108 protein-coding genes, 1 tRNA gene and 1 pseudogene (1 of these 110 running past the window's edge) are annotated in these 114212 nt (G+C 68.4%); 42 read left to right on the top strand and 68 right to left on the bottom strand.

The features are described 5' to 3' along the window. Window positions 1–707: 707 nt before the first annotated feature. Genes tyrS through ACYVHG_RS13075 form a run of 3 tightly spaced genes read right to left on the bottom strand, consistent with a single transcriptional unit; the run spans window position 708 to window position 2817 of the window. Complete coding sequence (gene tyrS / locus ACYVHG_RS13065; protein WP_461167903.1) at window positions 708–1994, bottom strand: tyrosine--tRNA ligase; 1287 nt, start codon at window positions 1992–1994, stop codon at window positions 708–710. Window positions 1995–2018: 24 nt separating this feature from the next. Further along, entirely contained in the window at window positions 2019–2597 is a 579-nt protein-coding gene (locus tag ACYVHG_RS13070) for a DNA-3-methyladenine glycosylase (protein WP_461168017.1), read from the bottom strand. Between the two features lie 13 nt (window positions 2598–2610). Next, the gene (locus ACYVHG_RS13075; RefSeq protein WP_461167904.1) at window positions 2611–2817 is read right to left on the bottom strand and encodes a Trm112 family protein; all 207 of its coding nucleotides are present in this window, start codon (window positions 2815–2817) and stop codon (window positions 2611–2613) included. Window positions 2818–2950: 133 nt separating this feature from the next. Here ACYVHG_RS13075 and ACYVHG_RS13080 point away from each other — a divergent pair, with 133 nt between their 5' ends. Both ACYVHG_RS13080 and ACYVHG_RS13085 read left to right on the top strand, forming a co-directional pair. Next, window positions 2951–3682, top strand: coding sequence for an ABC transporter ATP-binding protein (locus tag ACYVHG_RS13080; RefSeq protein ID WP_461167905.1), 732 nt, complete (start codon window positions 2951–2953; stop codon window positions 3680–3682). Beyond that, window positions 3679–4443 (top strand): ABC transporter permease, encoded by a 765-nt coding sequence (locus ACYVHG_RS13085; RefSeq protein ID WP_461167906.1) that lies wholly within the window; start codon window positions 3679–3681, stop codon window positions 4441–4443. Before ACYVHG_RS13080 ends, ACYVHG_RS13085 begins: the two co-directional genes overlap by 4 nt. 4 nt (window positions 4444–4447) lie before the next feature. On the opposite strand, the gene argH is transcribed toward ACYVHG_RS13085, so the two are convergent. Genes argH through argC form a run of 8 tightly spaced genes read right to left on the bottom strand, consistent with a single transcriptional unit; the run spans window position 4448 to window position 13218 of the window. Continuing rightward, window positions 4448–5884: an argininosuccinate lyase gene (argH, locus tag ACYVHG_RS13090; RefSeq protein WP_461167907.1), complete on the bottom strand. Its 1437-nt coding sequence runs from the start codon at window positions 5882–5884 to the stop codon at window positions 4448–4450. 8 nt (window positions 5885–5892) lie between these two features. Beyond that, window positions 5893–7314, bottom strand: a complete 1422-nt coding sequence (argG, locus tag ACYVHG_RS13095) for an argininosuccinate synthase (protein WP_461167908.1) — start codon at window positions 7312–7314, stop codon at window positions 5893–5895. Window positions 7315–7350: 36 nt separating this feature from the next. Beyond that, a complete protein-coding gene (locus tag ACYVHG_RS13100) occupies window positions 7351–7836 on the bottom strand; it encodes an arginine repressor (RefSeq protein ID WP_461167909.1) in 486 nt (161 codons plus the stop codon). Continuing rightward, a complete protein-coding gene (argF, locus tag ACYVHG_RS13105) occupies window positions 7833–8783 on the bottom strand; it encodes an ornithine carbamoyltransferase (protein WP_461167910.1) in 951 nt (316 codons plus the stop codon). The genes ACYVHG_RS13100 and argF overlap by 4 nt, the downstream gene beginning before the upstream one ends. Continuing rightward, window positions 8780–9988: an acetylornithine transaminase gene (locus tag ACYVHG_RS13110; protein WP_461167911.1), complete on the bottom strand. Its 1209-nt coding sequence runs from the start codon at window positions 9986–9988 to the stop codon at window positions 8780–8782. The genes argF and ACYVHG_RS13110 overlap by 4 nt, the downstream gene beginning before the upstream one ends. 10 nt (window positions 9989–9998) lie before the next feature. After that, window positions 9999–10922, bottom strand: a complete 924-nt coding sequence (argB, locus tag ACYVHG_RS13115) for an acetylglutamate kinase (protein WP_461167912.1) — start codon at window positions 10920–10922, stop codon at window positions 9999–10001. Further along, window positions 10919–12187 carry a bifunctional glutamate N-acetyltransferase/amino-acid acetyltransferase ArgJ gene (gene argJ / locus ACYVHG_RS13120; RefSeq protein ID WP_461167913.1) on the bottom strand — a complete coding sequence of 423 codons (1269 nt, stop codon included), beginning with the start codon at window positions 12185–12187 and terminating at the stop codon, window positions 10919–10921. The genes argB and argJ overlap by 4 nt, the downstream gene beginning before the upstream one ends. After that, window positions 12184–13218: an N-acetyl-gamma-glutamyl-phosphate reductase gene (argC, locus tag ACYVHG_RS13125; RefSeq protein WP_461167914.1), complete on the bottom strand. Its 1035-nt coding sequence runs from the start codon at window positions 13216–13218 to the stop codon at window positions 12184–12186. The genes argJ and argC overlap by 4 nt, the downstream gene beginning before the upstream one ends. A gap of 152 nt (window positions 13219–13370) precedes the next feature. Between argC and ACYVHG_RS13130 the strand changes: the two genes are divergently transcribed. Beyond that, window positions 13371–13577: a hypothetical protein gene (locus ACYVHG_RS13130; RefSeq protein ID WP_461167915.1), complete on the top strand. Its 207-nt coding sequence runs from the start codon at window positions 13371–13373 to the stop codon at window positions 13575–13577. A gap of 12 nt (window positions 13578–13589) precedes the next feature. On the opposite strand, the gene ACYVHG_RS13135 is transcribed toward ACYVHG_RS13130, so the two are convergent. From ACYVHG_RS13135 to infC, 9 genes are all read right to left on the bottom strand, one after another. Beyond that, a complete protein-coding gene (locus ACYVHG_RS13135) occupies window positions 13590–14246 on the bottom strand; it encodes a PIG-L deacetylase family protein (protein WP_461167916.1) in 657 nt (218 codons plus the stop codon). Window positions 14247–14308: 62 nt separating this feature from the next. Beyond that, window positions 14309–16777, bottom strand: coding sequence for a phenylalanine--tRNA ligase subunit beta (gene pheT, locus ACYVHG_RS13140; RefSeq protein WP_461167917.1), 2469 nt, complete (start codon window positions 16775–16777; stop codon window positions 14309–14311). A 52-nt stretch (window positions 16778–16829) separates the two neighbouring features. Beyond that, window positions 16830–17837, bottom strand: a complete 1008-nt coding sequence (pheS, locus tag ACYVHG_RS13145; RefSeq protein WP_461168018.1) for a phenylalanine--tRNA ligase subunit alpha — start codon at window positions 17835–17837, stop codon at window positions 16830–16832. A 208-nt stretch (window positions 17838–18045) separates the two neighbouring features. After that, window positions 18046–18333, bottom strand: a complete 288-nt coding sequence (locus ACYVHG_RS13150; RefSeq protein ID WP_461167918.1) for a hypothetical protein — start codon at window positions 18331–18333, stop codon at window positions 18046–18048. Between the two features lie 39 nt (window positions 18334–18372). After that, window positions 18373–19716, bottom strand: coding sequence for an acyltransferase family protein (locus ACYVHG_RS13155; protein WP_461167919.1), 1344 nt, complete (start codon window positions 19714–19716; stop codon window positions 18373–18375). Window positions 19717–19773: 57 nt separating this feature from the next. Then, on the bottom strand, window positions 19774–20571 hold the full coding sequence (locus ACYVHG_RS13160) for a TrmH family RNA methyltransferase (protein WP_461167920.1): 798 nt from the start codon (window positions 20569–20571) through the stop codon (window positions 19774–19776). 14 nt (window positions 20572–20585) lie between these two features. Then, window positions 20586–20966 (bottom strand): 50S ribosomal protein L20, encoded by a 381-nt coding sequence (gene rplT, locus ACYVHG_RS13165; protein WP_461167921.1) that lies wholly within the window; start codon window positions 20964–20966, stop codon window positions 20586–20588. Between the two features lie 51 nt (window positions 20967–21017). Further along, window positions 21018–21212, bottom strand: a complete 195-nt coding sequence (gene rpmI, locus ACYVHG_RS13170) for a 50S ribosomal protein L35 (protein ID WP_461167922.1) — start codon at window positions 21210–21212, stop codon at window positions 21018–21020. Between the two features lie 51 nt (window positions 21213–21263). Beyond that, the gene (gene infC / locus ACYVHG_RS13175) at window positions 21264–21854 is read right to left on the bottom strand and encodes a translation initiation factor IF-3 (protein WP_461168019.1); all 591 of its coding nucleotides are present in this window, start codon (window positions 21852–21854) and stop codon (window positions 21264–21266) included. A gap of 328 nt (window positions 21855–22182) precedes the next feature. On the opposite strand from infC, the gene ACYVHG_RS13180 reads away from it, so the two are divergent. Continuing rightward, the gene (locus ACYVHG_RS13180) at window positions 22183–22584 is read left to right on the top strand and encodes a recombinase RecA (RefSeq protein ID WP_461167923.1); all 402 of its coding nucleotides are present in this window, start codon (window positions 22183–22185) and stop codon (window positions 22582–22584) included. Between the two features lie 84 nt (window positions 22585–22668). Further along, window positions 22669–23013 carry a hypothetical protein gene (locus ACYVHG_RS13185; protein ID WP_461167924.1) on the top strand — a complete coding sequence of 115 codons (345 nt, stop codon included), beginning with the start codon at window positions 22669–22671 and terminating at the stop codon, window positions 23011–23013. Between the two features lie 95 nt (window positions 23014–23108). On the opposite strand, the gene nrdH is transcribed toward ACYVHG_RS13185, so the two are convergent. Further along, window positions 23109–23342, bottom strand: coding sequence for a glutaredoxin-like protein NrdH (nrdH, locus tag ACYVHG_RS13190; RefSeq protein ID WP_461167925.1), 234 nt, complete (start codon window positions 23340–23342; stop codon window positions 23109–23111). A gap of 300 nt (window positions 23343–23642) precedes the next feature. Here nrdH and ACYVHG_RS13195 point away from each other — a divergent pair, with 300 nt between their 5' ends. After that, window positions 23643–24545 (top strand): universal stress protein, encoded by a 903-nt coding sequence (locus ACYVHG_RS13195; protein ID WP_461167926.1) that lies wholly within the window; start codon window positions 23643–23645, stop codon window positions 24543–24545. Window positions 24546–24557: 12 nt separating this feature from the next. Here the strand turns inward: ACYVHG_RS13195 and uvrA are convergent, their stop codons facing one another. After that, a complete protein-coding gene (gene uvrA, locus ACYVHG_RS13200) occupies window positions 24558–27416 on the bottom strand; it encodes an excinuclease ABC subunit UvrA (protein ID WP_461167927.1) in 2859 nt (952 codons plus the stop codon). A gap of 91 nt (window positions 27417–27507) precedes the next feature. Between uvrA and ACYVHG_RS13205 the strand changes: the two genes are divergently transcribed. Both ACYVHG_RS13205 and ACYVHG_RS13210 read left to right on the top strand, forming a co-directional pair. Continuing rightward, entirely contained in the window at window positions 27508–28122 is a 615-nt protein-coding gene (locus tag ACYVHG_RS13205) for an MBL fold metallo-hydrolase (RefSeq protein WP_461167928.1), read from the top strand. A gap of 51 nt (window positions 28123–28173) precedes the next feature. Then, window positions 28174–30537 carry a HelD family protein gene (locus ACYVHG_RS13210; protein WP_461167929.1) on the top strand — a complete coding sequence of 788 codons (2364 nt, stop codon included), beginning with the start codon at window positions 28174–28176 and terminating at the stop codon, window positions 30535–30537. Between the two features lie 48 nt (window positions 30538–30585). On the opposite strand, the gene ACYVHG_RS13215 is transcribed toward ACYVHG_RS13210, so the two are convergent. The 3 genes from ACYVHG_RS13215 to ACYVHG_RS13225 all read right to left on the bottom strand — a co-directional run bounded on the left by ACYVHG_RS13215 (window position 30586) and on the right by ACYVHG_RS13225 (window position 34420). Next, window positions 30586–31029, bottom strand: coding sequence for a universal stress protein (locus tag ACYVHG_RS13215; protein ID WP_461167930.1), 444 nt, complete (start codon window positions 31027–31029; stop codon window positions 30586–30588). Between the two features lie 163 nt (window positions 31030–31192). Beyond that, window positions 31193–33352: an excinuclease ABC subunit UvrB gene (gene uvrB / locus ACYVHG_RS13220; RefSeq protein WP_461167931.1), complete on the bottom strand. Its 2160-nt coding sequence runs from the start codon at window positions 33350–33352 to the stop codon at window positions 31193–31195. 36 nt (window positions 33353–33388) lie between these two features. Then, on the bottom strand, window positions 33389–34420 hold the full coding sequence (locus tag ACYVHG_RS13225) for a TRM11 family SAM-dependent methyltransferase (RefSeq protein WP_461167932.1): 1032 nt from the start codon (window positions 34418–34420) through the stop codon (window positions 33389–33391). 37 nt (window positions 34421–34457) lie between these two features. Between ACYVHG_RS13225 and ACYVHG_RS13230 the strand changes: the two genes are divergently transcribed. Beyond that, on the top strand, window positions 34458–35267 hold the full coding sequence (locus ACYVHG_RS13230) for a ribonuclease FAU-1 family protein (protein ID WP_461167933.1): 810 nt from the start codon (window positions 34458–34460) through the stop codon (window positions 35265–35267). Here ACYVHG_RS13230 and coaE read toward each other — a convergent pair. Next, entirely contained in the window at window positions 35254–36138 is an 885-nt protein-coding gene (coaE, locus tag ACYVHG_RS13235) for a dephospho-CoA kinase (protein WP_461167934.1), read from the bottom strand. The genes ACYVHG_RS13230 and coaE overlap by 14 nt on opposite strands. A gap of 9 nt (window positions 36139–36147) precedes the next feature. Continuing rightward, window positions 36148–37392 carry a hypothetical protein gene (locus ACYVHG_RS13240; protein ID WP_461167935.1) on the bottom strand — a complete coding sequence of 415 codons (1245 nt, stop codon included), beginning with the start codon at window positions 37390–37392 and terminating at the stop codon, window positions 36148–36150. Between the two features lie 92 nt (window positions 37393–37484). Between ACYVHG_RS13240 and ACYVHG_RS13245 the strand changes: the two genes are divergently transcribed. Then, window positions 37485–38900, top strand: a complete 1416-nt coding sequence (locus ACYVHG_RS13245) for an FGGY family carbohydrate kinase (protein ID WP_461167936.1) — start codon at window positions 37485–37487, stop codon at window positions 38898–38900. Between the two features lie 43 nt (window positions 38901–38943). Here ACYVHG_RS13245 and ACYVHG_RS13250 read toward each other — a convergent pair whose 3' ends face one another. Beyond that, window positions 38944–40422 carry a mannitol dehydrogenase family protein gene (locus ACYVHG_RS13250; protein ID WP_461167937.1) on the bottom strand — a complete coding sequence of 493 codons (1479 nt, stop codon included), beginning with the start codon at window positions 40420–40422 and terminating at the stop codon, window positions 38944–38946. Continuing rightward, window positions 40422–41450, bottom strand: coding sequence for an NAD(P)-dependent alcohol dehydrogenase (locus tag ACYVHG_RS13255; RefSeq protein WP_461168020.1), 1029 nt, complete (start codon window positions 41448–41450; stop codon window positions 40422–40424). Before ACYVHG_RS13255 ends, ACYVHG_RS13250 begins: the two co-directional genes overlap by 1 nt. 100 nt (window positions 41451–41550) lie before the next feature. Between ACYVHG_RS13255 and ACYVHG_RS13260 the strand changes: the two genes are divergently transcribed. From ACYVHG_RS13260 to ACYVHG_RS13280, 5 genes are read left to right on the top strand one after another with little or no spacing between them, the layout of a single operon-like run. Next, entirely contained in the window at window positions 41551–42531 is a 981-nt protein-coding gene (locus ACYVHG_RS13260) for a sugar-binding transcriptional regulator (RefSeq protein ID WP_461167938.1), read from the top strand. Next, a complete protein-coding gene (locus ACYVHG_RS13265; protein ID WP_461168021.1) occupies window positions 42532–43914 on the top strand; it encodes an ABC transporter substrate-binding protein in 1383 nt (460 codons plus the stop codon). It abuts the gene before it with no gap. Further along, a complete protein-coding gene (locus ACYVHG_RS13270; RefSeq protein ID WP_461167939.1) occupies window positions 43911–44849 on the top strand; it encodes a carbohydrate ABC transporter permease in 939 nt (312 codons plus the stop codon). Before ACYVHG_RS13265 ends, ACYVHG_RS13270 begins: the two co-directional genes overlap by 4 nt. Then, the gene (locus tag ACYVHG_RS13275) at window positions 44849–45691 is read left to right on the top strand and encodes a carbohydrate ABC transporter permease (RefSeq protein WP_461167940.1); all 843 of its coding nucleotides are present in this window, start codon (window positions 44849–44851) and stop codon (window positions 45689–45691) included. The genes ACYVHG_RS13270 and ACYVHG_RS13275 overlap by 1 nt, the downstream gene beginning before the upstream one ends. A 34-nt stretch (window positions 45692–45725) precedes the next feature. Continuing rightward, window positions 45726–46832, top strand: a complete 1107-nt coding sequence (locus tag ACYVHG_RS13280) for an ABC transporter ATP-binding protein (RefSeq protein WP_461167941.1) — start codon at window positions 45726–45728, stop codon at window positions 46830–46832. Between the two features lie 113 nt (window positions 46833–46945). Here the strand turns inward: ACYVHG_RS13280 and rpsA are convergent, their stop codons facing one another. Beyond that, the gene (gene rpsA / locus ACYVHG_RS13285; protein WP_461167942.1) at window positions 46946–48424 is read right to left on the bottom strand and encodes a 30S ribosomal protein S1; all 1479 of its coding nucleotides are present in this window, start codon (window positions 48422–48424) and stop codon (window positions 46946–46948) included. 165 nt (window positions 48425–48589) lie between these two features. Here rpsA and ACYVHG_RS13290 point away from each other — a divergent pair, with 165 nt between their 5' ends. The 3 genes from ACYVHG_RS13290 (at window position 48590) to ACYVHG_RS13300 (ending at window position 50329) form a co-directional block, all read left to right on the top strand. Further along, on the top strand, window positions 48590–49399 hold the full coding sequence (locus tag ACYVHG_RS13290) for a class I SAM-dependent methyltransferase (RefSeq protein ID WP_461168022.1): 810 nt from the start codon (window positions 48590–48592) through the stop codon (window positions 49397–49399). 142 nt (window positions 49400–49541) lie between these two features. After that, entirely contained in the window at window positions 49542–49895 is a 354-nt protein-coding gene (locus ACYVHG_RS13295) for a hemophore-related protein (protein WP_461167943.1), read from the top strand. 26 nt (window positions 49896–49921) lie between these two features. After that, on the top strand, window positions 49922–50329 hold the full coding sequence (locus ACYVHG_RS13300; protein WP_461167944.1) for a hemophore-related protein: 408 nt from the start codon (window positions 49922–49924) through the stop codon (window positions 50327–50329). 74 nt (window positions 50330–50403) lie between these two features. Here the strand turns inward: ACYVHG_RS13300 and ACYVHG_RS13305 are convergent, their stop codons facing one another. From ACYVHG_RS13305 to ACYVHG_RS13330, 6 genes are all read right to left on the bottom strand, one after another. After that, complete coding sequence (locus ACYVHG_RS13305) at window positions 50404–51678, bottom strand: reverse transcriptase family protein (protein WP_461167945.1); 1275 nt, start codon at window positions 51676–51678, stop codon at window positions 50404–50406. Window positions 51679–51929: 251 nt separating this feature from the next. After that, complete coding sequence (locus ACYVHG_RS13310; RefSeq protein WP_461167946.1) at window positions 51930–52403, bottom strand: GNAT family N-acetyltransferase; 474 nt, start codon at window positions 52401–52403, stop codon at window positions 51930–51932. 16 nt (window positions 52404–52419) lie between these two features. Next, a complete protein-coding gene (polA, locus tag ACYVHG_RS13315; protein ID WP_461168023.1) occupies window positions 52420–55095 on the bottom strand; it encodes a DNA polymerase I in 2676 nt (891 codons plus the stop codon). 68 nt (window positions 55096–55163) lie between these two features. Then, window positions 55164–55598: a hypothetical protein gene (locus ACYVHG_RS13320; RefSeq protein ID WP_461167947.1), complete on the bottom strand. Its 435-nt coding sequence runs from the start codon at window positions 55596–55598 to the stop codon at window positions 55164–55166. A gap of 12 nt (window positions 55599–55610) precedes the next feature. Beyond that, window positions 55611–56795, bottom strand: coding sequence for a TFIIB-type zinc ribbon-containing protein (locus ACYVHG_RS13325; RefSeq protein ID WP_461167948.1), 1185 nt, complete (start codon window positions 56793–56795; stop codon window positions 55611–55613). A gap of 3 nt (window positions 56796–56798) precedes the next feature. After that, complete coding sequence (locus tag ACYVHG_RS13330; protein ID WP_461167949.1) at window positions 56799–57965, bottom strand: SPFH domain-containing protein; 1167 nt, start codon at window positions 57963–57965, stop codon at window positions 56799–56801. 112 nt (window positions 57966–58077) lie between these two features. Here ACYVHG_RS13330 and ACYVHG_RS13335 point away from each other — a divergent pair, with 112 nt between their 5' ends. Next, window positions 58078–58263, top strand: coding sequence for a YegP family protein (locus ACYVHG_RS13335; protein WP_461167950.1), 186 nt, complete (start codon window positions 58078–58080; stop codon window positions 58261–58263). Window positions 58264–58431: 168 nt separating this feature from the next. On the opposite strand, the gene ACYVHG_RS13340 is transcribed toward ACYVHG_RS13335, so the two are convergent. Both ACYVHG_RS13340 and ACYVHG_RS13345 read right to left on the bottom strand, forming a co-directional pair. Then, window positions 58432–60222 carry a phosphocholine-specific phospholipase C gene (locus tag ACYVHG_RS13340; protein WP_461167951.1) on the bottom strand — a complete coding sequence of 597 codons (1791 nt, stop codon included), beginning with the start codon at window positions 60220–60222 and terminating at the stop codon, window positions 58432–58434. Between the two features lie 64 nt (window positions 60223–60286). After that, on the bottom strand, window positions 60287–60949 hold the full coding sequence (locus tag ACYVHG_RS13345) for a TetR/AcrR family transcriptional regulator (protein WP_461167952.1): 663 nt from the start codon (window positions 60947–60949) through the stop codon (window positions 60287–60289). 110 nt (window positions 60950–61059) lie between these two features. Between ACYVHG_RS13345 and ACYVHG_RS13350 the strand changes: the two genes are divergently transcribed. Together ACYVHG_RS13350 and ACYVHG_RS13355 are read left to right on the top strand one after the other, a co-directional pair. After that, window positions 61060–62538 (top strand): MFS transporter, encoded by a 1479-nt coding sequence (locus tag ACYVHG_RS13350; RefSeq protein ID WP_461167953.1) that lies wholly within the window; start codon window positions 61060–61062, stop codon window positions 62536–62538. A 72-nt stretch (window positions 62539–62610) separates the two neighbouring features. Further along, window positions 62611–63393, top strand: a pseudogene (locus ACYVHG_RS13355) (aminoglycoside phosphotransferase family protein); the annotation flags it as partial. 28 nt (window positions 63394–63421) lie between these two features. On the opposite strand, the gene ACYVHG_RS13360 reads toward ACYVHG_RS13355, so the two are convergent. Next, window positions 63422–64417, bottom strand: coding sequence for a glutathione S-transferase family protein (locus ACYVHG_RS13360; RefSeq protein WP_461167954.1), 996 nt, complete (start codon window positions 64415–64417; stop codon window positions 63422–63424). Window positions 64418–64526: 109 nt separating this feature from the next. On the opposite strand from ACYVHG_RS13360, the gene ACYVHG_RS13365 reads away from it, so the two are divergent. Then, window positions 64527–65027: an LppP/LprE family lipoprotein gene (locus ACYVHG_RS13365; protein WP_461167955.1), complete on the top strand. Its 501-nt coding sequence runs from the start codon at window positions 64527–64529 to the stop codon at window positions 65025–65027. 9 nt (window positions 65028–65036) lie between these two features. Here ACYVHG_RS13365 and ACYVHG_RS13370 read toward each other — a convergent pair whose 3' ends face one another. Then, window positions 65037–65543 carry a VOC family protein gene (locus ACYVHG_RS13370; protein WP_461167956.1) on the bottom strand — a complete coding sequence of 169 codons (507 nt, stop codon included), beginning with the start codon at window positions 65541–65543 and terminating at the stop codon, window positions 65037–65039. Window positions 65544–65611: 68 nt separating this feature from the next. Between ACYVHG_RS13370 and ACYVHG_RS13375 the strand changes: the two genes are divergently transcribed. Further along, a complete protein-coding gene (locus ACYVHG_RS13375; RefSeq protein ID WP_461167957.1) occupies window positions 65612–66376 on the top strand; it encodes a helix-turn-helix domain-containing protein in 765 nt (254 codons plus the stop codon). Here the strand turns inward: ACYVHG_RS13375 and eutC are convergent. The 3 genes from eutC to eat are packed head-to-tail and all read right to left on the bottom strand — an operon-like array spanning window position 66373 to window position 70027. Beyond that, on the bottom strand, window positions 66373–67173 hold the full coding sequence (gene eutC / locus ACYVHG_RS13380) for an ethanolamine ammonia-lyase subunit EutC (RefSeq protein WP_461167958.1): 801 nt from the start codon (window positions 67171–67173) through the stop codon (window positions 66373–66375). The two genes, ACYVHG_RS13375 and eutC, sit on opposite strands and share 4 nt — an antisense overlap. Next, on the bottom strand, window positions 67170–68585 hold the full coding sequence (locus ACYVHG_RS13385) for an ethanolamine ammonia-lyase subunit EutB (RefSeq protein ID WP_461167959.1): 1416 nt from the start codon (window positions 68583–68585) through the stop codon (window positions 67170–67172). The genes eutC and ACYVHG_RS13385 overlap by 4 nt, the downstream gene beginning before the upstream one ends. Beyond that, the gene (gene eat / locus ACYVHG_RS13390) at window positions 68582–70027 is read right to left on the bottom strand and encodes an ethanolamine permease (protein ID WP_461167960.1); all 1446 of its coding nucleotides are present in this window, start codon (window positions 70025–70027) and stop codon (window positions 68582–68584) included. The genes ACYVHG_RS13385 and eat overlap by 4 nt, the downstream gene beginning before the upstream one ends. Before the next feature lie 257 nt (window positions 70028–70284). Between eat and ACYVHG_RS13395 the strand changes: the two genes are divergently transcribed. Continuing rightward, window positions 70285–71592: a KasA/KasB family beta-ketoacyl-ACP synthase gene (locus tag ACYVHG_RS13395; protein ID WP_461167961.1), complete on the top strand. Its 1308-nt coding sequence runs from the start codon at window positions 70285–70287 to the stop codon at window positions 71590–71592. 475 nt (window positions 71593–72067) lie between these two features. On the opposite strand, the gene ACYVHG_RS13400 is transcribed toward ACYVHG_RS13395, so the two are convergent. Then, window positions 72068–72144: transfer RNA gene (locus ACYVHG_RS13400), tRNA-Leu, on the bottom strand. 45 nt (window positions 72145–72189) lie between these two features. Further along, window positions 72190–73296: an alpha/beta hydrolase gene (locus tag ACYVHG_RS13405; RefSeq protein WP_461167962.1), complete on the bottom strand. Its 1107-nt coding sequence runs from the start codon at window positions 73294–73296 to the stop codon at window positions 72190–72192. Between the two features lie 61 nt (window positions 73297–73357). Here ACYVHG_RS13405 and ACYVHG_RS13410 point away from each other — a divergent pair, with 61 nt between their 5' ends. Beyond that, window positions 73358–73972: an ANTAR domain-containing response regulator gene (locus ACYVHG_RS13410; protein WP_461167963.1), complete on the top strand. Its 615-nt coding sequence runs from the start codon at window positions 73358–73360 to the stop codon at window positions 73970–73972. A gap of 38 nt (window positions 73973–74010) precedes the next feature. Here the strand turns inward: ACYVHG_RS13410 and ACYVHG_RS13415 are convergent, their stop codons facing one another. Then, window positions 74011–74319, bottom strand: coding sequence for a hypothetical protein (locus tag ACYVHG_RS13415; protein WP_461167964.1), 309 nt, complete (start codon window positions 74317–74319; stop codon window positions 74011–74013). Window positions 74320–74520: 201 nt separating this feature from the next. On the opposite strand from ACYVHG_RS13415, the gene ACYVHG_RS13420 reads away from it, so the two are divergent. Then, window positions 74521–75426, top strand: coding sequence for a cytochrome c oxidase assembly protein (locus tag ACYVHG_RS13420; RefSeq protein ID WP_461167965.1), 906 nt, complete (start codon window positions 74521–74523; stop codon window positions 75424–75426). On the opposite strand, the gene ACYVHG_RS13425 is transcribed toward ACYVHG_RS13420, so the two are convergent. The 6 genes from ACYVHG_RS13425 to lgt are packed head-to-tail and all read right to left on the bottom strand — an operon-like array spanning window position 75423 to window position 83281. Next, complete coding sequence (locus ACYVHG_RS13425) at window positions 75423–76157, bottom strand: rhomboid family intramembrane serine protease (RefSeq protein WP_461167966.1); 735 nt, start codon at window positions 76155–76157, stop codon at window positions 75423–75425. The genes ACYVHG_RS13420 and ACYVHG_RS13425 overlap by 4 nt on opposite strands. 4 nt (window positions 76158–76161) lie before the next feature. Continuing rightward, a complete protein-coding gene (locus tag ACYVHG_RS13430) occupies window positions 76162–78993 on the bottom strand; it encodes an ATP-binding cassette domain-containing protein (RefSeq protein ID WP_461167967.1) in 2832 nt (943 codons plus the stop codon). Between the two features lie 9 nt (window positions 78994–79002). Further along, window positions 79003–79557, bottom strand: coding sequence for a hypothetical protein (locus ACYVHG_RS13435; protein ID WP_461167968.1), 555 nt, complete (start codon window positions 79555–79557; stop codon window positions 79003–79005). Beyond that, on the bottom strand, window positions 79554–80444 hold the full coding sequence (locus tag ACYVHG_RS13440; RefSeq protein WP_461167969.1) for an acyl-CoA thioesterase: 891 nt from the start codon (window positions 80442–80444) through the stop codon (window positions 79554–79556). The genes ACYVHG_RS13435 and ACYVHG_RS13440 overlap by 4 nt, the downstream gene beginning before the upstream one ends. Window positions 80445–80454: 10 nt before the next feature. Beyond that, window positions 80455–81876 (bottom strand): pyruvate kinase, encoded by a 1422-nt coding sequence (gene pyk, locus ACYVHG_RS13445; RefSeq protein ID WP_461167970.1) that lies wholly within the window; start codon window positions 81874–81876, stop codon window positions 80455–80457. A 10-nt stretch (window positions 81877–81886) separates the two neighbouring features. After that, complete coding sequence (gene lgt / locus ACYVHG_RS13450; protein WP_461167971.1) at window positions 81887–83281, bottom strand: prolipoprotein diacylglyceryl transferase; 1395 nt, start codon at window positions 83279–83281, stop codon at window positions 81887–81889. A gap of 68 nt (window positions 83282–83349) precedes the next feature. Between lgt and ACYVHG_RS13455 the strand changes: the two genes are divergently transcribed. Then, the gene (locus tag ACYVHG_RS13455) at window positions 83350–84423 is read left to right on the top strand and encodes a lycopene cyclase family protein (RefSeq protein ID WP_461167972.1); all 1074 of its coding nucleotides are present in this window, start codon (window positions 83350–83352) and stop codon (window positions 84421–84423) included. On the opposite strand, the gene trxA is transcribed toward ACYVHG_RS13455, so the two are convergent. Further along, entirely contained in the window at window positions 84392–84760 is a 369-nt protein-coding gene (gene trxA, locus ACYVHG_RS13460; RefSeq protein ID WP_461167973.1) for a thioredoxin, read from the bottom strand. The genes ACYVHG_RS13455 and trxA overlap by 32 nt on opposite strands. A gap of 128 nt (window positions 84761–84888) precedes the next feature. Between trxA and ACYVHG_RS13465 the strand changes: the two genes are divergently transcribed. Further along, window positions 84889–85473, top strand: a complete 585-nt coding sequence (locus ACYVHG_RS13465; protein WP_461167974.1) for a LysM peptidoglycan-binding domain-containing protein — start codon at window positions 84889–84891, stop codon at window positions 85471–85473. A gap of 72 nt (window positions 85474–85545) precedes the next feature. On the opposite strand, the gene ACYVHG_RS13470 is transcribed toward ACYVHG_RS13465, so the two are convergent. Continuing rightward, window positions 85546–86769: an acyl-CoA dehydrogenase family protein gene (locus ACYVHG_RS13470; RefSeq protein ID WP_461167975.1), complete on the bottom strand. Its 1224-nt coding sequence runs from the start codon at window positions 86767–86769 to the stop codon at window positions 85546–85548. 124 nt (window positions 86770–86893) lie between these two features. Here ACYVHG_RS13470 and ACYVHG_RS13475 point away from each other — a divergent pair, with 124 nt between their 5' ends. After that, a complete protein-coding gene (locus tag ACYVHG_RS13475; RefSeq protein ID WP_461167976.1) occupies window positions 86894–87343 on the top strand; it encodes a MarR family winged helix-turn-helix transcriptional regulator in 450 nt (149 codons plus the stop codon). A gap of 1 nt (window position 87344) precedes the next feature. On the opposite strand, the gene ACYVHG_RS13480 is transcribed toward ACYVHG_RS13475, so the two are convergent. From ACYVHG_RS13480 to ACYVHG_RS13515, 8 genes are read right to left on the bottom strand one after another with little or no spacing between them, the layout of a single operon-like run. After that, window positions 87345–88874 carry an AMP-binding protein gene (locus ACYVHG_RS13480; RefSeq protein ID WP_461167977.1) on the bottom strand — a complete coding sequence of 510 codons (1530 nt, stop codon included), beginning with the start codon at window positions 88872–88874 and terminating at the stop codon, window positions 87345–87347. Between the two features lie 57 nt (window positions 88875–88931). Next, window positions 88932–89327 (bottom strand): metal-sulfur cluster assembly factor, encoded by a 396-nt coding sequence (locus tag ACYVHG_RS13485; RefSeq protein WP_461167978.1) that lies wholly within the window; start codon window positions 89325–89327, stop codon window positions 88932–88934. A gap of 12 nt (window positions 89328–89339) precedes the next feature. Continuing rightward, on the bottom strand, window positions 89340–89783 hold the full coding sequence (sufU, locus tag ACYVHG_RS13490) for a Fe-S cluster assembly sulfur transfer protein SufU (RefSeq protein WP_461167979.1): 444 nt from the start codon (window positions 89781–89783) through the stop codon (window positions 89340–89342). Next, window positions 89783–91054 (bottom strand): cysteine desulfurase, encoded by a 1272-nt coding sequence (locus ACYVHG_RS13495; RefSeq protein WP_461167980.1) that lies wholly within the window; start codon window positions 91052–91054, stop codon window positions 89783–89785. The genes sufU and ACYVHG_RS13495 overlap by 1 nt, the downstream gene beginning before the upstream one ends. After that, window positions 91051–91833 carry a Fe-S cluster assembly ATPase SufC gene (gene sufC / locus ACYVHG_RS13500; RefSeq protein WP_461167981.1) on the bottom strand — a complete coding sequence of 261 codons (783 nt, stop codon included), beginning with the start codon at window positions 91831–91833 and terminating at the stop codon, window positions 91051–91053. Before sufC ends, ACYVHG_RS13495 begins: the two co-directional genes overlap by 4 nt. Window positions 91834–91858: 25 nt before the next feature. Next, window positions 91859–93046, bottom strand: a complete 1188-nt coding sequence (sufD, locus tag ACYVHG_RS13505; protein WP_461167982.1) for a Fe-S cluster assembly protein SufD — start codon at window positions 93044–93046, stop codon at window positions 91859–91861. Next, window positions 93046–94476 (bottom strand): Fe-S cluster assembly protein SufB, encoded by a 1431-nt coding sequence (gene sufB / locus ACYVHG_RS13510; protein ID WP_461167983.1) that lies wholly within the window; start codon window positions 94474–94476, stop codon window positions 93046–93048. The genes sufD and sufB overlap by 1 nt, the downstream gene beginning before the upstream one ends. Beyond that, a complete protein-coding gene (locus ACYVHG_RS13515) occupies window positions 94473–95159 on the bottom strand; it encodes a helix-turn-helix transcriptional regulator (RefSeq protein WP_461167984.1) in 687 nt (228 codons plus the stop codon). The genes sufB and ACYVHG_RS13515 overlap by 4 nt, the downstream gene beginning before the upstream one ends. 142 nt (window positions 95160–95301) lie before the next feature. Between ACYVHG_RS13515 and mptB the strand changes: the two genes are divergently transcribed. The 7 genes from mptB to ACYVHG_RS13550 are packed head-to-tail and all read left to right on the top strand — an operon-like array spanning window position 95302 to window position 101702. Continuing rightward, window positions 95302–97065 (top strand): polyprenol phosphomannose-dependent alpha 1,6 mannosyltransferase MptB, encoded by a 1764-nt coding sequence (gene mptB / locus ACYVHG_RS13520; RefSeq protein ID WP_461168024.1) that lies wholly within the window; start codon window positions 95302–95304, stop codon window positions 97063–97065. Between the two features lie 6 nt (window positions 97066–97071). Then, window positions 97072–98004 carry an ABC transporter ATP-binding protein gene (locus ACYVHG_RS13525; protein ID WP_461167985.1) on the top strand — a complete coding sequence of 311 codons (933 nt, stop codon included), beginning with the start codon at window positions 97072–97074 and terminating at the stop codon, window positions 98002–98004. A 1-nt stretch (window position 98005) separates the two neighbouring features. Beyond that, complete coding sequence (locus ACYVHG_RS13530; protein WP_461167986.1) at window positions 98006–98788, top strand: ABC transporter permease; 783 nt, start codon at window positions 98006–98008, stop codon at window positions 98786–98788. A 42-nt stretch (window positions 98789–98830) separates the two neighbouring features. Then, a complete protein-coding gene (locus tag ACYVHG_RS13535) occupies window positions 98831–99808 on the top strand; it encodes a COX15/CtaA family protein (RefSeq protein WP_461168025.1) in 978 nt (325 codons plus the stop codon). Further along, the gene (locus tag ACYVHG_RS13540) at window positions 99805–100098 is read left to right on the top strand and encodes a hypothetical protein (protein WP_461167987.1); all 294 of its coding nucleotides are present in this window, start codon (window positions 99805–99807) and stop codon (window positions 100096–100098) included. Before ACYVHG_RS13535 ends, ACYVHG_RS13540 begins: the two co-directional genes overlap by 4 nt. Window positions 100099–100108: 10 nt before the next feature. Beyond that, on the top strand, window positions 100109–101074 hold the full coding sequence (locus tag ACYVHG_RS13545; RefSeq protein WP_461167988.1) for a quinone oxidoreductase family protein: 966 nt from the start codon (window positions 100109–100111) through the stop codon (window positions 101072–101074). Window positions 101075–101126: 52 nt separating this feature from the next. After that, window positions 101127–101702 carry a TetR/AcrR family transcriptional regulator gene (locus tag ACYVHG_RS13550; RefSeq protein WP_461167989.1) on the top strand — a complete coding sequence of 192 codons (576 nt, stop codon included), beginning with the start codon at window positions 101127–101129 and terminating at the stop codon, window positions 101700–101702. 9 nt (window positions 101703–101711) lie between these two features. Here ACYVHG_RS13550 and ACYVHG_RS13555 read toward each other — a convergent pair whose 3' ends face one another. Continuing rightward, entirely contained in the window at window positions 101712–102692 is a 981-nt protein-coding gene (locus ACYVHG_RS13555) for a heme o synthase (protein WP_461167990.1), read from the bottom strand. Window positions 102693–102971: 279 nt separating this feature from the next. Between ACYVHG_RS13555 and tkt the strand changes: the two genes are divergently transcribed. From tkt to pgl, 5 genes are read left to right on the top strand one after another with little or no spacing between them, the layout of a single operon-like run. Then, entirely contained in the window at window positions 102972–105071 is a 2100-nt protein-coding gene (gene tkt, locus ACYVHG_RS13560; RefSeq protein ID WP_461167991.1) for a transketolase, read from the top strand. 46 nt (window positions 105072–105117) lie between these two features. Beyond that, a complete protein-coding gene (tal, locus tag ACYVHG_RS13565; protein ID WP_461167992.1) occupies window positions 105118–106224 on the top strand; it encodes a transaldolase in 1107 nt (368 codons plus the stop codon). A 7-nt stretch (window positions 106225–106231) separates the two neighbouring features. Then, window positions 106232–107752, top strand: coding sequence for a glucose-6-phosphate dehydrogenase (gene zwf, locus ACYVHG_RS13570; RefSeq protein WP_461167993.1), 1521 nt, complete (start codon window positions 106232–106234; stop codon window positions 107750–107752). Next, a complete protein-coding gene (gene opcA / locus ACYVHG_RS13575; protein ID WP_461167994.1) occupies window positions 107749–108666 on the top strand; it encodes a glucose-6-phosphate dehydrogenase assembly protein OpcA in 918 nt (305 codons plus the stop codon). Before zwf ends, opcA begins: the two co-directional genes overlap by 4 nt. After that, complete coding sequence (gene pgl / locus ACYVHG_RS13580; RefSeq protein WP_461167995.1) at window positions 108663–109424, top strand: 6-phosphogluconolactonase; 762 nt, start codon at window positions 108663–108665, stop codon at window positions 109422–109424. Before opcA ends, pgl begins: the two co-directional genes overlap by 4 nt. Here the strand turns inward: pgl and ACYVHG_RS13585 are convergent. Genes ACYVHG_RS13585 through ACYVHG_RS13600 form a run of 4 tightly spaced genes read right to left on the bottom strand, consistent with a single transcriptional unit; the run spans window position 109421 to window position 111726 of the window. Beyond that, window positions 109421–110110 (bottom strand): VOC family protein, encoded by a 690-nt coding sequence (locus tag ACYVHG_RS13585; protein WP_461167996.1) that lies wholly within the window; start codon window positions 110108–110110, stop codon window positions 109421–109423. The genes pgl and ACYVHG_RS13585 overlap by 4 nt on opposite strands. A 43-nt stretch (window positions 110111–110153) precedes the next feature. Then, complete coding sequence (locus tag ACYVHG_RS13590; RefSeq protein WP_461167997.1) at window positions 110154–111095, bottom strand: hypothetical protein; 942 nt, start codon at window positions 111093–111095, stop codon at window positions 110154–110156. Continuing rightward, window positions 111092–111400, bottom strand: coding sequence for a hypothetical protein (locus ACYVHG_RS13595; RefSeq protein ID WP_461167998.1), 309 nt, complete (start codon window positions 111398–111400; stop codon window positions 111092–111094). Before ACYVHG_RS13595 ends, ACYVHG_RS13590 begins: the two co-directional genes overlap by 4 nt. Further along, window positions 111397–111726 carry a YbaB/EbfC family nucleoid-associated protein gene (locus ACYVHG_RS13600; RefSeq protein WP_461167999.1) on the bottom strand — a complete coding sequence of 110 codons (330 nt, stop codon included), beginning with the start codon at window positions 111724–111726 and terminating at the stop codon, window positions 111397–111399. The genes ACYVHG_RS13595 and ACYVHG_RS13600 overlap by 4 nt, the downstream gene beginning before the upstream one ends. A 231-nt stretch (window positions 111727–111957) precedes the next feature. On the opposite strand from ACYVHG_RS13600, the gene ACYVHG_RS13605 reads away from it, so the two are divergent. After that, window positions 111958–113106, top strand: coding sequence for an acyl-CoA dehydrogenase family protein (locus tag ACYVHG_RS13605; RefSeq protein ID WP_461168000.1), 1149 nt, complete (start codon window positions 111958–111960; stop codon window positions 113104–113106). 5 nt (window positions 113107–113111) lie between these two features. Here ACYVHG_RS13605 and ppc read toward each other — a convergent pair whose 3' ends face one another. After that, on the bottom strand, window positions 113112–114212 hold the 3' portion of the coding sequence (ppc, locus tag ACYVHG_RS13610) for a phosphoenolpyruvate carboxylase (protein ID WP_461168001.1). The gene runs 1653 nt beyond the window's last position; the window shows 1101 of its 2754 coding nt (coding positions 1654–2754); the start codon falls outside the window, past its right edge — the gene reads right to left on this strand; its stop codon occupies window positions 113112–113114.

Below are 114212 nucleotides of genomic sequence, written 5' to 3' on the forward strand. Positions count from 1 at the left end.
AAATAAACGAGAAAAGCCACAACACAAACAACCAAAATAATGATTGTCCATGCGTGCCAAAAAATTTGGCACTGACAATTTCATCGACACACTGTTGAGTTCTCAAAGAACACGCCAAACGCGGCCGTCCACACCAGAAACCCAAAGGCCCCTCACTATGTGAACCGCACCCTCGCAGGCAACCGTTCCAGTTTACATTCTCACAACCCGCCTGTCAAGGCGACCCGCTCGAAGCAACCGATGTAGCTTAGCAGAACCGATTTCCGTACGCAACTCGCTCTCGCGAATCACTCTGGAGCGCAATCGAACCCGCCTGACCCACATCGAACCGCTCCCGGCCGCACGTGGCGGTCGGAAGATGATCTTCCGTTGGTCGGCTGCTCGAAGCAACCGCTCTACTGTATATGAAGTCGGTCTCGGCGTCAAAACCGGGTCCGTCTCCGTCTTGTCGATCCTGTCCGCGTTTCCACCGTCTGACCTGGGCTTTTCGGCTCCGTCCTGGTCGGTGTCGCGCTGACTTCGAATAAGTTACGCATCGCGGAACGGAAGCACAAATCCGCTGGTCAGCGTGTAACTTGATGTTCATCTGCCCTGGTCAGCGTCACTTCCACGTCGAGTACGCCCGGAATCTCCGGAATGTGATCCGCAGCACTGAGGCCGCCCCGCGCACGTCGTCGGGACGGCCTCAGAGGTCGTGAGCTGGGAATTCAGTGGAAGCGGGCGCCCGCGAAGGACTTCTTTCCGCGGCGGAGCACCAGCCATCGGCCGTGCAGGAGGTCGTCATCGGCCGGCTCCCACTCCTCGGACTCGACCTTCGCGTTGTTCGCGTAGGCGCCTCCCTCCTTCACCGCCCGCCGGGCCGCTCCCTTCGATTCGCACAGTCCGGTCGCGGTCAGCAGGTCGATGATGCTCCGGGGCTCACCCACTCCGACCTCGACCACCGACGCCTCCGACAGCGCGGCCGCGAGTGTCGGCTCCGGAAGATCCGCCAGCTCGCCGCGTCCGAACAGGGCCTGCGAGGCGAGCTCGGCGGCACGCGTGTGCTCCTCCCCGTGCACCAGAGTGGTGAGCTCGGCCGCCAGGCGCTTCTGCGCGGTCCGCTTGTGCGGGGCCTCGGCGGTCTCCCGCTCGAGATCGGCGATCTCCTCCCGGCTCAAGAAGGTGAACCAGCGCAGGTAACGGATCACGTCCGCGTCCGCGGTGTTCACGAAGTACTGGTACCAGGCGTAGGGAGTGGTCAGCTCGGGGTCGAGCCACAGCGATCCGCCACCTGTGGACTTGCCGAACTTCTTGCCGTCGGCAGAGGTCACCAGCGGTGTGGTGAGCGCGTGCACGTGTCGGCCGTCGATCTTCCGGTTCAACTCAGCACCCGAGACGATGTTGCCCCACTGGTCTGAGCCGCCGATCTGCAGCGCGCAGTCGTACCGCCGGGACAGTTCGACGTAGTCGTAGGCCTGCAGCAACATGTAACTGAACTCGGTGTAGCTGATCCCGTCGGACTCGAGCCTGCGCTTGACGGTGTCCCGCGCCAGCATCACGTTGATCGAGAAGTGCTTGCCGACCTCTCGCAGGAACGTGGGCACGTTCATCTGCCCGTGCCAGTCCAGGTTGTTGACCAGGATGGCTCCGTTGTCGCCGGTCAGGCCGTCGTCACCGGCCAGCTTGACGAACCTCCGGAGCTGGCCGTCGATCTTCGCCGCCCACTGCGCGACCGTGTCCACCGAGTTGAGCACCCGCTCGCCGACGTCCCGCGGATCTCCGACCTGCCCGGTCGCGCCACCACCGAGGACGATGGGACGGTGCCCCGCCTCCTGGAACCGCCGGAGTGTCAGCAGCTGAACCAGGTGACCGGCGTGCAGTGATGACGCGGTGGGGTCGAAGCCTGCGTAGAGCGTGATCTCCCCCGCGGCGAGACGCTCGCGCAGCGCCTCGAGGTCGGTGGACTGCGCGATCAGGCCGCGCCAGGACAGTTCTTCGAGAATGTCAGCACTCACGCACCCCATTGTGGACCAGCCGGACTAGAGACTCACCGAAGGATGGCCGGTCAGCCACAGTCGCCACGGCAGTTCGGTCGCCTTCGATATCCCGATCCGTGGCCCCTCCGACACCGCCGCGACGCGTTCGTCGATCTCCAGACGCACCGTCGAATCCGGGTCCAGGAGGTCGATCCCCCTGTCCGCCAGGGTGATCGCCAGCGCCTGGCCGAGCCGGCCCGGCCCCGCGGCGAGTCGCCGGTCCTCGTCCTCGACCGCGCGCCGGGTGCGTACCCGGTCGATACCGCCGGTGATCTTGGCGGCGCGCAGGAGCACCCCGGCACCGACGCCGTCCGGTCCGGCGGTCACATTGACGCAGGTGTGGATCCCGTAGGAACGGTAGACGTAGAGGTGACCGGCGGGGCCGAACATGGTCTCGTTGCGTTCGGTCGGGCCGGGGTAGGTGTGTGCGGCCGGATCGGGCCATGGGCCGTCGGCCGGTGAGCCGTAGGCCTCGACCTCCACGATGCGGGCCAGCACGTCCCCGGCCACCAGTGTCGATCCGAGAACCAGGCGGGCCGCATCCAGTGGATGCCCTGAGAGCCGAGCCCGCAGGTCCGAGATCACCGGCGCTGGGTCACTGCGCCGTAGCGGCGAGGATCGACTCGTGCTCGGCGTCGTCGACGTCGCGCGCCTCCCCAATCAGCAGTACCGGCAACCCGTCCTCGATCGGGTAGGCGCGGCGCAGGCGCGGGTTGTAGAACAGCTCGTCCGGCACGTACAGCAGCGGTCCCTTGTCCTGCGGGCAGGCGAGGATCTTCAGCAGCGTCGTGTCGATGGCCATGGCGTCATGCTACCGAGCCGGTCGGCACCCGGTGGCCCGGACCGGCGCGCCCACTCTTGACGGCGTCTCACCACCGGCGCATAATTCATCATGCGTTGAATTCCTGCTCCTCAGTGAAACGCCAGGAGGTTCCATGAGTACCGCGATCATGCTGTCCGGACTGACCATCGTCCGGTCCGCCACCACCGTCCTCGACCACATCGACGCCGAGGTCCCCGCCGGGGCCATCACCGGCCTGCTCGGACCCTCCGGTTGCGGGAAGACCACCCTGATGCGAACGGTGGTCGGCGCACAGCGGATCACCGCCGGCACCGCGACGGTGCTCGGCAGGCCCGCCGGCAGTCCCGAACTGCGTTCCCGGATCGGCTACACCACCCAGTCCCCCGCGGTCTACGACGACCTGACGCTGCAGCAGAACGTCGAGTACTTCGCCGCCCTGTACCCCGCTCGGCGGGCCACCTCGCGGGCCGACGTCGCCGACGCACTGGCAGCGGTGAGCCTGCACGAGAACGCCGATCGCAGGGCGAGCACGCTGTCCGGAGGTCAGCGCTCACGGCTGAGCATCGCCTGCGCGCTGGTCGCACATCCCGAACTACTGATCCTCGACGAGCCCACCGTCGGCCTCGATCCGGTACTGCGCGCCGACCTGTGGGAGCGCTTCGCCGCCATGGCCGGCGCCGGAACCACGGTGCTCGTCTCCAGCCACGTGATGGACGAGGCTGCGCACTGTGATCGCCTGATCCTGCTCCGCGCGGGAACGCTGGTGGTCGAGTGCTCTCCGTCGGAACTACTCACCCGCACCGGCGCCACCAGCCTCGACGACGCCTTCCTCACCCTGATCCGCGACCAGGAGCGTGCCGCATGAACACGTCGACGATCCTCAACCCCTCCATCAGCCGCGCGACGGCGGTACGGGTCCTTCGGCAACTGCACGCCGACCCGCGGACCATGGCGATGATCGTCGTCGTACCGACGGCGCTGCTCACGCTGCTGTACTTCCTCTACCGCGACGCGCCCGCCGGGAGCGCGCTGTTCGGCCGGATCGCACTGATCCTGCTGGGAGTCCTGCCGTTCGCGTTGATGTTCATCATCACCTCGATCGCGATGCAGCGCGAACGAGTCTCCGGAACGCTGGAGCGTCTACTCACCACCCCGCTCGCCAAGGCCGATCTTCTCCTGGGGTACGCGGTGGCCTTCTCGGTGGCGGCGACCGCGCAGGCGGTGGTCGCAACCCTGGTGGCGGCCTACCTGCTGGGGATGACCACTGCGGGCAGCATCGCCATGGTGATCCTGATCGCCGTGGTCGACGCCTGGCTCGGAGTCGCGCTGGGACTGTTGTTCAGTGCCTTCGCGCGCACCGAGTTCCAGGCCGTGCAGTTCATGCCGATCGTGGTGGTGCCGCAGATCTTCCTGTGCGGTCTGCTGGTGCCGCACACGGCCATGCCCGGTTGGCTGCAGGCCGTCGCCGACGTACTGCCGATGACGTACGCGGTCGAGGCGCTGCAGGAGGTCGGAGCGCACGCCGACCCCACCCCCACCCTGTGGGCGGGTCTGGCAGTCGTGCTGGCGTTCACCGTCGCGGCATTGGCGATCGCAGCGGCCACGCTTCCACGACAGGTGCGGTGATCGGCTACGCGCCGCCCGCCCAGCTGCGCAGCGGCGCGACGGCGGCGGTCACCACAGCCGACTGGCGCGCGACCGCCGAGGGTGCCGTGCCTCCGCGAGCACTGCGGGACGAGACCGATCCCCGCACCGTGAGCACGTCACGGACCTGCGGGGTGAGCGCCGGGTGCACCGCGGCGAACTCGTCGTCGGTGAGGGCTTCGAGTCCCACGCCCCGGCGCTCGGCGACCCGAACGCATTCACCGGCGGCCTCGTGCGCGATCCGGAAGGGCACACCCTGCCGGACCATCCACTCGGCGACGTCGGTGGCCAGCGTGAAGCCGGCCGGTGCCAGTGCCGCCATCCGGTCCGGATGGAAGGTGAGGGTGGCGGTCAGCCCCGCGACCGCCGGCAGCAGCAGGCGCAACTGCTCCACCGAATCGAAGACAGGTTCCTTGTCCTCCTGCAGGTCCCGGTTGTAGGCCAGCGGCTGAGCCTTGAGCGTCGCCAGCAGCCCGGACAGGTTGCCGATCAGCCGCCCGGCCTTACCACGGGAGAGCTCGGCCACGTCGGGGTTCTTCTTCTGCGGCATGATCGAGCTACCGGTGGACCAGGCGTCCGCGAGCGTCACGTAGCCGAACTCCGCTGTGCTCCACAGGATCACGTCCTCGGACCAGCGAGACAGGTCGACCGCGATCTGCGCGAAGACGTACGCCGCCTCGGCGGCGAAGTCGCGGGAGGCGGTGGCATCGAGGCTGTTGTCGGCGGCGGAGTCGAAACCGAGGTCCGCGGCGATCGCATCCGGATCGAGTCCCAGCGAGGAACCGGCGAGCGCACCGGATCCGTACGGCGAGACCGCGATCCGCTTGTCGAGATCCTGCAGTCGCGCCACGTCCCGCAACAGCGGATGGGTGTATGCGAGCAGGTGGTGGCTGAGCAGGATCGGCTGCGCGGCCTGCAGGTGCGTCTTCCCGGGGAGGATCACGTCCGGGTTGGCCTGCGCCTGCACGACGAAGGCCTCCACGACGTCCAGCACACCGGACGCCACGAGGCGCACCGCATCCCTCAGCCACATCCGGAACAGCGTCGCCACCTGGTCGTTGCGCGAACGCCCGGCCCGAAGCCGGCCGCCGACATCGGCGCCGGCACGCTCGATCAGCCCCCGTTCGAGCGCACCGTGCACGTCCTCGTCGGACTGCGCCGGAGTGAAGGCACCGGAGACGACATCGGCCGCCAGCCGGTCCAGGGAGGTGATCATCACCTCCAGATCGGCGTCGGTGAGCAGGCCCGCACGGTGCAGTACCCGCGCATGCGCCTGCGAGGCCCGCACGTCGTACGGGGCCAGCACCCAGTCGAAATGGGTGGACTTGCTCAGCGCGGCCATCGCTTCTGCGGGACCGGAGGCGAAGCGTCCGCCCCACAGGCTGCCCTCGTTGGTGCCGTGCTGTCCGGCGTTCTCGCTCACCGTCACTCCTAATCGGTGCCGAGATCGAACGCGGCGTGGTTGCCCACCTCGTCGAAGCCCGACGGGATCTTCTCACCGCCGGCGACGATCGCCTCGGCGCCGCCCTGCTCCAACTCGCCGACCAGCGCCGCGGTCTCACCGGCGACGATGCCCTGCGTGGCGTACTGCTCCAGGCGCGAGCGGGAGTCGGCGATGTCGAGGTTGCGCATGGTGAGCTGACCGATCCGCTCGTCCGGGCCGAAGGCGGCGTCACCGACGCGCTCCATGGACAGCTTCTCCGGGTGGTAGCTCAGGTTCGGACCGGTGGTGTCGATGATCGAGTAGTCGTCACCGCGACGCAGCCGCAGCGTCACCGAGCCGGTGACAGCGGATGCGACCCACCGGATGATCGCCTCGCGCTGCATCAGCGACTGCGGATCCAGCCAGCGGCCCTCGTACATCAGCCGACCCAGGCGCCGCCCCTCGTTGTGATAGGTGGCGACGGTGTCCTCGTTGTGGATCGCGTTCACCAGCCGCTCGTAGGTCGCATGCAGCAGGGCCATACCCGGCGCCTCGTAGATGCCCCGCGACTTGGCCTCGATGATCCGGTTCTCGATCTGGTCGGAGATGCCCAGCCCGTGGCGGCCGCCGATGCGGTTCGCCTCGCGCACCAGCTCCACCGCATCGGTGTACTCGACGCCGTTGATCGCCACCGGGACACCGGCCTCGAAGGTGACGGTGACGTCCTCGGTGGCGATCGCGACCGACTCGTCCCACGGGGCGACGCCCATGATCGGCTCCACGATCTCCACACCGGTGTTCAGGAATTCGAGGTCCTTCGCCTCGTGCGTGGCACCCCAGATGTTGGCGTCGGTGGAGTACGCCTTCTCCGTGGAGTCGCGGTACGGGAAGCCGTGCGCGACCAGCCACTCGCTCATCTCCTTGCGGCCGCCGAGCTCGGAGACGAACTGCGAGTCCAACCACGGCTTGTAGATGCGCAGGTTGGGGTTGGCCATCAAACCGTAGCGGTAGAACCGCTCGATGTCGTTGCCCTTGTAGGTGGAGCCGTCGCCCCAGATCTCCACGCCGTCTTCCTTCATGGCGCGGACCAGCATGGTGCCGGTGACCACGCGGCCGATCGGAGTGGTGTTGAAGTAGGTCTTGCCACCCGAACGGATGTGGAAGGCACCGGTCTGCAGGGCGGCGATACCCTCCTGCACCAACAGCGGCTGTACATCCACCAGGCGGGCGATCTCGGCGCCGTACTCCTTGGCGCGGCCGGGAACCGCGTCGATGTCCGGCTCGTCGGGCTGCCCGATGTTCGCGGTGTAGGTGCACGGCACGGCACCCTTGTCACGCATCCAGGCCACGGCCACGGAGGTGTCGAGGCCGCCGGAGAAGGCAATGCCGACGCGTTCGCCGACGGGCAGTGCGGAGAGAACCTTAGACATGGTTGTAGAGCCTATCTGGTGGGAGGAGCGACGTGTTCAGGCGAGCGCAACCAGGCGCTCGGCGAGGTCTTTGCCGGTCAGGGGCTCGCGGGCGACGACGAGCACGGTGTCGTCGCCGGCGACCGTGCCCACCACCTCGGGCAGCGAGGAACGGTCGAGTGCGCTGGCGAGGAAGTTCGCCGCCCCGGGCGGCGTTCGCAGCACGCAGATGTTGCCGCTGTGATCGGTGGAGACCAGCAGTTCCCCCAGCAGCCGGGAGAGCCGTTCGGTACCGCCGGACACTCCCCGGACCGGGGAACCGTCCTCGGGCACCACGTAGACCCCGGCGCCACCGTCCGCGCCACGCAGTTTCACCGCGCCCAATTCGTCCAGGTCGCGGGAGATGGTGGCCTGGGTGGCCTCGTAGCCACCGCGCACCAGCAGCGCCTGCAGTTCCGCCTGGCTGCGCACCTGGTGGTTCACCAGAATCTCGATGATGGCCGCCTGCCGCCCAGCGCGCGTCGCCAGCGGCTGGTCGGTCACGGCTGCTCCAAGAGCCAGGTCAGCAGCGCCTTCTGCGCGTGCAGGCGGTTCTCCGCCTCGTCGAAGACGGCGGACTGCGGCCCGTCGATCACCTCGTCGGTGATCTCGTCACCGCGGTGCGCGGGCAGGCAGTGCAAGACGATCGCGTCCGGATCGGCGTGCGCCAGCAGTTCGGCGTTGATCTGATACGGCCGGAACGGGGCGTTGCGGTCGACTCCGTCGGCCTCCTGCCCCATGGACACCCAGGTGTCGGTGACCACGACGTCGACACCGGCCACGGCGAGCACCGGGTCGGAGATGAGGCTGATCTCCCCGCCGGTCTCCCGCCCCCGGGCGCGGGCGGCCTCGACGAACCGCTCGTCGGGGGCGAATCCCGCAGGCGCGCTGATCGTGACGTCCATGCCGGCGGTCACGCAGCCGAGCATGTAGCTGTGTGCCATGTTGTTGGCGCCGTCGCCGAGATAGGTGAGCTTGAGTCCGGCGACCGAAACACCGCTCCCGTCCGCTCGCGGCTGCCCCTTGCGCTCGGCGATGGTCTGCAGGTCGGCGAGGATCTGACAGGGATGGAACTCGTCCGACAGGGCGTTCACGACGGGCACGCTCGCGTACCGGGCCAGTTCCTCGAGCCCCTCCTGCGCATAGGTGCGCCAGACGATGGCGTCGACGAACCTCGACAGCACCCGTCCGGTGTCGGCGAGCGATTCGTCCCGGCCCATCTGAGTGGACTGCGAATCGACGACGACCGCGTGCCCACCCAGTTGCGCGATACCCACGTCGAAACTAAACCGGGTACGGGTGGAGTTCTTGTCGAACAGCACCGCGACGCCCTTGGGCCCCTCCAACGGACGATGCGAGAAGGGCTGCTCCTTGAGCTCCGCGGCGAGGGCGAGCACCTCGCGCTGTTCGACCGGGCTGAGGTCGTCATCGCGAAGGAAGTGACGGGTCATGGGTTCTCCTGGGCTGAGGTGACAAGAGCACGGTCGAGCAGTTCCGGGAGGGCTGTCAGGAACCGGTCGGCCTGCTCATCGGTGAGGACCAGCGGCGGGGCTAGCCGCACCACATCGGGCTGGGCGGCGTTGATCAGGAAGCCGGCGTCACGGGCACCGGTCTCGACCGCCTTCGCCACCGGCTGGGCGAGGGTGATCCCCAGCAGCAGGCCGGACCCCCGCACTCCGGTGACCAGGGGATGTCCGAGGGATTCGACGGTGGCGCTGATGTGCTTGCCGAGGGCGTCGGCACGTTCGGCCAGGCCCTCCTCCTCGATCACGTCGAGGACGGCGTTCGCCGCTGCGGCCGCAACCGGATTGCCGCCGAAGGTGGTGCCGTGCTGGCCGGGTGTGAGCAGCTCACCCGCAGCGCCCACGGCCACCGTCGCCCCGATCGGCAGGCCTCCACCGAGCCCCTTGGCCAGGGTGAAGACGTCCGGTGTGACCCCGGCCCGCTGATACGCGAACAAGGTTCCGGTGCGGGCGATCCCGGTCTGGACCTCGTCCAGGATCAGCAGGGCACCGGCGTCGGTGGCGGCACTGCGCGCCGCGGCCAGGTAGTCCGCGGGTGGGACCACCACGCCACCCTCCCCCATGATCGGCTCGAGGAAGACAGCAGCGATCGCGCCGTTGTCACCCGAAACGGCGCGGCGGAGTGCGTCCGCGTCACCGTAGGGCACATGCGTGACCGACTGCACCAGCGGCTCGAAGGGCTCCCGCTTACCGGGCTGACCGGTCAGCGAGAGCGAACCCATGGTGCGGCCGTGGAAGGCACCGTCGGCGGCGACCATCCCCGTGCGGCCGGTGCGCCGCCCGATCTTGATCGCCGCTTCATTGGCCTCGGCGCCGGAATTGCTGAAGAAGACACGCGTTCCGGGGACGCCGACGGCCTCGGTGAGCCGTTCGGCCAGACGCACGACCGGCTCGCTGATGTAGAGGTTCGAGACGTGTCCGAGAGTGGAGACCTGCGCGGTGACCGCTTCGACGATCCTCGGGTGGGCGTGGCCGAGCGCATTGACGGCGATACCGCCGAGCAGATCGACGTACTGCTTGCCGTCGGCGTCGGTGACCACGGCACCACGTCCGGAGACCAGTGCGATCGGGGGCGTGCCGTAGGTGTCCATCACGGCGGAGTTCCACCGCTGTTGCAGAGCGTGATTGGTCATCGTCTTCGTCTCAGATCCAGGTCTTGTCGGTGGGGTTCGGCTTCGGTTCGGTCACCATGGTCCCGATCCCCTTGCTGGTGAACAGTTCCAGCAGCACCGAGTGCGGCACACGCCCGTCGATGACGTGCGCGGTGGGCACGCCACCGGTCACCGCCCGCAGACACGCCTCCATCTTCGGAACCATCCCCGAGTCCAGGCTCGGTAGCAGCTCCGCCAACGCGACGGTGTCGATCTCCGAGGTCAGCGATGAGCGGTCGGGCCAGTTCGTGTACAGCCCCTCGACGTCGGTGAGCACCACCAACTTCTGGGCGCCGAGCGCCTCGGCGAGCGCCGATGCGGCGGTGTCGGCGTTGATGTTGTGCACCACCCCGTCCACGTCCGGCGCGATGGTGGAGATCACCGGAATCCGGCCGGCGGCGATCAGGTCGTTGACCGCCGCCGGGTCCACCGCGGTCACGTCACCGACCAGCCCGATGTCGGTCGCGGCACCGTCGACCACCACCTCTCGGCGAGTGGCGGTGAACAGGTGCGCATCCTCACCGGACATGCCGACGGCGAACGGCCCGTAGGAGTTGATCAGACCGACGAGTTCCCGTCCGACCTGACCGAACAACACCATCCGAACCACGTCCATCACCTCGGGTGTGGTGACCCGGAACCCGCCTTTGAACTCGCCGGCCATGCCCAGTCTCTTGAGCATGGCGTTGATCTGCGGGCCGCCGCCGTGCACCACCACCGGGTGCAGGCCGCAGGTGCGCAGGAACACCATGTCCTGAGCGAACGACCGCTTGAGCCGGTCGTCGACCATGGCGTTCCCGCCGTACTTGACCACCACGGTCTTGCCGTGGAAATCCAGCAGCCACGGCAGCGCCTCGGCGAGAACACCGGCCTTCTGCAGTGCCGTGAGATCCGGCGCCCGATCCGCGGCGGTCATGAGGAGTACGCCGAGTTCTCTTCGACGTAGGCGTGCGAGAGATCGGTGGTGCGGATGCTCGCGGCACCGTCCCCCATGCCCAGATCGACGGTGACGTCCACCTCCGGTCCGGACAGGTCCACCTCACGCGCTCCGGGAAGACCGCAGCCCCGCTCGGCGATCGGCTGTCCGTTGAAGGAGACGGTGAGCCTGTCGTGCTCGAGCTCGATCGGTGCGATGCCGATCGCCGCCATGACTCTGCCCCAGTTCGGGTCACTGCCGAACAGTGCGGTCTTGACCAGGCTGTCCCGGCCGATCGCACGAGCACCGATCAGTGCCTGTTCCTCGCTGACTGCGCCGGTCACGGTGATCCGGATCCGCTTGGTGACACCCTCGGCGTCGCCCTGCAACTGGGCGGCGAGATCATCACAGACCTCCCGCACCGCCTCGTTGAGTTCGTCCTGAGTGCAGGTCTTCTCGCTGGCGCCGCTGCTCATCAGGATGACGGTGTCGTTGGTGGAGGTGGAACCGTCCACGTCGAGCCGGTCGAAGGTGTAGGCGCTGGCGTAGCGCAAGGCCTCGTCGAGCTGCTCGGGTGCGGCATGCACGTCAGTGGTGAGGACCACCAGCATGGTGGCCAGGGACGGTGCCATCATGCCCGCACCCTTCGCCATGCCGCCGACGTTCCAGCCGCCGCGGTGGTGCAGCGCGGTCTCCTTCGGAACGGTGTCGGTGGTCATGATCGCGTATGCGGCGTCGGTACCGCCGGACATGCCGCCGCCCATCTCGTGGACGATCTCGGTGACCCCCGCGAGCAGCGTGTCCATCGGCAGGCGGTCACCGATCAGGCCGGTGGAACACACCGCGACCTCACCCGCCCCGGTCTCGGTCCCCCAGTGGCTCAGCGCCTCTGCGACCTTCTCCGCGGTGGCGTGCGCATCCTGGAAGCCGCCCGGACCGGTGCACGCGTTGGCACCGCCGGAATTGAGGATCACCGCCCGCAGGTGGCCGTCCTTGATCACCTGCTCGCTCCACAGCACCGGTGCCGCCTTGACCTTGTTCCGGGTGAACACGGCCGCTGCGGCGTAGTGCGGTCCCTCGTTGAAGACCAGGGCCAGATCGGGTTTACCGGAAGCCTTGATACCCGCCGCGATGCCGGCCGCCTTGAACCCCAGGGGCGCGGTGACGCCCTGGGTACGGACGAGACGGAAATCGGCATTCGATTCGCTCACGGCGTCGGATGCGTTCACTTCGCTCACGGTGTCGGATGCGTTCACTTCGCTCACGGTGCCACTCCTACGGTGGAAAGTCCTGCGGTCTCGGGCCATCCGAGAGCCAGGTTCATCGATTGCACGGCGCCGCCGCCGGTGCCCTTGGTGAGGTTGTCGATCGCAGCGGTGGCGATCAAGCGTCCTGCGCGTTCGTCGACGGCGATCTGCACCTGCACCGCGTTGCTGCCCTGCACGGACTTCGTCTGCGGCTGTACACCTTCGGGCAGCAGGTGCACGAAGGGCTCGTCCGCGTAGGCCCTCCGGTACACCTCCCGGGCCTGCGCATCGGTCGCCGTCGTCGGGGCCGAGACGGTCGCCAGGATGCCGCGAGCCATGGGCACCAGGATCGGCGTGAACGAGACCACGACGGGCGCCCCCGCGGCCGCCGACAGGTTCTGCGTGATCTCCGGGGTGTGCCGGTGGGTGGTCACACCGTAGGCGCGGGCCGAGCCCAGTGCCTCGGAGGCGAGCAGGTCGACCCGGGCGGCCTTGCCCGCTCCGGAAGTCCCGCTCACCGCGACCACCGTGACCTCGGGCGCGACGATACCGGCCGCCACGGCGGGCAGGAACGCGAGGGTCGACACCGTCGGGTAGCAACCGGGGACGGCGATCCGGGACGCCCCGGCCAGCACCTCGCGGTTGCCGGGCAGCTCCGGCAGGCCGTACGGCCAGGTACCGGCGTGCTCAGTGCCGTAGTAGCGCTTCCACTCGGCGGCGTCCGACAGTCGGTAATCGGCGCCACAGTCGATGATCAAGGTCGACGGAGGCAGCGCCTCGGCGATCTCAGCGGACTTGCCGTGCGGCAGTCCGAGGAAGACGACGTCATGGCCGCGGAGAGTGTCCGGGGTGGTCTCTGCCAACACGCGGTCGGCGAGCGGCAGCAGGTGCGGGTGATGCTCGAACAGGGTGCTTCCCGCGTTACCTCCGGCGGTGAGCGCACCGATCGTGAGCTCGCCGGACGAGTACTGCGGATGCGCCAGCAGCAGCCGCAGGATCTCGCCCCCGGCGTACCCGCTGGCACCGGCAATCGCCACCGAAACAGTCATGCGATGATTATGCACCATCTTGCAACCCTATTCACCGAAGGGTGGCAGGTTGCTCGCTCGAAACTTCACAGACTTCCCCCAGCCTCACGTCAGACACCGTCGGCACGCTCGGAAAAGTAACGAACACACACGTCCCATCCGAAAGACCGAGTATGAGCAACACGAACGCAATGACCCAGCCACTGTCCCTCCCTCGCCGCGAACGCGGAGTCCGAGGCACCGTCAACCGTGTCCTGGACGGCATCGCACCGCGCGTGGAGAACCGGGCCATGCTGGTCAAGATGGGAAAGGGCCGCCCCAGCCTGGTCGGCGATCACCGTCGCGGCAACCACATCACCGAGGCCTTCCACCTGGGCTGATCGGCGAACGTCTCAGAGCTCGCGGAAACCGACCGCACGCCGGTAGTCGCCTCGGGGTCCGGTCACCGACTCGACCTGAGCGCGTGCCTGCTCGATCACGGGTGTCGACGGATCCAGCACCGACAGGTACTGACGGTGTTCCGCCAGGGATTCGACGGCGCGCTCGGTGAACCCGGTGACGTCCACGATCAGCGTCGGGTCGGGGCAGGTCTGGAATCCCCGTACCGCACCGTCGGCCAGCACGTCGGCGACCGCGCGGGTGAACTCCATGTGATCGACCTGATTGGGCAGTCCCTCACCCCAGGAATCCCCGCCCCAGAGCGTGATCACGATGTCCGGCCGATAGCGCGCGAGCGACTTCGTGATCGACTCCCGCAGCTCCGGCGTATTGCGGACCTGCGAATCGGGATATCCCCAGAAGCGCACCTCGTCCACTCCGACCACCGCTGCGGATCGACGTTGCTCCTCCTCGCGGACCGGCCCGGCAGTACCGGCCGACATCCCCTCGATCCCCGCCTCGCCCGAGGTCGCGAGCCCGTAGGCCACCGTCCTGCCCTGCGAGGTCCAGCGGGCGACCGCGGCGGCCATGCCGTACTCCGGATCGTCCGGGTGCGCGACCAGCACCAGAGCGGTGTTCCAGTCTTCCGGGAAGGGCTGCGGCTCGCTCACCGTTCCCACGCTAGAGGTCGGAGCGGATCAGCGCAGCAACTCGACTCACACCGCCGGCGGACCTACCGCAGCACGGCGCCGACCTGCTCGGCGGCGCGCGCCACCGCCGCGGCGCGGGCAGCGGACGCCTCGTCCTCGGTCAGGGTGCGATCGCCCGCGCGGAAGCGCAGCGAGAACGCCATGGACTTGCGGCCCTCACCGACCTGCTCCCCGGTGAACACGTCGAACAGCGAGATCGCTTCCAGTAGTTCCCCGGCACCGTCGGCGAGCGCGGCCTGCACCGACGTGGCGGGAACCGCCTGATCGACGACCACCGCAACGTCCTGTAGCACCGCCGGGAACGGCGACACCACCGGCGCCGGGAGGTTCTCGACCAGCGGGATCGCGTCGAGGTCCAGCTCGACGGCGCAGGTGCGGGCCGGCAGCCCGGCACGCTCGAGTACCGCGGGATGCAGCTCACCGGCATGCCCCACAACGGTCTCTCCGACCAGCACCTCCGCGCACCGTCCGGGATGGAAGGGCTGGAACTGCGCCGACCGCAGGGTCAGCTCGACGTTGCCGGCGCGGCCGATCTCGCGGACCGCCTCGAAGGCATCCGTGGCATCGGCGGACCGCGCCGGACCCCAGGGGCCGGCAGTGCCGCGCTGGCCGGTGAAGACCAGCGCGATGTGCTCGGGCTGGATCGGCAACGAGGCGTTCAGCGCTTCGATCTGCTCGTCCGTGGGTCGGCGGTCGACCGCGATCGGATCGACGGCGACTGTCTTCTCGGTGGGCAGCACCACCTCGGCGATGGTGTACAGGGCGAGGTCCCGCTGGCCGCGGGAGACGTTGCGGGCCAAGATCTCCAGCAGACCGGGCAACAGCGTTGTCGCCAGCGCAGGGCGATCCGCTTCGAGCGGATTCAACACGGTGGTGGTGTTGCGGCGAGGATCCGAGGCGTCGAGTCCCCAGGTGTCGAAGACATCGGCGGGCAGGAACGGGCTGGTCAGCACCTCGACGTGGCCGGTGTGCGCGAGCGAACGGCTCACCGTCCGTCGGCGGCGCTGCCGGGCGCTGAGGCCCCGTCCTCCCGGTGCGGCAGGCAGTACCGGCGGGATCTGCTCCAGCCCCTCCAGGCGCAGCACCTCCTCGACCAGGTCGGCCGACATGGTCAGATCGGGCCGCCAGGTGGGCGGGGTCACCGTCAGATCGGTCTCACCCTCGACCTGCGCGCCGATCTGAGTCAGCCGACGCACCGTGGTCCCGGGCGCGTAGGAGATTCCGGCGACCCGGTCCGGACGTTCTGCGGCGAAAGCCAGCGGCGGCTGCTGGTCGTAGCCACCGAGGTCGGTGATCTCGCCGACGACGGTGCCACCGGCGATCTCGGTGAGCAGTCGCGCGGCTTCCCGAACCGTCCACACCGAGATCGCGGGATCGACGGTGCGTTCGTAGCGTTTCGCGGCGTCCGAGCTGAGCTTGTGTCGCTTACCGGTGCGGAACACCTTGACCGGGTTCCACACCGCACCCTCGAGGATCACGTCGACGGTCTCGCCTCCGACCTCGGTGGTCGCGCCACCCATCACTCCGGCCAGCGAGATCGCGCCGGAATCGTCGGCGATCACCGTGTCCTCGGGATCGAGCTTGCGGGTGACGTGGTCGATCGTCTCCAGCGTTTCTCCGGCGTTCGCGGCACGCACCACCAGGCCGCCCGCAACGGCGTCGGCGTCGAAGGCGTGCAACGGCTGGCCGGTGAGCAGCATCAGATAGTTGGTCACATCGACGGCTGCGCTGATCGGCCGGACGCCGGAGGTCAGCAGGCGACGCTGCAGCCACCACGGACTCACCGCCTTCGGATCGATACCGTCGACGCGCAACGCGGTGAAGCGGGTGCATCCGGAGTCGGGTTCGACGGTGACGTCCACCGCGCCGCTGCCCGATCCCTGCTTCGGCGACGGCGTGGTGATGTCGGTGAACGGAAGGTCGTAGCCGCAGGAGAGTTCCCGGGCGAGACCGCGGACGGAGAAGGCGTAGCCGCGGTCGGGTGTGACGTTGAGTTCGATGACGGTGTCGTCCATTCCCAGTACGGGTCTGGCGTCGTCGCCCGGTTCCGCGGTCCCCTCGGGCAGGACCAGGATGCCCGAATGATCACTGCCGAGCCCCAACTCGGAAACCGAGCAGATCATGCCGTCGGAGACGTGGTCGTACGTCGTGCGGGTGGCGATCTCGAAGCCACCGGGCAGCACCGCACCGGGCAGTGCGGCGACGATGAGATCGCCCTCGGCGAAGTTGCGCGCGCCACACACGATCCCCCGCGGCTCGGCCTCACCGACCTCGACCTGGCAGAACCGGATCGGCTTGCGGAAGTTCGTGAGCTCCTCGATGTGCACGACCCGGCCGATCTTCAGCGGCCCGGTCACGGTGTCGAGTGATTCGACCTCCTCGACCTCGAATCCGACGCGCACGAACCCGGCATCCAGTTCGTCGGCGCTGACCGCCCATTCGGGGGTGTCGCGGCGGAGGATCTCGGTGAGCCATGACTGTGCAACGCGCACGATGGAAGTCCTTCTTCTGGTGAGGCGGTGTGCTGGGGCGGAGCGGCGCGGGTCAGCCGCGGACGCCGAAGGGAAGGGTGAACCGGACGTCGCCCTCGACGATGTCGCGCATGTCGGACAGACCGGTACGGAACTGGAGGGTGCGTTCGAGGCCCATACCGAAGGCGAACCCCGAGTACTCGTCGGGGTCGATGCCGCAGGCGCGCAGCACGTTCGGGTTCACCATGCCGCAGCCACCCCACTCGATCCAGCCGGCGCCCCCCTTCTTGTTCGGGAACCACACGTCCACCTCGGCGGACGGTTCGGTGAACGGGAAGTAGTTCGGCCGCATGCGGGTGGTGGTCTCCGGGCCGAACATCGCCTTCGCGAAGGCCTCGAGGGTTCCGCGCAGGTGCGCCATGGTCAGACCCTTGTCCACGGCGAGGCCCTCGACCTGGCTGAACACCGGAGTGTGGGTGGCGTCGAGCTCGTCGGTGCGGAAGGTGCGGCCGGGGCAGGCCACGTAGATCGGCACGTCGCGGCCGAGCATCGACCGGACCTGGACCGGTGACGTGTGCGTGCGCAGCACTTGCCGCGATCCCTCGGGCGCCACGTAGAAGGTGTCCTGCATGGAACGCGCCGGGTGGTCCGGGAGGAAGTTGAGTGCGTCGAAGTTGAAGTGCTCGGTCTCGACCTCAGGCCCTTCGGCGATCTCCCACCCGATGCCCACGAAGAAGTCGGCGACCTCGTCGGCGATGATGCTCACCGGATGACGGGCGCCCTGCGGTGCGCGGCCGGAGGGCAGCGTCACGTCGATGGTCTCGGAGACCAGCACGGCGGCGTCCCGCTCGGCATCGAGTACGGACTTGCGCTGCTCGTAGTCGGCACGAGCGCGCCCCTGCGCCACGTTGACCCGCTTACCGGCGTCCTTGCGCTCGTCCTTGGGGATCGACCCGAGGGCCCGCTTCGCCAATGCCAGTGGCGACTTCTCCCCCAGGTGCGCCAGCCGCGCCTCAGTCAGTTCGTCGAGCGATCCGGCCGCCGCGAACGCGTCCGCCGCCGCCTTCGTTGCCGCATCCAGCGCGGCGTCGCTGAGGTCAGTGGCATCACCGCTGACCTGCGGGGCTGTCTTCTCCGACGCGGGGGCTTCGGACACGTGCGCGACTCCTCGACTCGCTGAACTGTTCGCGGTCCAGACTAGTCGACGGCGATTCGTGACCGGAAACGCATTACCGCTGGTCCACGCCCGGCGTGCGGTCGCGCTGCGGTGCGGCAGTGACTGCGCCGGGTCAGCGGCAGTTGGTGAGGTACGGCATGGAGCCGTACGGTCCCCAGATCTTCGACTCCGCGTTGGCACGAGCGGCAGCGTGGTTCGGCCCTGTTCCGTGCACGGTGCCGGCGAACGTGGCGAACTGGTTGTTGAATTGCTGCGCGAAGACATCGCAGGTCACCGTCACAGGAATCGGCGCCGGAGCGGCGCCCGCCCCCGCAGTCACCGCAGCTGCGAGACCTGTCGCGCCGATGATTCCCGCCACCAGGATCCGCTTCATGTACCCCTCCACCGAACCGCTCGTCATACCGTGTTTACCACAGTGTAGATCCGGCATCCAGCTCGCTCAGCGCGCCTGAACGAAATCCCGGTCACCCAAGCACCGATTCCGCGGGCCGATGACCGCGATCTTCGCCGTACCGCGGGCGGCGAGCAACGCCAGCACGAAAACGGTGAGCGCGGTCCACCCCGATGAAGAACCGAGCCCCTCCTTCGCCATCAACAGGATCGCTACTCCAGCCACACAGACCAGGCTGCCGACCACAGCTCCACGAGCACCGGAGGCACCGACTCGCGCATCCCACCACGGCAGACGGCGATGCTCCAACGGCGACAGCAGTACGAACAGCACCACCATCACCACCACGAACACAGCGACCCGCAACGCCATCGCTCCCCAGAACCCCGGGCGGGCCGGGTCGACCGCGTCACTGCCCAGGTAATGCAGCGCCACAGCGGAGACACCGATCGCCGGAATGTGCCACAGGTAGAGCGTCATGGCGCCGACATTCCCGACCGCGACCGGATACCAGACCCGTGGGCTGCGGGCCCACCGCCCGATCACCGGAGCGGCCGCCACGAACAGCAGGCTCACCCACACGCAGTGCAGTCCGAGCAACAGCGTCGGCGGTGTCGTATTCGAGAAGCTCTCCCGGCCGGTCACCACCAGCGGCACGTCGTACGGGCCGGCGATCACGATCGCGACCGCGGCGCAGCACGCGACGGCCGCCCCGACCACCGCGGCCCGCACCAGAATCATCCCTCGCGCATACGCCACGCCGATCACCACCGGGATCAGCCAGACGACCAGGAAGTTCGGCACTCCCCAGGCGATCGCCCCGGTCGCGAGGCGAGCGGCGTCGAAACCGGCGGCCGCGGCCAGCAACACAACCGTGAGCGCTGAAAGGGCCCTCGCCCCTCCGCGCATCAACAGCGGCACGAAGGCCAGGACCAGCAGGTACACGCCGATGAACCACAGCAGCGCGACACTCTCCTGCCCCAGGCGCACCGCGCTGGTGTCCCCCGCCACCGCTCGAACCGCCACCAGCACCACCGACCAGAAGCCGAGATACCAGAAGACCGGCCGCGCGAGGCGTTGAGCGCGGCCGAGCAGCCACCCTCCCCACGCCGTGTCCGGCCGCAGGCCGTAGGCGGAGCTCGCCGCGCCGGCGAGGAAGAACAGGGGCATCACCTGCACGATCCAGGTGATGGGCTGGAGCGACGGCTGAACGCCGAGCACATTGCCCACCCAAACTCCGGATTCGGTGATCGTGGCGAGCAGCAGGACGCAGTGTCCGAACATCACCACCAGCAGACTGACGATGCGGGCGACGTCCACGGCGCGGTCACGGCCGGCCGGAGTACCGTCGATGACGGATGACCTCGTGGGTAGTAGCAACATGTCCACCATGCTTCCGGCCGAGACGCGGTAGCGGATGAGTAGTCCTACCCGGATCGGATAGGGACTCTAACCCCGATTCTGCACGCGTGAACTCGCGTACAGGCAGATCGACGCTGCGGTCGCCAGATTCAGTGACTCGGCGCGACCGCGGATCGGAATCGACACCCGGTGATCGGCGAATGCCTGCAGCTCACGGGAGAGCCCGTGCGCCTCGTTGCCGAACAGCCAGGCGGTGGGACCGGTCAGCAGCTCGTCGGCGTCATCGAGACTGACCTCACCGTCTGCGGCGGTCGCCAGAACCGTCAGGCCCGACTCCCGGAGCCCCGCGATCGCACCCATCGGATCGGACTCCTGCACGACGGGCAGATGGAACACCGAGCCAGCTGAGGACCGAACGACTTTGCCGTTCATCGGATCCACCGCCTCACCGGCCAGAACCACCGCGTCGGCGCCCACGGCGTCGGCGACCCGGATCACGGTGCCCGCATTACCCGGCTCGGAGGCGTCCACCGGGACGGCGACCAGGCGCGCGCCGACGGGCACCTGTGCCAGCGGCAGAGCCCGGCAGACCGCGACGATCCCGGGCGGGGTGACTGTGTCCGAGAGGCCGCGCATGGCGCGGTCGGTCACGTGTGCCACCGGACCGGTCAGCAGATGCGGGTACCGCAGCGCACCCTCCTCGGTGACGAACAGTTCGTCCACGAGTCCGGCGGCGAGTGCCGAGGTGACGGCATTCGATCCCTCTGCCAGGAACCGTCCGGCTTTACGCCGTCCGGCGGCGCGAAGGAGCTTGGATGCAGCAACGACCCGCGGGGTCCGCTCGGTGAAGAGCTGGTCCGCGGGTCGCTGCGAGTGCTGATTCAACCTCGGGGGTCGAATTACGCGGCGGGCGCGTTCACGTCGGCGGGGAGCGCCTTGCGGGCGATCTCGACGAGCGCGGTGAAGGCGGCGGCGTCCGAGACGGCGATCTCGGCGAGGTTCTTGCGGTCGACCTCGACACCGGCCAGCTTCAGGCCCTGGATCAGGCGGTTGTAGGTGATGTCGTTGGCCCGCGCAGCGGCGTTGATGCGGGTGATCCACAGCTTGCGGAAGTCACCCTTGCGCGCACGGCGATCGCGGTACGCGTAGGTCATCGAGTGGAGCTGCTGCTCCTTGGCCTTGCGGTAGAGGCGCGAACGCTGGCCGCGGTAGCCCTTCGACGCCTCGAGGATGGAACGACGCTTCTTCTGAGCGTTCACTGCGCGCTTGACGCGTGCCATAGGTCTTCAGTCCTTACGTGATGAAAAGTTCTAGCGGGTTTGCGGGGCGGCTTACTTGCCGAGCAGCTTCTTGACGCGACGCACGTCGGCCGGTGCGACCTCGGCCACACCGTCGAGGCGACGGGTCACGCGCGAGCTCTTGTGCTCGAGCAGGTGGCGGCGGCCGGCCTTCTGGCGGAGCACCTTGCCGCTACCGGAGAGCTTGAAGCGCTTCGCGGTACCGCTGTGGGACTTGTTCTTCGGCATGTTCTCGTCTCGTTTCTTCTGTGTTCTTCGACCGGATCGCGAGGGGAATCGCTATTCGGCCGCCGCCTCGGGCGCGGCGGGCCGCGCCGCCGGGGCTTCCTTGTCCTGCTGCGCCTTGGCGCGGGTCTTCGCACCCTTGTGCGGGGCGAGGACCATGGTCATGTTGCGTCCGTCCTGCTTGGCAGACGTCTCGACGAAGCCGTACTCGGCCACGTCCGCGCCCAGGCGCTGCAGGAGACGGAAACCCAGCTCCGGTCGTGACTGCTCACGACCGCGGAACATGATCGTGACCTTGACCTTCGAGCCCTGCTCCAGGAAGCGGACGACGTGCCCCTTCTTGGTCTCGTAGTCGTGGTCGTCGATCTTCGGGCGGAGCTTCTGCTCCTTGATCACGGTCAGCTGCTGGTTCTTGCGGGACTCGCGCTGCTTCTGCGCGGCCTCGTACTTGAACTTGCCGTAATCCATGATCTTGCACACGGGGGGACGGGCATTCGGTGCCACCTCGACCAGGTCGAGATCCGCCTCGTACGCCAGCTTGAGCGCATCTTCAACGCGCACGATCCCGACCTGCTCTCCGCCGGGACCGACAAGCCGGACCTCGGGAACGCGGATCTGACCGTTGGTGCGTGTCTCAGTGCTGATGGGGCCTCCTCAGTTAGGTGCTCGTGTTCTCGCCCGCGAGCGGTCTTGATGCAAAGACCGCTGCGCAGCCGAAGGCCCACCGAGCCCCACACAGCGAAAAGGCCCCGACCAGACGTTTCACGCCTGACGGGGCCCACACCGACCGATTCGAATGATCACACGGCATACGCCGACGATCATCCCTCCTCCTACGAGAAGGCCGCTACGGATCCACACGGAACCGTGACGGCGACCGGACCAGCCGACCATCAGTCGGCCTGGTGGGAGTGGACTCCACTTGCTGCCCCGGCGTGAAGCCGGAGCGGTCGCACATGACAGTGTAGCAGTCGTGAGTGAGAATCCGAATTCGCCGACGCCCGCCGACTCCGACGCCTCCCAGCCCGACAGCCTGGAACGACTCGTCGCGGAGTCACCGTCGATCGAGGTGATCTCGAGCGCCTGGATGCTCCTGATGAGCGCCGCGGCGGAGAAGCTGGGACTCACCGGCGACACCGAACAGGACGGATTCGACGCCCGCCAGAGCCCCCACTTCGATCTCGACGAGGCCCGGCGCCTGATCACCGCGCTGGCCGGACTGACGATGGCCTCCGTCGAATACCTGGGACCGCACGCGGGCCCCTACCGGGACGGCCTGAAGTCGGTTCAGCTCGCATTCCGCGAATACAGCAGTTACCCCGATGAACCGGGCCACGGTCCGGGCGAGAAATACACCGGACCGGTGTACGGATAACCCCTCAGGGTTACCCCTCATTTACACCCTGACCTGTGTAAACAGGTCTAGTGTTCTAGGTCACACCGGGCGTACCTTTCCGGTATGAAACGGATGAGATCGCTCGCGGCCGGCGTACTGGTCGCTGCAGGAGTAATGGCACCTCTGGGAACCATCACCGCCGCGACGGCGGCGGCGGCACCCACGCCGGCGGTGGCCCACCCCGGTCCCGGATGGTGCGAACCGGGCCGCTGGGTCGGCGGCTACTGGACACCGGGCCGCTGGCACCCCGGATGGTGGCAGGCCGGCTATTGGCGACCCGGATGGGTCGACCGGTGGGGCTGGCATCCCGGGTACTGGGTACAGCCGCAATGGCACCCCGGCTGGTACGAGCACGGCCGCTGGGTTCCCGGACGTTGGGAGCCGGGCCGCTGCTACCCGCACCGCTGAACCACGACAGTCCCCCGACCGAACGGGCGGGCCCTTCGGGTCGATTCCGACCGAAGGACCCGCCCTCTTCTCGTTCGCGTCGACGACGCTCGTCGTCAGGCGGCTTGCAGCGCCTTGATCCGGTCCGGACGGAACCCGGACCAATGGTCGACACCGTCGATCACGACCACCGGGGCCTGCAGGTGACCGAGGGCGAGGACGTACTCCCGAGCCTCCTCGTCGGCCATGATGTCGACCGAGGTGTACTCGACGCCCGCCTTGTCGAGAGCCCGATGGGTCGCCGTGCACTGGACGCAGGCGGGCTTGGTGTAGACGATCACGTTGCTCATACGAAAACCCTACATCTAGTGTCACAAGCGTGCAATTTGCACAATATGCTGTGGATTGTCCTGCACAGGCATGCACATCTCGTCCACCGTCGCTCCACAGCGGTGTCCCCAACCGGCCGACGCGCTGACGCGCCGGTTTCAGCGCCCATCCACAGACGGAGCGCACGAGGACATCGGTCCGGCCGGATCGGGACGTTCCCACAGGGGCCGGGGACGCTCGTCACGGGTTGCGCCCACGACCCGCGCCGTACGATCGGAAGCAGCGGGTGAGGTCGCCTCACCGCGCGATCGGAGGAAGCGATGACCAGCAACGCCGGCCCTTTCATCCTGGTTGGAATGGACGGTTCCGGAGCTGGTGATCAAGCGCTGCGATGGGCCGCTCAGGAAGCCGACCGGCGGGCGGTGTCCCTGATGATCGTCAACGTCTCCGATGTCGTCGGCCTGGGGCACATCCCCGCGTCGACGGTCGCCGAGGGCATGAGCGTCTTCGAGCGGATCGACGCGACCGGGCGCCGTGTTCTCGACGGTGCCGAACAACGTGTCAACCAGCACTTCCCCACCGTGCGCACGGTTACGGTGCGAAAGTCGGGAGCGCCCGCAGCGGTGCTGGCCGAACTCGGCGCCGACGCCCTGCTCACAGTGGTATGGGCGACGGGGCTGGGCGGCTTCGGCGAGTTCTTCCTGGGCAGCGTCGCGATGTCACTGGTGACCGACTGCCACTGCCCGGTCGCAGTGGTCCGGTCGAACCGCGACGGACAGGTTCCCGCCTCCGGTCCGGTCGTGCTCGGCGTGGACGCCGGTGACAGCAGCGAGGCTGCGGTCGCCTGGGCGTTCGATGAGGCCGCACGGCGCGGGGCGCCGTTGCTGGCCGTCCACGCATGGAGTGCCTCACTGGACGCCTACGCCCAGATGTACTCCACCGCGACCGGTATCGATTGGGAGGCGGAGGCGCAGGCCGAGGAGGCCCGGTTCGCGCAGCGCCTCGCCGGCTGGCAGGAGAAGTATCCGGACGTGTCGGTGATCCGCGAGCTGCGCGCCGGGAAGCCCGCCGACGTCGTCCTCGGGGATGCGCAGAACGCGCAGCTGGTGGTGGTCGGTAGCCGCGGCCACGGGAACGTGACCGGACTGATGTTCGGCTCCGTCAGCCGCGCCCTGATCCACCACGCACCGTGCCCGGTACTGGTGGCACGAAACCGGCACTGAGCGGCGACCGCGCTACTGCGCGAGAACCTCGGCCAGGAACTTGCCGGTGTAGGACTCCGCAGTGGCAGCCACCTGCTCGGGCGTCCCCTGCGCGACGACGGTGCCTCCGCCGCTACCTCCCTCGGGCCCCATATCGACGATCCAGTCGGCGGTCTTGATCACGTCCAGGTTGTGCTCGATCACGATCACCGAGTTGCCCTTGTCCACCAGTCCGTCCACCACCTGCAGCAGTTTGGCGATGTCCTCGAAATGCAATCCGGTAGTGGGTTCGTCGAGGATGTAGACGGTGCGGCCGTTCGACCGCTTCTGCAACTCGGCCGCGAGCTTCACGCGCTGCGCCTCTCCGCCGGAGAGCGTGGTCGCCGGCTGGCCCAGCCGGACGTATCCCAGCCCCACCTCCACGAGAGTCTTGAGGTAGCGGTGGATCGAGGTCACCGCCTCGAAGAACTCCGCCGCCTCCTCGATCGGCATGTCCAGCACCTGAGCGATGTTCTTGCCCTTGTAGTGCACCTCCAGCGTCTCACGGTTGTACCGGGCGCCGTGGCACACCTCGCACGGCACGTAGACGTCCGGCAGGAAGTTCATCTCGATCTTGATGGTGCCGTCGCCCGAGCACGCCTCGCAGCGTCCGCCCTTGACGTTGAATGAGAACCGTCCGGGCTGATAGCCGCGGACCTTCGCTTCGGTGGTGGCCGCGAACAGCGTGCGGATCTTGTCGAAGACACCGGTGTAGGTGGCCGGATTCGACCGTGGGGTGCGCCCGATCGGCGACTGATCGACCTGCACGAGCTTGTCCAGATCATCGAGTCCGGCGACGCGGCTGTGCCGTCCGGGAACCTGACGGGCGCCGTTGAGCTTGTTCGCCAGCACCGTCGCGAGGATGTCGTTGACCAGCGTGGACTTACCCGATCCGGAGACGCCCGTCACGGCGGTCAGCACGCCCAGCGGGAACGCCACATCGATGTTCTGCAGATTGTGTTCGCGTGCCCCGACCACCTTGAGCTGGCGCTTCTTGTCGATCGGCCGGCGCACCGCGGGCACCGGCAGCGCCCGCCGGCCGGACAGGTAGGCACCGGTGAGCGAGTCCTTGTTCTTGAGCAGCGCCTTGTAGGTGCCGCTGTGCACCACCTTGCCGCCGTGTTCACCGGCGTACGGACCGATGTCGACCACCCAGTCCGCGGTGCGAATGGTGTCCTCGTCGTGCTCGACCACGATCAGCGTGTTACCCAGGTCCCGCAACCTCACCAGGGTGTCGATCAACCTGCGGTTGTCTCGCTGGTGCAGGCCGATGGACGGCTCGTCGAGCACGTACAGCACCCCCGCGAGGCCGGATCCGATCTGCGTGGCGAGCCGGATACGCTGGGCTTCGCCTCCGGAGAGCGATCCCGCGGACCGCGACAGCGACAGGTACTCCAGACCGACGTCCAGCAGGAACGTGATCCGTGCCTGCACCTCTTTGAGCACGCGGCCGGCGATCGCCGCTTCGCGCGCGCCGAGTTTGAGGTCCGACAGGTAATCGGCGCAGTCCCCCACCGACATCGATGCCACGTCCGCGATCGACTTCTCTCCGAACCGGGGGTGATCGAGGGTGACGGAGAGGATCTCGGGCCGCAGCCGGGCTCCGGAGCACGCCGGACAGGGCACATCGCGCATGTAGCCCTCGTACCGCTCCTTCATCTGCTCCGACTCGGTGGATTCGAGCCGACGGTGCAGGAACGGCATGACGCCCTCGAACTCGGCGTAGTACGAGCGGGTGCGGCCGTACCGATTGCGGTACTTCACGTGCACCTGGTGCTCCGAACCCTCGATGACGGCCTTCCGCGCCTTCGCCGGCAGGTCCTTCCACGGGGTGTCGAGGTCGAACCCCAGGGCATCGCCGAGCCCCGAGAGGAGGCGCAGGAAGTACTCCGCGCTCTGCCCCGAGGACCACGGAGCGATCGCGCCGTCGGCGAGGGAGAGCAGCGGGTCCGGCACTACAAGCTCCGGATCGACCTCCTTGCGGATGCCGAGGCCGTCGCATTCCGGGCAGGCGCCGTAGGGCGAGTTGAACGAGAAGGCGCGCGGCTCCAGATCGTCGACCGCGATCGGGTGCCCGTTCGGGCAGGCCATGCGTTCGGAGAACCGGCGCTCGCGCTCGGGATCGTCCTCCTCCCGGTCGACGAAATCGAGCACGACGATGCCGTCCGCCAACCGCAGCGCGGTCTCGATCGAATCGGTCAGGCGCTGCTTCGCCGAGGACTTGACGGCGAGCCGGTCCACCACGACCTCGATGTCGTGCTTCTCCTGCTTCTTCAGCTTGGGAGGCTCGCTGAGCTGGTACACCACGCCGTCGATCCGGGCACGGGAGTAGCCCTGGGTCTGCAATTGGTTGAACAGGTCCACGAACTCGCCCTTGCGGGTGCGGACCACCGGCGCGAGCACCTGGAAGCGGGTGCCCTGGTCCATTTCCAGAACCTGATCCACGATCTGCTGCGGCGTCTGCCGGGCGATCACCGCACCGCATTCGGGGCAGTGCGGGGTGCCGGCGCGCGCGTACAGCAGACGCAGGTAGTCGTAGACCTCGGTGATGGTTCCGACCGTGGACCGCGGATTGCGGTTGGTCGATTTCTGGTCGATGGAGACTGCTGGTGAGAGTCCCTCGATGAAGTCGACGTCGGGCTTGTCCATCTGGCCGAGGAACTGCCGTGCGTAGGCGGACAGCGACTCGACGTACCGCCGCTGCCCCTCCGCGAAGATGGTGTCGAAGGCCAGGCTGGACTTCCCGGAACCGGAGAGACCGGTGAACACGATCAGGCTGTCGCGCGGGAGATCGACGTCGATCCCCCTCAGGTTGTGCTCACGCGCGCCGCGCACGATCAGGCGATCAGCCACCGTGTTCCTTCCGTCCGAGCTTGCAGGCCCACAGACGAGCCCGGATCAATGCTAGAGAACCCCTCCGACAGGTTTTCGGCGACGCGGTAGCGTGAGGCGCGTGACCACCACGATCAATCAGATCTCCGTCGGCGGTATGGACAACAACGTGTACTTCGTCGGTGATTCCAGCGGGCGCACCGTCCTGATCGACGCCGCGAACGAGGCGGAGCGGATCCTCGACCTCGCGCGGGAGAACGGCGGCGTGGAGCTGATCGTCACCACACACCGGCACCTCGATCACTGGTACGCGCTCGCACAGGTGCGTGAGGGGCTGGGGGTCCCGGCCGCGGCCGGCGTCAACGACGCCGAGGGCATCGACGCGCCGACCGACCGCACCCTGTCCGACGGTGAGGTGCTCACCGTCGGTGACCTGGTCTTCGATGTGATCGAGCTGGTCGGGCACACCCCCGGGTCGATCGCGCTGGCGCTGCGCCCGGAATTCGACGGTGCCCCGGTGCACCTGTTCACCGGTGACAGCCTGTTCCCCGGCGGTGTCGGAAAGACCGCGACCCCAGAGGACTTCGACAGCCTCATCAGCGGTGTCACCGAGAAGCTCTTCGACCGCTACGGGGACGACACCGTCGTGCATCCCGGGCACGGCGCGGGCACCACCCTGGGTGCCGAGCGTCCGCAGTTGGCGCGGTGGCGCGAACGCGGTTGGTGATCGGCACCTCGTCGGCGTACACCGCGGGCGGCGGCGAACCCGGCGCAGATCATGGACAATGGACGGCCTGATTCATCGCTGCCGTCCACGAGGAGTCCCGTGACCACAGACGCCGTCGATCCCCTGCTCGCGGAGGAGCAGGCTCACCTCGATCGCGTGTACGCCCGGATCGACGCGATGCGCGCGACCGCGCATCGTCGGCGCGCCGACAACCTGCAGGAGACCGGGGAGAACCCGCAGGAGATCTCCGAACGGGACTCGTACCACCAGCTCTACACCGACGACCTCGCGAAGTTCGACGCCGCCGAGAACAACCTGTACTTCGGTCGGCTCGATATGACCGACGCCGCCACCGGCCCCGATACGGTGCGCCGGATCGGGCGGATCGGTGTCCTCGACGACGACGAGGACCTCTCCACGTTGCTCCTCGACTGGCGCGCCCCCTTGGCTCGGCCGTTCTACCTCGCCACGCCCGCCCAGCCGGAGGGTGTGCAGGTGCGCCGGCACGTGCGGACCCGCGGCCGCGACCTGACCAACGTGGTCGCCGAGCGGCTCACCTTCACCGAAGCCGCTTCCGACGGTGTCGGGGGCGGTCTGGGCTCGAACGTCGCCGGTGAATCCGCCCTGGTCGACGCACTCAACCGGGCCCGCACGGGCCAGATGACCGACATCGTCGAGACCATCCAGCGGGAGCAGGACTCGGTCATCCGGTCCGAGCATCGTGGGGTGCTCGTGGTGCAGGGCGGTCCGGGCACCGGCAAGACCGCCGTCGCACTGCATCGCGCCGCTTACCTGCTGTACACGTACCGCCAGAACCTCTCCCGCACCGGCGTCCTGATCGTCGGCCCGAACGAGACCTTCCTCAACTACATCAGCCAGGTGCTGCCCAGCCTGGGCGAGACCGGTGTGCTGCTGAGCACGATCGGCGATCTGTTCCCCGGCGTGAACGCCACCGTCGCTGACTCCGCGGCCGCCACCCGACTCAAGGGCTCGACCGACATGGTCGAGGTGATGAAGCAGGCGGTGCGCGGCTGGCAGAGCGTCCCGGACCAGCCGATCGTGCTCAGGTTCGACGGCTACCCACTCACCCTGGACCGCAAACTCGCCACCCGTGCGCGCGGCCGGGCACGATCGTCACGCCGGCCGCACAACACCGCCCGGGCGATCTTCCGGCAATCGGCGCTCGACGCTCTCGCGGCGCAGCACGCCGCGACGATCGGCTCGTCGGTGGTGGACGACACGATGCTCCTCTCGCGCACCGATCTGTCCGACATCCGCGACGAGCTCGCGCAGGACCGTGAGGTACTCGGCGCGCTCGATCAGCTGTGGCCGGCGCTCACACCGCAACGAGTGCTCACCGAGCTGTGGCGCGATCCGGACCGTCTGGAGCAGGCCGCGCCGGATCTGAGGGACGACGACCGTGCGGAACTGCGCCGGGCCCCGGCCACCGGTGCCGACGGTAAGCCGGTGTTCTCCGCCGCGGACGCGCCCCTGTTGGACGAGATCGCCGAACTGCTCGGTGACGACGACCCCGAGGCGGACGAGGCCGAGCGGCAGTGGCGCCAACGCCTGGAGGAGGCGCAGGAAGCGCTGGACATCCTCACCGGCTCGGCGCCGCAGGACCTCGACGACGAGTTCGACGCCGAGATCCTGATGGCGTACGACCTGATCGACGCGGAACAGCTGGCGCAGCGACAGACGGTCCGCGAGTTCAACACCACCGCCGATCGCGCCCGGGACGATCGCACCTGGACCTTCGGACACATCATCGTCGACGAGGCGCAGGAACTGTCCGCGATGGCTTGGCGAATGTTGATGCGGCGCAGCCCGAACCGCTGGATGACGCTGGTCGGCGATACCGCGCAGACCGGCGATGTGGCGGGAAGCACCAGCTGGAAAACAGCGCTCGATCCCTACGTGCCGGGACGCTTCCGGGTATCGGAACTGACGGTGAACTACCGCACGCCGAAGGAGATCATGGACCTCGCGGCGGACGTGCTGGCGGAGATCGACCCGGCGCTCTCGCCGCCGACCTCGGTGCGTTCCGGTGCACGGGCGCCACGGCTGGTCACCGTCGACGGCGAACAGCCGCTGGTGGAAGCGATACGCGGCGAATTACCGCCCGACGACGACCGCCTCACGGCAGTACTCGCGCCGTCGGAGCTGGTGGCGCCGCTGCGCCGCCTGACGGCGCCGAACGTGCGCGTGATGAGCGTCCGGGACTCGAAGGGCCTGGAGTTCGATCACGTGATCGTGGTGGAGCCGGGGCTGATCGTGGGCGCACCCGCAGAGGTCGAGTTCGATCGGGGCCTGAGGGATCTGTACGTGGCACTGACGCGAGCGACCCAGACGTTGACCGTGGTCACGTCCGGGCCGCTACCGCGCTCTCTGCGCGCCCTGGGTTCCGCCGGATGAACCCGCGCGCCTGACGCACTGGTGACCGCGGAACCTCCCCGCTGAGTACTACGTGGTGTGGACGATGAGGATGTCCACCGAGGTCTTGCGAGCGGCGTCCGAGGGCACGGATCCCAGCAGGCGTCCGGTCAGCGAGTTCATCCCCTTGTTGCCCACCACCAGCAACGCCGGCTCGGGCTGGGCCTTCACCAGATCCAGCAGCGCATCGACCGGCTGGCCCTTGATGGCCCGCTTCTCGATGTTCTTCGCACCCGCCTTGAGGGCACGTCCCTCGGCGGTGCGCAGCATGTCGTTGACCGGGTTCGCACCCTGCAACTGGTAAGCCTCGGCACCGAGGATGTCCGCGGCGGCGGGATCGGCGCCCTCGCTGGGCAGGAACGCGCACGCGATCACCAGCTTGCCGTCGCCGGTCAGGGAAGCGGCCCGCTCCACAGCGCGCAGCGACGATTCCGAACCGTCCGTGCCGACGACGATCGTGCTGTAACCACTCATCGAGTTCCCTCTTTCTCTAGATTCCGCTCGCTAGATTCCTCTAGTGGACGTCCGCAGTACGGGTAACGGACATATCATCCGACACAATAACCCCACCCCGGCTGGGAACAATCGGTTTGCGGCAGGGAACACATCCATGCCCTGACCGAACTGCACGGCCGGGTCACTGCAGGCCAGCGGCATCCATTCCTCGCAGTTCCTTCTTCAAGTCAGCGATCTCGTCCCGAATGCGACCGGCCAGCTCGAACTGCAACTCGCGCGCCGCGTTCATCATCTGGTCGGTGAGCTCAGCGATCAAGCCGGCCAGTTCGGCACGCGGCATGGAAGTGACGTCCTCGCCCTCGTAGACCCCGGAGCTTCCCGATGCCGGCCGCAACTCCCCCTGTGCCCGCCGTCCGCGGCTGGCATTGCGACCCGATCCGCCGATGGCCTGCTCGGTGTCGTCGGCCTCGGTGTACACCTGGTCAAGGATGTCGGCGATCTTCTTGCGCAGGGGTTTCGGATCGACACCCATTTCGGTGTTGTACGCGATCTGCTTCTCCCGGCGGCGTTCGGTCTCCTCGATCGCGACCCGCATCGATTCGGTCACCTTGTCGGCGTACATGTGCACCTCACCGGAGACGTTGCGCGCCGCTCGGCCGATGGTCTGGATCAGGGAAGTGGTCGAACGCAGGAATCCCTCCTTGTCGGCGTCGAGGATCGCGACCAGGGAGACCTCCGGAAGATCCAGGCCCTCTCGCAACAGGTTGATGCCCACCAGCACGTCGTATTCGCCGAGCCGCAGTTGCCGCAGTAGTTCCACACGGCGCAGGGTGTCGATATCGCTGTGCAGGTACCGCACCCGGATCCCGGCTTCCAGCAGGTAGTCGGTCAGGTCCTCGGCCATCTTCTTGGTGAGGGTGGTCACCAGGACCCGCTCATCTCTACCGGTGCGGTCGCGGATCTCGTGGATCAGGTCGTCGATCTGCCCCTTGGTGGGTTTGATCACCACCTGCGGATCCACCAGACCGGTGGGGCGGATCACCTGCTCGACGAACTCACCGCCGGTCTGCCCGAGCTCGTAGGAGCCGGGGGTGGCAGATAGATAGACGGTCTGCCCCACTCGCTCGGTGAACTCCTCCCAGGTGAGCGGTCGGTTGTCCACCGCGGAGGGCAGCCGGAAACCGAAATCGACGAGGTTGCGCTTGCGGGAGGTATCGCCCTCGTACATCGCCCCGATCTGCGGGACGGTGACATGCGACTCGTCGATCACCAGGAGGAAGTCCTCCGGGAAGTAGTCGAGCAGGGTCGCCGGCGCCGAACCCGCCTCCCGTCCGTCGATGTGCCGGCTGTAGTTCTCGATACCGGAGCAGAAACCGACTTGGCGCATCATCTCCACGTCGTACTGGGTGCGCATCCGCAGCCGCTGGGCTTCGAGGAGCTTGCCCTGCCGTTCGAACTCGGCGAGCCGGTCCTCGAGCTCCTTCTCAATCCCCTCGATCGCACGCGTCATCCGCTCCGGACCGGCCACGTAGTGCGTGGCCGGGAAGATCCGCAGGTCGTCCACTTGACGGACCACGTCACCGGTGAGCGGATGCAGGTAGTACAGCGCCTCCACCTCGTCGCCGAAGAACTCGATCCGGATGGCGAGCTCCTCATAGGAGGGGATGATCTCGACGGTGTCGCCGCGCACCCGGAAGGTGCCGCGGGTGAAGGCGGTGTCGTTGCGGTTGTACTGCACGTCCACGAGCAGCCGCAGCAGCGCGTCACGATCGACCTCCATGCCGACTTCCAGCTGCACCGACCTGTCCAGGTAGCTCTGCGGGGTGCCGAGACCGTAGATGCACGACACCGAGGCGACCACCACCACATCGCGACGGGACAGCAACGACGAGGTGGCGGAGTGACGCAGCCGCTCCACATCGTCGTTGATCGAGGAGTCCTTCTCGATGTAGGTGTCGGTCTGCGCGATGTACGCCTCGGGTTGGTAGTAGTCGTAGTACGAGACGAAGTATTCGACGGCGTTGTTGGGCAGCATCGCGCGCAGTTCGTTCGCCAGCTGCGCGGCGAGGGTCTTGTTCGGCGCCATGACCAGTGTGGGCCGCTGCACCTTCTCGATCAGCCAGGCCGTGGTGGCGGACTTTCCGGTGCCGGTGGCACCGAGCAGGACTACATCGCGCTCCCCCGCCTTGAGCCTGCTCTCCAAGCTCGCGATGGCGGTGGGCTGATCACCTGCGGGCTCGTACTCACTGACCACGGTGAACTCGGCCGGAGCCCGTTCGATCTCTCCGATCGGCCGGTGCTCGGAGTGCGCCACCACCGGTTGTTCTGCCGCGAATGCCATGTCACCAGCGTAGGCGCAGGCACTGACAGGTTTCGGCTAGTCCTTGCGGGCCACGATCAGGTCGCGGGTGATCGCGCGGTCCACCCGGTGCTGGAAGTCGTCGTATCCGGGACCGTCCAGCACCGTCAGACCCGCATCGCGCAGGAGTTCGGCGACCCGGGCCCGCGGGGCGACACGCACGTTCCAGGCCAGTCCCATCGCGCCGCCGCGGCGCAGCGTCGCCGCCCAACCGGGAAGGGCACTGTCGAGCAGGTCCAAGGGGCTGCGCACCAGGCCGCGTGGTCCCTTGCTGCCGTGCTGCACCCCGTACGGCAGATCGCCCACCAGCACGTCGACGGTGCCCGGACGCACCAGTTCGGCGGTACGCAGGGTGTCGGCGGCGAAGCAGGTCAGGGTCTGCCTCCGGCCGGCGAGGTAGTCGTCCTTCTCCACGGCGAAACCCGCCTCGTACTTCTTCGCGATCACCGCCTTGTCCCGACGCACAGGTGTCGTGGCAGCGGTGTGCTTGAACCGGTGGTCCTTGAGCCAAGTGGTGAGGAAGGAGGTGTAGAGCTCGAAGTCCTTGGTGTCGACGTCCACACCCACGGCGTCGAGTCCGTACATCACGGCCTGGTTCAGCGTCGTCCCGCGCCCGCACACCGGGTCGAGAACGCGGAGCGACCCGTCCAGGACGCCCTCCGGGCGGGCCGTCGATGCAGCGGTCACGTTGAGCACCAGCCGGGTGAACTGCTCGTTGGTCTTGCCCTGGTACTTCAGGATGGTCAGCAGATCGCTCGGCCAGCGGTCCGGCGAGGGCACGTGCACCGGTCGCAGCAGTTCTCCGCAGACCTCGAACAAGGCGTAGAACGCCGAGGCCAGACCAAGGAATCCGAGGTCGCGGTCGGTGAGGGCGTCGGCGGTGAGACCCACGTACTCGACTCCCGCGACGGTCTCGGTGCGCACCTCTGCGATGCCTCCGTCGAGTCCGGCCCGGCAGAGCACGGTCAACTCGGCCCGCATCATCTTCATCGCGGCGTCGGCGTAGACGCGATTGGCGGCGGGTGCGGGCAGCAGTAGATACCGGGACACCCGGGAATCCTAACGACCCAGTCGTATCGTTGGACTCATGCGAGCCGCACAGTCCTTCGAGATCAATGTCGACGGTGCCGCCGCGATCGGATCGGTGGACGGCGACTGGATGGATCTGACGGTGCTCGACGCCGCCGAGGACGCGGCCGGCCCGCTCCTGTCCGCAGCCCGTGAGCGGGCCGCCGGGCTGGATGCCATTCTGGTCCGCACGCACCGCGAGGATCTGGCGGCCCTTCTGCGACGTCACGGCTTCCGACCCGCGGGGGCGGTGGTGGGGCGCCCGCGCGGCGCCACCGAGGTGACGCTGGTGCTGCGACTGTCCGGCGCCGCGGAGACCGACGACGGTGCGGTGCACCCTCCGAAGCGGGAGGTCTTCGATCCGGCGGCGATGACGAACACCGACCCCAAGGGCTTCGTCCGCGCGGTGGATGAGTTCCGGGTGGAGCCGTACGGCCTGTATCTGTTCCGCCGGTCCGACCATCCGCGGTTCGACGCACTGGAGTCGTGGTTGCTGCCGGATTTCGACCTACGCGCGAACATCTTCCACTTCACCCGGGGAAACGAGCGCGATCAGCGGGTGTACCTCGACGTCGGCCGGTACACGCGCGAAGGCCGATCGTGGCACGGCGTCGACTGGTACCTCGACCTGGTCGAGCACCCTGGCAGGCCGATCGAGTTGATCGACGTCGACGAACTGCTCGCGGCCTCCACCGCTGATCTGATCGAACCCGGTGACGCCGAGCGCGCGCTGCTCGCCGCCACTCGCGCGGTGGCCGGGACCGCGGCGCACGGGCACAGCGTGGACGCGTGGCTGGCGTCCGAGGGCGCCCCGATCAGCTGGCGCTGACCTGCACCGTCACCCCACGACCGGGGTCCGAGCCCCGGAACCGCGTGGTCGCACCGTCCGCACCGTCGGGCGCGAAACCCGCGTCGGCGAGCCTTCCCGCCACCGCGTCCGCAGTCACCCCGTCGGCCAGTGTCACGGTGGCGACGGCACCTTCGACGGTGACGGATGCGGCGTCGGTGCCCAGCGTGAGCCACAGCCGCCCGGTGAGTCGCAGGTCGTACGCCGGATCGTCGAGCTGCGGTGCGCCCGGTGCCGGACGGTGGGCGGCGACGTTCGCGGCGAACGGTTCGATCCGCTCCGCCCAGAGCCGCCGGACTGCCGACCTAGTCTGTTCCTGGCTGCCGGTGTTCTCCAACCAGACGTCGGCGACCGCGCGCCGCTGCTCGTCCGTGGCCTGCGCCGCGATCCGGGCGCGGGCGTCCTCCTCTGCCATACCTCGGGATCCGACCAACCGGCGTACCCGTTCCTCTGCGTCCACCCAGACGATGATCACCAGGTGGAACATCGGTGCCAAGTTGCTCTCCACCAGGAGCGGAATGTCCTGGACGATCACGGCGTCCGGGCCGGCTGCGTCGATCAACTCCTGGGAGCGGGCGCCGACCAGCGGATGGGTGATCGCGTTGAGTTCGGCGCGGGACTCGTCATCGGTGAACGCGATCGCGGCCAGCGCGGGCCGGTCCAGGCTGCCGTCGGCGGCGAGGATCGATTCCCCGAAGGCCTCGACCAGCGCGGCCAGTCCCGGGGTTCCGGGCTCGACGACCTCGCGGGCGATCTTGTCGCCGTCGACGATCACCGCGCCGAGTGCCGCGAGTTCTTTGGCCACCGTCGATTTGCCGGCGCCGATGCCGCCCGTCAGTCCGATCCGCAACATGCCTTCACACTAGTGAGTCGATGCGGCTCCGGGTACGCCCGTCACCTCATCGGGGGTGTGCTCGAGAGTGCCCCGCCGCAGTTCCTGACCGGTGGGGATGTCGACCGCGATGATCGACCGGGTCGACGGTTCTGTGACGTAGGCGGTGGAACCGAGGGCGAACACCGCCGGACGGGGCTCCTGCCAGTTCGGGTCCTCGGTCCAGGGCCCGGTGACGGCTGTCTCGCGCAGCACCGCTCCGGTCTCGGGGTCAAGGGTGCGCAACCGTCCGTCGGTGCCGAGTACCAGCGCCTCACCGAACTGGCCGCGAGCCAGCGACCGGAAGGTGTAGGAGGCCGGCAGATCCACCAGTTTCAGGGCACCGGTGCGGGTATCGATCAGACTCACCCGGGTGGTGCGTTCGGGCTTGGCCTTCTCGTCCACCTTGTAATCACCGAGGACCACCGGGTGTGCCTCAGTGGCGGCGATGTTACCGATCCGCGCGTACCCGGGGGTGGGTGCGGAGATCTTGGTGATCTCGTTGCCGCGCACCAACAGTGCACCGTCCTGACAACCGAGCACGAGGGCGCCTGCGGCTGCCGCACCCTCGCCGTGGACGCCGGGGCACCGGTCGTCGGTGGTCAGTGGATTCCGGTCGGCGCCGAGGATCGTCACACCGGTGCGCCGTTCGTCGTCGCCGACGGTCATCACCATGGTCCCGTCCGCACGTTCCACCGCAACCCCGTGGTGCGGTTTCGGAGCGGTGACGGAGGCGCGCGGCGCACCCGTGTCGCCCACCTTGTCCGAGGGCATCGAGGTGGCGGTACCGGTCCCGTCGGAGAAGAGCACTGTGCGTCCGTCGTGGCGCACCACGTGACCGGGTTTGGGTGCCGCGATCTCGATACCGGTGCGCTGCGCGGGTGCGGTGTAGAAGTGCTGATGGTCGCCGTGCGGCACCGACCAGGTGCCCATGTCGATCAGGTGGAAGGCCGACCCCTCGGAGAGGAAGACGTGGCGGCCGTCGCCGGCCGGGTTCACCCGCAGGTGTCCGGCACCGGGGATGTCGGCGACCTTCTGCAGGGTCGATCCGTCGATGATCTGCACACCGCCCTCGTAGGTCACCGCCAGCCGCGGAGTGGCGCGACGCTGTTCTGCGGCACCCGCGGCGCTCCCGGCGGTGGACGACGGTGCCGGATCGGACGGAGCGCTTGCACAGCCGGCCGCCAACAGGGCGGTGGCGAGCAGCGGGACGGTGAGGTGCAGGCGTGTAGACATGACCATAGGTGTAATCGTTCTTGAAAATCATTGTCAAAGATCCTCATGGCGATACATGCATGCGGCGGCCGGCGTCTGCGATGATGCCTGGCATGCCGTTGGTCGCCGGAGTCGATTCGTCCACCCAGTCCTGCAAGATCGTGGTGTGCGATGCGGATTCCGGCGAACTCGTCCGCACCGGCTCGGCGCCGCACCCGGCGGGCACGGAGGTCGCACCGGCCGCCTGGTTGCGGGCACTGGTCGCGGCCGCAGCCGCTGCGGGCGGTTTGGACGATGTCGCGGCGGCCTCCGTCGGTGCACAGCAGCACGGGATGGTGTGTCTCGACGCCGGTGCCGCGGTGGTCCGGGATGCCCTGCTGTGGAACGACACCCGTTCCGCTGCGGCCGCGCACCAGTTGATCGCCGACCTCGCAGGCGGGGAGCAGTGGGCGGACGCGGTCGGGGTGGTTCCGGTAGCGGCGTTGACTGTGTCGAAACTGCGCTGGCTCGCCGATACCGAGCCGGAGAGCGCCGATTCCACTGCGGCTGTGTGCCTCCCGCACGACTGGCTCACCCTGCAATTGTCCGGGGGCGGTACGGACGCCCTGATCACCGACCGTTCCGACGCCTCGGGGACCGGCTACTTCAGCGCCGCGACCGGGAGGTACCGCAGCGATCTGCTCGAACTCGCGATGCGCGGCCGCCACCCGTCGCTCCCCCGCGTCCTGACGCCTGCGGATTCGGTATCGGTGACCCGGACCGACGGGCTGCTGCGTCCGGGGGCGCTGCTCGGTGCGGGCAGCGGCGACAATGCCGGAGCCGCAATGGGACTGGACGCCCGACCCGGTGACTGCATCGTGTCCCTCGGCACCTCGGGGGTGGTGAGCGCGGTGACGGCGGCCGCGCCGCGGGACCCGTCGGGCATCGTCGCCGGCTTCGCCGATGCCACCGGTCACCACCTTCCGCTGGTCTGCACTCTCAACGGGGCGCCCGTGCTGGCGACCACCGCCCGAATGCTGGGTGTGGATCTTGCCGAGTTCGCCCGGTTGGCGCTGTCGGCCCCGGCGGGCGCGGAAGGTCTGGTCCTGGTTCCGTTCTTCGCCGGTGAGCGTTCACCGAATCTACCGGCCGCGACCGGCGCACTACAGGGGGTCACCATGACGAATCTGACGCCCGCCAACATCGCCCGCGCCGCGGTCGAAGGGCTGCTCTGTTCGCTCCGCTTCTGCCTCGATGCGATCTCGGAGCAGGGCACCGAAGTCGAGCGGATCCTGGTGGTGGGCGGTGGCGGCAGGTCGGCGGCGGTGCGCGCACTCGCACCGGCGGTCTTCGGATGCGAGGTGCTGTTCCCCACGGACGGTGAGTACGTCGCCCGCGGTGCGGCTCGACAGGCGGCGTGGACGCTGCGCGGCGACGGCCCCGCACCGGCGTGGGAACGTCCGGCAACGGAGACCACCTCCGCTCCTGCGACACCGCAGGTGTACCTGCGGTACCGCGATGCGACGCAGCTGGTGCTCAGCCGCGCTTGAGTGGACCGGCACGGCTGTGCCTGAACCTCCCTCACCGACTGCGCTACTGCGCGAGCAGGTTCCGCAGCGTCGCGCGGGCTCCGTTCTCGCGCAGCGCGGTCAGCGCCTCGAGGTAGGGGCCGGTGAACCCGGGGCGGTCTGCGAGATCGCCGAACAGGTCCGGTGCCGCGACGAACGCCAGCGGCGTCTCCCGCGACCGGCGGGCGCGTTCGGCCAGCCGCTCCGCGTCGCGGTCGACGATCCGTATCGCGGCACCGTCGTCGGCGGTGCCCTCGCAACTCCGGGTCCAAGCAGCGACCACAGCCGCGGCCAACGGTGCCGACGTACCGGAATCCAGACGCGAGACGATCACCGGGACCAGCCATTTCGGGATGCGGTCCGAGGCGTCCTGGCACAGCCTCGACACGGTGTCGGCGATCGCCGGATTGGAGAACCGCTCGATCAGGGTGTCGATGTAGTCGTCCAGGTCGATCCCGGGCACCGGATGCAGAGTGGGGCGCCCCTCGTTCTGCATGTACCGCCGTAGCAGTCCACGCACGTCGGGATCGGCGGCCGCGTCGTGTACGTACTCGTACCCCAGCAGCCGGGCGAAGTGCCCGAGCGCCTGGTGTCCAGCGTTGAGCAGACGCAGCTTCATCAGCTCGTACGGTGCGACGTCGTCCACCACCTGCACACCCACGTCCTCGAACCGGGGACGACCGGCGCTGAAAGTGTCTTCGAGCACCCACTGTGTGTAGGGCTCGGCGACCACGGGCCAGCGGTCGTCGATGCCGGTAGCGGCGGCGACCTCACCGCGGAGCGTGCCGGGGGTCGCCGGGGTGATCCGATCGACCATCGAGTTGGGGAAGCGAACCTCCTCGGTGATCCACTGCGCCAGTTCGGGATCGGCCATCCGCGCGAAGGCGATGAAGGTGCGGGCTGCGACGTGCCCGTTTCCCTCGATGTTGTCGCAGGACATCACTGTGAACGCGCCGATTCCACGATCGCGCCGGCGGCGCAGGGCCTGTGTGACGTAGCCGAAGACGGTTCGCGGGGCGGCTCCGTCGGTGAGGTCGTGACGGACATCGGGGTTCTCGGTGTCGAACTCGCCGGTGGTGGCCGAGAAGTTGTACCCGCCCTCGGTGATGGTCAGCGAGACGATCCGCACCTCGGGCGCGGCGAGCCTCTCGATCACCGTCTCGGGATCGTCCGGGGCGAACAGGTAGTCGACGATGGATCCGATCACCGATGTCTCCACCCGGCCGTCGGGGTGTTTGAGAGTGAGGGTGTACAGGCCGTCCTGGGGGGCGAGAGCATCGCGCATGGCGGCGTCGGCCGGTCGCAGTCCCACACCGCAGATGCCCCATGCGGCGCCCTCGTCGGCGAGCAGCCGGTCCAGGTAGACGGCCTGGTGGGCGCGGTGGAATCCGCCGACCCCGAAGTGGACGATGCCGCAGCCGACCGCCGCCCGCTGGTAGTCGGGCAGCGCCGCACCCGAGATGCTCGGCAGGTTCGCCTGATTCAGTTCGACGGGTGCACTCATCACTGCTCCTTCGGGTCGGTGGCGGCGCCCGGGTGGACGACGGCCTTGATGCTGCCCGGATCGCGGTCGGCGTTGAGCGCCGCCTCGGCCTGTTCCAGCGGGAATCTTCCGGTGATCATGGATTCGAGATCGACGCGTCCGTCTGCGGCGAGAGCGATCGCCGTGGGCCAGGTGTTGGCGTACCGGAAGACTCCGGTGAGGATCAGTTCCCGGGACTGGATCAACGAGACGGGCAGTTCCAGGTCGTCGGCCCCCATGCCGACCAGAACCACCCGGCCTCCGGGCCGAACCGCGCGAATGCCGGAACGGATCGCGGCGGGAGCACCGGAGGCGTCGATGAAGGCATCGAATCCGGCGCCGACGGACTCCGCTCCGCCCGTCGGGTCCACTGTCAGGGTCGCGCCGAAACGTTCAGCGGCAGCGCGGCGCCCGGCGTCGAGATCGGTGACCACGATGCGGCTCGCGCCGCCGGCTCCGGCCACCTGCGCACACATCAGTCCGATCGGGCCCGCGCCGGCGATCAGCACCGAGCCGCCGAGGCCCACGGCAGCCTTGCGCAGGGCGGCGATTCCGACCGACAACGGCTCGAACAGGGCTGCCGCATCGTCGGAGACGGTGTCCGGAATCGGGTGCGCGAACGCCGATCCGATGGTCACGTACTGCGCCAGCGCACCGTCGACCGGAGGTGTGGCGTAGAAGCGCATGGCCGGGCACAGGTTGTACTCCCCGCGCAGGCTCTCGCTGCTGTAGGGATCGGGGCGCTGCGGTTCGATCGATACGCGCTGGCCGATCCGGCCGGCGCTGACTCCGTCACCGACGGCGACGATCCGCCCGGAGGCCTCATGGCCGAGGATCAGTGGCGCAGTCACCTCGAATTCGCCGATCCGACCGTGTCGCAGGTAGTGCGTATCGGAGCCGCATACGCCGACTGCAGCCACTTCGATCAGCACGTCACCCGCGTCCGGAGTGGGAACGGGACGGGTCTCGAGCGTCAGGTGGCCTCCCGGATGAAGGACGCTCACCCGCATCTCACGCGAAGTTGTTGCCTGGGTCACACTCGTAATGCTACCGTAACGAGCAGAATCACTTCGAGTGAGCATTTGCTCACGAGTACATGGAGCTCGCGCGATGAACCGACAACGCAGTCCCGGCGACCCCGGACACGATCTGCGCCTTCTGGTTCGCGCCGCCACGATGTACCACCTGGAGGGATTGACCCAGGCGCAGATCGCCGAGCGCCTCGGCGTCTCACGCCCCACTGCCGGGCGACTGGTCGCCCGCGCCCGGGCGCAGGGCCTGGTCACCGTCACCGTCGCCGCGCCCGCACATCTCGCTGATTCGATTCACCCCGGCCTGGAACGGGACCTGGAGAACACCTTCGAGCTCTCCGAGGCACTGATCATCGCCGAGGAGGCCGACGGCACCCCCTCCGGGGACGCCGCACTCGGCCGCGCCGGCGCCTCGGTACTGGCACGCCGACTTCAACCGACCGACACCTTCGGATTCACCTGGGGCCCCGAGCAGGTCGCCGTTGCCGACGCCCTCGGTGGCGGCGCCGCGTGCGCCCGGGTGGTCCAGATGGACGGGTCCATGACCTCGGTCGAGTACCACACCGGAGTGGACCACGCTCTGGCCCGCTTCTCGGAACGACTGCATGCTCGGCCGGTGCGGCTGGTGGCACCGCTGTTCGCAGACCCGGCCACGGTCAGCGCACTGGAGCGCGACTCGATCGTCTCCCAGGCGCTGGAGGCCGCACGCACCGCCGACCTCATGCTCTACGGGGTGGGCTCGGCCTCCACCTCGACCACCCTGTTCGAAGGCGCGTTCATCGACACCGAGGTCCTTGACGAGCTGCGTGACCTCGGAGCAGTCGGCGAGATCGGCGGGCGGTTCTACGCACTCGACGGCACCCCCGTCTCCTCGACCCTCGTCGATCGCACCGTCTCCGTCCCTCTGGACGACATTCGACGTTGCCCCACAACGATTCTCATCTCCGGCGGTGTACCGCGCCGGGAATCGATCCTGGGCGCCCTCCGCGGCGGCTTCGCGACCTCCCTGGTCACGGACCTGCCCACCGCGCAGTGGTTGCTCGCAGAACAGAAGGGATGACTGGTGACCGGCAGATCCTCAAGACTGCGCACCGCAGCGGCGGGCGGTCTCGCCGCGTTGACGACCCTGGTGGCCGGCTGCTCGGGCGCGAGCGTGTTCACCGACGGCGGCGAGTCCGCGGTCACCGTCGCCATGGTGTCGAACTCGCAGATGACCGATGCGGTGAGCCTGGCCCCTGAGTTCGAGCGGGCCAACCCCGGCGTGAAGCTCAAGTTCATCACGCTGTCCGAGAACGAGGCCCGGGCGAAGATCACCGCATCGGTCTCGACCGGCGGCGGCGAGTTCGACGTGGTGATGATCAGCAATTACGAGACCCGCATGTGGGCGCAGAACGGTTGGCTGACCGACCTGTCGACGTACATCGATCGTGACCGGTCGTACGACCCCGGCGACTTCATCCCCACCCTGCGGGAGGCACTGTCGTACCGGGATCGGATGTACTCGGTTCCGTTCTACGGCGAATCCTCGTTCTTGATGTACAACAAGCAGATGTTCGCGAAGGCGGGCATCACCCTGCCCGCCGAGCCGACCTGGCCCGAGGTGGCAGACGCGGCACGACGGCTCAACTCACCCGACGTCGCCGGGATCTGCCTGCGCGGCAAGCCGGGCTGGGGAGAGGTCCTCGCACCCTTGAACACGGTGATCAACGCCTATGGTGGCCGCTGGTTCGACGAGCAGTGGAATCCGCAGTTCGATTCACCCGAGGTCCGCGCGGCGGTGAAGTTCTACGTCGACACCGTCCGCGACTACGGCGAGGCGGGTGCCGCGTCCACCGGCTTCCAGGAGTGCGGAAACCTGTTGGCGCAGGGCCAGGCCGCCATGTGGTACGACTCCACCGCCGCGGTCTCCTCCCTGGAGAGTCCGGAGACCTCCAAGATCGCCGGGCAGGTCGGTTACCTGCCCGCACCCAAGATGGCCAAGTCCGGAAACGGCTGGCTGTACACCTGGTCGCTGGGGATCCCGTCCAAGAGCACGCGCGCCGACGATGCGTGGAAGTTCGTGTCCTGGATGACCAGCAAGGACTACATCTCCGGCGTCGCCGACAAGCTCGGTCCCAGCCGAGTGCCGCCGGGCAGTCGCATGTCCACCTACCAGCTGCCCGCCTACAGGGAACTCTCGACGACGTTCGCCACCCAGACCCTCGATTCGATGCTCGCAGCGGACCAGTCCCGCCCCACAGTCGCGCCGGTGCCCTACACCGGAATCCAGTTCCTGGCGATCCCCGAGTTCCAGGACCTCGGCACCCGGGTCAGCCAGCAGATCAGTGCCGCCATCGCCGGACAGATCTCGGTCGACGATGCGCTGGCCCAGTCACAGAAGTACGCCGAGGTGGTCGGCAAGAGCTACCGCGACGGAGACCAGCGGACAGGAGAACGGCGATGACGACGACCGAGGTTCGCCCCGCGGCGACACCGATGCGCTCGAAGCGCGACCGGATCAGCCGAGCCGAGGGCTGGCGTCGGCGGGGGCCACTTCTCCCCGCGCTGATCTTCATGGTGATCGTCACCCAGATCCCGTTCCTGGTGACTCTGTACTACTCCACGCAGTCCTGGAACCTGGTCCGCCCCGGATCTCGGAAGTTCAACTGGCTCAACAACTACGTCGAGGTGTTCCGGGACGCACAGTTCTGGACGGTCACCCTGAACACAGTGCTGTTGATCGTGGGAACAGTGATCATCTCGGTGGTCTTCGGTCTGCTACTGGCGCTGCTCCTGGATCGGAAGTTCACCGGCCGGCCGGTGGTGCGGACACTACTCATCACCCCCTTCCTGGTCACGCCGGTGGCCGCGGCACTGCTGTGGAAGACCAGCCTGCTCTCCCCCACCAACGGCCTATTGACCTGGGTGCTCAGCCCGTTGGGGATCCACATCGACGTGCTCAGCGAGTATCCGCTGGCCTCGGTCGTGGCCGAACTGGTCTGGCAGTGGACTCCGTTCATGATGCTGCTCATCCTGGCCGGCCTGCAGTCCATGCCTCGGGACGTGCAGGAGGCGGCCCGAGTCGACGGCGCCACCAACTTCCGGCTGTTCCGCGAGCTGACTCTGCCTCACCTACGGCGGTTCATCGAACTCGGCGCCGTACTGGGCGCGATCTACCTGGTCAACACGTTCGACGCGGTCTACATGATGACCTCCGGCGGTCCCGGTGTCGCCAGCTCCAACCTGCCGTTCTACATCTACCAACGCGCCTTCCTCGGCTTCGACATCGGCCAGGCCGCGGCGATGGGCGTGGTCACCGTGATCGGCACGATCGTCGTCTCGACCCTCGCGATCCGCCTGATCTTCAAGAGCTTCGGCGCAGGAGAGGAAGCAGCCTGATGTCCACCACGACGATCACCCCTCGACGGCGGCGCGACGCCAAGGGCGGCGCCCTGACCGCGCTGACCTGGATCATCGCCATCGGCTTCTTCTTCCCGGTGCTGTGGATGGTGCTCACCGCGTTCAAGCAGGAGAGCGACGCCGCGACCCGCCCGCCGACCCTCCTCTTCGTGCCCACGCTGGATCAGTTCACGGCGGTCTTCGAATCGGGTATCGGCGTACCGCTGCTCAATTCGGTGTTCGCCACGGTCGTCTCGACGACGCTGGTACTGGCGCTCGGGGTACCGGCGGCGTTCGCGCTCTCCTTGCGACCGGTACGCAAGACCCAGGACGCCCTGTTCTTCTTCATCAGCACCAAGATGCTGCCGATCGTCGCGGCGATCATCCCGCTGTACGTCATCGTCGGCCGGATCGGGATGCTCGACAACATCTGGACACTGGTGATCCTGTACACCGCGATGAACCTGCCCATCGCGGTGTGGATGATGCGCTCGTTCTTCCTGGAGGTGCCGAGCGAACTGCTCGAAGCAGCCGGCCTCGACGGGGCCGGGTTGTGGACCTCGGTACGCGAGGTGATCCTGCCCATCATCGCTCCCGGAATCGCGGCGACCGCGCTGATCTGCGTGATCTTCTCCTGGAACGAGTTCTTCTTCGCGGTGAACCTCACTGCGGTGAACGCCCAGACCATGCCGGTGGCGCTCACCGGTTTCATGTCCGGACAGGGCCTGTTCTGGGCGAAGCTCTCCGCCGCCTCCGTGCTGGCCGCCCTGCCGGTGGTCATCTGCGGCTGGATCGCCCAGAACAAGCTGGTCCGCGGTCTCTCCTTCGGCGCCATCAAGTAGCGCCCCCTTCAATCTCCGAACCTCAGGAGGAGCAATGGCTTCCATCACCTACGACAAGGCGTGCTGCGTGTACCCGGGCGCCCAGTCACTCGCCGTCGATTCCCTCGATCTCGACATCGCCGACGGTGAGTTCGTCGTCCTGGTCGGACCTTCCGGCTCCGGCAAGTCCACCGCACTGCGCATGCTCGCCGGACTGGAGGAGATCGACTCGGGTGCGATCTCGATCGGCGGACGCAGCATGGTCGGCGTCGCACCGAAGGACCGCGACATCGCCATGGTCTTCCAGAACTACGCGCTGTACCCGAACAAGACCGTCGGCGAGAACATGGGGTTCGCGCTCAAGATGCGCGGAGTGCCCCTCGACGAACGTCGACGCAAGGTCGCCGAGGCCGCGAAGCTGCTCGACCTCACCGAGTACCTGGACCGCAAACCGGCACGCCTGTCCGGTGGCCAGCGTCAGCGGGTCGCCATGGGGCGCGCGATCGTGCGGGAACCGCAGGTCTTCTGCATGGACGAGCCGCTGTCGAATCTGGACGCGAAGCTGCGCGTGCAGACCCGTACCCAGATCGCGGCGCTGCAACGGCGTCTGGGCACGACCACCGTGTACGTCACCCATGATCAGGTGGAGGCGATGACGATGGGTGATCGGGTCGCCGTGCTCAAGTTCGGGGTGCTGCAGCAGTTCGCGACGCCGGCGGAACTGTACGACCGGCCGGCGAACGCCTTCGTGGCGGGGTTCATCGGCTCCCCCGCGATGAACCTGTTCGTCGCGCCGGTCCGCGATGGTGAGATCGTCGTCGCAGGCGGCACCGTCGACCTGGACGCGCAGGCGCAGGCCGCGCTGCGCACCTCCGGACTGGACCGGATCACCGTCGGCATCCGTCCGGAGAACCTGGGGTTGGCCGGCCCCGAGTCCGGTGTCGGTGGCCGGGTCGCGATCCTCGAAGACCTGGGAAGTGACACCTTCGTCTACTCGGAGCTCGACGATCCCGAGGTCACGAGCGTCGACGGTGGCGCGGTGACTCTGGTGGCACGCTGCCCGCGCCGGACCGCGGCGCGCATCGGTGACGGTGTGCGGCTCCAACAGAGCGAGCGGACCGTGCACCTGTTCCACCCGGAGACCGGCGAGCGACTCAACTAGGAGTGCTGACCACGGTCCGCCACACCTGGATTCACAACAGTAGACGATGCGAAACGGGGAACGCCCCGCATCCGTTCGGATGCGGGGGCGTTCCCCGTGTGCGGTGGAGCCGATCAGGCGTTGCCCGAGAGCTTCTCGCGGAGAGCGGCGAGCTGCGCGTCGCTGGCGAGCGAACCGCCGGTGCTCTGCGGAGCGTCGTTGCCGGCACGGTCGCCGGACTCGCTCGAGTAGTTCGCACCACCGGTGGCGGGGCCACCCGCAGCGGCCTCGGCGGCCTCGTCGGCGGCGAACTTCTCCATCTGCGCGGTGTGCATCTTGTGGCGACGCTCCGCCTCGGCGTAGCGACCCTCCCACTCCTCGCGCTGCTTGTCGAAGCCCTCGAGCCACTCGTTGGTCTCGGGGTCGAAGCCCTCGGGGAAGATGTACTCACCGTTCTCGTCGTAGCTGTCGGCCATGCCGTACTTCGACGGGTCGAACTCCTCGGTGTAGTCCTCGTTGGCCTGCTTGAGGCTCAGCGAGATACGACGACGCTCGAGGTCGATGTCGATGACCTTGACCATCGCATCGTCGCCGACGGAGACGACCTGATCCGGGACCTCGACGTGGCGCTCGGCCAGCTCCGAGATGTGCACCAGGCCCTCGATGCCCTCCTCGACACGCACGAACGCGCCGAACGGGACCAGCTTGGTGACCTTGCCGGGCACGATCTGGCCGATGGCGTGGGTCCGGGCGAACTGACGCCACGGATCCTCCTGGGTCGCCTTGAGCGACAGCGAGACGCGCTCGCGGTCCAGGTCGACGTCGAGGACCTCGACGGTGACCTCGTCGCCCACGGTGACCACCTCGGACGGGTGATCGATGTGCTTCCAGGACAGCTCGGAGACGTGCACCAGGCCGTCGACGCCGCCCAGGTCCACGAAGGCACCGAAGTTGACGATCGAGGACACGACGCCCTTGCGGACCTGGCCCTTCTGCAGCTGGTGCAGGAACTCGCTGCGGACCTCGGACTGGGTCTGCTCGAGCCATGCACGGCGCGACAGGACCACGTTGTTGCGGTTCTTGTCGAGCTCGATGATCTTGGCCTCGATCTCCTTGCCGATGTACGGCTGGAGGTCGCGCACACGACGCATCTCGACCAGGGAGGCCGGGAGGAAGCCGCGGAGGCCGATGTCCAGGATGAGACCACCCTTGACCACCTCGATGACGGTGCCCTTGACGGCCTCGTCCTTCTCCTTGAGCTCCTCGATCGTGCCCCAGGCGCGCTCGTACTGCGCACGCTTCTTGGACAGGATCAGGCGACCTTCCTTGTCCTCCTTGGTGAGGACGAGGGCCTCGACCGCGTCGCCGACGTTGACGACCTCGGACGGGTCGACGTCGTGCTTGATGCTCAGCTCGCGGGAGGGGATGACGCCTTCGGTCTTGTAACCGATGTCGAGGAGGACCTCGTCACGGTCGACCTTGACGATGGTGCCCTCGACGATGTCGCCATCGTTGAAGTACTTGATCGTCGCGTCGATCGCAGCGAGGAAGTCCTCCGCGGTGCCGATATCGTTGACGGCGACCTGCGGGGACGTAACAGTAGTGGTGGGCATTGGGTAAGTTGCTCCGGACAAGGTGCTCGTAGTTGGGTCGAGATCGCGCACGCATGGGCACACGCGTGTGCCAGGCTACTCCACCAGTCGCTAGCTGGGCAAACCGTCCGCTCCGATCCTGCCGCCGAGAGGTTCCCACCTGTGACCCACCGCCCCAAACCGGACATGCGGCGCGACAGCGCGGGATCAGAGGCCGCCAACCGGTCCTGGTGGGATTCCGATGCGGACGCCTACCACGCGGAGCACGCCGAGTTCCTGGGTGTGGACACCGCCGACGGTGATTTCGTGTGGTGCCCGGAAGGCCTGCGCGAGTCGGACGCGGCTCTGCTCGGCACCGTCGGACCGCGAACCGTCGCGGTCGAGATCGGTTGCGGGAGCGCACCCTGTTCGCGCTGGCTGGCGGCCCAGGGCGCAACGGTGATCGGATTCGACATCTCGGCCGGAATGCTCCGGCGCGGCCTGCCGCACGTTCGCGGCGGCAATCCACTGCTGGTCCAGGCGGGTGCCGAGAACTTCCCGATCGCCGACGAGAGCGCGCACGTCGTGTGCTCCGCATTCGGGGGGATCCCCTTCGTCGCCGACTCCGCGCGGGTCATGGCGGAGGCCTTCCGAGTACTGCGGCCCGGTGGACGCTTCGTGTTCTCGGTCAACCACCCGATGCGGTGGATGTTCCTCGACGATCCGGGACCGGACGGATTGGTGGCCACCCTGTCGTACTTCGACCGCAGCCCGTACGTCGAGACCGACGACGACGGTGTTCCGAGCTACGTCGAGCATCACCGCACCATGGGTGACCGGATCCGGGAGATCGTCGCCGCGGGCCTGCGCGTGGTGGACGTGATCGAGCCCGAGTGGCCCGAGGGATTCATGCAGCAGTGGGGCCAATGGAGCCCGCTGCGTGGCGCCATCTTCCCAGGTACGGCGGTGTTCTGCTGCGAGAAGCCCAGCCCGCCCGGCGGGCCGGCGGATCGGTGAGACGTGCGCTCACACGCGAGCCCGTACCCGGGTTGAGATCGCACCGAACCGGGTTGTTCTTGCCTGGTGGCGTGCTTTCGCAGTTCACGTCGACCCGGTAGTCTCTCGGCGGGCAGCCGTCATCGCAGAGAAGGAGTCAGACATGAACCGGATGCGCATCGCCGCTGCAATCACCGCACTCGCGGGCACCTTGGCCCTCGCGCCCGCAGTCGCCTCCGCAGCCCCCACCGACAAGGTTCCCGGCACCAAGTGCACGGTCGCACAGGTCGAGCGGGCCACGCAGGTCATCGCCCCCGAGGCGATCGCCGTCATGGACGCCACTCCCGGCGGCCGCGAGCAGGCCAACGAGCTCCTCACCGCCAAGCCCGAGGATCGCCAGAAGATCATCGAGCGCCTGACCAAGAACAACCCCGAGGCCGCTGCGTACTACAAGGCCAACCGCACCGACATCGACGCCAAGATCGCCAAGGTCATCGCGACCTGCGACAAGTACTGATCACACCAGTTCCCCGAGAGGCACGCATGACCTTCCGCCGTTCCGCAGCCACCGTCGCCATCGCCGGCGCCGTCGCCCTGGCGGGCGCTCCGCTCGCCGCGGCCGCCCCGAAGCCGGCCGACCCCGAGCTCGCACGCGCCGTACCCGGCACCTCGTGCACCGTCGGCCAGCTCCGCACCGCGATCGACCGTTCGTCGCCCGGGCTGGTGGCCAAGCTCGACCAGGTGACCGGCGGCACCAAGCAGTTCGCCGACATCGCCACCTCCGACCCCATGACCCGCCAGTTCCGGCTCGCCGCTCTGGTGTTCACCGGATCGGCTGCGGGCTTCGGGATCTTCGCCGAGCAGCAGAACGTGCGCAACGCCCTCGCGGACGCCTACCGCACCTGCTCGACCGAGAAGGCACCGGAGAAGAAGGCACCCGAGAAGAAGTAACGAGAACCACTCGAACGGCGGCTGCGCTCTGCGCGGCCGCCGTTCGGCGTTCCGCCCCCGGAAGCATCACCGGATCACCACCGGACATCGGCGGCCATCGCCAGCAGGCGGGCCCGACGCCGCTCATTCCCCTGTCCCACCCAGGCGATCCGGCCGTACACGTAGGCACGGAAGTCCGGATGATCGTCCCGGTTCTGGGTGCCGGCCCCGAACCGTGCGGCATTGTGCAGCAGGGCACGCAGGTCGTCGTAGTCGCGTCTGCGAACCTGGGCGCGATCGTTGACGACGACGCCCGCGAGCTCCTGCCGGGATCCGCTGCGCATGACCCTCGTCTTCCTCGGGTTCACCGTGAATCCCTCCGATCGGATGATCCTCGGTACCACTGCGGCCAGCAGAGCAGGCTCACTCGCACCGGAGAAAGCGAGGTCGTCGCCGTACCGCGAGTATCGAGCGCCCTGCGCTCGTGCCAGGCCCGCGAGCCTGGCGTCCATCCTCGCGAGCACGAGATTCATCAGAGCCGGTGAGGTGGGTGCCCCCTGCGGCAGGTGCCGTCCACGCAGGACCGCCGCCTGCCACGCGTCCAGTCCGCGCAGTCGGTCGCCCGGTGTCGACACCGTGCACAGGTCGGCCAGCACGCCGCTCACCACGCGCGGATAACCCAGGCCCCGGAACACCTGCCGGACCCGTGGAACCGTCACCGTCGAATAGCAGTCCCGCAGATCCAGGCGCACCACCGATCTCGATCCGGTGTGCGGTTGCGCGTAGCGCAGGACCGATCCTCCCGGGCGGAATCCGCAGGCGGCCGGGTGCGGTGCAGCCGGGTCCAGGACGCGTCGCAGAATCCTGCGCTGGGCCTCCGCCAACCGTGGCTTGGGCGCCTCGATCACCCTGAACCCACCGGACGGCTTGGTGATTCGCCGGACCCGGTAGTGCCGCAGCGGCGGCGCGGAGTGGCGCAACCACTGCCGGTGGTCGGCGAACCACTCGAGTTCACCGACCGTCAGGTCGAGCATCCGGGTGATCGCCGGGATGTCGTCGAGTTGCAGTCCCGGCACGTCACGGTGCGCCTCCGGTTCCAACCGTTCGACGGTGCGCAACAGGTCCAGCGCAGTGAGCAACGCGCCGGTGCGTGCCGGGTGGGGAACGCCGTCGACGTGCAGCAGGGGTGCGTGCGGGTGTGCGGCGAGCAGTGCGCGCACCGAGTCGTCGCTGACCCCGGGTACGACCGCCGCGATCGCAGCGGTCACGAACTCCTCGGTCCATTGCTCGTCGGCGACGGATTCCAGGCGCTGAGCGAGGGCGTACCTGGCGCTGTGCGGCAGTCGCCGCGCGACGTCGACGGCCGTCATGAGCGGGATGCGAACGCCGCTCGGGTGACCTGTGACACGTGCCCGCAGCGCCATCGGGTGCGCGCAGCGCACTGCGTGGCGTGGGACGCAGGGTGTAACCGTGTGGTGCTCCCAGCGGTTACCGCTGGGATGGATCGCGCGGATCCCGCCTCACCCGAGCGACGTCGCATGGATCCAGAGTGCCACAGCTGGACATCGGTGGGCCGGTGTCGCAGACCGGCCCGCGCAACGACGGCGCCTCCGCCCAGACGCTATTCGAGTTCTCGGATGTAGCAGAGCATCCGGTAGTCGGTGCCGGGTTCGATGTTGTAGAAGCCGTGTCGATCGTAGAAGCGGCGGGTGTCGACGTCGACCTCGTCGACGTTGATGTGGATCTCTCCGCCGCCCCGACGACGGATCTCGTCGAGCACCCGGAGCAGCAGGGCGGTGCCGATTCCGCCGTCACGCAGCGGAGGGACCACGTACAACTCGTCGAGCACGGCGAGCGGCCCCTCGCAGTACACCGTGGGCCGTAGCGTCACGAGTGCGTATCCCGTGGGACGGGCAGGATCGCCGGCGAACAGCACGAAGGCCGCCGGATCGTCCATCAGTCGCGCGTAGCGCCGCTCCAGCACCTCGACCGAGGGCGTCGGCGAATGGAACTCGGTGTTGAAGTCGACCTGCAACCGGGCCGCCGTCCGGGCATGTTGCGAGCCGACGAGGTGAACCTCGTGCTCGGATTCCATCGGCGTCCTCCCGTGGCTAGTGTGCGGCTTCGTCCCAAGTGCGGCCGTATCCGACGGACACCTCCAACGGCACCGACAGATCGGCTGCCGTTCCCATGGTGTCGCGGACCAGCTTCTCCAGCGTGTCCCGCTCCCCTGCGGCCACTTCGAGTACCAGTTCGTCGTGGACCTGCAGCAGCATCCGTGAAGCCAGTCCGGCCTCGGTGATCGCGGCCTGCAGACCGATCATGGCGACCTTGATGATGTCGGCCGCGCTGCCCTGGATCGGCGCGTTCAGCGCCATTCGCTCCGCCGCCTCACGTCGCATTCGGTTGGTGGAGGTCAGATCCGGCAGGTACCGGCGACGGCCGTAGATCGTCTCGGTGAATTCGTTGCGCCCGGCCTCGACCACCACGTCCTGCAGGTAATCGCGCACCCCACCGAACCTAGAGAAGTAGGCCTCCATCTGCTCCTTCGCCTCGTCCCGCGAGATCTTCAGCTGCGCCGCGAGCCCGAATGCCGACAGTCCGTACGCCAACCCGTACGACATGGCCTTCACCCGCCGGCGCATATCCGGGGTGACCTCGTCGATCGGAACCCCGAAAGCCCTCGCGCCGACGAAGTTGTGCAGGTCCTCGCCGGTGTTGAAGGCCTCGATCAGCCCGGCGTCACCGGACAGGTGCGCCATGATCCGCATCTCGATCTGGCTGTAATCGGCCGTCATCAGCGTCTCGTAGCCCTCGCCCGCGATGAACGCGTGCCGGATCTGCCTGCCGGCCTCGGTCCGTACCGGGATGTTCTGCAGGTTCGGATCGGTGGACGACAGTCGACCGGTGGCCGCGACCGTCTGGTTGAAAGTCGAGTGGATACGTCCGTCGGAGGCGACGGTCTTGAGCAGTCCCTCGACGGTGACCTTGAGCCGGGTCGCGTCGCGGTGTTCGAGCAGAGACTGCAGGAAGGGATGGGGCTCCTTCTCGTACAGGGCCTCCAGCGCCGCGGCGTCGGTGGTGTATCCGGTCTTCGTCTTCTTCGTCTTCGGCAGACCGAGCTTGTCGAACAGCACCACCTGCAACTGCTTCGGAGAGCCGAGGTTGATCCGTTCACCGATCTCCTCGAACGCCGAGCTCTCGGCGGCACGGATCCGCTCGCTGAAATCGTTGCGCAGCGATTCGAGGTGATCGAGGTCGACGGTGATCCCGGTGGACTCCATGACGTCGAGGACCCGCATCACCGGTAGCTCCATCTCCGCCAGGAGCGGCCGCGACTCGATGTTGTCGAGCTCATCGTCCAAAGCGGCCGCGAGATCCACCACCGCCCGCGCACGCAGGATGGCTTGCTGTGCCTTCTCACCCGCGGAATCGTCCGGATCATCGAGCAGCGACAGTTGGGCCTGATCGTCGGCCGACTCGACCCGCAGCTCGCGGTGCAGATACCGCACCGACAGGTCATCGAGGTTGAAGCTCCGTTGTCCCGGCCGCACCAGATAGGCGGCGATCGCCGTGTCCGACGTGAGCCCGCCGAGCGACCAACCGCGGCTGTTCAGCGCGTGCATCGCCCACTTCGCCTCGTGCACGGCCTTCGGCTGGGCCTCGTCGGCGAGCCAGGCGCCGAGCGCGGCCTCATCCTCCGGGGTGAGCGTGGCCAGGTCGAAGTAGCCTCCCTCCCCATCGGGCGCGGCGATCACCACGGCCTCGGCGTCACCGTCGAAGACGACCTCCGGGCCGATCACGCCGAGCCCACAGCGCAGCCCCGATGCGCCGTGCTCGGCCAGCCACGCGGTGACGGTGCCTGCGGCGACCTGCCCGCCGGAGATCTCGAAGCCCTCGTCCGCTTCCGGTTCACTGCTGGAGAGCTCGGTGAAGATTCTCTCGCGCAGTACGCGGAACTCGAGATCGTCGAAGAGCTGGTGGATGGCCTCGCGGTTCCACGGCTTGAGCGCGAGATCAGCCGGTGTATAGGGCAGGCTCATGTCCCGGACCATCTCGGTGATCTGGCGGTTGAGCTGCACCGTCGCCAGGTTCTCGCGGAGTGAATCACCGACCTTCCCCTTGACCTTGTCGACGCCTGCGACCAGACCTTCGAGGTTCCCGTACTCCCGGATCCATTTGGCCGCGGTCTTCTCGCCGACGCCGGGGATGCCGGGCAGGTTGTCCGACGGGTCTCCGCGCAGTGCCGCGTAGTCGGGGTACTGGGACGGCGTGAGGCCGTACTTGGCCTCCACCTCCTCCGGAGTGAACCGGGTCAGATCCGAGACGCCCTTCCGCGGGTAGAGGACTGTGACGTCGTCGTTGACCAGTTGGAGCGCGTCGCGGTCACCGGTGACGATGAGCACCTTGAAGCCCTGCTCCTGCGCCTGAGTGGTCATCGTGGCGATGATGTCGTCCGCCTCGTACCCCTCCTGAGCCATGGTGGGGATCCCCATCGCGGCCAAGACGTCCTTGACCACATCGACCTGGCCGCGGAAGTCGTCCGGAGCCGAGGAACGCTGGGCCTTGTACTCGGGGTACATCTCGGCTCGGAAGGTCTGCCGGGAGACGTCGAACGCCGCGGCGACGTAGCCGGGCGCTTCCTCCTTGAGCAGCTTGATCAGCATCGATGTGAAGCCGTACACCGCGTTGGTGGGCTGCCCCGATTTGGTACGGAAGCGGCCACCGTCGAGCGGGAGCGCGAAGAAGGCGCGGAACGCCATCGAGTGCCCGTCGATCAAGAGCATCGTGGGCTTGGTCGAGGTGTTCGCAGAAGTCACACAGGCAGTCTAGTGATCCGCGCTGACAGGTTCCGTCAGGTCACCGAGGGCGGCGACGGAGGCGGCACGACGACCGTCTCGGCGACGCGGCGTTCCAGTTCCGTGACCTCTGCGGTCGCCGATTCCAGCGCCGGTCCCTTCCGCTCCTGCGGTAGGGCGGAGATCGTGACCAGGCGGTCGTCGAGTTCCTGCGCGGTCACCGTCAGAGTGACCCGGGCGTCGAGCTGGGCCGCGGACAGCACTCCGGCGGGTTGCTCGAAGGCCTGCAGGGCGGTGCGGATACGACGGTGCAACCGCGCCTCCGGGACGTGCGAGCCGGACCACGACTTCGGGGCCCGAGACGGGAACGGCATGACGGCCTCCGCCTCCTGCTGGCGCCGACTGCTGCGCACCAGCGCGATCGCGAAGCCGGTGGCCACGAGCACTGCCACCACGACCAGAGCGAGCAGAACCAGAATCACCGTCGACATCGTTGTCCCTCCTCAGCGGACCTGCATGTACAGGTACACCGCCATGCCGATCAACAGCAAGCCCACCGCAGTGGCCGCGGCGATCTTGATCGCACTCCACGGCCGTTGACCTTGCACTTCACCGGTGACGCCGTTGACGAACACCTGGAACGGCCGGTTCGCGAAGGTCACCGTGAGCAGCCACACCGGCATCAACACGTACAGGAAGTCGATGGACTGGTACACCGGGTTCATCCGGTTGATCCGCTGCGCGTCACCGCCGATGTCGCGGCGCACCGAGTTCTCGATGATCCCCTCGATCCGGGGCCGTGCCTGGGCCTCGAAGACCTGAACGGCGTCACCGTCGTAGGTACGGGCGAGGTGCCCGGCGATGAACTCCGGCGTGTACGGGACCGCCTGCTCGGTGGGCCATGGCTCGAGCTCGCGCACGCGGGCCGTGTCGAGCCCGGTGTTGGCGGACTCGGCGAGTCGCGCGATGCTGTCGTGCACCCGTCCGGAGACCGGCCACCAGTCGGTGTAGGTCTCGACGTTGCCGTCCCGGTCCCGGCGAGTGCGGTGGGTTCCGCGGGCGCCCGAGTACTCGGTGCTCACCTCGGCGTCGTAGCTGTAGTACGAGAGGTAGAGGCTGCTGAACGCGCCGAGCACCCGGTACTTCTTGAACTCGCTCGGTGCGAACCACCGGCTGTTGATCCAGGCCGCGATGTTCTGCCGCGCCTGATCCTCACCCACGCGCAGGGGTAGCACGCCGTCGATCGGCAGCCTGGTCGGGGCGATCTGGACGTCGGTCCGCTGGATCGCGGTGTTGCAGTACGGGCAGCGGGTGGCGGTGAGCGTGCCACTGAACAGGGTGTGACCGCCGCAGTTCTGGCACACCACCTCGTGGTCCACCACCGGTGGCCGTACTCCGGTCTGCGGCTGCGCGTACAGGGCCTTCATCGTCGGCCCGAGCGGATGCGGCCGCAGCTCCCGACCGCCGTCGAGCATGACCGGGAAGGTGCTGCCGCAGCTGGGCGAACGGAGCTTCGCCAGCGCCGGGTCGTAGACCAGCGAGTCTCCGCAGTTCCCGCACGGATACGTGCGGGTCTGCTCGGTCAGGTGCAGCATCTCCCGACTGTTCGCGGACGGGACCGGCGGGTCCGGAGCGGGATCGGGTTCGGGCTGCCGCGGATCGCCGGGCAGCGGGGGCGGCACCGTCATCGGCTACGACCGGGGAGGCAGCGGCGGCGGAGTCTGACCGCTCGGCTCGAACAGCACTCCGAGGGCCGGCACCTGACCCGCCGCGGTCCAGCCGGGCAGTGCGGGCGACCAGACCAGGGTCTCCCGGGTGAGGCTCATGGCGCGGAGCCGCTCCACCGGGAAGGGACCGGCGGCCTGGCCGTTCTGTTCGATATGGAAGACCTGGGCGTTCGGCAGCGGCGGAGGCGCCTGCCCGGCGCTCTGACCTCCCGGGGCCTGGAAGTTCTGCGCGAACTGCTGCCCCATCGCCATTCCCATGCCGGCTCCGAGGAAGTCCCCCGCACCGCCGCCCTCGTTGGTGGCGGCACCGAGCATCGAATCGGCGGCGCGCCCCTGCTGGAACCTGCCCAGATCGCCGACGTTGCCGTAGTAGCCCTTCTCCTCCACACCGCGGGCCACGCCGCGAGTCATCGCCGCGGTGATCTCCTCGGGCAGGGAGATGTTCAGCTCGATCGCCTCGCAGGCCAGTCCATACTGCGCATTGATCTTCGACTGCACGTACTCCTGCAGCTTCGCGGCGAGTTCCCGCTGGCGCCCCTGCAGATCGATCGCGCCCACGCCGGTCTCGAGCAGCATCTCCGAGAACGCAGTGGCGATGGTGCGGCGCAGCAGTTCGGCGATCTCATCGGAATCGACGGCGGAATCGGTGCCGATCACCTGGCGCAGGAAAGTGGGCGGGTCGACCACCCGCACCACGCACAGCCCGTTCGCCCGGACCTGGACCATGCCGAAGTCCGTATCCCGGATGGTGATCGGATTCGGTGTGCCCCACCGCAGATCGGTGATGGGACGACTGTTGACGAAGTAGACCTCGCTACGGAACGGACTCTTGAAGCCGTGCGGCCAGCCCTGCAGGGTGGACATGATCGGCATGTTCTCGGAGATCAGTGCGTAATCGCCGGGCCGGAAGCGATCTGCGAGTTGCCCGCGGTAGACGAACAGCGCCTCCTGCCCTTCGCGGACGATGAGCTGCGCGCCGTTCTTGATCTCATTGTTGTAGCGCGGGAACCGCCACGCCAGTGTGGATCGATCATCGTCGAGCCATTCGATGACGTCCACGAGTTCGCCGCGAACCCGGTCCATGATCCCCATGTGCGCTGCCACCCTCCGGTCGTGGTTGTCACGATCCACGATAGCGATCGATTCGGCGTGTCGGTCACTTCACAGCGCGATCGTGACGATCGCGAATTACGCTGCATGAAGCCCCGTCGAACTGGGGATCACCGCGAGAAAGGTGCTAGATATGGCAGGCAAGTTCGAGGTGTACGAAGACAATGCCGGAAAGTTCCGGTTCCGGCTCAAGGCGGGCAACGGCGAGGTCGTCGCGACCGGCCAGGGCTACACCTCCCGCAAGGGCGCGCACGACGGTGTCGCTGCGGTGCAGCGCGCCGCCGAGGGTGCGAAGGTCGTCGACGTCGAGCAGGACTGACCGCCGACGACACGACTGTGACGGGGAGGGTCACCGTGACCGGTGCCCTCCCCGATACGTTTCACCAACGGAGTCGACCTTCACCCTGCAACAGGGTCTGCACCCGAGCCCCCGAATCACCCGACCTCACGACCGACGCCGCGACGCGGATCACGTGCACCGCGGCGGTCATCCCGCGGAGCGGTTCGCACTGACGAAGTTCCAGTGCTCTCCGGCGGGACCGAGTACCAGGATGTCGTAGCGCCCACCGGCGGTGGGCACCGTCAACTCCCGCCTTCCCAGCACATCCGCGTGCAACGGCAGCGAATCCGGTGTGTGGTAGGCGAAGACGGTGAAGTGGGCACTGCGGGAACCGGTGTTGCTCAGCGTGATGCGAACTCCGTCGGGACCTGCGGCGGCGGATGCGGACGGTACGTAGGGCACCAGTCGAGCCGGACGTACTCCGGGTTCCGGCGCCGGCATGACTCCTCGCGCGGGGGCGTTCGGCTTCCACCGCGGCTCCAACGTCCCCGGCTCCTGCGGTCGGCGCGGCGCCGAGATCGCCCGCGTAGTACCGGTATCGAATGCACTGGTCAGATCTCCGCAGACGGTGCGGCGCCAGGGCGAGATCGCGGGGACCGAGATCCCCAACCAGCGTTCCAGGAATCGCAGAGTGGAAGTGTGATCGAAAGTCTCGGAGGCGACGAAACCGCCCACGGTCCACGGCGAGATCACCGTCATCGGTACGCGGTTGCCGAGCCCGAGCGGGAGATCGCCCACCCATTCATCACGCTGGTCGCGGGGCGGCCGCGGCGGTGGAACGTGATCGAAGTAGCCGTCGTTCTCGTCGTAGAGCAGGAACAGCGCGGTCTTGCGCCAGGTCTCGGGGTTTCGCCCGAGTGCGTCGAGTAGCCGGTGGACCAGGTTCGCCGAGGCTCGCGGCGAGGAACCGCTGGGGTGCTCGGACTCTCGTTGCGAGGCGACCACGTAGCTGACCGTCGGGAGGGTTCCAGCGGCGATGTCGGCCGCGACGCGGTCGGTCAGGGTACCGGTGGCGGTACGCCGCAGGCCGCGGAAGAACAACTCGGCGTCGGCACGCGGCAGCGCGCGGGCCCGGGCGTCGGCTTCTTCGGCTCTGCGGTCGGCTTCGGCCCGGGGAAGCCGCCGCAGGCCCTGGTAGAAGTCGTCGATCTCGACACCGAATCCGCCGAAGACGGCGGCGGAGACCTGCTTGAACCGGCGGAAGAACTCGATGTTGTTGTCGGTGTAGTTGTCCCACTCCTGGTACACCTGCCAGGTGATGCCCGCCTTCTGCAGGATCTCACCGATGCACGGCCAGTCGTAGCCGGGATGCCCCTTGTCGTACGCCGAGTTGTCGGTCGCCCGCTCGCCGGTGAGTGGTTCGAATCCGGTTGTGCCGGAGAAGAAGTAGTTCCGGTTCGGCGAGGTGGACGTCGGTGAGCTGCAGAAGTAGTGGTCGCACAGGGTGAAGGTGTCGGCGAGGGCGTAGTGGAACGGGATGTCCTGCCGGTCGTAGTAGGCCATCGTGGAGTCGGTCTTCGCAGCGATCCAACCGTCGTTCCAGCCACCGTTGAGCGCCGCGTGGCCGCCCTTCCAGCTGTGGTCGAGCGCATCGATGTTCTCGGCGTCCATCCGCTGCCTTTGCGCGGCGGCGCGCACCGGGAACGGGGGCACCGTCAGGCCAGGGCGCGCCGGCTGGTGGAAGACGTTCCCGCCGCTGCGCAATCGGATCGCAGCCGGGTCACCGAACCCCCGGACGCCGCGCAGCGCTCCGTAGTAGTGGTCGAACGATCTGTTCTCCTGCATCAGGAAGATCACGTGCTCCAGGCCGGCGAGGCCGCCCGACGGTGCAGGTTGCGCGAGGACCTCGGTCAGGGAGACCGGGAGGAGCGGGGTCACCGCCCCGATTCCGCCGGCCAGCGCGCCTTTGAGGAAAGTGCGACGATTCGAGGTATTCACTTCTCCCACACTCGACCACCGGTCTGAATCGGCGATGGCTCCGCCCTGAACGTGGGTCGACGGTTCAGCGCCTATAGCGCGCGGCGAATCCGTCGCAGAGCGCCTCGATGCCGGACTCCATCATCGGCAGGGCGGCGGAGAGCTCGGGGCGGTCGACCGAGACCAACTCCCGAAGCCTCGGTAGATCGTCGACGAGTGGATTCTCGGCGAGCCCTGCGACGAACCCGCCACCGTCGAGCGCTGATCCGGGTGCGATGAGCAACCTGCCGACGGCCCCGAGCCCGGCCCCCTGGACGTGCGTCCACACGTGCAGGGCCAGCTCGGCGGCCTCATCGACGCTGCCGGTCAGGTGCAGCAGGGCTTCGACCAGCCAATCGAAGCAGCCGACCGACGACGGCGCCATCGCCGCGCGTGGCACGGAGTGCGCGAGCAGCACCCAGGGATGACGCAGGTACAGGCGCATGTCGGTCTGGGCTGCGATGCGCACGCGGCGACGCCAGTCGGGGTCACCGAGCAGTTCGTCCGGGTACGGGAAATCCGCGCCGACGGTAGCGGCCATCTCCCGGAGCAGCGCGTCCTTGTCCGGGACGTGGCGGTACAGCGACATCGCCCCGGCACCGAGTGCATCGGCGACCCGGCGCATCGACACCTTCTCGAGGCCGCCTTCGTCGGCCAACCGCACGGCTTCGGCGACGATCGACTCCCTGGTCAAAGTGGTCTCGGACACGGGTGGGCCTTTCTCCGTTGACCTGGGACAACGGCGGTGCGTACAGTGTACCCAAAACCACCTGCGTACGCCGTACGCGCCGTCCGCGCTCGTGATCGAGGAGAGTTCCGTTGTCCACCACACCGCGCCGCGCCTGGGCCGGTCTGGCAGCGCTGCTGCTGCCGGTCTTCCTCGTTTCGATGGACGCCTCGGTGCTGTTCCTGGCCATGCCCCACATGACCGCGGCACTGAACCCGAGCGCCGAACAGCAGCTGTGGATCCTCGACATCTACCCCTTCATGCTCGCCGGGCTCCTGATCACGATGGGCAACCTCGGCGACAGGTGGGGACGGCGACGCCTGATGACCTGGGGCGCCGCACTGTTCGGCATCGCTTCGGTGATCGCGGCGTTCGCGCCGAGTGCCGGCCTGCTGATCGCGGCACGGGCACTGATGGGCATCGGCGGCGCCACCCTGCTGCCCGCGAGCCTGGCACTGATCGCGAACATCTTCCGCGACCCGAAGCCGCGCGGGATCGCGATCGGCATCTGGACCGCCGCATTCTCCTTCGGCATGGCCGTCGGCCCGGTGATCGGCGGACTCCTGTTGCACCAGTTCTGGTGGGGCTCGGTGTTCCTGATCAACGCACCGGTCTTCCTGGCCTTCCTGGTAGCCGGACCGCTGCTCATACCTGAGTTCCGCACCGATTCGCATGCGCCCTTCGATCTACCGGGGGTGGCGCTGTCGATGGCGGCGATCTTCCCGCTGGTCTACGCCGTGAAGGCCACCGCAGGTGAGGGCCTGCACGCCTCCACCCTGACGGTGGGACTGATCGGCCTGTTGGTGTTCGCGGCGTTCATCACGCAGCAGCGGCGGGCGGCGCACCCGCTCATCCCGTTCGACCTGTTCCGCAATCGCATGTTCGCGATGGCGATCGCCGGCACCGTGCTCGCGATGGCGACTCTCGCGTCGATGTCGTACGTGACCGGCATCTACCTGCAGTCCGTGGTCGGCTTCGATGTTCTCGCGGCCGCTCTGCTGGGCTTACCCGCCGCGGCGGTGGTCGCCTACTTCTCGATGCGGGCGCCGTGGATCGAGAAGTACCTGGGCCGCCGGCCCACCTTCACCGCCGCCCTGCTGTTCGCGGCTGCGGGCCAGGCGCTGCTGGTAGGCCTGACCGGCGGCGGACCGGCGTGGCTGTACGTACTGGGCACGATCGTCGCCGGGGCCGGCTACGGCGTGCTGTTCACCTTCGTCTCGGCGGCCGCGCTGGACGCCGCACCACCCGAACGGGCGGGGCAGGCATCGTCGATGTCGGAGATGAGTTTCGAGCTCGGCGCCGCGATGGGGCTGGCCGTGCTCGGCTCGGTGGCGACGGCGGTGTTCACCCGGGAGGAATCGATGTCGCGCACGCTCGGCGACACCCTCAGCCGGGCCGACGGATTGGGCGGCGCCGAGGGCACCGAGCTGGCGAGCGCCGCGCGCTCGGCCTGGGTCGACGCGGTGACCACCACCGTCGGCGTCTCCAGTGCGTTGCTGGTCGCGACCGCCGCCGTCGCCTTCGTGGTCATGCGCGACCGGACGCCCTCACCGGCGGCTGTGCACGCCTGATTCGCGGCGGGATCGGCGCGAGGCCGGGCGAAAGTCCGGGATCACGCCACCCTCCTCGAACGCTGGGACCTCTCCCCTGACGGTGCCCCCTTCGCGACGCTCGGCAGCGATCTGCTGCCTGTCCGGTGGCGGGGCCGCGCCGCGATACTCAAACGCGCGAACACCCCGGAGGAGCGGGCGGGCGCAGCGGTGCTGCGGTGGTGGAGCGGCGACGGCGCCGCCGAGGTGTTCGCGCACGACCGCGACACGGTGCTGATGGAGCGGGCCACCGGCTCCGGCGACCTCATGGCGATGGCGATGGCGCTGCGCGGCCGCGACGACGACGCCACCCGTATCCTCTGCGCCACCGTCGAACACCTGCATCGGCCCCGTGCGGGTACCCCCGCCACCGACCTGGTCCCCCTGCGGGAGTGGTTCGCCTCTCTCGCAGCCGTCCGCGCCGCAGATCACCGGTACCAGCGGTCCTGGGAGACCGCCGAGGCGCTGCTCGCGGACCCGCTCGATGAGGTGGTCCTGCACGGGGACGTTCACCACGACAACGTGCTGGACTTCGGCGGGCGAGGCTGGCTCGCCATCGACCCCAAGTGCGTGGTCGGCGAGCAGGGTTACGACTACGCCAACCTGCTGACCAACCCCGACCTCCCGACCGCGGCGGATCCCAACCACTTCGCGCGCCAGCTCGACGTCATCGTCGCGGAGTCCGGCGTGCCGCGTGAGCGACTGCTGCGGTGGGTGCTCGCCTTCGCCGGCCTGTCGGCCGCGTGGTTCGAGGAGGACGGGGCGATCGACGAGCGGGACCGCGACTTCGCCGTCGCGGACCTCGCGGCCGCGCACCTACTGGAGGCGCCGTCGTGACCAGTCAAGCTGCTGTGCGCGGCGGGTGTCAGCCGGCCGGGATCGGTAGCGGTGCGGGTGCGGTACCGGCTCCGAACGGGCTGCCGCCGAGCTTCTCCCGGCCGTGCGGATCCAACCACTTCGTCAGGTCCGGACCCTTCGGGACGATTCCCGACGGATTGATATCGCGGTGCACCTGGTAGTAGTGCCGCTTGATGTGGTCGAAGTTCGTGGAGTCGCCGAAACCCGGGGTCTGGAACAGATCACGCGCATAGGCCCACAGCACCGGCATCTCGGAGAGCTCGTCCCGATTGCACTTGAAGTGACCGTGATACACCGGATCGAACCGCGCCAGCGTGGTGAACAGCCGGATGTCGGCCTCGGTGATCGTCTCGCCCACCAGATAGCGCTGCCGGGCCAACCGGTCGGACAGCCAGTCGAGGCGGGAGAACAACTGGTCGTAGGCGGCGTCGTAGGACTGCTGTGAGCCGGCGAAACCGCACCGGTACACACCGTTGTTCACGTCGCGGTAGACCAGCGCGTTCACCTCGTCGATCTCTGCGCGCAGGTCCTCCGGATACAGCTGCGGGGCACCGTCGCGGTGGAAATCGGCCCACTGGGTGGAGAGGTCCAGCGTGATCTGGGGGAAATCGTTGGTGACCACGGCACCACTCGGCACATCGACGACGGCCGGCACCGTGATGCCCTTCGGATAGTCCGGAACGCGCCGGAAGTAGGCGTCCTGCAGGCGCGGTATCCCGAGCACCGGATCGACTCCGCCCTCATCGAGGTCGAAGGTCCAGGAGCGCCAGTCGTGGGTAGGACCGCACACACCCAGGGAGATGGCGTCCTCCAGTCCGAGCAGCCGCCGCACGATGATCGCGCGGTTCGCCCACGGACAGGCGTAGGAGACCACAAGCCGGTACCGGCCCGGCTGCACCGGATAGCCGTCGCGTCCATCGCGAGTGATCCGCGTTTCGATGTACCGGGTGTCGCGTTCGTACGGCTGATCCGCGGTGACGTAGCTGCCCTGGTCCTCACTCATGGCACCAGCGTAGGCGTGCCCCTCCGGCACCGTCGCCATCCTGTAACAGGCCGTGCCGACGGTTCGATATCCCGTCTGGAAGCTCCCCCCGCGCTGGAAGGAACGACCCATGCGTAAGCCGCTCATCGCTCTCGCCCTCTCGGGTGCGGCGGTCGTCGCCGGAATCGGTGCGGGCACCGTCGGAGCCGGAGCCGCCGGCGCAGATCCGACCACCTGCCCGGCGATCCCCCGAGACCGCATCGACGGCGCCATCAGCAGCATCGCTCCTCCCCTGCCCGACGCCGGCTGGCGGGTGACGGACACCGGCGGATCGATCGACTGCACCCTTAATTGGGTGCGCCTGGACACCGGCGGCGGCACCGGGAGCTCGCCCGTGCAGTACCTACTGTTCGATCACCTGAAGTTCGCCGGCACACCGACCACGAAGCCCAACTCCTTCACCTCGGTGATCGGCAGCTCCGCGCCCGGTCAGATCACCGTGCAGTTCCGGTGGCTCAACCCGGGTGACGCGACCGCCTACCCCACCGGCCGGGCCGAAGTCCGCTACCAGAGGCAGTCGCAGTCCGGCCCGAAGCCGATCGACCCGCTGCCGCCGCAGATCAAACCCTGACCGGCGGGATCAACCCGCATCCCCCTGGGTCGCAGCCCACTCGGCGACCCGGGCGGCGCTCTCCTCGTCGCTGAGGTCCTCCACTCGGGTCATGATCGACCAGCGCACCCCGAACGGATCCCGGATACTGGCGAACCGGTCACCCGAGACGAAGTCCGCCACCGGTTCACGGACGGTGGCGCCCGCCGACTCGGCCCGTGCGACCACCGCGTCGACATCGGAGCAGTACAGGCCCACCGAGTAGCAATCGACGTCGCCGGCGGGCATCGGGACCATGCCGAACTGCGTGTTCGGCTCCGCCAATTGCAGGCGCCCGTGCCCGAAGTCGAGTTCTGCGTGCACCACGATGCCGTCGAACTCGGTGACGCCGAGCACCGTCGCTCCGAACACGTCGCGGTAGAAGTCGATGGCGCCCTTCGCGTTCGGGATCGCCAGGAACGGAGTGAGGGAGGAAAAGGAGTGGGGAACGCCGTCGGTGGTGTGTACACCGCTCGCGGCTGTCGCATTCTCGGTCATGACGGCGACGCTACGGGTCGCCGCACGGCACCGATTGACGATTCGCGACAGCCTCCTACGATCGACGTGTGAACCCTCGCGGTGTTCTGTACCCGACGGCGCTACCCACCTTCGAACGCCGCCCGCCGTCGCCGGACGCCGGTGACCTGGTGCGCTGGTTCTGGATCGCGCAATGGCACATCGCCCCCGGCCGGACCTCGCGCCAGGAGGTGCTGGCGTTCCCCGGGCTCAACCTCGTGGTCGAATCGACCGCGGCCGGCCTGGCCGGGGCGACGACGGTGCGCTCACACCGAGACCTGACCGGTAACGGGTGGGCGGTCGGAGCGCTCCTGCGGCCCGCCGCGACCCCGGCCGTCACCGACGACGCCCCGGCGATCCTCGACAGCTACACCCCCGTACCCGACACCGGATTGCACAGGAGCGTCGCCGACTCCGTATCCAGCGGCGACCTCGCCGGCGCCTGCGCCGTGATCGAATCCTGGCTCAACGCCCGCATCCCGACGGTGACCGACGAGGCCAGGACCGCGAACCGCCTGGTAGCGCGGATCGAGGAGGACGATTCGATCCGCACCGTCGAGGACGCCGCCGACACCGTCGGCGTCTCGGTCCGCACGGTGCAACGGCTGACCCGCCGTTACGTGGGCCTGACTCCCCTCGCGCTGATACACCGTCGTCGACTACAGCACGCGGCGGAGTTGTTGCGCACAGACCCGGACACCACGGCGGCGGCGATCGCCGCCGACCTCGGCTACGCAGACCAGGCCCACCTCGTGCGGGACTTCCGCAAAGTCCTCGGCATCACCCCGGGCGGATACCGACGCGAGGCCACCTAACCCGGCGGCTGTACCTCGGCGGCGTGGTCCGCAGTGCGGGGCAGCTCGGCGCGGGAGGTGTCTTTGAGATCCACGCCGGAGCGGCCCAGCCGTCGAGCCCCCGAGACCAGGCCGGCCACGATCCGCGCGGCGTGCTCGTACCCCAGTCCCTCCGGTGGGTGGATATTGGAGATGCAGTTGCGGTGCGCATCGGTCACCCCCGCCGCGAAGTCCTCGGGGTCGGCGCGGTGCGTGAGGTAGATCCCCACACTGTCGGCCACGGACAAGCCGGGGCGCTCCCCGATCAGCACCAGCAGCGTCCGCACGCCGAGGGCCCGGGCCACGTGATCGCCGAGCGCCACCCGTGCCTGGGTGGCGATCACCGGTCGGGCGATCGTCAATTCCGGAGTGAGGGCGGCGATGATCGCGCGGGCCAGGTCGGGACCGTGGTCGGTGAGAGCTCTCGGGGACAGGCCATCGGCGAGAACCAGGCCGATGTCGGCGGTCACCGTCGGGACACCGGACAGATCGGCCGGGGTCCGGCCCAGGTCCGGGCGGCGCAGGTACTCGCCACGGTCGGCGGCCCGGCTGGTGAGCACCACCGGCTCCCCGAGTCCGAGACCGCCGACACGCTCGGTGAGCGCGACGACGTCCAGCGGTTGGTGCACGGCATCGCGAGCGGAGGCGTGCGCGACCGCGAACTCCAGCACACGCCGAGTCGGTAGGGCATCGCCGCTGCGCCCCAGCCCGATCCGTGCCTGAGTGGTGCTGCGCAGCGCATCCCAGAACGCGGCGTCCGACCGCTGTGGCACCGTCATCGGGTGATCCCCGCGGTGAGCTCCCGCAGCGGCGACGCCTGCACCGCGGTCTCCCGCAGGCCGCCGGACTCGTCGGTCATACCCTGCCGGTCCAGCCAGGCCTCGAACTCCGGTGCCGGCCGCAGCCCCAGCGCACGACGCACGTAGAGGGCGTCGTGGAAGGCCAGCGACTGATAGCCGAGCATCACGTCGTCGGCGCCGGGAACGGTGATCACGAAACTCACGCCGGCCACGGCGAGCAACGTGAGCAGATCGTCCATATCGTCCTGATCGGCCTCGGCGTGGTTGGTGTAGCAGACGTCCACGCCCATCGGCAGGCCCAGGAGCTTGCCGCAGAAGTGGTCCTCCAGCCCGGCGCGGGTGATCTGCTTGCCGTCGTACAGGTACTCGGGGCCGATGAAGCCGACCACCGTGTTCACCAGCAGCGGGTCCAGGTGCCGGGCCACGGCGTAGGCGCGCGCTTCCAAGGTCTGCTGATCGACCGGCGCACCGTCGGTACCCAGATGTGCTCCGGACGAGAGCGCCGACCCCTGCCCGGTCTCCAGGTACATCACGTTGTTGCCGACGGTGCCGCGCCCCAGTTCCCTGGCAGCCGCGTTCGCCTCGTCCAGCAACGCCAGGTTCACGCCGAACGCGGAGTTGGCGCCCTCGGTACCTGCGATGGACTGGAAGACGAGGTCGACCGGGGCACCCCGGCCGATCAGCTCCAGCGTGGTGGTGACGTGGCTGAGCACGCACGACTGCGTGGGGATCTCGAAGCGGGTGCGCACTTCGTCGAGCAGGTGCAGCAGATCGGAGGTGGCGTGCGGTGAGTCGGTGGCGGGGTTGATCCCGATCACCGCATCTCCGCAGCCCAGGAGCAATCCGTCCAGTGTGGCGGCGGCGATGCCCCGTGGATCGTCGGTGGGGTGGTTCGGTTGCAGCCGAGTCGCGAGGGTTCCCGCAAGCCCGACGGTGGTGCGGAACGCGGCAGTCACCCGGACCGCCCTGGCGACCGCGATCAGATCCTGGTTTCGCATCAGCTTGCTCACCGCGGCCACCATCTCCGGGGTCAGCGCCGGGGCGAGGGCCGCGAGCCTGACAGCGGCATCGTCGGCGACGGTGATCCGTAGCAGTAGGTCCCTCAGGTCCCCCACGGTGAGGTGCGCGATCGGCGCGAACGCGACGCGGTCGTGGGTATCGATGATGAGCCTGGTGACCTCGTCGGATTCGTAGGGCACCACCAGTTCCTCGAGCAGCGCCGACAGCGGTACCTCGGCGAGCGCCCACTTCGCGGCGGCACGTTCGGCGTCGGAGCCTGCTGCGCACCCGGCCAGTTCGTCTCCCGAGCGCAACGGGGTGGCTTTGGCGAGCAGATCCGCCATCGAGGAGAAGGTGAAGCCCTCCCCCCGTACGGACTGGGTCCGGATCACGTGAGCCCACGCTCGGCGTCGGCCAGGGCGGCGAACTCCTCGTCCGGCGAGTTCGCCACCAGGTGGTGCCGACTGTAGAGCCCGAAGTACGCGAGGAAGGCAGCGAACGCGGCGAGCGTCAGCCCCGCGGCCAGCCGGTCGACCAGGAACGTCGCGACCACCGCCGCAGCGGCGATGACCAGTGCGAACGACGTGGTGACGACGCCGCCGGGGGTGCGGTACGGACGCGGCATATCGGGCTCGCGGCGACGCAGCACGATATGGCTGACCATCATCAACACGTAGCTGACGGCCGCGCCGAAGACGGCCATGTTGAGCAGCGTCGCGCCCTCCCCGGTGAGCGAGAGCGCGAAGCCGATCACGCCGGGCACGATCAGCGCGAGCACCGGCGCCTTGCGGGAATTGGTGACGGACAGGCTCTTGGGGAGGTACCCGGCCCGCGAGAGCGCGAAGGTCTGGCGGGAGTAGGCGTACATGATGGAGAAGAAGCTGGCGATCAGGCCGGCGAGGCCGATGTAATTGACAACCTTGGCCGCTGCGGTGTCACCGAGCGCCTCGACCAGGGGGTTGCCCGAGTCCGCCATCGCCTGCGAGCCGACCGCGCCCGGCGCGAGCAGCAGAACCGCGGCGCCGGTGACGATCAGTATCGCCATCGCGACGACGATGCCGCGGGGGACGTTCTTCTGCGGATCGCGGGCCTCCTCCGCGGCCAGCGGGACGCCTTCGATGGCAAGGAAGAACCAGATCGCGAAGGGAACCGCAGCCCAGATCCCGAGGTAGCCGTGCGGCAGCCAGGCCGAGGCACCTGCGGCATCGGTCACGGCGATATCGGTGAGGTTCTTCACGTCGAACTCCCCGATCGCGGCGACCACGAAGACCGCCAGGCCGATCAGGGCGATCACAGTGATCACGAACATCGCCTTGAGCGCCTCCCCGGCACCGGTGAGATGGATGCCGATGAACACCGCGTAGACCACCAGGTAGACCCACCAGCCGTCGGTGATCCCGAACAGATTCAGCGATTGCACGTAGGAGCCGATGAAGGTGGCGATGGCGGCGGGGGCGATGGCGTACTCGATGAGGATCGCGGTGCCGGTGGCGTAGCCGCCCCACGGGCCCAGGGCCCGTCGGGCGAAGGTGTAGCCGCCGCCGGCGGCGGGAAGCGCGGACGACATCTCGGCCATGCCGAAGACCATCGCCAGGTACATCCCGGCGATGATCACGCCGGCGATGGCCAAGCCGCCCCAGCCGCCCTGGGCCAGGCCGCTGTTCCACCCGGCGTAGTCGCCGGAGATCACGTAACTCACGCCGAGGCCGGCGAGCAGCACCCATCCGGCGGAACCGGATCGCAGGGTTCGTTTCGCCAGATAGTCGTCGGATTCGACGGTGGCGTCGATCCCGTCGTGGTGCAGAGCCGGCCGGACCGGTCGTTCGATGCTCATGGGCGTCCTCCTGATCGGGCTCGATCAGATCACCGGCATGTTTCCGGCACTGGATCGTGGTGTTTCACCGATGGATCGAGTCGGTGTGACGTGGAACACTACGGGACCGGTCGTTGCAGCGGGGTTGCACGCAGATCCGTGGGAACGTCGAACGGGTGAGTGAACCGAACGGTTCGTGTGGATCCAACAAGACACGCGTATGAACTTCTCACCTGAGTACAGCCGGATCGGGGTCCCGATCGGGTTTCATGTAACCCATGGCAGACATCCGGAGTTTCAGCACGCTCGGCGGAGGGTTCCCCAGCGTCGTGGTCACCGCGATCGAGATGACCACCTCGATCGGTACCGACACCGAATCCACGTGGAGCGGTCTCCTGGCCGGCAAGAGCGGCATCCGTGAGCTCAAGGGCGACTTCATCGGTGTGGACATCGCCGACCTCCCGGTCCGTTTCGGCGGCCAGCTCCTCGAGGATCCGACGTCGGAGGTTCCCGAGCGGCCCGACCGCCAGTACGCCGGCGATATCAGCAAGCAGCACGTGTCGAAGCGGCGCATGTCCTACGTCGAGCAGGCCGCTCATGTGATGACCAAGCGACTGTGGGACAACGCGGGCCGCCCCGATGTGGATCCGGCACGACTGGCCGCCGTGGTGGGCACCGGCCTCGGCGGCGGTGAGTCGATGGTCGAGGCGGTGGACGCGCTACGTGAGCACGGCGTCCGCAAGGTCTCCCCGTTCACCGTTCAGATGGCCATGCCGAACGGCGCCTGCGCCGTCGCCGCCCTGGAGATCGGTGCGCGCGCCGGTGCCATCGCACCGGTCTCGGCCTGCTCCACCGGCAACGAGGCCATCGCCCACGCCTGGCGCCAGATCGTGCTCGGCGACGCCGATATCGCGGTCTGCGGCGGCATCGAGGGCCGGATCGACAGCCCCGTGATCGCCCCGTTCGCGATGATGCGAGCGCTCTCGACCCGCAACGACGATCCGCTGGCTGCTTCACGCCCGTTCGACAAGGACCGCGACGGTTTCGTCTTCGGCGAGGCTCAGACGCTGATGATCATCGAGACCGAGGAACACGCGCTCGCGCGTGGTGCCAAGCCGATCGCCCGCCTGCTCGGCGCCGGCATCACCTCCGACGGCTACCACATGGTCTCCCCCGACGTGGAGGGCGGCGGCGCCGCGCGTGCGATGAAGCGCGCCATGGAGACCGCCGGCCTGCAGCGCTCGGACATCGACTACATCAACGCCCACGCCACGGCGACCCCGATCGGCGACACCGCCGAGGCGAAGGCGATCAACGCCGTCGTCGGCACCGACGCCGCGATCTACGCACCGAAGGGCGCGCTGGGCCACTCGATCGGCGCCGTGGGCGCCCTCGAAGCCGCACTGACCGCACTGTCGCTGCGCGACGGCATCATCCCGCCGACTCTGAACCTGGACAACCAGGACCCGGAGATCGACCTGGACGTGGTGCACGGTGAGGCGCGCAAGGGCGACTTCACGTACGCGCTGAACAACTCGTTCGGGTTCGGTGGGCACGACGTTGCGCTGGCCTTCGGCAAGTACTGATCTTCTCTCGCCGGAACCGGCGGTCGGGCATTCCTGCCCGGCCGCCGGTTCTTGTTGAGGGCCTCATCCGTTCGCCCGCTGTGTCAGCGCGGCGGTCCACCGGTCACCGGCTGTTACACACGGTAGGCGGTGTACTACACGCCGATGCTGTCGACAGTTGCGCACCTCGAAACACACTCAGGAACGCCGTGGTACTCAAGCCCGAGCTCGATTCAGTGGCATCGCTGGCCGGGCGTTCCAGGAAGCCAGTTCTCGCCCCAGTCCGCCTGGGGCGCGTCTTTCCAACGGCCGATCGCAACGGGACGGGTCGGGCCAGGTAATAGACCCCGCACCGACCTCCTAAGCTTCCATGTCCGATGCCAGCGAAAAAAACTGCACTCGCCGAGGCTGTGCGGAATTCGCTTCCCGGACTCGTAGCCGCGCAGCCTGAGTTCGCAAACCTTCCCTGTACGGCTCAACCCATTTCACGGCGATGTGGTGCCCCCGGTGAGACTCGAACTCACACTGGACGGGTTTTGAATCCGTTGCCTCTGCCAATTGGGCTACGGGGGCGTCCGGCGGACCGTCTGCGACGGCCAGCCGCTCGATCTTACAGGGTCAGTTCCGCAGGGCCGAGCCGGTGTCGACGGAGGCGAGGAAGCCGTCGATGGTCGGCCAGGTCTCGCGCACCGCGTCCGGGCCGGCGATCAAGCCGAGGTGGCTCGACTCGACGGTGGTGAACTCCACGCGCGGCGACCCGGTGAACAGCTCCACGCCGTGATGCGCCGTCTTCCACCCGCACAGGGCATCCCGGTGCGAGCCGAACAGCTGGATAGGCACATCGATGCTGTGCAGGTCGATCGAAGTCCGCCCCAGTCGGATCTTCCCGGCCGCCAGTTCACCGCGGAAGATCAACCGTTCCCACAGTTCGATCGCCACCTTGCCCGGATAGCCCGGGAAGGTCCGCTGGAACCGGTCGATCACCTCCATCCGGGCCAGTTTCTCGGCGTCGTCGATGTTCTCCAGGATGAACTTGGGCTTCTTGAACTCCCGGTCCCACGACGTCGCCCGATAGGCGATCTGCACGATCGGCGCCGGAATCCCGCCGAGCAGTGAGAACAGCGCGCCCGGCCCGAATCCACCGACCCTCGCAGCGAGTTTGTTCACCACCGGGTACGGCGGCTGAAGCGCGTAATCCAAGGGCGTCGCGATGGACACGATCGAGCGGATGGACGTGGTCGACACACCGGCGGTCAGGAACGACAACGTTCCGCCCAGACTCCATCCGTACAGGTCGACGCCGGCCCCGTCGGGCACCCGCCCACCCCAGAAATCGTCGAGCGCCCGCTCGATCGCCTGCGGGATGATGTCGAGGGCGAAGTCCTCGAAACCGAGTTTCCGGTCCCGGTACCCCATCTCCCCGAAGTCCACCACGTACGGCACCCTCCCCGTCTCCGCGAGGTGCCGCACCACCGAAGTCTCGGGCGAGAGGTCGTAGCAGGTGGCGGGAGCGGCGATCGGCGGCACAAGCAGCACCGGAGCCGCGCCCGGCACGGCCGCGGCGCATCGGGCACCGTCGTCGGTGTACCGGCGCAGGGTTCGATGCGGCCCGTCGGCGATGACGGTGTGCGGCGTACGCTGGGGTGGGCGGATTCCATCACCGAAGGTGAGGGCCCACAGAGTGGCGGACCGCTCGCGCAATTGAGTGTTACTCAATACGTTCATGGGGTCACGGTACCGCGCGGGGGTGAGTACCCGTTCGTCCACCCGGTAGCCTGAGGCCCTGATGAAGCACACCGAGCCCATCGCCCACCGCGTGCTCGTCGCCGAAGACGAGGCGATCATCCGCCTTGACCTCTCGGAGATGCTCCGCGAGGAGGGCTACGACGTGGTCGGCGAAGCGGAGAACGGCCGCGTCGCGGTGGAGATGGCCCGCGAACTACGGCCCGACCTGGTGATCATGGACGTCAAGATGCCGGTCCGCAACGGCCTCGACGCCGCGCAGGACATCGCCCGCGAACGGATCGCCCCCGTGGTGATGCTGACCGCCTTCGGTCAGCGTGAGTTCGTGGAGAAGGCCCGCGAAGCCGGGGCCATGGCCTACCTGATCAAGCCCTTCACCAAGAACGACCTGGTCCCGGCGATCGAGATCGCGATCAGCCGATTCGCCGAACTGGCGGCGCTCGAACGCGAGGTGACCACCCTCTCCGGACAGTTGGAGACCCGCAAGCTGGTCGACCGGGCCAAGAGCATCCTCATGCAGGCCCACGGCCTCAGCGAGCCGGACGCCTTCCGCTGGATCCAGCGCACCGCCATGGATCGGCGCACCGATATGAAGACGGTGGCGCACCTGGTGATCGATACGCTCGGCACGCCCGCAGGTTCCGACGGGGCCTCCTGACGGAGACCGGACGCCGCGCTGCGGGCGGCGCGAGGCGATCAGACCGCGCGGATGGGGCGCTGCGGCGGCAGTTGCTGGCCCCGGTAGTACCCGGTGCGCGGTGAGTTCGGGAACACCGGCGCATCTCCGGTGACCTTGTCGTTCTGACGGTCGATGACCTTCTTGACCGCCTGCGGGGACGTTCCCGTGTACCGCGCGATGTGCACGATCGGGATGCGAGCGGCGTAGGCGGCCAGGATCGTCTTGCGGTACTGCTCTTCGGCGTTGGCCTTCAAGTGCGACCAATGAGAGATCGGGCTGAGGAAGTCGCGGACCTCTTGGGGCGTGGGCTCGGGGACCTTCGGCATCGCTACTCCGTGAGTTCTAGCCCGGCGGGGGACTCGGGCAAGCTGACAGGACGTTTCGTCTGTACATCGACCCTCCACCACGGTTTGTTACACGGCGGTTGGATTAGTTTGCCCGGAGTGGTACAACGGGCAGCGATGCATCCCTCTTCTGTGGCGGCCGAGCCGCCTGACGTGCTCGGCAGCTGGACGTTCACACCTGTTGTGACAACGATCATGGTCGCCACGACGATACTGTACTTCTACGGGATCTACCGGGTGCGGCGGTCGGGCGCGAGCTGGCCGCCGATCCGCACCATCTGGTGGCTTACCGCGATGGCACTGATCGTCTTCTCGGTGAACACCGTGATGGGAGATCTGTCCAAGCACCTGTTCTGGGCGCACATGGTGGTGCACCTGATCCTGATCACCCTGGTCCCCCTGTTCCTGGTACTGGCCCAGCCCATCCGCCTGCTCGCCTGCGCCACCGGGGAGACCGGAGACCGCCGAGTACGGACCTTCCTGAGCAACCGCGTCATCCGGCTGTGCACCAGCCCGGTCGTGGGACTGCCGCTGTACGCCGCCATGCTGATCGGTACCCACCTGACCGGCTTCCAGGATCTGGCGATCGCCAATCCCTGGCTGAAGAACCTCGAGTACACCGGCTACCTGGTGGCGGGCTGGATCTTCATGCTGCCGCTGGTGGGTAACGAACTGTGCGGCCCCACGAAGCTCTCGCATCCCCTGCGGTTCGCATCGTTCCTGCTGGCCATGGGGCCGGACACGCTGGTCGGCGTGACGCTCATGATGACCACCACCGAACTCGCTCCCGGATACGCGGCATCACGTGCCGGCTGGGGACCGACGGGGCTCGAGGACCAGTCCGCGGCCGGAGCCATCATGTGGTTCGGCGGCGACGGCCTGATGATGTTCCTGCTGCTGGTGGTGGCGTTCCAGTGGATCACCGCCGAGGCGACCGGGAAACGCGGCGGCGGCATGGGCACCTGGCTCGACTCCGCGCGCCGTGAGGCCCTCATCGGCGAGGACGGTTCCGAGGTCGACGTCGACGACGACGAGGCCGCCCTGGCCGCCTACAACGCGCGGCTACGCGAGATGAACCGGCACGGTTAGCCCCGGTACCGCAACACCGGTACCGGGTCCGCGAAGGTCGCGAAGCGTACTGCGATCGCCGCGACGAGCAGCGCCGCCAGCACCGCTGTCAGTGACCAGCCGACCACCGACGCGCGGCTACGGGTGCGCCGACCGGCGGGGAGCAGTTCCGGGGCGTAGACGATGCCCGCGGTGAGTACCGCGCCCGCGGCGAGCCCGCCCAGGTGACCGAGCAGGGAGATCCCGGCGATGGTGAAAGAGGCGAAGACGTTCACCCCGATCAGCACCAACAGCGCCGTCGGATTGGCCCGCATCCTCAGGGTGAGGATCAGCTCCGCGCCCATGAGCCCGAAGATCGCGCCGGATGCGCCGGCGGTCAGTGTGTTCTCCAGTCCGAACCACAGCACCGCCGCGCTGCCTCCCAGCAGCGACACGGCGTAGATCGCGACGAACCGGACCCGGCCCAGGATCTGCTCGATGTCCCTGCCGAAGATGTACAGGGTGATCATGTTCACCAGCAGGTGGATCGGGCCGAAATGCAGGAAACCCGAGGTGACCGACGTCCACCACCAGCCCAGCGCGGTGGCCGGCTCGGACAGCGCGAGCCGCTGCACCTCGTAGGCGCCCATGTTCTGATCGATGCTGCCCGAGGCCTTCGCGCTGAACGCGAACGCGATCACGTTCACCGCGATCAGCGAGTACGTGGCCACGGGCTGCCAATCGCGGCGGGTGGTGGTTCCGAGGACGCTCACCGCTTCAGTTCACCATGCCGGGGAGGTACGAGCCGAGAACGGCCCCCGCGATCAGGATCACGGCCACGCCGGCCAGCACCGCACCGTCGAGCTTGGTGGGCCCGCCGTCGGGCCGGGCGACCGCTCCGAGCCCGCCGCGGGAACTGATCGCATCGGCGAGTTCGCCCGCCCGGCGGCATGACTGGACGGTGGCCAGCAGCAACAGCTCCAGCATCGTCTCGATGGTGACGCCGCGGGGCCGTCCGCTCCGGCGCAGCGGCCGGCGCTGGCGGGCCAGACCCCACATGGTGCGCACCTCGGCGAGCGCGAGCGGGCCCAGCCGGATCGCGAGCGCCAGCGCCGACGCGACGGCCACGCCGCGGCGGCCGAACCCGCGCAATCGGCCGAGGCACGTCTGCAGGAACCCGGGAACGTCACCGAGCGGGGTGGTCCAGCAGAACACCAGGGCCGCGAACAGCGACACCAGCAGCGCGACCAACGCCCGGAAGAAGACGTCGATCCCGGAGAGATTGATCGACGCCCCGAGCAGTGTGGCGGTGGTCTCCCCCGTGCCCATCGCCGTGAGGAACAGGCTGATCGCGCCGAAGACGAAGAACAGTCGAGGCAGTCGCGGCCAGGCCCGCCAGGGCGCCCCGGCCAACAGGAACCACCCCAACAGCACCAGCGCGCAGGCTCCGATGTTCCACCAGTCGGTGCGCACCCCCATCGCGATGCCCATCGCGACCAGTACTGCGAGCTTGGTGCCCACCCACACCCGGTGGGCGGGGGTTCGTCCCGGCAGTGGGCGACCGACCACGTCACCGAATTCCGGACGGTGCGGGCGCCTCCGGGACGGGTCGGGGGCCTCGGGGCACGCGGTCACGTTCAACACATCGTCAGTGACGGTGCGCAACGGCTGCAGATCGTGAGTGACGATCACCAGCGTGGTGCCGGCGGATTTCGCCGCGGCCAGCGCCGCGGTCATCTTCGCCGTGGCCTCGTCGTCGAGGCCCGCCAGCGGCTCGTCGAGCACGAGGACCTGGGGCTCGGAAGCCAGCAGACCCGCGAGAACCACCCGTCGCTGCTCACCGCCGGAGAGTTCGTCGGCGCGCCGGGAGGCGAACTCGTCCGGATCCAGGCCGACCATGTCCAGGGCCGCTCGCACGCCGGCGTGATCGGCGCCCGAGGCATCGGCGACATCGTCGAAGACGGTGTCGCGGAGCACCTGCAGACGGGTGTGCTGTACGCCGATCACCACCCGGCCACGGCCGTTGACCACCGGTTCACCGTCGACGGTGACGGTGCCCGCCGTGGGCCGCAACAGCCCCGCGATCACCCACGCCAGAGTGGATTTGCCCGAGCCGTTGTCACCGGTGACGGCCAGCGCGGTTCCGCCGGGCACAGTCAGGTCGACATCCCGTAGTACCGGCCGGTCCCACGGGGTACCCGCGTCCCGGATCACGGTGACACCGCGCAGTTCGACGGTGCCGCGCGCACCGCGCCCCTTCTCGTCGCGAAGCGTCGCGGACACCTGAACCCCCGGCGGCCCCGGCGATGACGGTGCCGCCTCGGCGGTGCCGCGCGGCACCCCGAGCCGGATCCGCCGGTCAGCGGCCGCGGATTCGGTCTCATGGTGGGTGACGTGGACGACCGCTCTGCCCGAGTCGGCGACCGCGCCGAGCACGCCGAGCACCGCAGAACGCCCGCTCCGGTCGAGCATCGCGGTGGACTCGTCACTGATCAGCAGCGCTGGGTCGCGGGCGAGGGCCGCGGCGACGGCGAGCCGCTGCAACTGTCCACCGGAGAGCGTCGACGTCTCCCGGTCCTCGAATCCGGCCAGCCCCACCCGATCGAGGACTGCGGCCACATCGGTAACGGTGTCCAGTTCCCGCCCGAAGCGAACGTCATCGGCAACTCGCACGCCGAGCACCTGGGATTCGGGCCGCTGGAAGACGACGGCGGTACCGCCGGCCGCGCCCAGCCCGGGCCCACCCGGACGGTCGACGACGCCGCTGGTCGGTGCGGCTCCGGCGAGGACCCGGGTGAGGGTGGACTTGCCGGTGCCGTTACGGCCGGTGACGGCGACGAACTCCCCCGGTGCGATGGCGAGCTCGTCGACCCGGAGGGCGAGCCGGTCCCCGTACCGCACGTCAACCCGGCTCAGGTGGACCGGAAGCGGGCCCACCCGGTCGTCGTCGGCGCTGATCCCGGACAGGTGCCCGGTATCGCGCGGGAGGACCCGCTCGGCGCGCATCAACAGCGCACCGAAGACGAACCGGGCCAGCCACACCATCGCCAGCACCGCGACGACCAGCACCAGCGGCACCGTGATCGGCCACCAGCGCAGCGACCACTCCCACCCGGCGACCATCGGACGGCCCAGGAAACCCAGGTGCACCGTGCTGAGGATTCGGGCCAGGCCCGTCACCGTCGCCCCGGTGATCGTGAAGATCACCTCCCGCACTCCCGGGAACACCACCAACAGCAGCATCGCCAGCAACGACGACGGGATGGCGAGCATCGGCAGGGCGCCCAGCACCAACCTCCCGGTGGACCATCCGCGGCGGATGGAGGCGCCCAGCAGCAGGCCCACCAGCCCGGTCTCGATGGTGAGCACGACCGGAGCGGTACCACCGAGCAGGAAGGCCACCGCGACACCGACGGCCAGCGACAGTGCGCAGGTCCGGAACCCGTGCCGCATACCGATCACGCCGAAGGGCAGGCAGGCGGCGAAGGCCACCCCCACCGCGAGCGGAAAGACCTGGGAGATCAGGACCAGTGCGGCGGCGACATCGGCGAGCGCCGCGGCCTCGGTGATCTGTCGCGCGCCGAGCGGCGTGCGTGGGGCTTTACGCAAGGGGTTCGATCAACGGGCCAGGTACACCACGACGGTGTCGGAACCCGTACCGGTGAGTTCTTCTCCGCCGACCGGAGTGGCCTCCAGACCACCGACGGTGACACCGTAGTTGGTGTCGGGGTTCGCGGTCAGCGCCGACATCCCGAATCCGAAGACGCAGCGTCCGCCGCGCAGAGTCCCCTCGTCGAGGGTCGACTCGAACGTGCTCTTGCCACTGCTGAAGACCACCCTGGCACCGGCCCTGACCGCGGAGGCGTCGCCGGCACCCGTGCATTCCGTGGTGGTGGCGGTGTACTCGGTGGCCGTGAGGACCACTGCGCCCTTGCGCTCGAAGGCGGTGGTGGCGACGCCCACGCCGATCGCGACCATGGCGAGCACCAGCATGATCACCGCGGCGATCGCTGTCACCACGACGACCCAGGTGCGGGTGCCCGGACCGTGCTTGCGCCAGGGCTGTTGCGGTCCCGGGGGCAGCGGTACCGGCAGCTCGGCCCGGGGATCGCGTCCCGGCGTTCCCTCCGGCACGGTAGGAACCGGACGCTCCTGCGTCTCCTGGCTGGTCATTTGGCCCCCTTCGACGGGAAGTACTTGAGCACGCCCTCCTGAGTGGTGCTCGCTACCAGCATGCCCTCTTCGTCGAAGAACTGTCCGTTGGACATCCCCCGGCCGCCGTCGGCGACCGTCGAATGCGTGGCGTACAGGTTGTACCGGTCGAACCGGACGCGGCGGTGGTACCACAGCGACTGGTTCAACGTGACGGCCATGATCCGGTCGTACCCCCAGGACAATCCGTGCCGGGTGATGATCGAATCGAGGATCGTGGTGTCCGAGGCGTACGCCAGGGCGGCGTCGTGCAGTACCTGGTCGTCGGGCAACGGTCCGGCGGTGCGGATCCAGACGTTGTTGTCCTCCTGGATCAGGCCCTTGCCCTTGGCGATCCACGCCGGATCATTGGTGAACCGCATGTCCATCGGCTGCGGAGCCTCGACGAACATCGAGACCACGTCCTCGTACCCGGCGAGAGTGTCCGCTGTACTCGGCAGCCCCTCCGGGCCCGGGACCTGCGGGGCCGGATCGGCGTGCACCAGCGGGTTTCGGCCGTCGGTCTGGTACGCCAGCTGCATCAGGGCGACGACGGTGCCGGACTGCTCGACCGACACCAGCCGGTTCGCGACATTGCGGGTGTCGCGCAGCCGCCGGACCACGAACTCCAGGTCGGCGTCCACCTCACCGCCGTTGATGAAGTGGGTGTGCGCGGCGTGCAGGAACAGCGACTCCCGGGAACCGGCGACGGTGTTGCCGGAGGCGACGATCGCCTGCGAGAGGATCTGCCCGCCGAACGTGCGCGAGGCGACCTTCGCGGGGTGACGACCGAGGAACCGGTCGTCACCCGCGTCGACGAGGTCCAGCGTGTCCAGGAACCCGTCGAAGTCGGTGAGAGTGTCCGTCATACCGACGACCCTAGTGGTCGTCCTCCCCGATCCGGTGGACCTGGATCAGGTTGGTCGAGCCGATGGTGCCGGGAGGAGCACCGGCGACGATCACCACCTGGTCGCCCTTCGAGTAGCGGCCGATCCCCTCCAGCGAGTGGTCGACCTGCTTGATCATGGCGTCGGTGTTGTCCGCCCCCTCGACCAGGAAGGTCTCGGTACCCCAGGACAGCGCGAGCTGGCTGCGCACCTCGGGCAGCGGGGTGAAGGCCAGCAGCGGCAGCCGGGTGTGCAGGCGCGCGAGCCGGCGCACGGTGTCGCCGGACTGGGTGAAGGCCACCAGAGCCTTGGCGTTGAGTCGCTCCCCGATGTCGCGGGCGGCGTAGGAGATGATGCCGCGCTTGGTGCGGGGCACGTGGTTGAGCGGCGGGACCGACGGGCCGCCCTCCTCGACCGCCCGGACGATCTTGGCCATGGTGCGCACCGTCTCGATCGGGTACTTGCCCACCGACACCTCGCCGGAGAGCATCACCGCGTCGGCACCGTCGAGCACGGCGTTCGCGACGTCGGAGGCCTCGGCACGGGTGGGCCGGCTGTTCTCGATCATCGACTCGAGCATCTGGGTGGCCACGATCACCGGCTTGGCGTTCTCCCGGGCGATCTGGATGGCACGCTTCTGCACCAGCGGCACCTCCTCGAGCGGAAGCTCGACGCCGAGGTCGCCGCGGGCGACCATCACCGCGTCGAAGGCGAGGATGACCGCTTCGAGGTTCTCGATCGCCTCCGGCTTCTCCAGCTTGGCGACCACCGGCACGCGCCGCCCGACCCGGTCCATCACAGCGTGCACCCGCTCGATGTCCGCGGGCGAACGGACGAACGACAGGGCGATGAAGTCGACGCCGAGCTGCAGCGCGAACTCGAGATCCTCGATGTCCTTCTCGCTCAACGCCGGGACCGAGACGTTCATCCCGGGCAGCGAAACGCCCTTGTTGTTGGAGACGGGGCCACCCTCGGTGACCTCGCAGACCACGTCGTTGCCCTCGACGGTGCGGACCACAAGCCCCACCTTGCCGTCGTCGACGAGCAGCCGATCACCGGGACGGGCGTCCTGGGCGAGTTCCTTGTAGGTGGTGGAGACGCGGTCGTGGGTACCGACCACGTCGTCGACGGTGATGCGCACCGTCTCGCCGGTCTCCCAGACGGTTCGGCCGTCGCCGGCGAATCGCCCGAGGCGGATCTTGGGGCCCTGCAGATCGGCGAGGATGCCGACGGCGCGGCCGGTTCGGTCGGAGGCGGCGCGCACGCGGTGGTAGTTCACCTCGTGGTCGGCGTGTTCGCCGTGGCTGAAATTCAGCCGCGCGACATCCATGCCCTCCTCGACGAGAGCGAGGACCTTCTCGTCGGTCGCGACGGCGGGGCCCAGGGTGCAGACGATCTTGGTTCGACGAGTCACCCCGCCTAGGTTAGTCCTCCGATTTCGGCTCGACACGTTCGCTGGGCAACCCGTCAGTAACCGTCTGCTCCTCGTTCACCGCATCGGCACTCACCGATTCCGGTTCGTCCTGCTCGGACGGTGTTTCCGTGGTTTCGCCCGCATCCGCGGCGTCGGTGGAGTCCGCGGTACCCGCCGCGTCGGCCTGGTCCACGGGCTCACTCCCGACCTCCGGCTCGGCCTCGCCCACGGGCTCACTCCCGACCTCCGGCTCGTCCTCGTCGTCGGGCTCACTCCCGACCTCCGGCTCGGCCTCGTCGTCGGGCTCACTCCCGGCCTCCGGCTCGGCCTGGGGTTGAGGTTGGGGTTCGTCCTCGGTCGCTTCACCGATCCGGGACTCGTCCTGGGGCTCGTCCTGGGTCCGTTCCCCGGACCCGTCCTCGGGCTCGACGGTGGGCGCTGCGGCGGCACTGGAGGCACTGGAAGCGCTACCGGCGGACTCGGCCGGGACAACGGGGCTCACCGGGACCGCGGATCCGGTGAACTCAGCGGTCCCGGTGGACTCACCGGGATCGACGGTGAGAACCGAGCGCTCCCGGCCCTTCGGAGCGAGTACGAAGTAGGCGATCGCTCCTGCGAAGACCAGGGCGGCGGTGAAGACGTTGATCCGCACGCCGAAGATCAGCGTGGCGTGATCGTCACGCATGAGCTCGATGAAGAACCGTCCCAGGCAGTAGCCGGCCACATACAGCGCGAACAACCGTCCGTGGCCGATCCGGAACCGGCGATCGATGATCACCAGGAGACCTGCGATCAGCAGGTTCCACAGCAGCTCGTAGAGGAATGTGGGGTGGACGGTGGTGAACACGATTCCAGTGCTCCGCCCATCGAGCACGTCCGGCCCGCGCTGGCCGACGTCATTGGCGCGCTCGAAGATCTGCAGCCCCCACGGCAGGGTGGTCGGACCGCCGTAGAGCTCCTGGTTGAACCAGTTTCCGAGCCGGCCGATCGCCTGCGCCACGATGATCGCCGGTGCGATGGCGTCACCGAAGGGTCCGAGCTTGATCCCGGCCTGCCGGCACCCGATCCAGGCGCCGACGCCGCCGAGCGCCACTGCTCCCCAGATTCCGAGCCCACCGTCCCAGATCCGGAAGACGGCCCCGAGTCCGCGGCCGTTGGCGCCGAAGTAGGTGCTGAAATCCGTCATCACGTGGTACAGCCGTCCGCCGACGAGGCCGAACGGCACCGCCCACACGGCCACGTCGAGAACCTGGCCCGGTTTACCGCCGCGCGCCACCCAGCGGCGGTCACCCCACCAACAGGCGACGACGATGCCGGCGATGATGCACAGCGCATAGGCGCGGATCGGAATGGGCCCGAGGTGCCATACGCCCTGGGCCGGGCTCGGAATGCTCGCGAGGATCACGCCCGTCACCCTACTGACTCCCGCCGTACCTACGATGAACTCATGCCCTTCACGATCGCCCGTGCCGCGTGAATCGCGATTCGGACGCCCCGGACGTGGTGGTGCTGGGACTGGGACCGGCGGGCCGCACTCTCGCCCACCGAGCGGCTGTGGGAGGCCTGCGGGTGCGCGCCTTCGACCCGGCGCCGGACCGCCGATGGCGCCGCAGTTTCGGCGCGTGGGCCGATGAGCTCCCCCACTGGCTGCCCGCCGACGTTCTCGCGGCGCGGTCGTGGCCGCAGGTGGTGGCCCACCGCCGGTACGACCTGCGACGCGAGTACGTGATGCTCGACGTCGATGCGCTCCAGGACGCGATGCCGCTCGACGGCGTGGACGTGCGCCCGGAACGCGCCGGCCGCGAGGGACACGGCGCGGCCTTCGTGGTCGACGCGCGCGGCCCGGCACCGTCGGCGAACCCGCCCCGGCAGACGGCGGCGGGAGTGCTGGTGCCGGTGGGTGCGCACGAGGAGTTGTGGATGGACTGGCGTCCGGCGCCGGGTCTGCCGGACGATGCTCCGGCGTCGTTCCTGTACGCGGTGCGGGTGTCCGGCGACACGGTGCTGCTGGAGGAGACGTGCCTGGCGGGCGCACCGGCGGTCACCGTCGGCGAACTGCACCGGCGGCTGCGGGCGCGGCTGGCGGCGCGCGGGCTGACGTCCGGGGAACTGTACGAGCAGGTGGATTTCCCGCTGCTCACCCTCGGGCCGCGGCGCGGCCGGACCTGGTGCGGAGTCGGCGTGCGGGGCACCACGGCTCATCCGGCCACCGGATACTCAGTGGCCGGTTCGCTCTCCTTCGCCGACGATGCCGTTCGCTCGCTGACCGCCGGCCGGTCACCGTCGACCTCGACGGACGTCGCCGCTCATCGCCTGCGAGTGGCGGCGCTGAATGCACTGCTCGGGATGAGTGCCACCGAACAGCGCGACTTCTTCGAGGTCTTCTTCGGGTTACCGGACCGGCACGTGCACGCCTTCCTGAGTACCGCCTCCGGTCCGGTGCAGACCGCCGCTGCGATGGCCGCAGCATTCGCGGCGGCGCCGTGGCCGCTGCGCCGGCGGCTGGCGCGAGTGGCTACTCCGCGCTCTGCTCGCCCGCGGTGTTGAACTCGGCCTGCTCGATGTCGAGCGCTTTGGCCTGCGCGATCAAATCCTCCAGTGCGGCGGGCGGAAGTGCCCCAGCCTCGTTGTAGACCAGGTTGCCCTTTTTGAAGACCATCAGCGTGGGGATGGAGCGGATGCTCGCGGCGGCGGCGAGGCCCTGCTCGGCCTCGGTATCGACCTTGGCGAAGACCACGTCGGGATGGGTCTCGGACGCCTTCTCGTAGGTGGGCGCGAAGGCGCGGCACGGGCCGCACCACGAGGCCCAGAAGTCGACCAGCACGATCTCGTTGCCGGTCACGGTCTGATCGAACTGGTCGGCGGTCACATCGATAGTTGCCATGACCGTCACAACGAATTTCCCGACTGCATGATTCCCATTCGGTGAAAAGTCCGCCGCAGTCACTACGCTCGAAGCGGACGTGCATCCGCACGTCGCAGGTACGACCGAGACGGCTAAAGGGGATTTACATGACCGACGTGCTTCGCGCAGGTGACAAGCTGGGCCTCGGGGAGAGCCTCAACTCCCTCAACGGTGGCTACACGCTGACCCTGCAGAGCGACGGCAACCTGGTGCTCACCGAGGGCACCGGAACCGTGGTCTGGGCCAGCGCCACCGACGGCAAGGGCGTCGAGCGCGCCGAGTTCCAGACCGATGGCAACTTCGTGCTCTACACCGGTTCGGGCGAGGGTGTCTGGTCCAGCCAGACCGACGGCTCGGGCGCCGACCGCATCGTGCTGCAGGACGACCGCAACCTCGTCGTCTACGCCGGCGACGACGACAAGTGGGCCTCGAACACCGCCACCGATTCCGCTCCTCCGGCCCGCGAGGCCGCGCCCGAGCCCGAGCCCGTCGCGGCTGAGGCTCCCGCCGAGGCTCCGGCTGCTCCCCCGGCGCCGGCTCCGCGCACCCACACCGTCGCCTCCGGCGACACCCTGTGGGCGATCGCCGAGCAGTACCTCGGCGACGGCAACCGCTACACCGAGATCGCGCAGGCCAACGGTATCGACAACCCGGACCTGATCAACGTCGGCCAGGTCATCACCATCCCCTGATCGACTCACGCACGACACCCCCACCGGCCGGCCTCGACCACGAGGCCGGCCGGTTTCGTCGCTCGAAGTGCGTCATTCGCCGCGCAGGAGGCCCTTCGCGACGTGGGTCACCTGGATCTCGTTGCTGCCCGCGTAGATCATCAGCGACTTCGCATCCCGCGCGAGCTGCTCGACCCGGTACTCGGCCATGTAGCCGTTCCCGCCGAACAACTGCACCGCCTCCATCGCGACCTCGGTCGCAGCGCGGGAACTGTAGAGCTTCATCGCCGAGGCCTGAGCGAGTGTCGGCGGCTTGCCCGCGCGGGCGGCCTCGAGAGCGGTGAACAACATGTTCTGCACATTGATCCGGGCGACCTCCATCTCGGCGAGTTTGAGCTGGATGAGCTGGAACTTCCCGATCTCCTGCCCCCACAGCGTTCGTGAGCGTGCGTAGTCGATCGACAGGCGCTGCGCCTCGTTGATGATGCCCAGCGCGAGAGCGGCGATGCCGATCCGCTCCGCGGTGAAACCCGCCTTCGCCGAGGCGCCTCCGCCACCCGGGGCCTCCTCGGTCTCGCCGAGCAGCCGGTCCGCTCCGATCCGCACATCGTCGAAGAACAGCTCACCGGTGGGTGAACTCATCATGCCCATCTTCTTGAAGGCCTGGCCCTGGGTGAGTCCTTCCATGCCCTTGTCCAGCACGAAGGTGAGCACCTTGCGATCGCGCACCGGGGTGCCGTCACCCTCGTCGAGTTTGGCGAAGACCACGATCGTGTCGGCGTCCGGGCCGTTGGTGATGAACGTCTTCTGACCCTTGAGGATGTAACCGCCCGAGCCGTCGCGGCGGACCGTCGTCTTCATGCCACCCAGAGCGTCGGAGCCGCTGTCCGGTTCGGTGATCGCCCACGCTCCGACCTTCTCCATGGTCACGAGTTCCGGTAGCCAACGCTTCTTCTGCGCCAGTGTGCCGCGGGACTTGATCGTGGAGACGGTCAGTCCCATGCTCACCCCCATCGACCCGATCAGGCCCAGGCTCACGCCCGCCATCTCGACGTTGAGGATCAGGAACATCGACGATCCCAGGGTGCTCGACCCGGACGCCGTCGGCTTCTCCCCCGCCTCCTCGGCGGCCAGATCCGCCTCGAGCTTCTCGCGGTTGTCCTGGTCGATGCCGAAGGTCTTGAGCATCTTGCGAATGATGTCGTACGGCGGCAGCGCACCGGTCTCCAACTGGTCGACGTGGGGGCGCACCTCCTTGTCGATGAACGCGCGCAACGCGTCCCGCACCATGAGGTCTTCCTCCGACCACTCGAACACCACAGCCTCCTCGGGTAGAACACGTTCTATACATGTTCCATCCTCGCACCCCTCGCCCACGCCGGTGCCCGAACTCCGGAAAACCCTTGACCTCAACGATGGTCGAGGAAATAGCGTTCCGGACATGGAGAAGTACAGCGACGAACAAATCCTCCAGCAGCCGATCGGGTACTGGTCCACGATGGCAGGACGCGCCGTCGTCACCTTCATCCGCGCAAGACTGAGAACGCACGGCCTCACCCAACCGCAGTGGTGGGTGCTCAACTACATAGCCGACCGACCGGACGGGGTCACGGTGAAAGAGGTGGTCGACTACCACCTCGGTTTCGTCGACACCGACGACTCCTTGCACCCGGACACCCTTGCACTGGTGACCACCGGTTTGCTTCGCGAGCAGGACCGGGCGCTGACGATCACCGAAGCCGGCGCCCAGCGACGCGAGCAGGCATGGACCGACATCCGGAAAGCGCTGGCGACGATCCGTGCAGGTGTCTCGGACCAGGACTACATCTGCACGATCCGCTCACTGCAACGGATGATCGAGAACGTCGGCGAGACCGCATGGCACGCCTGAGTCAATTGACTTTACGTTCCAGGCCCTCCCAGAACGGTGCGCGGAGTACGAACTTCTGGATCTTCCCGGTCGCGGTGCGGGGCAGCGATTCGACGAAGTCGATCCGCTTCGGGCACTTGTAGCCGGCGAGGTGCTCGCGGGTGTGCGCGATGAGGTCGTCCGCGCTCACCCCGTCGGCGACGACGATCGCAGTGACCAGTTCGCCCCACTTCTCATCCGGAATGCCGATCACAGCGACCTCGCGGACCGAGGGGTGCAGGCTCAACGCGTCCTCGACCTCGATGGAGGTAACGTTCTCGCCGCCGGAGATGATCACGTCCTTCTTGCGGTCGGCGATGGTCAGGTAGCCCCCGTCGAACGTGCCGCGGTCTCCGGTGTGGAACCAGTCACCGTCGAGCGCGGCGGCGGTCTCGGTGGGCTTGTTCCAGTACGCGGTGAGAGCGTGGTTGGTCCGGGTGAGGATCTCGCCGTCGTCGTCGACCCGGAGCGTCACGCCGAGCGCGGGGCTGCCGGCCCGGCCGAGGCGCCGGGCCACCTCCATCGGGTCGTCGCCCGCCCATTCCGACCGTTCCCGGTTGACGGTGAGCAGCGGCGAGGTCTCGGTGAGCCCGTAGATCTGGATGAACTCCCAGCCGAGCTCGAACCGGACGCGGTGGATCACGCGGGTGGGCGGCGGAGCTCCGGCGCAGATCACCCGGACTGTACCGCTGCCGGGTATCGGCCCGTCCCACTCCGCGGCGGCGTCCAGCGCGGCGGTGAGAACCGCGGGCGCGGCGCACATGATGCTCACCCCGTGATCACGGACTCGGCGCAGGATCTCGCCACCGTCGACCTTGCGGAGCACCACGTGCTTGATCCCGACCCCGGTCGCGGCGAAGGGCATCCCCCAGCCGTTCGCGTGGAACATCGGCAGGGTGTGCAGCAGCACGTCGTTGTCGGTCAAAGCCACGTGCAGACCGAAGACGGTGGCGTTGAGCCACAGGTTCCGGTGGGTGAGTTGCACGCCCTTGGGCCGGGCGGTGGTCCCCGAGGTGTAATTGATGGTGGCGGTGGCGTTCTCGTCGCCCTGCCACGGCTGCGGGTCCGCCGCTGCGCCGGCCGTCCCGAAGATCGCCTCGTCGTCCCTGCCGAGGATGAAGACGTGTTCGGCGGTGACGGTCTCGGCGAGGTGCTCGAGTTCGGGATCGAGGAGCAGTACCTCGGCGCCGGAATCGGAGACGATGTACTCGACCTCGGCGGGCGCCAGCCGGAAGTTGACCGGGACCAGGATCCGGCCCCAGCCGCAGACACCGAAGAACGAGGTCAGCAGGCGCGCGGAGTTCTGGGACACGATCGCGACGCGGCCGCCGACCGGCACACCCAACTCGTCGAGGCGCGCTGCCTGGCCGCGGGCCAGAGCCGCCATCTCGGCGTAGGTCTTCTCACCCCAGGACGGGGCCGGCTGGTCCGGCTCGTCCACCATGCCGATCCGGTCGGGGTAGACCAGTTCCGCCCGGTCCAGAAAGTCACGCACACCCAGATTCACGAACATGCGGCCAGATTATGGGCCGCATGTCCGATCCCGGGGCGAGTCGGCGAAAACAGTGCGCTAGACCGTGAAACCCAGGGCGCGCAATTGCTCACGACCATCGTCGGTGATCTTGTCCGGGCCCCACGGGGGCATCCAGACCCAATTGATCTTGGCGTCGGTCGCCAGGCCCGAGGAGACCAGAGCCGAGCGGGTCTGGTCCTCGATCACGTCGGTCAGCGGGCAGGCCGCCGAGGTGAGGGTCATGTCGATGGTGACCGCGGCATCGTCGTCGACGCGCAGGTCGTAGACCAGCCCCAGATCGACCACGTTGATCCCGAGCTCGGGATCGACCACATCACGCATGGCCTCCTCGACGTCGTCGAGGGTCGGGAGATTCAGGTTCTCGGCGGTCGCCTGCTCGGCCGCAGGCGGGGCCGGGCTCTCCGCGGCGTCCTCGGTGGTGTTCTCGCTCATGCCGTCTTCTCCTTACGAGTCGATGATCTGGGCCAGCGCGTCCTTGAACGCCATCCAGCCGAGCAGTGCGCACTTCACGCGCGCCGGGTACTTCGAGACGCCGACGAAAGCGATACCGTCGCCGATCAGGTCCTCGTCACCGTCGAGCTGCCCTCGCGACTGCAGCATCTCGGTGTACGACTGCACCATCTTCAGGGCCTCGCCGACGGAGACACCGATCACCTGATCGGTGAGCACCGAGGTCGAGGCCTGCGAGATCGAGCAGCCCTGGCCGTCGTAGGAGACATCGGTGACGGTCTGCTGATCGTCGGACAGCTGCACCCGCAGCGTCACCTCGTCACCACACGTGGGGTTGACGTGGTGCACCTGCGCCCCGAAGGGCTCCCGGAGCCCACGGTGGTGCGGGTGCTTGTAGTGATCCAGGATCACGTCCTGGTACATCTGCTCCATGCGCATCAGATCGCTCCGAAGAACTTCTGGGCCTTGACGATCGCAGCGGCCAGCGCATCGACCTCGTCGAGCGTGTTGTACACGCCGAACGAGGCGCGCGCGGTGGCCGCGACGCCGAACCGGCGGTGCAGCGGCCACGCGCAGTGATGGCCGACGCGGATCGCCACGCCCTCGTCGTCGAGGATCTGCCCGAGGTCGTGGGCGTGAACACCGTCGACCACGAACGACACGGCGCTACCGCGTTGCTGATCGTCGGCCGGACCGATGATCGTGAGGCCGTCGATCTGCGTGAGCGCGCGGAGCGCGGCACCGACCAGTGCGTGCTCGTGTGCGGCCACCTCGGGCATGCCGAGCCCGGCCAGGTACTTCACTGCCGCGCCGAGTCCCACGACCTGCGAAGTCATCGGGACGCCGGCCTCGAAACGCTGGGGCGGGGCGGCGAACGTCGAGCCCTCCATCGTGACGGTCTCGATCATCGATCCACCGCTGATGAACGGCGGCAACTGCGCGAGCAGCTCCCGCTTGCCGTACAGCACCCCCACACCGGACGGCGCGTACATCTTGTGCCCGGAGAACGCGGCGAAATCGACGTCGAGGGCGGCGAAGTCCACCGGGGTGTGCGGCACGGACTGGCACGCGTCGAGCACCACCACGGCGCCGACGGTGCGGGCCCGTGCCACCAGCTCGGGCACCGGCGCCATCGCACCGGTCACGTTGGAGGCGTGCGTGAACGCGACGATCTTCACCGTCTCGTCGAGATCGAGGGAGTCGAGGTCGATGCGTCCGTCGTCGGTGACACCGAACCACTTGAGGGTCGCGCCGGTGCGCCGGCACAGTTCCTGCCAGGGCACCAGGTTCGCGTGGTGTTCGAGCTCGGTGACCACCACGGTGTCGCCCTCGCCGAGGCGACGGCCACCCAGTACGGCGGCCGAGCGGTCGTCGCCGAGGGTGTACGCCACCAGGTTCAGTGACTCGGTGGCGTTCTTGGTGAACACCAGCTCGTCCGGAGCGACGCGCACGAACTCGGCGATCGCCGCCCGGGCGTCCTCGTATGCGTCGGTGGCCTCCTCCGCCAGCTGATGCGCGCCGCGGTGCACGGCGGCGTTGCTGGTGGTGAGGAAGTGGCGTTCGGCGTCGAGAACCTGCAACGGGCGTTGCGAGGTGGCCCCCGAGTCCAGGTAGACCAGGGGCTTGTCGTCGCGGACGGTGCGCGCGAGGATCGGGAAGTCGGCGCGGATCGCGTCGACGTCCAGCCCCGGCTTCACCGAAGTGGTCATGCTCCGGTACCGGCCGCCACGCCCTGGGTGAACCGCACGTAGCCGTTCTCCTCCAGCTCGTCGGCCAGCTCCGGGCCGCCGGACTCGACGATCTTGCCGCCCACGAAGACGTGCACGAACTCGGGATGGATGTAGCGCAGGATGCGGGTGTAGTGGGTGATCAGCAGGATGCCGCCGTGCTCGCGCTCGGCGTACCGGTTCACGCCCTCGGAGACCACGCGCAGCGCGTCGACGTCGAGACCGGAATCGGTCTCGTCGAGGACCGCGAACTTGGGCTTGAGCAGGCCGAGCTGCAGGATCTCGTGGCGCTTCTTCTCGCCGCCGGAGAATCCCTCGTTGACCGAGCGCTCACCGAACTGGGGGTCGATGTCGAGTTCGCCCATCGCCTGCTTGACCTCCTTGACCCAGTGCCGCAGCTTCGGGGCCTCGCCACGGACCGCAGTGGCGGCCGAGCGCAGGAAGTTGGACGTGGACACTCCCGGCACCTCGACCGGGTACTGCATCGCGAGGAACAGGCCGGCACGGGCGCGCTCGTCGACGGTCATGTCCAGCACGTCCTGGCCGTCCAGGGTGATCGATCCCTGGGTGACCTCGTACTTGGGGTGGCCGGCGATGGCGTAGCTCAGAGTGGACTTGCCGGAGCCGTTGGGACCCATGATGGCGTGCGTCTCACCGGAGTTGATGGTCAGATCGACACCCTTGAGGATCTGGATCGGCTCGGCGTTCTCGTCCGCCTGCACCACGTTGACGTGCAGGTCACGGATTTCCAAGGTAGACACGGTGATTCCTTATCAGTTCGAGATGCTAGACGCCGGCTGTGGCGAGTTCGTTTTCGATGGCCGCGGAGAGCCGCTCCCGCAGTTCGGGGACCGAGATCCGGTCGATCAGCTCCTGGAAGAACCCGCGCACCACCAGGCGGCGGGCCTCGTCCTCGGGGATGCCGCGCGAGCGCAGGTAGAACAGCTGCTCGTCGTCGAACCGGCCGGTGGCGCTGGCGTGACCGGCACCGGCGATCTCGCCGGTCTCGATCTCCAGGTTCGGCACCGAATCGGCGCGGGCACCGTCGGTGAGCACCAGGTTGCGGTTGAGCTCGAAGGTGTCGGTGCCCTCGGCCTCCGCGCGGATGAGGACGTCGCCCACCCAGACGGTGTGCGCATCCGGCAGCTTCGAGGCGGGATCGCCCTGCAGTGCGCCCTTGTAGACGACGTTGGACTTGCAGTTGGGCACCGCGTGGTCGACCAGCAGGCGCTGCTCCAGGTGCTGGCCGGCGTCGGCGAAGTAGAGACCGAACATCTCGGCGTTGCCGCCGGGACCGTCGAACTGAACGCGCGGGGTCATCCGGACCAGATCGCCGCCGAGCTGCACCGCGAAGTGCCGTACCTGCGCGTCACGGCCGACTCGTACGTGGTGCTGGGTGACCCACACGGCGTCGTCGGCGAAGTCCTGCGCGTCGATGATCTGCAGCGAGGCGCCGTCGCCGAGGATGATCTCGACGTTCTCGGCCACGGTTCCCGATCCGGTGTGATCGAGTACGACCACGGCGCGCGCGTGCCGCTCCAGGCGGATCTGCACGTGGGCGAAGGCGGTGCTGCCCTCCCCGGGTCCGGTGATCGTCAGGAAGACCGGTTCCGCGACCTCGGTCTCCTTGGCCACGGTGAGCACAGCGGCCTCGGTCATCGAGGTGAACGCCTGCGCGGCGACCCGATCGAAGGGGGCGCCCGCCTCACCCAACCGAGCATCCCCCTTGGCGATGGTCTCGAGAACCACGCCGTCGGGGGTGCTCTCAGCGGTGATGGCGACGGTGCCGTCGGCCCGGGCGGTGCCGTCGTGCAGGCCACGGAGCCGGCGCAGCGGGGTGAACCGCCAGGCCTCGTCGCGGTGACTGGGCACCTCGAAGGCGGCGGCGTCGAAGGACGTGAACAGCTCGCCCTTGTTGGCCACCGGGTGGGCCTCGACGGCCTCGCTGACGGGGTTCGCTACTGCGTCAGTCACTAGCCCACCGACCCTTCCATCTGCAGCTCGATCAGGCGGTTGAGCTCGAGCGCGTACTCCATCGGCAGTTCCTTGGCGATCGGCTCGACGAAACCGCGCACCACCATGGCCATCGCCTCGTCCTCGGTGAGGCCGCGGCTCATCAGGTAGAACAGCTGGTCGTCGGAGACCTTGGAGACGGTGGCCTCATGGCCCATGGTCACGTCGTCCTCGCGGATGTCCACGTACGGGTACGTGTCCGAACGGGAGATGGTGTCCACCAGCAGGGCATCGCACTTGACCGTGGACTTGCTGCCGTGGGCGCCCTTGTTGATCTGGATCAGACCGCGGTAACTGGCGCGGCCGCCGCCGCGGGCGACCGACTTGCTGACGATGTTGCTGGAGGTGTTCGGCGCGAAGTGCACCATCTTCGAGCCGGTGTCCTGGTGCTGGCCCTCGCCGGCGAAGGCGACCGAGAGCACCTCGCCCTTGGCGTGCTCGCCCATCATCCACACGGCCGGGTACTTCATGGTGACCTTGGAGCCGATGTTGCCGTCGATCCACTCCATGGTGGCGCCGGCCTCGGCCTTGGCCCGCTTGGTGACCAGGTTGTAGACGTTGCTCGACCAGTTCTGGATGGTGGTGTAGCGGCAGCGGCCGCCCTTCTTCACGATGATCTCGACCACCGCGGAGTGCAGGGAGTCCGACTTGTAGATCGGCGCGGTGCAGCCCTCGACGTAGTGCACGTAGGCGTCCTCGTCGACGATGATCAGGGTGCGCTCGAACTGGCCCATGTTCTCGGTGTTGATCCGGAAGTAGGCCTGCAGCGGGATGTCCACGTGCACGCCCGGGGGCACGTAGATGAACGAGCCGCCGGACCAGACCGCGGTGTTCAGCGCGGAGAACTTGTTGTCACCAGCGGGGATGACCGAGCCGAAGTACTCCTCGAAGAGCTCCGGATGCTCCCGCAGGCCGGTGTCGGTGTCCATGAAGATGACACCCTTCTCCTCCAGGTCGGCCCGGATGGAGTGGTACACCACCTCGGACTCGTACTGCGCGGCGACACCGGCCACCAGACGCTGCTTCTCCGCCTCGGGGATGCCGAGCTTGTCGTAGGTGTTCTTGATGTCCTCGGGCAGGTCCTCCCAGCTCTCGGCCTGCCGCTCCGACGAACGCACGAAGTACTTGATGTTGTCGAAGTCGATGCCGTCGAGATCACTGCCCCAGGTGGGCATCGGCTTCTTGTCGAAGATCGCGAGCGCCTTGAGCCGCTGCTGCAGCATCCACTCCGACTCGTTCTTCTTGCTCGAGATGTCCGCGACCACCGCCTCGGACAGACCGCGCTGCGCCGAGGCGCCGGCGGCATCGGAATCGTGCCATCCGTAGCCGTAATTGCCCAGGGAGGCGATCGTCTCCTCCTGGGTCAGCGGGCCGTTCTCGACGGTAGTCATCGAAGCTCCTTCACGGGTGTTGCTCGCGGTACCACGCGCTCCAGGGGCACATGGGTGGTGCATGCGCGGTCACCATTGGCGATGGTGGCCAGACGCTGTACGTGAGTCCCCAAGACCTGTTCGATCGCCGAGATCTCGGCCTCGCACAGTTCGGGGAACTCGGCTGCGACCTCCGGCACCGGGCAGTGGTGCTGGCAGATCTGAACGCCGTTACCCACCTCACGGGCATCGGCTGAGAATCCGGCGTCCGAAAGGGCCGCCGCGATCCTACGGGCCCCGTCGGCCGGGTCCTCGGTGGGTTCGGTGCGCACACCGATGGCCTGTTCCGCCCGACGGCGGGCGAAGGCGCGGACCGCCTCGTCGCCTCCGACCTCACGCAGGGCCCGCAGCGCGTCCACAGCGAGGACGTCGTAGCCCTGAGCCAGGCGCCGGCGGCCGGACGGGGTGAGCAGGAACTCCTTCGCCGGCCGTCCGCGGCCGCGGACGGCTGCGGACGGTGCGGACACCGAGGTGACCTCCCCGGCCTCAGCGAGGTTGTCCAAGTGGCGACGGACGGCGGTAGTGGTGATTCCGAGGGCCTCGCCGATCGCGGCGGCGGTGGCCTGACCTCGTTTCATGAGCAGCGCGACCACCGCGTCGCGGGTGTCCCCGTCACGCTGGTGATCGTGCTGGTCGTTTTTCACAACACGATTGTTTCGTAAATCGATCAGCGATTCCAGCAAGGTCAGGCTAAGCTACGCCGCTACCAGCCCGGACCCGGCCGGCATCGTCGGCGCACCGTCTACGCTTGCGGACGTGCGCGTAACCGACCGTCTCCCCACCCCCGTGCGCACGTTCGCGGACTTCCTCGGATTGACCAAGCCCGACGGTCCCGAACCCACGGGTGCGCAACCCTCCCGCGGCGCGGTCAGTCGCCTGCACGACGACGAACAGCAGTTCCCCGACCTCACGGACGACGAGAAGCGCACCGTCCGCAGGATCGCCGCCTTCGGCGGGGTCGGTGCCGCCCTGATCGCCTTCGGCGCCCTCGGCATCGGATCGTTCCCCGTGGTGCAGAACCCGATCGCCGGACGGCGCCTGCTGGGCCTGATGTTCCGCATGCAATCCACCGCCCTGACCGTGGCGATCGTGGGCACCGCGATGCTGATGATCGCCTGGGTGCTGCTGCGCCGGTACACCATCGGCTATCTCAATCCGCACGTGCACACCGAACCCGCGCCGCCGCGCCGGCTCACCCGCCGCGGCTTCGACCGGATCCTCGCGCTGTGGGTCCTCCCCTTCCTGTTCGCTCCCCCGATGTTCAGCAAGGACGTCTACTCGTACCTGGCGCAGTCCGAGATCACCGCACGCGGGCTGGACCCGTACCGGATCGGGCCCGCCGAGGCCCTGGGCATCGACCACGTCTTCACCCGCTCGGTTCCCAACATCTGGCGCGACACCCCGGCGCCGTACGGACCGCTGTTCCTCTACCTCGGTCGCGGAATCACGTGGCTGACCGGCGAGAACGTGGTCGCGGGCGTGGTGCTGCACCGCGCATTGGCACTGGCCGGAGTAGCGATGATCGTCTGGGCCCTGCCGCGGCTCGCGCGACGGTGCGGGGTGAACGAGGTCGCCGCACTGTGGCTGGGCGCGGCGAATCCGCTGCTGATCTTCCATCTGATCGCCGGTATCCACAACGAGGCGCTGATGCTGGGCCTGATGCTGGTCGGCATGGAGTGGTCGTTGCGCGCGATCGGCTCCGGGAACCGCTTCCTCGACGGGATCAAACCCACCGCGACCGCCGGCCTCCTACTCGCCGGCGCCGCGGTGATCGCCCTGTCCGGCCTGATCAAGATCACCTCGGTCCTGGCCCTCGGCTTCATCGGCATGGCGCTGGCGCGGCGCCTCGGTGGCAGCTTCCCGGACATCGGCGGCCGGATCCGCGAATGGCGTACCGCGCTCTCGGCGATCCGGCCCACTGCCGGCCGCACCGTCCTCGCGCTCGCCGCATCCGCCGCACTCCTGGCGACCGTTCTGGTGATCGTGGTGATCGTGGTCTGCCAGGTCACGGGCCTCGGCTACGGCTGGCTCGACGCCGGCACCCTCGGTACCGCCAACAAGGTGCGCTCCTGGCTGTCCATCCCGACGGTGCTCGGACTGGCCGCCGGGCAGGTCGGCGTGCTCCTCGGCCTCGGCGATCACACCACGGCGGTCCTGGCCATCACCCGCCCGATCGCGGCCGCACTGGCCGCGCTGATCGTGCTGCGGATGCTGATCGCGACCCTGTCCGGCCGGATCCACGCGGTCGGGGCGCTGGGCATCTCGATGGCCGCGCTGGTCCTGCTGTTCCCGGTGGTGCAGCCCTGGTACCTGCTGTGGGCCGTGGTGCCGCTGGCCGCATGGGCCACCGCTCCCGGATTCCGTCTCGCCGCAGTGATCGTCTCCAGTGTGATCTCGGTGATGCTGATGCCCAACGGCGGCGAGATCGAGCCGTACGTGATCGCCAAGGCCGGAATCTCGGCGGTGGTGATCGTCGCGATGGCGCTGTACCTCACCTTCGAGCTGCCCCGCGACCGCGAGCGGCGCCGCCAGGCCGCCCGAGTACGCTGACCTCCCGTGCCCGCACTGTCCGCGACCTCGGTGACCAAACGGTTCGGCGACCTCGTCGCCGTCGACGGACTCGACCTCACCGTCGAGCGGGGCAGCGTTCTCGCGCTGCTCGGACCGAACGGCGCCGGCAAGACCACCACCGTGGAACTGTGCGAGGGCTTCGACTCCCCCGATTCCGGCACCGTCGAAGTGCTCGGAATGAACCCGGTCACCGACGCCGCCCGGCTCAAGCCACGGATCGGCGTGATGCTGCAGGGCGGCGGCGCCTACCCCGGAGCGAAAGCCGGCGAGATGCTGCGCCTGGTGGCCGCGTATGCGGCGAATCCGCTGGACCCGGATTGGCTGCTGAACACGCTGGGACTGAACGACGTGGTCTCCGTCAGCTACCGGCGCCTCTCCGGCGGCCAGCAACAACGGTTGGCACTGGCCTGCGCGCTGGTCGGTCGGCCCGAGTTCGTCTTTCTGGACGAACCCACCGCCGGCCTGGACGCGCAATCACGGCTACTGGTGTGGGACCTGGTCTCGGCACTGCGCCGGGACGGCGTCACCGTCCTGCTCACCACGCACCTGCTGGACGAGGCCGAGGCCCTCGCCGACCGGGTCGTCATCATCGATCGGGGCCGGACGGTGGCCGACGGCACCCCCGATGAGCTCACCCGGGCGGGCGCGGAGCACGAACTGAGGGTGACCGCACCGTCGGGACTGGACGCCGGCGCGCTGACCACCCGGCTCGGCAGCGGTTTCACCGTGACCGTGGAGACCCTCGACCCCGGACGGTCGACGTACCTGATCCGCGGCGCCGAGGTGACGCCTGCGGTGATCGCCGAGACTGCGGCCCACCTCGCCGCGCAGGGCGCGCTGATCTCGGATCTGCGGGTGGGTACCCGCAGCCTGCAGGACGTCTTCCTGGACCTGACCGGCCGCGATCTGAGGGGATGAGATGAGCATCGACACCCGGTTCCGCGCGGGGACCTTCGCGCCGGCGCCCGGCGCCGCCGCCCCGGCCCGGATGCTCGCCGCGCAGACGCGCCTGGAACTGACCCTGCTGCTGCGCAACGGCGAGCAACTGCTCTTGACCATGTTCATCCCGATCGCCCTACTGATCGGGCTGACGGTGCTCCCGATCGGTGGGGAGTCCACCCGGATCGGAACCCTGGTCCCGGCGATCATGGCGGTGGCGGTGATGTCCACCGCGTTCACCGGGCAGGCCATCGCCGTCGGCTTCGACCGGAGGTACGGGGCGCTCAAACGCCTCGGCGCGACTCCACTGCCGCGCTGGGGCGTGATCGCGGGCAAGAACCTGGCCGTCCTGATCGTGGTGGCCCTGCAATCGGTGGTGATCGGCGGAATCGGCCTGGTGCTGGGCTGGCGCCCGGATCCAGTGGGCCTGCTGCTGTGGCTGCCCGCGCTGCTCCTGGGGGTGTTCGCGTTCGCCTCGCTGGGACTGTTGCTGGGCGGCACCCTCAAAGCGGAGGTGGTGCTGGCGGTGGCGAATCTGCTGTGGTTCGTGCTCGGCGCGATCGGCTCCCTGGTGGTGGCGGCCCGGCACGTGCCCGAGGCCATGGTGTGGCTGGCGCGGTCGGTCCCGTCGGGCGCGCTGACCGAGGCGCTGATCCGCGCGGGTGAGTCCGGCACCGTCGACTGGTTCGGTCTGGCCGTGCTGGCGGCCTGGGGCGTACTCGGGTCCGCGGCGGCGGTCCGGCTGTTCCGATTCACCGGCTGACTGCTACAGCCCGTAGTAGCCTTCGGCGGGCCACGTACCATCATCCTCGTGTATCAGCTCTTCCTGCGCCTCGTCGACCGCCTGCCGATGCCCGGCCTCAAGGCGCAACGACGGTTCGCGCTCGCGGTCCTGCTCTCCCAGGCACTGATCGCCGTCACCGGCTCGGTGGTCCGGGTCACCGGATCCGGCCTCGGGTGCCCCACCTGGCCCAAGTGCTTCGACGATTCACTGCTGCCCATCCCGCAGGACGAGGTGCCGTGGTGGCATCAGGCCATCGAGTTCGGGAACCGGCAGATCGCCGTGTGGATCGTGGTCACCACGTCGATCGCGATCGTGCTGGCGGTGACCCGGGCCCGGCGGCGGCGCGAGATCCTGGTGTACGCGTGGATCATGCCCGCGTCCACCTTCGCACAGGGCATCCTCGGCGGCATCACGGTGCTCACCGGCCTGCGGTGGTGGGTCGTGGGCGCGCACATGCTGGTCTCCTGCGCAATGGTGTGGATCGCCGCCACGCTGTACGCGAAGGTCGGGGAACCCGACGAAGGTACCGAGATCGAGACGGCCCCCGCCGGTGCCCGCCGGCTGGTCAGCATCTCAGCGGCGGTGATGGCCCTGGCTCTGGCCGCAGGTGTGGTGGTGACCGCCGCCGGACCGCACGCGGGGGACCGCACCAACCCGAAGGCGATCGACCGGCTCGACGTGTCCATTCCGCTGCTGACCTCGCTGCACGGCGTACTGGTCGCGACCTACCTCGGGCTGCTGATCGGAGCGGCGGTGCTGATCGCGCGCGGGCCGTCCACGCCGGCGGTACGGCGTCGGCTGAGGATCGTCTTCGCGGTGGTCGCAGCGCAGTCGCTGATCGGGATCGTGCAGTACTTCACCGGGGTTCCGGCCCTGCTGGTGGTGCTGCACGTCGCGGGCGCGATGTCGGTGATCGCCGAGACCGCTCTGCTGTACCGGCTGATGGCGGCGCGGGTGGTGCGCGGCGCGGACCGGCCGACAGATAAGGTGGCGGCATGACTGATCAGGCCCCCGATAGCGTCGTCTCCCGCCTGAAGAGCTTCGCCGCCAAGCACGACGGCGCGACCGCCGTCCTGCAGAACATGGGCGAGGAGGGTGTGCGCATCACCCTCGTCGGTGGCGACGGAGTGATGGGCGATCAGATCGTCGCGAACCCCGCGCAGGCCGAGGACGCCGCCGAGAAGGCCGGTCTGGACACCTCCGAGTGGGACCGCGCGTTGGTCTCCAAGGCCACCACCGAGCCGGGCCACCACGAGCGGATGGCCGGCTACCGCGCTTCCGGCCGCTAGAGCACACGGCATGCGCGCGATCACAGTCACCGAACACGGCGGTCCCGCCGTCCTGGTCCACGGCGAGGCTCCCGATCCCGCGCCCGGTCCCGGTGAGGTCCTGGTCCGGACGTCCGCGATCGGTGTGAACTTCATCGACACCTACTTCCGCGAGGGCATGTACCCCACGGCACTGCCGTACATCCCCGGCAGCGAGGGTTCGGGCACCGTCGTCGCGGTCGGTGCTGGTGTCTCCGGCCGTTCGGTCGGCGATGTGGTCGCCTGGTGCGAGGGTCCCGGTTCGTACGCCGAGCTGGTCACCGTGGCGGCGGACCGCACCGTCGTCGTGCCGGACGGAGTCCCGCCGGAGGTCGCGGCGTCGGTCCTGTTGCAGGGGATGACCGCCCACTACCTGACCCACGACTCGTATCCGGTGCAGCCCGGTGACACCGTCCTGGTGCATGCCGGAGCCGGCGGAACGGGCCTGCTGACCACCCAGTCGGCCACCGCGCTCGGCGCCCGGGTGATCACCACCGTTTCCACCGACGCCAAGGAGCGCCTGTCCCGGGAGGCGGGCGCATGGGAGGTCCTGCGCTACGACGAGGACGTTCCCACGCGGGTTCGCGAGCTCACCGGCGGAGAGGGCGTCGCCGCGGTCTACGACGGCGTCGGGAAGGACACCTTCGAGCAGTCGTTGCTGGCCACCCGCCAGCGGGGTGTGGTGGTGCTCTTCGGTGCCGCCTCCGGCCCGGTGCCGCCGTTCGATCTGCAGCGGCTCAATCCCCTGGGCTCGCTGTTCGTGCAACGTCCCACCCTGGCGCACCACATCGCGACGGCGGACGACTTCTCCCGGCGCAGTTCGGCCGTGCTCGGCGGGCTCCGTGACGGGTCGCTGCGGTTCACCGTCGGCGCGACCTACCCGCTCGCCGAGGCCTCCCGTGCGCACACCGATCTCCAGTCGCGCAGCACCACAGGTTCGGTGGTCCTCGTCCCCTGAGCCACCCGCACTCAGATGTAAGCGGCGTCAACTCTGCGGTAGATTGGCCGCCATGCCCACCAGTTACCACCACGGGGACCTCCCCGGTGCCCTGGTGTGCGCGGCCGTCGAGATCCTCGACGAGCAGTCGGGCGCGAACGACCTGTCACTGCGAGCGGTCGCTCGCCGGGCCGGTGTCTCGACCGCTGCGCCCTACCGGCACTTCCCCGATCGCAGCGCCCTGATCGCAGCGGTCGCCGCCGTGGGCTACCGGGAGTTGACGGCCGCGCTGGCCGCGGCGAGCCCGGCACCGTCGGGTCCGGAGGACCTGGCCGACGTCGCCGTGGCGTACGTGGACTTCGCGCTGCACCGCACGGGCCTGTTCCGGGCGATGTTCGCCGAGCCCTGCACCCCCGATCCGGACCGTGTGGCGGCGGTCGCGGACATCACGGCCTACCTGGAGCGACTGGTGCGGCGCGCCCTACCCGCAGCAGCCGCCCCAGCAACTGCGGACACCGCGACCGCGGTGTGGGCGCTGGTGCACGGGCTGGCCTTCCTGCACCTGGACGGGAAGCTGGATGCCTCGTCACCGGAGGAGGTGCACCGGCGGGTGCGCGCGACGGTGACGGCGGCGCTGCGGGTCGGCTGACCGGGGCGATCACAGCCCGAGCAGTTGCCCGACGGTGCTGTAGTCGAGGATCGAATCCACCGAGAGCGCGCAGAACAGCACCGCCAGGTAGTTGTTCGACTGCAGGAAGACCTTCAGCGGCTTGATCTCCTGGCCGGCCTTGGTCTGCGAGTACAGCTTGTGCACCGCGTACAGGAACCACGCACCGCACAGCGCCGCGGCGACCGCGTAGACCAGCCCGGCGGCGGGGATCAGCAGCAGGGTGGTCAGGACGGTGGCCCAGGTGTACCAGACCATCTGCCGCGCGACCACGGTCTCCGGGGCGACGACGGGCAGCATCGGCACGCCCGCCGCCTTGTAGTCCTCGCGGTACCGCATGGCCAGCGCCCAGGTGTGCGGTGGTGTCCAGAAGAAGATCACCAGGAACAGCACGACTGCGGGCCAGGCGATGGTGCCGGTGGCAGCGGCCCAGCCCACCAGGGTGGGCATGCAACCGGCGGCGCCGCCCCACACCACGTTCTGCGAGGTGCGGCGCTTGAGCAGCATCGTGTACACGAACAGGTAGAACGCGATGGTGACCAGCACCAGTACCGCTGCCAGCAGGTTCGCCATCAGCGACAGCCAGGCGAAGGAAGCGGCCGCGAGCACGATGCCGAAGATCAGTGCGTGCCGGGTGGGAACGGCTCGGCGTGCGAGCGGACGCCGCTCGGTGCGCTTCATCTTCTTGTCGATGTCGGCGTCGGCGACCATGTTCAGCGTGTTCGCCGACGCGGCACCGAGCCACCCGCCGAACAGCGTCGACAGGATCAGCGGCAGGTTCACGTGACCGCGGTCTGCCATCAGCATGACCGGGATGGTGGCGACCAGCAGCAGCTCGATCACCTTCGGCTTGGTCAGCGCGATGTAGGCGAGCACCGTCTGCCAGGCACGGCCGGCCAGCGATGCGGGAGCGGGTGCGGCCACCGAGCGAGCGGTGGGGGTGTTCTCACCGTGCCCGCTCTTGAAAACCATCGTCTGCCGCACTCTTTCCTGACAGGTCCGGACCGGTGGCCGGACGCACTTGTGCCGCGTCCGGGGCTGACCGGACACGAGCCGCGGGACAGATGCCCCGCCGCGGGCCGGCGACCGACCCCGTCTACTACGCACCATGGTAGTCGGCCGTATCCCCACGACCGAATCGGACCGCGTGCCGCGGGAACTACCGGGCCGTTCACGCCGTCCGTGCACCACCGCCGAGTAGGGTTCACAATTGAGCAAGCATCCCCACCCGAGCAGGAGAGTCCGCAAGCCGTGACCAGCACCGCCGAGATCCAAGCACTCACCACGCCGCACCACCCCGCAGACTGGACCGAGCTCGACACGCGCGCGGTGGACACCGCTCGGGTGCTCGCCGCCGATGCGGTGCAGAAGGTCGGCAGCGGCCATCCCGGCACCGCCATGAGCCTCGCTCCCCTGGCCTACACCCTGTTCCAGCGCATCATGCGCCACGATCCGTCGGACACCGAGTGGATCGGCCGTGACCGGTTCGTGCTGTCCTGCGGTCACTCCAGCCTCACCCTGTACCTGCAGTTGTACCTGGGTGGCTTCGGTCTCGAGCTCACCGATATCGAGGCGCTGCGCACCGAGGGCTCGCTCACCCCGGGCCACCCGGAGTTCCGGCACACCAAGGGTGTCGAGATCACCACCGGCCCACTGGGCCAGGGCCTCGCCTCCGCCGTCGGCATGTCGATGGCCTCACGTTACGAGCGCGGCCTGTTCGATCCGGAGGCCGCGCCCGGACAGAGCCCGTTCGATCACTTCGTGTACGTGGTCGCCTCCGACGGAGACATCGAGGAGGGTGTGACCTCCGAGGCCTCGTCGCTGGCGGGCACGCAGCAACTCGGGAACCTGATCGTCTTCTACGACGCGAACCAGATCTCGATCGAGAACGAGACCGATATCGCTCTCTCCGAGGACGTGGCGAAGCGTTACGAGGCCTACGGCTGGCACGTCCAGCACGTCGAGGGCGGCGAGAACGTCACCGCCATCGAGGAGGCCACGGCCGCGGCGAAGGCGGTCACGGACAAGCCCTCGATCATCATCGTGCGCACCATCATCGGTTTCCCCGCACCGAACAAGATGAACACCGGCGGCATCCACGGTTCGGCCCTTGGCGACGACGAGGTGGCCGCGGTCAAGGAGATCCTCGGTTTCGATCCGGCGAAGGACTTCGAGGTGGCCGCCGACGTCATCGACCACGCCCGGCAGCTGGTCAAGCGCGGCCAGGCCGAGCACGAGGCCTGGAACGCGAGCTTCGACTCCTGGGCCAACGCCAACCCCGAGCGCAAGGCCCTGCTCGATCGGCTCGAGGCCGGCACCCTGCCGCAGGGCTGGGACGCAGAGCTCCCGTCCTGGCAGGTGGGAGACAAGGCGCTGGCCACCCGCGCCGCGTCGGGCGCCTTCCTCGCCGCGGCCGGCCAGACCCTGCCCGAGCTGTGGGGCGGTTCGGCCGACCTCGCCGGTTCGAACAACACCACCATCAAGGGTGCCGACTCCTTCGGTCCCACCTCGATCTCCACGCCCAGCTGGAACGCCCAGCCCTACGGCCGCACCCTGCACTTCGGCATCCGTGAGCACGCGATGGGCTCGATCCTCAACGGCATCGTGCTGCACGGCCCCACCCGGCCCTACGGTGGCACCTTCCTGCAGTTCGCGGACTACATGCGGCCTGCGGTGCGGCTCGCGGCACTGATGGACATCGATCCGATCTACGTGTGGACGCACGATTCGATCGGTCTCGGCGAGGACGGCCCCACACACCAGCCGGTCGAACACCTCGCGGCGCTGCGCGCCATCCCCGGACTGAACGTGGTCCGCCCGGCCGACGCCAACGAGACCGTCGCGGCGTGGAAGGCGACCCTGGAGCGTTCCGGTGGCAACGGCCCCACCGGCCTGATCCTCACCCGCCAAGGGGTCCCGATCCTCGCGGGCACGTCCGCCGAGGGCGTCGCTAAGGGCGGTTACGTGTTGGTCGAGGCCGACGGCGGCTCCCCCGACGTGATCCTCATCGGCTCCGGCTCCGAGGTGCAGCTCGCCGTCGAGGCAGCGGAACTGCTCGCCGCCAAGGGCGTCAAGGCCCGGGTGGTCTCCATGCCTTCGGTCGAGTGGTTCCACGCCCAGGACAGCGCCTACCAGGATTCGGTGCTGCCGCCGGCGGTGAAGGCCCGTGTGGCGGTGGAGGCCGGTATCGCCATGTCCTGGTGGCCGATCGTCGGCGGTTTCGGCGAGGTCGTCTCGCTGGAGCACTTCGGTGAGTCCGCCTCGGACAAGGTGCTGTTCGCGAAGTACGGATTCACCGGTGAGGCAGTGGCCCAGAAGGCCGAGAAGTCCATCGAGAAGGCGAACGGGTAGCGGGCGCACCACGCCCGGCACCCTCTAGAAAGGACAGCTGATACCCATGGCTCAGAACCCCAACCTGGCCGCGCTGTACCAGGCCGGTGTCTCGGTCTGGCTCGACGACCTCTCCCGCGGCATGATCGACTCCGGCAAGCTCCTCGAGTACGTCGAGACCGACTCGGTCACCGGTGTCACCACCAACCCGGCGATCTTCCAGGCCGCGCTGTCGAAGGGCACCGAGTACGACGCCCAGGTCGGTGAGCTCGCCGCCGGCGGCGCCGACGTCGACACCACGATCCGCACCGTGACCACCGACGACGTGCGTGCCGCGTGCGACGTGCTGGCTCCGGTCTTCGAGGCGACCGGTGGGCTCGACGGCCGCGTCTCCATCGAGGTCGATCCTCGTCTGGCACACGACACCGACGCCACCGTCGCTCAGGCGATCGAGCTGCACGGGATCGTCGACCGGCCGAACGTGCTGATCAAGATCCCCGCCACGCTGGCCGGCCTGCCCGCGATCACCCGGGTGATCGCCGAGGGCATCTCGGTGAACGTGACACTCATCTTCTCCGTGGAACGGCACCGGCAGGTGATGGACGCCTACCTGGAGGGGCTCGAGGAGGCCGTGAAGCAGGGCCGGGACGTGAGCGGCGTCTATTCGGTGGCCTCGTTCTTCGTCTCCCGGGTGGACACCGAGATCGACAAGCGGCTCGAGGAGATCGGCACCGACGCGGCCCTGGCGTTGCGCGGCAAGGCCGGGCTCGCGAACGCCCGCATGGCGTACGCGGCCTACGAGGACACCTTCGGCGGTGCCCGGTTCGCGGCGATCGAGGGCGCGAACGTACAGCGTCCGCTGTGGGCGTCCACCGGCGTGAAGAACCCGGCCTACCCGGACACGCTGTACGTCGCCGAGCTGATCGCGCCGAACACCGTCAACACCATGCCGGGTGCCACCATGGCCGCGTTCGCCGACCATGGCGAGGTCACCGACGGGACCATCATCGGGCGCGCCGAGGAGTCGGCGCAGGTCTTCGCCGATCTGCAGGGCGCCGGGGTGGACCTCTCAGCGGTCTTCGAGGTGCTGGAGACCGAGGGCGTGGAGAAGTTCGAGGACGCCTGGAACAAGCTCCTCGAAGCCACTGCCGAGCAGCTCAAGGCCGGGGCCTGACCCTGCGATGACGTGGACGAACGCGCTCCGCGATCCGCGGGATCGAAGACTTCCCCGGATCGCGGGGCCGTCGTCGCTGGTGATCTTCGGCGTCACCGGTGATCTCGCCCGTCGCAAACTGATCCCCGCGGTCTACGACCTGGCCAATCGCGGTCTGCTGCCGCCCGGCTTCTCACTGGTGGGTTTCGGCCGGCGACCGTGGTCCGATGAGGATTTCGCGGCGACGGTGCGGGAGGCGGCGAAGAAGCACTCGCGCACCGAGTTCCGGGACGACGTCTGGGACCGGCTGGCCGAGGGAATCCGGTTCGTGCGGGGCGCCTTCGACGACGACGACGCCTTCGACCGGCTGGCACAGACCCTTGCGACCCTCGATCGCACCCGCGGTACCGGCGGCAACACCGCGTTCTACCTGTCCATTCCGCCGGACGCCTTCCCGACGGTGTGCGAGCAGCTCAAGCGGTCCGGGCTGGCCGATCAGTCCGGTGGCTGGCGCCGGGTGGTGATCGAGAAGCCCTTCGGGCACGATCTCGCGTCGGCGCAGAAGCTCAACGCCGTGCTCGGTGAGGTCTTCCCCGAGCAGCAGGTCTTCCGGATCGATCACTACCTGGGTAAGGAGACGGTCCAGAACATCCTGGCGCTGCGCTTCGCGAACCAGTTGTTCGAGCCGACCTGGAACAGCCACTACGTCGACAGTGTGCAGATCACCATGGCCGAGGACATCGGCCTCGGTGGCCGCGCCGGCTACTACGACGGGATCGGGGCCGCCCGGGACGTGATCCAGAACCACCTGCTGCAGCTGATGGCGCTGGTGGCGATGGAGGAACCGACCAGCTTCCACCCGGCGGAGTTGCAGGCGGAGAAGATCAAGGTGCTCTCGGCGGCGTCCCCGGTGCAGCCGCTCAACGAGACCTCCGCGCGCGGGCAGTACGGTCCGGGCTGGCAGGGCAGTGAGAAGGTGCTCGGGCTGCTGCAGGAGGAAGGGTTCAGTCATACCTCCACCACCGAGACGTACGCGGCGATCACCGTCGAGATCGCGTCGCGGCGGTGGGCGGGTGTGCCGTTCTACCTGCGCACCGGCAAACGGCTCGGCCGCCGCGTCACCGAGATCGCGTTGATCTTCAAGCGCGCTCCGCATCTTCCCTTCGACGACACCATGACCGAGGAACTGGGCCAGAACGCACTGGTCATCCGGGTGCAGCCGGATGAGGGTGTGACGCTGCGGTTCGGTTCGAAGGTGCCGGGCAGTTCCATGGAGGTCCGGGACGTGAACATGGACTTCACCTACGGTGAGGCGTTCACCGTCAGCTCCCCCGAGGCCTACGAACGACTGATCCTGGATGTGCTGCTCGGGGAGCCGTCACTGTTCCCGGTGAACGCCGAGGTCGAACTGTCCTGGAGGATCCTCGATCCGGTGCTCGAGATGTGGGCGGCCGGCGGTGCGCCGGAGGAGTACGAAGCGGGCACCTGGGGGCCGGCGTCCGCCGACGCCATGCTCGCGCGCACCGGAAGGACGTGGCGGCGCCCATGATTCTCGACCTACCGGACACCTCCACCCAGGAGGTCTCCCAGCAACTGATCCGTCTCCGCGAGACGGGCGGCGCGGTCACCCTCGGGCGGGTGCTGACACTGATCGTCTCCGCCGACGAGGGTGAGCCCACCGAGAGCGCGATCGAGGCGACCAATGCGGCCTCCCGCGAGCATCCGTGCCGGGTGATCGTGCTGGCCCGGGCCTCGCACTCCGAGCGCACCAGGCTCGACGCCCAGATCCGGGTCGGCGGCGACGCCGGCGCGTCCGAGGTGGTCGTCCTGCGACTGTACGGCGAGCTCGCCGACCACGGGGCCTCGGTGGTGGTGCCCTTCCTGTTGCCGGACACCCCGGTCGTGGCCTGGTGGCCCGGTGCGGCACCGGTGCAGCCCTCCGCTGACAAGGTCGGACGGTTGGCGTCGCGGCGGATCACCGATTCCACCACCTGCCTGGATCCGGTGGACGCGCTGGAGCTGCGCCGGGCCGGGTACACACCGGGCGATTCCGATCTGGCCTGGTCCCGGATCACACCGTGGCGCTCGCTCCTGGCATCGGCACTCGATCAGCCACCGCACGAGGAGGTCACCTCCGCGGTGGTCACCGGACCGGCCGACAGCCCCGGTGTCGATCTGCTGGCGGGCTGGCTGCACGCACAGTTGGCGGTTCCGGTCCGGCGCCGGGCGGGCAGCTTCGAGGTGCGCCTGGAGCGTCCGGGTGGGGCACTGCGACTGGAGTTCGATCAGAACTCGACCGCGGTGCTGGTGCGGCCCGGGCAGCCCGACGGCAGGGTCGCCGTCCGCCGCCGCGGGGTGGCCGACTGCCTGGCCGAGGAACTGCGCCGGCTCGACGACGACGTCATCTACTTCAACGCGCTGGGTGGGGTTCCCGGCGTCGACCGATCGGAGATGCCCTCATGACCGCACCCACCGTTCGGACGTTCGACGATGCCGACGCCCTGGTGGCCGCCGCCGCCGACGATCTGGTCTGCGTGATCGAGCAGGCCCAGGCCGAGCGGGGGTTCGCCTCGATCGTGCTGACCGGCGGAACGAACGGCAACGCCCTCTCAGCGGCCCTCCGGGACAAGCCGATCGACTGGTCCCGGGTGGACGTCTTCTTCGGCGACGAGCGATTCGTGGCCGGAGACGATCCGGACCGCAACGTTCTGCAGGCTCAGCAGGCACTGCTCGACCACGTCCCGGTGCCGCCGGAGAACGTGTACGCCATGCCCGCTTCGGATGCGTTCAGCGGCGATGGAGGCCTTGCGGCGCAGGTCTACGCGAAGCGCCTGCGGGAGAACGCCGTCCGGCGCGGCAACGGTGTCAGCGTCGGGGTTGCGGATCTGGTGCCCCGGTTCGACGTCGAGTTGCTGGGCATGGGCGGTGAGGGACACATCGACTCGCTGTTCCCGCACACCGACGCCGTCCGGGAACGCGACGCCGCGGTGGTCTACGTGCGCGACTCCCCCAAACCGCCGCCGCGGCGGTTGAGCCTGACCCTGCCCGCGATCGGTGCGGGCCGACGGGTGTGGCTGCTGGTCTCGGGCGCCGGGAAGGCGGAGGCGGTGGCTGCCGGTGTCGGCGGCGCCGCACCGGAGGACTGGCCGTGCGCCGGTGCGCACGGCACCGAGGAGACCGTCTGGTACCTCGATGCCGCGGCCGCCGCGCAGCTCGGCTAGGACTGCTCCAGCACGATCGTCGGAACGCCGAGCGCGGGGTCCTTCACCGTGGCGACGCGAGTGCCCGGCTTCGCACCGCGTCGGACCTCGCTGACCGTCAGGCCGAGTCCGGTGAGCCGCTGACGGCTCAGATCGGCGTCGGCGGTGCGCCAGGCAACACCCCACAGCCCGTCCGGTCCGGACGGGTCGACACCATCGCCCTCCTGCAGGATCACCTCCACCAGAAGGCCGCCGCGGCGCAGGAACAGCTGGTGCACGCCCCAGGGCTGGACGCGGTCGAGCCGCAGGTCGAAATCGAGCCCGGCGCACAGGGTGGCGAGGATCCGGTCCCGGTTCGGCGAGGTGAGCACGATGTGGTCGACCGCAGTGATCTCGCTCCCCGGTACCTCGGACGCCGCGGAGGTGGCGGCCAGTCCGAGGTGCAGGCCGTCCGCGAGGGTGGCGGCACCGTCGGCGACGTCGGTGAGCGGCAGGCCCCGTCGCCTCAGCAGTTCAGCGGTGCCGACGGGATCGGTTGCGGCCACCAGCAGACCGGGCCCGTCGGCCCAACCGGGGGCGCCGACGGCCACGTCCAGCGCGCCCACCGTGTACCGGCCGGTGGGCGGGCTCCCGAGCAGCCGGGCGTGTGCCTCGCGAGCGGTCTCCGGGACGTCGAGGATCAGCAGGTCGCGCGATGGTGCGGTCACCCGATCATCCTCCCGCATCCGGCGCGGTGTCGGTCACGTGCGGTCAGGCGGGCCGCGAGTCCTTCCAGGACGTCCAGGCGTCGCCTGCGGCCTTGATCGCGCCCATCCCGGCGGTCGCGGCCACCTCGCCGGGTTCGATCGACGGGGCATCCGCGGCCAGCCGGAAGGCGGTCTTGACCGCAGCACCGTCGTCGACCGCGCGGGTCGCGGTCGCGGCGACCCCGTCGATCGAAGTACCGGCGCGGCGAAGCGCGTCGACCGAGCGGCCGAGTACCGCGAACCGCTGCCCCAGCGCACCGAGCCTGGTGCTGAGCGTGCGCAGCACCGTGGCGAAACGCCGCCCCAGCGCTGCGGCACGCAGCAGGATCGCGTCCGTCGCGCCGGCCACCGACGCACCTGCCGTGGGGACCGACGCGGCCGTCGCCGCTGCGAAGGTGGCGCCCGCCCAGACCACCAGTTTCGACAGCTCGTCCCGGATGAAGGTGCGCACCTCCTCGACCATCGAGCCTGCGAAGGCGACACCGACGGCGGTGGCCCGGGCCGCGGTCGCCAGCGCGTCACTGTGGTCGGACAGGTTCTGCGTCGATCGCCGGTAGGAGTCCGCGTCCACGCCGGTCCATCCGGTGGAGGTGTCGGCGGCGGCACTGCGGACCGCGGCTCCGACGCCGGCCAGCGGCGCGGCGACCCTCTCGGCCAAGGTCTCGGAGACCGCGTCGACGGCCTCGGGATCACCCGATACCGCATCGAGCGCCGACGTCAGGACGGGTACGTGTTCGAGGATCCAGCCGACGCCCGCGCCGAAGAAGGCCCCGATCGGGTCCTCCAGTGCGCTGGTGATCTCTCCGCCGACGGCGACCGCTCCGGTCAACAGCCCCATCGGGCTCTGGTCCGCGACAACGGCTTCGGCCGCGTCGACCACCGCCTCGGCCAGTGGAACTCCGGCCACGCCGTCACCGACCGTGTCGATGACGCCGCCCGCGCTCATGGCCGGACCGTCTGCGAGAGCGCGGCGCCGGCGCCGCCGTCGGCCGCACGGTTGACCGCGATGTTCCGGGCGAACTCGGCTCGGTGCGTCTGCAGCTCCGTGCCGTGCCGGCGCACCGACTCGTCGAGCCGGTCGATCGCGCCGTTGACCAACGGCACCAGCCAGTCGGCGAACAGCGCGCCGTAGTCCATCGCACCGATCCGTGTCGAGGCGGCCGAGCTCGCCTGTTCGACGGTCCCTGCGATCCGTTCCAGCGCCGAGGCGTGCGCGCGGACGGTGTCCGGTTCGATCACGCAGTCGGTCATCGCTGCCCCGTGTACTGATCCCAGAAATCGAGGTCGGGGTGCAGTCGCACTGCTATCGAGTGGACCTCCCTGGCCGCAGCCTGTTCGGCCAGGGAGGCCGCCGTCATGATCGCCGCACTCAGAGCCTCCCCCGAGGACTCCATGGCTCGTGCGCCGATCACCACCCCCGTGAGCCGTCCCCCCATCCCGACGGTGACTCGCACGTCCCCCCGTGCGGCCGTTCCCGCTCCCAATACCCGGGCCAATCGCTCACGGACCTCTTCGGCCCGGTCGAACATCTCGTCCGCCGACTCGGCGTCCGACCAGACCCGCGGTGTCGTTTCCAACTCATCCCCCGATCTTGTTGGTTTTTCTCCCGCATCAATTAGACGCACCGGCTCCCCGTTCGGTTCCGAGCCCGCATCACCGCAGGTACACGTCTTCCACCGCCTTCACCGACCGAGGGAGTGAACAACAGCTCGAATCCGGCGAGGATGCTTGTTTTACCGGTGCGGGTTCTGATTAGGTGGTGCCCATCACGCCACGCAGCCCTCGCCCTGCAGAAAGGTGGTCACCTCATGGCCGCACGCCGCCGCTCGAGCTGGATGAACGACGAGCTCGATTCACTCCGGGACCTCGCGGACAAGTTCCTCGCCAAGGAACTCACACCCAACACCGAACGATTCGCCGAACAGCATCACGTCGACCGGGACCTGTGGAACAAGGCCGGCGAGGTGGGCCTGTTGTGCCTGTCGATCCCCGAGGAGTACGGCGGTGGCGGCGGCGACTTCCGTCACGAGTCGGTGCTGATCGCCGCGCAGGCGCAGGCCTTCGACACCGCGTGGGGCGTCTCACTGCACAACGGCATCGTCGCCCACTACATCCTGGCCTACGGCACCGAGGAGCAGAAGCAGACCTGGCTGCCGAGGATGGCCTCCGGTGAGGCGGTGGGCGCGATCGCTATGACCGAGCCCGGCACCGGCTCGGACCTGCAGAACGTCAAGACCCGTGCCATCAAGACCGGCGACGAGTACGTGATCAACGGCAGTAAGACGTTCATCACCAACGGCCAGCAGGCCGACATCGTGGTCGTGGTCTGCAAGACCGACCCCGATCAGGGCGCCGCCGGCATCTCCCTGCTTCTGGTCGAGGCCGACCGCGAGGGTTTCCGTAAGGGGAACATCCTCAACAAGATCGGCCAGAAGGGCCAGGACACCTCGGAGTTGTTCTTCGACGACGTGCACGTACCGGCGTCGAACCTGCTGGGCACGCAGGAGGGCCAGGGTTTCTACCAATTGATGCAGCAACTCCCGCAGGAGCGGTTGATCATCGGCCAGGCCTGTGTCGCGGGCATGGAGGTGATCTTCGAGGAGACTCTGCGCTACACGAAGGAGCGGGAGGCCTTCGGCCGCCCCATCTTCGGCTTCCAGAACACCAAGTTCAAACTCGCCGAGGCACTCACCGAGACCACGATCGCGCGGATCTTCATCGACGACTGCATCGAGAAGCACATCAAGGGTGAGCTGGACATCCCCACCGTCGCCATGGCCAAGTGGTGGACCTCCGATCGCGCGCAGGACGTGGCCTCGGAGTGCCTGCAGCTGTTCGGCGGCTACGGCTACATGGCCGAGTACCCCGCGGCGCGATTCTGGGTCGACAACCGAGTGCAGATGATCTACGCCGGCACCAACGAGATCATGAAGGAGATCATCGCCCGCACGCTCTGATCCGGCTACCCGGAGTTGCGCAGCGCCGTCGCCAGCCCGTTCATGGTGAGCAGGATGCCGCGCTGCAGCAGCGGATCCTGATCCCCCGAACGGTACCGGCGCAGCAACTCCACTTGCAGGTGGTTGAGCGGTTCGAGGTACGGGAACCGGTTGAACACCGACCGCTTCAGCGCGGGATTGTCGGCCAGCAGATCGTCCGTCTCGGTGATCGCGAAGTACATCTCGATGGTCCGACGGTGTTCGTCGGCGATCTTGCCGAAGACCCGCGCACGCAGGGCCTCGTCGGGAACGAGTTCGGCGTACCGCGCCGCCAGGCCGAGATCGGACTTGGCGAGCACCTGCGCCATGTTCGACAACACCGTCCGGAAGAAGGGCCAGCGCCGGTACAGCTCACGCAGTCGTTCGAGCCGCTGCGGATCACCCCCGATCCAGGTCTCGAACGCCGTTCCGGTGCCGTAGAAGCCCGGCAGCATCACTCGCGAGAGCGACCACGACATCACCCACGGAATGGCCCGCAGGTCCGAGATCTTCGAGGTCTGCTTCCGGGAACTGGGACGCGAGCCGATGTTCAGCGCACCGATCTCGGCCACCGGGGTGGAGGTGGTGAAGTACTCGACGAAGCCGTCGGTGCGGTGCACCAGATCGCTGTAGGCGTCGCGGGCCAGCGCGGCGAGTTCGTCGAGCACGGCGTAGGCGTCCTCGGCGCCGGCACCGAGCCCCTCGACGTCCAGCAGCGACGATTCCAGCGTCGCCGCGACCAGCGACTCCAGGTTCCGCACCGCACGCGCCGGCTCGGCGTACTTGGCGGCGATGATCTCGCCCTGTTCGGTCAGCCGCAGAGAGCCGCGCACCGCACCCGGCGGCTGGGCCAGGATCGCCTCGTAGCTCGGCCCACCGCCCCGTCCGACGGTGCCGCCGCGCCCGTGGAACAGGCGCAGGGTGATCCCGGCATCGCGGGCCATCGCCACCAGCTCCAGTTCGGCGCGGTACAGCGCCCAGTTCGCGGCCAGATAACCGCCGTCCTTGTTGGAGTCGCTGTAGCCGAGCATGATCTCCTGCAGCGAGCCCTTGCTCGCGACCAGGCTGCGGTACACGGGTACCGCGAG

This window comes from Tsukamurella serpentis (assembly GCF_054780975.1).

Excerpts from the sequence above, each read along its gene's own strand:
- ACYVHG_RS13075 (WP_461167904.1), bottom strand. The coding sequence starts at position 2,817 with ATGGCCATCGACACGACGCTGCTGAAGATCCTCGCCTGCCCGCAGGAC.
- ACYVHG_RS13080 (WP_461167905.1), top strand. The coding sequence starts at position 2,951 with ATGAGTACCGCGATCATGCTGTCCGGACTGACCATCGTCCGGTCCGCC.
- ACYVHG_RS13085 (WP_461167906.1), top strand. The coding sequence starts at position 3,679 with ATGAACACGTCGACGATCCTCAACCCCTCCATCAGCCGCGCGACGGCG.
- argG (WP_461167908.1), bottom strand. The coding sequence starts at position 7,314 with ATGTCTAAGGTTCTCTCCGCACTGCCCGTCGGCGAACGCGTCGGCATT.
- argF (WP_461167910.1), bottom strand. The coding sequence starts at position 8,783 with ATGACCCGTCACTTCCTTCGCGATGACGACCTCAGCCCGGTCGAACAG.
- ACYVHG_RS13110 (WP_461167911.1), bottom strand. The coding sequence starts at position 9,988 with ATGACCAATCACGCTCTGCAACAGCGGTGGAACTCCGCCGTGATGGAC.
- argB (WP_461167912.1), bottom strand. The coding sequence starts at position 10,922 with ATGACCGCCGCGGATCGGGCGCCGGATCTCACGGCACTGCAGAAGGCC.
- argC (WP_461167914.1), bottom strand. The coding sequence starts at position 13,218 with ATGACTGTTTCGGTGGCGATTGCCGGTGCCAGCGGGTACGCCGGGGGC.
- ACYVHG_RS13130 (WP_461167915.1), top strand. The coding sequence starts at position 13,371 with ATGAGCAACACGAACGCAATGACCCAGCCACTGTCCCTCCCTCGCCGC.
- ACYVHG_RS13150 (WP_461167918.1), bottom strand. The coding sequence starts at position 18,333 with ATGACGAGCGGTTCGGTGGAGGGGTACATGAAGCGGATCCTGGTGGCG.
- ACYVHG_RS13155 (WP_461167919.1), bottom strand. The coding sequence starts at position 19,716 with ATGGTGGACATGTTGCTACTACCCACGAGGTCATCCGTCATCGACGGT.
- rplT (WP_461167921.1), bottom strand. The coding sequence starts at position 20,966 with ATGGCACGCGTCAAGCGCGCAGTGAACGCTCAGAAGAAGCGTCGTTCC.
- rpmI (WP_461167922.1), bottom strand. The coding sequence starts at position 21,212 with ATGCCGAAGAACAAGTCCCACAGCGGTACCGCGAAGCGCTTCAAGCTC.
- ACYVHG_RS13185 (WP_461167924.1), top strand. The coding sequence starts at position 22,669 with ATGAAACGGATGAGATCGCTCGCGGCCGGCGTACTGGTCGCTGCAGGA.
- nrdH (WP_461167925.1), bottom strand. The coding sequence starts at position 23,342 with ATGAGCAACGTGATCGTCTACACCAAGCCCGCCTGCGTCCAGTGCACG.
- ACYVHG_RS13195 (WP_461167926.1), top strand. The coding sequence starts at position 23,643 with ATGACCAGCAACGCCGGCCCTTTCATCCTGGTTGGAATGGACGGTTCC.
- ACYVHG_RS13210 (WP_461167929.1), top strand. The coding sequence starts at position 28,174 with ATGGACAATGGACGGCCTGATTCATCGCTGCCGTCCACGAGGAGTCCC.
- ACYVHG_RS13215 (WP_461167930.1), bottom strand. The coding sequence starts at position 31,029 with ATGAGTGGTTACAGCACGATCGTCGTCGGCACGGACGGTTCGGAATCG.
- uvrB (WP_461167931.1), bottom strand. The coding sequence starts at position 33,352 with ATGGCATTCGCGGCAGAACAACCGGTGGTGGCGCACTCCGAGCACCGG.
- ACYVHG_RS13230 (WP_461167933.1), top strand. The coding sequence starts at position 34,458 with ATGCGAGCCGCACAGTCCTTCGAGATCAATGTCGACGGTGCCGCCGCG.
- coaE (WP_461167934.1), bottom strand. The coding sequence starts at position 36,138 with ATGTTGCGGATCGGACTGACGGGCGGCATCGGCGCCGGCAAATCGACG.
- ACYVHG_RS13240 (WP_461167935.1), bottom strand. The coding sequence starts at position 37,392 with ATGTCTACACGCCTGCACCTCACCGTCCCGCTGCTCGCCACCGCCCTG.
- ACYVHG_RS13245 (WP_461167936.1), top strand. The coding sequence starts at position 37,485 with ATGCCGTTGGTCGCCGGAGTCGATTCGTCCACCCAGTCCTGCAAGATC.
- ACYVHG_RS13250 (WP_461167937.1), bottom strand. The coding sequence starts at position 40,422 with ATGAGTGCACCCGTCGAACTGAATCAGGCGAACCTGCCGAGCATCTCG.
- ACYVHG_RS13255 (WP_461168020.1), bottom strand. The coding sequence starts at position 41,450 with ATGCGGGTGAGCGTCCTTCATCCGGGAGGCCACCTGACGCTCGAGACC.
- ACYVHG_RS13260 (WP_461167938.1), top strand. The coding sequence starts at position 41,551 with ATGAACCGACAACGCAGTCCCGGCGACCCCGGACACGATCTGCGCCTT.
- ACYVHG_RS13270 (WP_461167939.1), top strand. The coding sequence starts at position 43,911 with ATGACGACGACCGAGGTTCGCCCCGCGGCGACACCGATGCGCTCGAAG.
- ACYVHG_RS13275 (WP_461167940.1), top strand. The coding sequence starts at position 44,849 with ATGTCCACCACGACGATCACCCCTCGACGGCGGCGCGACGCCAAGGGC.
- ACYVHG_RS13280 (WP_461167941.1), top strand. The coding sequence starts at position 45,726 with ATGGCTTCCATCACCTACGACAAGGCGTGCTGCGTGTACCCGGGCGCC.
- rpsA (WP_461167942.1), bottom strand. The coding sequence starts at position 48,424 with ATGCCCACCACTACTGTTACGTCCCCGCAGGTCGCCGTCAACGATATC.
- ACYVHG_RS13290 (WP_461168022.1), top strand. The coding sequence starts at position 48,590 with ATGCGGCGCGACAGCGCGGGATCAGAGGCCGCCAACCGGTCCTGGTGG.
- ACYVHG_RS13295 (WP_461167943.1), top strand. The coding sequence starts at position 49,542 with ATGAACCGGATGCGCATCGCCGCTGCAATCACCGCACTCGCGGGCACC.
- ACYVHG_RS13300 (WP_461167944.1), top strand. The coding sequence starts at position 49,922 with ATGACCTTCCGCCGTTCCGCAGCCACCGTCGCCATCGCCGGCGCCGTC.
- ACYVHG_RS13305 (WP_461167945.1), bottom strand. The coding sequence starts at position 51,678 with ATGACGGCCGTCGACGTCGCGCGGCGACTGCCGCACAGCGCCAGGTAC.
- ACYVHG_RS13310 (WP_461167946.1), bottom strand. The coding sequence starts at position 52,403 with ATGGAATCCGAGCACGAGGTTCACCTCGTCGGCTCGCAACATGCCCGG.
- polA (WP_461168023.1), bottom strand. The coding sequence starts at position 55,095 with ATGCTCTTGATCGACGGGCACTCGATGGCGTTCCGCGCCTTCTTCGCG.
- ACYVHG_RS13320 (WP_461167947.1), bottom strand. The coding sequence starts at position 55,598 with ATGTCGACGGTGATTCTGGTTCTGCTCGCTCTGGTCGTGGTGGCAGTG.
- ACYVHG_RS13325 (WP_461167948.1), bottom strand. The coding sequence starts at position 56,795 with ATGACGGTGCCGCCCCCGCTGCCCGGCGATCCGCGGCAGCCCGAACCC.
- ACYVHG_RS13335 (WP_461167950.1), top strand. The coding sequence starts at position 58,078 with ATGGCAGGCAAGTTCGAGGTGTACGAAGACAATGCCGGAAAGTTCCGG.
- ACYVHG_RS13360 (WP_461167954.1), bottom strand. The coding sequence starts at position 64,417 with ATGAGTGAGGACCAGGGCAGCTACGTCACCGCGGATCAGCCGTACGAA.
- ACYVHG_RS13365 (WP_461167955.1), top strand. The coding sequence starts at position 64,527 with ATGCGTAAGCCGCTCATCGCTCTCGCCCTCTCGGGTGCGGCGGTCGTC.
- ACYVHG_RS13370 (WP_461167956.1), bottom strand. The coding sequence starts at position 65,543 with ATGACCGAGAATGCGACAGCCGCGAGCGGTGTACACACCACCGACGGC.
- eutC (WP_461167958.1), bottom strand. The coding sequence starts at position 67,173 with ATGACGGTGCCACAGCGGTCGGACGCCGCGTTCTGGGATGCGCTGCGC.
- eat (WP_461167960.1), bottom strand. The coding sequence starts at position 70,027 with ATGAGCATCGAACGACCGGTCCGGCCGGCTCTGCACCACGACGGGATC.
- ACYVHG_RS13395 (WP_461167961.1), top strand. The coding sequence starts at position 70,285 with ATGGCAGACATCCGGAGTTTCAGCACGCTCGGCGGAGGGTTCCCCAGC.
- ACYVHG_RS13405 (WP_461167962.1), bottom strand. The coding sequence starts at position 73,296 with ATGAACGTATTGAGTAACACTCAATTGCGCGAGCGGTCCGCCACTCTG.
- ACYVHG_RS13410 (WP_461167963.1), top strand. The coding sequence starts at position 73,358 with ATGAAGCACACCGAGCCCATCGCCCACCGCGTGCTCGTCGCCGAAGAC.
- ACYVHG_RS13415 (WP_461167964.1), bottom strand. The coding sequence starts at position 74,319 with ATGCCGAAGGTCCCCGAGCCCACGCCCCAAGAGGTCCGCGACTTCCTC.
- ACYVHG_RS13435 (WP_461167968.1), bottom strand. The coding sequence starts at position 79,557 with ATGACCAGCCAGGAGACGCAGGAGCGTCCGGTTCCTACCGTGCCGGAG.
- ACYVHG_RS13440 (WP_461167969.1), bottom strand. The coding sequence starts at position 80,444 with ATGACGGACACTCTCACCGACTTCGACGGGTTCCTGGACACGCTGGAC.
- trxA (WP_461167973.1), bottom strand. The coding sequence starts at position 84,760 with ATGGCAACTATCGATGTGACCGCCGACCAGTTCGATCAGACCGTGACC.
- ACYVHG_RS13465 (WP_461167974.1), top strand. The coding sequence starts at position 84,889 with ATGACCGACGTGCTTCGCGCAGGTGACAAGCTGGGCCTCGGGGAGAGC.
- ACYVHG_RS13475 (WP_461167976.1), top strand. The coding sequence starts at position 86,894 with ATGGAGAAGTACAGCGACGAACAAATCCTCCAGCAGCCGATCGGGTAC.
- ACYVHG_RS13480 (WP_461167977.1), bottom strand. The coding sequence starts at position 88,874 with ATGTTCGTGAATCTGGGTGTGCGTGACTTTCTGGACCGGGCGGAACTG.
- ACYVHG_RS13485 (WP_461167978.1), bottom strand. The coding sequence starts at position 89,327 with ATGAGCGAGAACACCACCGAGGACGCCGCGGAGAGCCCGGCCCCGCCT.
- sufU (WP_461167979.1), bottom strand. The coding sequence starts at position 89,783 with ATGCGCATGGAGCAGATGTACCAGGACGTGATCCTGGATCACTACAAG.
- ACYVHG_RS13495 (WP_461167980.1), bottom strand. The coding sequence starts at position 91,054 with ATGACCACTTCGGTGAAGCCGGGGCTGGACGTCGACGCGATCCGCGCC.
- sufB (WP_461167983.1), bottom strand. The coding sequence starts at position 94,476 with ATGACTACCGTCGAGAACGGCCCGCTGACCCAGGAGGAGACGATCGCC.
- ACYVHG_RS13530 (WP_461167986.1), top strand. The coding sequence starts at position 98,006 with ATGAGCATCGACACCCGGTTCCGCGCGGGGACCTTCGCGCCGGCGCCC.
- ACYVHG_RS13540 (WP_461167987.1), top strand. The coding sequence starts at position 99,805 with ATGACTGATCAGGCCCCCGATAGCGTCGTCTCCCGCCTGAAGAGCTTC.
- ACYVHG_RS13545 (WP_461167988.1), top strand. The coding sequence starts at position 100,109 with ATGCGCGCGATCACAGTCACCGAACACGGCGGTCCCGCCGTCCTGGTC.
- ACYVHG_RS13550 (WP_461167989.1), top strand. The coding sequence starts at position 101,127 with ATGCCCACCAGTTACCACCACGGGGACCTCCCCGGTGCCCTGGTGTGC.
- ACYVHG_RS13555 (WP_461167990.1), bottom strand. The coding sequence starts at position 102,692 with ATGGTTTTCAAGAGCGGGCACGGTGAGAACACCCCCACCGCTCGCTCG.
- tal (WP_461167992.1), top strand. The coding sequence starts at position 105,118 with ATGGCTCAGAACCCCAACCTGGCCGCGCTGTACCAGGCCGGTGTCTCG.
- zwf (WP_461167993.1), top strand. The coding sequence starts at position 106,232 with ATGACGTGGACGAACGCGCTCCGCGATCCGCGGGATCGAAGACTTCCC.
- opcA (WP_461167994.1), top strand. The coding sequence starts at position 107,749 with ATGATTCTCGACCTACCGGACACCTCCACCCAGGAGGTCTCCCAGCAA.
- pgl (WP_461167995.1), top strand. The coding sequence starts at position 108,663 with ATGACCGCACCCACCGTTCGGACGTTCGACGATGCCGACGCCCTGGTG.
- ACYVHG_RS13590 (WP_461167997.1), bottom strand. The coding sequence starts at position 111,095 with ATGAGCGCGGGCGGCGTCATCGACACGGTCGGTGACGGCGTGGCCGGA.
- ACYVHG_RS13595 (WP_461167998.1), bottom strand. The coding sequence starts at position 111,400 with ATGACCGACTGCGTGATCGAACCGGACACCGTCCGCGCGCACGCCTCG.
- ACYVHG_RS13605 (WP_461168000.1), top strand. The coding sequence starts at position 111,958 with ATGGCCGCACGCCGCCGCTCGAGCTGGATGAACGACGAGCTCGATTCA.